The sequence below is a fragment of the Porphyromonas bennonis DSM 23058 = JCM 16335 genome, from assembly GCF_000375645.1.
Lineage (GTDB): Bacteria > Bacteroidota > Bacteroidia > Bacteroidales > Porphyromonadaceae > Porphyromonas_A > Porphyromonas_A bennonis.
The window spans coordinates 1-106,784 of the sequence record NZ_AQWR01000003.1 but is presented as its reverse complement, the minus strand read 5'-3'; the positions used below and the strand labels follow the sequence as shown (position 1 = coordinate 106,784).

79 protein-coding genes and 2 tRNA genes are annotated in these 106,784 nt (G+C 55.7%); 26 read left to right on the top strand and 55 right to left on the bottom strand.

The features are described 5' to 3' along the window. Positions 1-327 precede the first annotated feature (327 nt). From B088_RS01395 to B088_RS01385, 3 genes are all read right to left on the bottom strand, one after another. On the bottom strand, positions 328-2,286 hold the full coding sequence (locus B088_RS01395) for a polysaccharide biosynthesis protein (protein WP_018106622.1): 1,959 nt from the start codon (positions 2,284-2,286) through the stop codon (positions 328-330). Between the two features lie 149 nt (positions 2,287-2,435). Continuing rightward, positions 2,436-3,227 (bottom strand): biotin--[acetyl-CoA-carboxylase] ligase, encoded by a 792-nt coding sequence (locus B088_RS01390; protein ID WP_018106621.1) that lies wholly within the window; start codon positions 3,225-3,227, stop codon positions 2,436-2,438. Further along, the gene (locus tag B088_RS01385; protein WP_018106620.1) at positions 3,224-5,731 is read right to left on the bottom strand and encodes a glycosyltransferase family protein; all 2,508 of its coding nucleotides are present in this window, start codon (positions 5,729-5,731) and stop codon (positions 3,224-3,226) included. The genes B088_RS01390 and B088_RS01385 overlap by 4 nt, the downstream gene beginning before the upstream one ends. Before the next feature lie 180 nt (positions 5,732-5,911). Between B088_RS01385 and B088_RS01380 the strand changes: the two genes are divergently transcribed. Beyond that, positions 5,912-7,498: a DUF4301 family protein gene (locus B088_RS01380; protein ID WP_018106619.1), complete on the top strand. Its 1,587-nt coding sequence runs from the start codon at positions 5,912-5,914 to the stop codon at positions 7,496-7,498. 30 nt (positions 7,499-7,528) lie between these two features. Continuing rightward, entirely contained in the window at positions 7,529-9,325 is a 1,797-nt protein-coding gene (locus B088_RS01375) for an aminopeptidase P family N-terminal domain-containing protein (protein WP_018106618.1), read from the top strand. A gap of 105 nt (positions 9,326-9,430) precedes the next feature. Here the strand turns inward: B088_RS01375 and B088_RS01370 are convergent, their stop codons facing one another. The 5 genes from B088_RS01370 to B088_RS08795 form a co-directional block, all read right to left on the bottom strand. Beyond that, complete coding sequence (locus B088_RS01370; RefSeq protein ID WP_018106617.1) at positions 9,431-10,717, bottom strand: DegT/DnrJ/EryC1/StrS family aminotransferase; 1,287 nt, start codon at positions 10,715-10,717, stop codon at positions 9,431-9,433. Between the two features lie 45 nt (positions 10,718-10,762). Then, positions 10,763-11,812: a coiled-coil domain-containing protein gene (locus tag B088_RS01365; RefSeq protein ID WP_018106616.1), complete on the bottom strand. Its 1,050-nt coding sequence runs from the start codon at positions 11,810-11,812 to the stop codon at positions 10,763-10,765. A gap of 67 nt (positions 11,813-11,879) precedes the next feature. Continuing rightward, positions 11,880-12,515: a retron system putative HNH endonuclease gene (locus B088_RS08210; RefSeq protein WP_025081532.1), complete on the bottom strand. Its 636-nt coding sequence runs from the start codon at positions 12,513-12,515 to the stop codon at positions 11,880-11,882. Further along, the gene (locus B088_RS01355; protein WP_018106614.1) at positions 12,499-13,803 is read right to left on the bottom strand and encodes an AAA family ATPase; all 1,305 of its coding nucleotides are present in this window, start codon (positions 13,801-13,803) and stop codon (positions 12,499-12,501) included. The genes B088_RS08210 and B088_RS01355 overlap by 17 nt, the downstream gene beginning before the upstream one ends. A gap of 58 nt (positions 13,804-13,861) precedes the next feature. After that, the gene (locus tag B088_RS08795; protein WP_018106613.1) at positions 13,862-13,987 is read right to left on the bottom strand and encodes a hypothetical protein; all 126 of its coding nucleotides are present in this window, start codon (positions 13,985-13,987) and stop codon (positions 13,862-13,864) included. A gap of 1,103 nt (positions 13,988-15,090) precedes the next feature. Between B088_RS08795 and B088_RS01345 the strand changes: the two genes are divergently transcribed. Both B088_RS01345 and B088_RS01340 read left to right on the top strand, forming a co-directional pair. Then, positions 15,091-15,744, top strand: coding sequence for a trypsin-like peptidase domain-containing protein (locus tag B088_RS01345; RefSeq protein ID WP_026170417.1), 654 nt, complete (start codon positions 15,091-15,093; stop codon positions 15,742-15,744). Further along, positions 15,744-16,214 carry a hypothetical protein gene (locus B088_RS01340; protein WP_018106610.1) on the top strand — a complete coding sequence of 157 codons (471 nt, stop codon included), beginning with the start codon at positions 15,744-15,746 and terminating at the stop codon, positions 16,212-16,214. The genes B088_RS01345 and B088_RS01340 overlap by 1 nt, the downstream gene beginning before the upstream one ends. 296 nt (positions 16,215-16,510) lie before the next feature. Here the strand turns inward: B088_RS01340 and B088_RS01335 are convergent, their stop codons facing one another. The 18 genes from B088_RS01335 to B088_RS01245 all read right to left on the bottom strand — a co-directional run bounded on the left by B088_RS01335 (position 16,511) and on the right by B088_RS01245 (position 36,688). Next, positions 16,511-17,845, bottom strand: a complete 1,335-nt coding sequence (locus B088_RS01335) for a phenylacetate--CoA ligase family protein (RefSeq protein ID WP_018106609.1) — start codon at positions 17,843-17,845, stop codon at positions 16,511-16,513. 24 nt (positions 17,846-17,869) lie between these two features. Beyond that, complete coding sequence (locus B088_RS01330) at positions 17,870-18,883, bottom strand: ATP-grasp domain-containing protein (RefSeq protein WP_025081529.1); 1,014 nt, start codon at positions 18,881-18,883, stop codon at positions 17,870-17,872. Further along, positions 18,880-19,386: a GNAT family N-acetyltransferase gene (locus B088_RS08205; RefSeq protein WP_025081528.1), complete on the bottom strand. Its 507-nt coding sequence runs from the start codon at positions 19,384-19,386 to the stop codon at positions 18,880-18,882. Before B088_RS08205 ends, B088_RS01330 begins: the two co-directional genes overlap by 4 nt. Next, positions 19,361-19,996 carry a sugar transferase gene (locus B088_RS01320; protein ID WP_018106606.1) on the bottom strand — a complete coding sequence of 212 codons (636 nt, stop codon included), beginning with the start codon at positions 19,994-19,996 and terminating at the stop codon, positions 19,361-19,363. The genes B088_RS08205 and B088_RS01320 overlap by 26 nt, the downstream gene beginning before the upstream one ends. Before the next feature lie 21 nt (positions 19,997-20,017). Continuing rightward, positions 20,018-20,746, bottom strand: a complete 729-nt coding sequence (locus B088_RS01315) for a phage Gp37/Gp68 family protein (RefSeq protein ID WP_018106605.1) — start codon at positions 20,744-20,746, stop codon at positions 20,018-20,020. Further along, positions 20,746-21,699, bottom strand: coding sequence for a three-Cys-motif partner protein TcmP (tcmP, locus tag B088_RS01310; protein WP_018106604.1), 954 nt, complete (start codon positions 21,697-21,699; stop codon positions 20,746-20,748). The genes B088_RS01315 and tcmP overlap by 1 nt, the downstream gene beginning before the upstream one ends. Before the next feature lie 145 nt (positions 21,700-21,844). Next, entirely contained in the window at positions 21,845-23,053 is a 1,209-nt protein-coding gene (locus tag B088_RS01305) for a glycosyltransferase family 4 protein (protein WP_018106603.1), read from the bottom strand. Positions 23,054-23,056: 3 nt separating this feature from the next. Beyond that, positions 23,057-24,235 carry a non-hydrolyzing UDP-N-acetylglucosamine 2-epimerase gene (gene wecB, locus B088_RS01300; RefSeq protein ID WP_018106602.1) on the bottom strand — a complete coding sequence of 393 codons (1,179 nt, stop codon included), beginning with the start codon at positions 24,233-24,235 and terminating at the stop codon, positions 23,057-23,059. Positions 24,236-24,243: 8 nt separating this feature from the next. Then, positions 24,244-25,455 (bottom strand): polysaccharide biosynthesis C-terminal domain-containing protein, encoded by a 1,212-nt coding sequence (locus B088_RS01295; protein WP_018106601.1) that lies wholly within the window; start codon positions 25,453-25,455, stop codon positions 24,244-24,246. A gap of 13 nt (positions 25,456-25,468) precedes the next feature. Next, on the bottom strand, positions 25,469-26,542 hold the full coding sequence (locus B088_RS01290) for a polysaccharide biosynthesis protein (RefSeq protein WP_018106600.1): 1,074 nt from the start codon (positions 26,540-26,542) through the stop codon (positions 25,469-25,471). A 14-nt stretch (positions 26,543-26,556) separates the two neighbouring features. Next, positions 26,557-27,852, bottom strand: a complete 1,296-nt coding sequence (locus B088_RS01285; RefSeq protein ID WP_018106599.1) for a glycosyltransferase family protein — start codon at positions 27,850-27,852, stop codon at positions 26,557-26,559. A 1,370-nt stretch (positions 27,853-29,222) separates the two neighbouring features. Continuing rightward, on the bottom strand, positions 29,223-30,527 hold the full coding sequence (locus tag B088_RS01275) for an oligosaccharide flippase family protein (RefSeq protein WP_018106597.1): 1,305 nt from the start codon (positions 30,525-30,527) through the stop codon (positions 29,223-29,225). A gap of 230 nt (positions 30,528-30,757) precedes the next feature. After that, positions 30,758-31,285, bottom strand: coding sequence for a hypothetical protein (locus B088_RS01270; protein WP_018106596.1), 528 nt, complete (start codon positions 31,283-31,285; stop codon positions 30,758-30,760). Continuing rightward, positions 31,257-31,721, bottom strand: a complete 465-nt coding sequence (locus tag B088_RS01265) for an AAA family ATPase (protein WP_018106595.1) — start codon at positions 31,719-31,721, stop codon at positions 31,257-31,259. The genes B088_RS01270 and B088_RS01265 overlap by 29 nt, the downstream gene beginning before the upstream one ends. 134 nt (positions 31,722-31,855) lie before the next feature. Continuing rightward, a complete protein-coding gene (locus B088_RS01260; RefSeq protein WP_018106594.1) occupies positions 31,856-32,593 on the bottom strand; it encodes a hypothetical protein in 738 nt (245 codons plus the stop codon). A gap of 676 nt (positions 32,594-33,269) precedes the next feature. After that, the gene (gene nrdG / locus B088_RS01255; protein WP_018106593.1) at positions 33,270-33,776 is read right to left on the bottom strand and encodes an anaerobic ribonucleoside-triphosphate reductase activating protein; all 507 of its coding nucleotides are present in this window, start codon (positions 33,774-33,776) and stop codon (positions 33,270-33,272) included. A gap of 5 nt (positions 33,777-33,781) precedes the next feature. Continuing rightward, the gene (gene nrdD, locus B088_RS01250) at positions 33,782-36,016 is read right to left on the bottom strand and encodes an anaerobic ribonucleoside-triphosphate reductase (protein WP_018106592.1); all 2,235 of its coding nucleotides are present in this window, start codon (positions 36,014-36,016) and stop codon (positions 33,782-33,784) included. A gap of 312 nt (positions 36,017-36,328) precedes the next feature. Next, positions 36,329-36,688 carry an Ig-like domain-containing protein gene (locus B088_RS01245; protein ID WP_018106591.1) on the bottom strand — a complete coding sequence of 120 codons (360 nt, stop codon included), beginning with the start codon at positions 36,686-36,688 and terminating at the stop codon, positions 36,329-36,331. A gap of 1,150 nt (positions 36,689-37,838) precedes the next feature. Here B088_RS01245 and polA point away from each other — a divergent pair. From polA to B088_RS01190, 11 genes are all read left to right on the top strand, one after another. Then, complete coding sequence (gene polA, locus B088_RS01240; RefSeq protein ID WP_018106590.1) at positions 37,839-40,625, top strand: DNA polymerase I; 2,787 nt, start codon at positions 37,839-37,841, stop codon at positions 40,623-40,625. A 195-nt stretch (positions 40,626-40,820) separates the two neighbouring features. Further along, a complete protein-coding gene (trpS, locus tag B088_RS01235) occupies positions 40,821-41,819 on the top strand; it encodes a tryptophan--tRNA ligase (protein WP_018106589.1) in 999 nt (332 codons plus the stop codon). Between the two features lie 52 nt (positions 41,820-41,871). Next, positions 41,872-42,363 (top strand): DUF3127 domain-containing protein, encoded by a 492-nt coding sequence (locus tag B088_RS01230; protein WP_018106588.1) that lies wholly within the window; start codon positions 41,872-41,874, stop codon positions 42,361-42,363. Between the two features lie 272 nt (positions 42,364-42,635). Next, complete coding sequence (locus B088_RS01225) at positions 42,636-44,627, top strand: tetratricopeptide repeat protein (RefSeq protein WP_026170414.1); 1,992 nt, start codon at positions 42,636-42,638, stop codon at positions 44,625-44,627. A gap of 7 nt (positions 44,628-44,634) precedes the next feature. Beyond that, the gene (locus tag B088_RS01220; RefSeq protein WP_018106585.1) at positions 44,635-45,303 is read left to right on the top strand and encodes a DedA family protein; all 669 of its coding nucleotides are present in this window, start codon (positions 44,635-44,637) and stop codon (positions 45,301-45,303) included. Between the two features lie 6 nt (positions 45,304-45,309). Beyond that, positions 45,310-46,716: an FtsW/RodA/SpoVE family cell cycle protein gene (locus tag B088_RS01215; RefSeq protein ID WP_018106584.1), complete on the top strand. Its 1,407-nt coding sequence runs from the start codon at positions 45,310-45,312 to the stop codon at positions 46,714-46,716. Between the two features lie 11 nt (positions 46,717-46,727). Continuing rightward, entirely contained in the window at positions 46,728-47,864 is a 1,137-nt protein-coding gene (gene murG / locus B088_RS01210; protein WP_038973804.1) for an undecaprenyldiphospho-muramoylpentapeptide beta-N-acetylglucosaminyltransferase, read from the top strand. Continuing rightward, complete coding sequence (murC, locus tag B088_RS01205; RefSeq protein ID WP_018106582.1) at positions 47,851-49,251, top strand: UDP-N-acetylmuramate--L-alanine ligase; 1,401 nt, start codon at positions 47,851-47,853, stop codon at positions 49,249-49,251. Before murG ends, murC begins: the two co-directional genes overlap by 14 nt. Before the next feature lie 15 nt (positions 49,252-49,266). Beyond that, positions 49,267-50,028 (top strand): cell division protein FtsQ/DivIB, encoded by a 762-nt coding sequence (locus B088_RS01200; RefSeq protein ID WP_018106581.1) that lies wholly within the window; start codon positions 49,267-49,269, stop codon positions 50,026-50,028. Next, positions 50,007-51,050 (top strand): cation diffusion facilitator family transporter, encoded by a 1,044-nt coding sequence (locus B088_RS01195; protein WP_018106580.1) that lies wholly within the window; start codon positions 50,007-50,009, stop codon positions 51,048-51,050. The genes B088_RS01200 and B088_RS01195 overlap by 22 nt, the downstream gene beginning before the upstream one ends. Then, a complete protein-coding gene (locus B088_RS01190) occupies positions 51,043-51,660 on the top strand; it encodes a ribonuclease HII (RefSeq protein WP_245546712.1) in 618 nt (205 codons plus the stop codon). The genes B088_RS01195 and B088_RS01190 overlap by 8 nt, the downstream gene beginning before the upstream one ends. 70 nt (positions 51,661-51,730) lie before the next feature. On the opposite strand, the gene B088_RS01185 is transcribed toward B088_RS01190, so the two are convergent. From B088_RS01185 to B088_RS01130, 12 genes are all read right to left on the bottom strand, one after another. Then, positions 51,731-52,936, bottom strand: a complete 1,206-nt coding sequence (locus B088_RS01185; protein ID WP_018106578.1) for an ATP-binding protein — start codon at positions 52,934-52,936, stop codon at positions 51,731-51,733. 897 nt (positions 52,937-53,833) lie between these two features. Further along, entirely contained in the window at positions 53,834-54,334 is a 501-nt protein-coding gene (gene smpB, locus B088_RS01180; protein WP_018106577.1) for an SsrA-binding protein SmpB, read from the bottom strand. A gap of 9 nt (positions 54,335-54,343) precedes the next feature. After that, positions 54,344-55,084 carry a response regulator transcription factor RprY gene (gene rprY / locus B088_RS01175; RefSeq protein ID WP_018106576.1) on the bottom strand — a complete coding sequence of 247 codons (741 nt, stop codon included), beginning with the start codon at positions 55,082-55,084 and terminating at the stop codon, positions 54,344-54,346. A 9-nt stretch (positions 55,085-55,093) separates the two neighbouring features. Next, positions 55,094-56,650, bottom strand: a complete 1,557-nt coding sequence (locus tag B088_RS01170) for a sensor histidine kinase (RefSeq protein ID WP_018106575.1) — start codon at positions 56,648-56,650, stop codon at positions 55,094-55,096. Positions 56,651-56,841: 191 nt separating this feature from the next. Next, entirely contained in the window at positions 56,842-58,854 is a 2,013-nt protein-coding gene (locus B088_RS01165; protein WP_162137990.1) for an Ig-like domain-containing domain, read from the bottom strand. A gap of 7 nt (positions 58,855-58,861) precedes the next feature. Next, on the bottom strand, positions 58,862-60,004 hold the full coding sequence (locus B088_RS01160) for a hypothetical protein (protein WP_245546713.1): 1,143 nt from the start codon (positions 60,002-60,004) through the stop codon (positions 58,862-58,864). Positions 60,005-60,615: 611 nt separating this feature from the next. Further along, positions 60,616-61,515, bottom strand: coding sequence for a deoxyribose-phosphate aldolase (gene deoC, locus B088_RS01155; RefSeq protein ID WP_018106572.1), 900 nt, complete (start codon positions 61,513-61,515; stop codon positions 60,616-60,618). Further along, entirely contained in the window at positions 61,505-61,867 is a 363-nt protein-coding gene (locus B088_RS01150; RefSeq protein ID WP_018106571.1) for a nucleotide pyrophosphohydrolase, read from the bottom strand. The genes deoC and B088_RS01150 overlap by 11 nt, the downstream gene beginning before the upstream one ends. Beyond that, positions 61,864-62,313, bottom strand: a complete 450-nt coding sequence (gene dtd, locus B088_RS01145) for a D-aminoacyl-tRNA deacylase (protein WP_025081521.1) — start codon at positions 62,311-62,313, stop codon at positions 61,864-61,866. Before dtd ends, B088_RS01150 begins: the two co-directional genes overlap by 4 nt. A 32-nt stretch (positions 62,314-62,345) precedes the next feature. After that, positions 62,346-64,175: an excinuclease ABC subunit UvrC gene (uvrC, locus tag B088_RS01140; protein WP_018106569.1), complete on the bottom strand. Its 1,830-nt coding sequence runs from the start codon at positions 64,173-64,175 to the stop codon at positions 62,346-62,348. A gap of 25 nt (positions 64,176-64,200) precedes the next feature. Further along, on the bottom strand, positions 64,201-66,081 hold the full coding sequence (mnmG, locus tag B088_RS01135; RefSeq protein WP_025081520.1) for a tRNA uridine-5-carboxymethylaminomethyl(34) synthesis enzyme MnmG: 1,881 nt from the start codon (positions 66,079-66,081) through the stop codon (positions 64,201-64,203). Between the two features lie 165 nt (positions 66,082-66,246). Beyond that, positions 66,247-68,628 carry a TonB-dependent receptor domain-containing protein gene (locus B088_RS01130; protein WP_018106567.1) on the bottom strand — a complete coding sequence of 794 codons (2,382 nt, stop codon included), beginning with the start codon at positions 68,626-68,628 and terminating at the stop codon, positions 66,247-66,249. Positions 68,629-68,999: 371 nt separating this feature from the next. Between B088_RS01130 and B088_RS01125 the strand changes: the two genes are divergently transcribed. Together B088_RS01125 and B088_RS01120 are read left to right on the top strand one after the other, a co-directional pair. After that, the gene (locus B088_RS01125) at positions 69,000-69,611 is read left to right on the top strand and encodes a TetR/AcrR family transcriptional regulator (protein ID WP_025081519.1); all 612 of its coding nucleotides are present in this window, start codon (positions 69,000-69,002) and stop codon (positions 69,609-69,611) included. 31 nt (positions 69,612-69,642) lie between these two features. Beyond that, entirely contained in the window at positions 69,643-71,970 is a 2,328-nt protein-coding gene (locus B088_RS01120; protein WP_081605444.1) for an outer membrane beta-barrel protein, read from the top strand. A gap of 332 nt (positions 71,971-72,302) precedes the next feature. Here the strand turns inward: B088_RS01120 and B088_RS01115 are convergent, their stop codons facing one another. Genes B088_RS01115 through B088_RS01090 form a run of 6 tightly spaced genes read right to left on the bottom strand, consistent with a single transcriptional unit; the run spans position 72,303 to position 80,321 of the window. After that, positions 72,303-74,216, bottom strand: coding sequence for a fimbrillin family protein (locus B088_RS01115; protein WP_018106564.1), 1,914 nt, complete (start codon positions 74,214-74,216; stop codon positions 72,303-72,305). Further along, positions 74,213-76,849 (bottom strand): transglutaminase domain-containing protein, encoded by a 2,637-nt coding sequence (locus B088_RS01110; RefSeq protein ID WP_018106563.1) that lies wholly within the window; start codon positions 76,847-76,849, stop codon positions 74,213-74,215. Before B088_RS01110 ends, B088_RS01115 begins: the two co-directional genes overlap by 4 nt. A 50-nt stretch (positions 76,850-76,899) precedes the next feature. Then, entirely contained in the window at positions 76,900-77,904 is a 1,005-nt protein-coding gene (locus B088_RS01105) for a porin family protein (RefSeq protein WP_025081516.1), read from the bottom strand. Positions 77,905-77,920: 16 nt separating this feature from the next. After that, positions 77,921-78,673 carry an ABC transporter permease gene (locus B088_RS01100; RefSeq protein ID WP_018106561.1) on the bottom strand — a complete coding sequence of 251 codons (753 nt, stop codon included), beginning with the start codon at positions 78,671-78,673 and terminating at the stop codon, positions 77,921-77,923. Next, the gene (locus B088_RS01095) at positions 78,670-79,368 is read right to left on the bottom strand and encodes an ABC transporter ATP-binding protein (RefSeq protein ID WP_018106560.1); all 699 of its coding nucleotides are present in this window, start codon (positions 79,366-79,368) and stop codon (positions 78,670-78,672) included. The genes B088_RS01100 and B088_RS01095 overlap by 4 nt, the downstream gene beginning before the upstream one ends. An 8-nt stretch (positions 79,369-79,376) precedes the next feature. Next, on the bottom strand, positions 79,377-80,321 hold the full coding sequence (locus tag B088_RS01090) for an ABC transporter substrate-binding protein (protein WP_018106559.1): 945 nt from the start codon (positions 80,319-80,321) through the stop codon (positions 79,377-79,379). Positions 80,322-80,563: 242 nt separating this feature from the next. On the opposite strand from B088_RS01090, the gene B088_RS01085 reads away from it, so the two are divergent. Further along, positions 80,564-81,463 carry a helix-turn-helix transcriptional regulator gene (locus B088_RS01085; protein WP_018106558.1) on the top strand — a complete coding sequence of 300 codons (900 nt, stop codon included), beginning with the start codon at positions 80,564-80,566 and terminating at the stop codon, positions 81,461-81,463. A 252-nt stretch (positions 81,464-81,715) separates the two neighbouring features. On the opposite strand, the gene B088_RS01080 is transcribed toward B088_RS01085, so the two are convergent. From B088_RS01080 to B088_RS01060, 5 genes are all read right to left on the bottom strand, one after another. Continuing rightward, positions 81,716-82,669 carry a PorV/PorQ family protein gene (locus B088_RS01080; RefSeq protein WP_162137989.1) on the bottom strand — a complete coding sequence of 318 codons (954 nt, stop codon included), beginning with the start codon at positions 82,667-82,669 and terminating at the stop codon, positions 81,716-81,718. A 23-nt stretch (positions 82,670-82,692) separates the two neighbouring features. Next, complete coding sequence (locus B088_RS01075) at positions 82,693-85,437, bottom strand: S8 family serine peptidase (protein ID WP_162137988.1); 2,745 nt, start codon at positions 85,435-85,437, stop codon at positions 82,693-82,695. Further along, positions 85,434-86,990: a BACON domain-containing protein gene (locus B088_RS01070; RefSeq protein WP_018106555.1), complete on the bottom strand. Its 1,557-nt coding sequence runs from the start codon at positions 86,988-86,990 to the stop codon at positions 85,434-85,436. Before B088_RS01070 ends, B088_RS01075 begins: the two co-directional genes overlap by 4 nt. Positions 86,991-87,014: 24 nt before the next feature. Next, positions 87,015-88,532 (bottom strand): BACON domain-containing protein, encoded by a 1,518-nt coding sequence (locus B088_RS01065; protein WP_026170412.1) that lies wholly within the window; start codon positions 88,530-88,532, stop codon positions 87,015-87,017. Positions 88,533-88,848: 316 nt separating this feature from the next. Continuing rightward, a complete protein-coding gene (locus tag B088_RS01060) occupies positions 88,849-90,684 on the bottom strand; it encodes an AMP-dependent synthetase/ligase (RefSeq protein ID WP_018106553.1) in 1,836 nt (611 codons plus the stop codon). 227 nt (positions 90,685-90,911) lie between these two features. On the opposite strand from B088_RS01060, the gene B088_RS01055 reads away from it, so the two are divergent. Then, complete coding sequence (locus B088_RS01055) at positions 90,912-92,231, top strand: ATP-binding protein (RefSeq protein ID WP_018106552.1); 1,320 nt, start codon at positions 90,912-90,914, stop codon at positions 92,229-92,231. Positions 92,232-92,631: 400 nt separating this feature from the next. On the opposite strand, the gene B088_RS01050 is transcribed toward B088_RS01055, so the two are convergent. The 6 genes from B088_RS01050 to B088_RS01025 form a co-directional block, all read right to left on the bottom strand. Further along, positions 92,632-93,474: a hypothetical protein gene (locus tag B088_RS01050; RefSeq protein WP_018106551.1), complete on the bottom strand. Its 843-nt coding sequence runs from the start codon at positions 93,472-93,474 to the stop codon at positions 92,632-92,634. After that, positions 93,471-94,481, bottom strand: coding sequence for a glycosyltransferase family 2 protein (locus B088_RS01045; RefSeq protein ID WP_018106550.1), 1,011 nt, complete (start codon positions 94,479-94,481; stop codon positions 93,471-93,473). The genes B088_RS01050 and B088_RS01045 overlap by 4 nt, the downstream gene beginning before the upstream one ends. Continuing rightward, positions 94,478-95,794 carry a tRNA (N(6)-L-threonylcarbamoyladenosine(37)-C(2))-methylthiotransferase MtaB gene (gene mtaB / locus B088_RS01040; RefSeq protein WP_018106549.1) on the bottom strand — a complete coding sequence of 439 codons (1,317 nt, stop codon included), beginning with the start codon at positions 95,792-95,794 and terminating at the stop codon, positions 94,478-94,480. The genes B088_RS01045 and mtaB overlap by 4 nt, the downstream gene beginning before the upstream one ends. A gap of 96 nt (positions 95,795-95,890) precedes the next feature. Beyond that, a tRNA-Ser gene (locus B088_RS01035) sits at positions 95,891-95,975 on the bottom strand. 33 nt (positions 95,976-96,008) lie between these two features. After that, positions 96,009-97,022, bottom strand: coding sequence for a porin (locus tag B088_RS01030; RefSeq protein ID WP_018106548.1), 1,014 nt, complete (start codon positions 97,020-97,022; stop codon positions 96,009-96,011). Between the two features lie 18 nt (positions 97,023-97,040). Next, positions 97,041-97,559 (bottom strand): nitroreductase family protein, encoded by a 519-nt coding sequence (locus B088_RS01025; RefSeq protein ID WP_018106547.1) that lies wholly within the window; start codon positions 97,557-97,559, stop codon positions 97,041-97,043. A 147-nt stretch (positions 97,560-97,706) separates the two neighbouring features. Here B088_RS01025 and B088_RS01020 point away from each other — a divergent pair, with 147 nt between their 5' ends. The 7 genes from B088_RS01020 to B088_RS00990 all read left to right on the top strand — a co-directional run bounded on the left by B088_RS01020 (position 97,707) and on the right by B088_RS00990 (position 106,746). After that, on the top strand, positions 97,707-99,173 hold the full coding sequence (locus B088_RS01020) for an MFS transporter (RefSeq protein WP_018106546.1): 1,467 nt from the start codon (positions 97,707-97,709) through the stop codon (positions 99,171-99,173). An 80-nt stretch (positions 99,174-99,253) separates the two neighbouring features. Beyond that, positions 99,254-99,337 (top strand) — tRNA-Leu (locus B088_RS01015). A 270-nt stretch (positions 99,338-99,607) separates the two neighbouring features. Further along, positions 99,608-102,916 (top strand): TonB-dependent receptor, encoded by a 3,309-nt coding sequence (locus tag B088_RS01010; protein WP_018106545.1) that lies wholly within the window; start codon positions 99,608-99,610, stop codon positions 102,914-102,916. A gap of 131 nt (positions 102,917-103,047) precedes the next feature. Further along, a complete protein-coding gene (locus B088_RS01005; protein ID WP_018106544.1) occupies positions 103,048-103,323 on the top strand; it encodes a hypothetical protein in 276 nt (91 codons plus the stop codon). A gap of 30 nt (positions 103,324-103,353) precedes the next feature. Then, positions 103,354-103,839 (top strand): ferritin, encoded by a 486-nt coding sequence (locus B088_RS01000; protein ID WP_018106543.1) that lies wholly within the window; start codon positions 103,354-103,356, stop codon positions 103,837-103,839. 159 nt (positions 103,840-103,998) lie between these two features. After that, positions 103,999-105,663, top strand: coding sequence for a formate--tetrahydrofolate ligase (locus B088_RS00995; protein WP_018106542.1), 1,665 nt, complete (start codon positions 103,999-104,001; stop codon positions 105,661-105,663). A gap of 471 nt (positions 105,664-106,134) precedes the next feature. Beyond that, entirely contained in the window at positions 106,135-106,746 is a 612-nt protein-coding gene (locus tag B088_RS00990) for a master DNA invertase Mpi family serine-type recombinase (protein ID WP_018106541.1), read from the top strand. The last annotated feature ends 38 nt before the right edge of the window (positions 106,747-106,784 follow it).

Below are 106,784 nucleotides of genomic sequence, written 5' to 3'. Positions count from 1 at the left end.
CATCTCCGTCTATAGCAACGGGAAGAAGGGACCGGCCGTACTCACCATCCGTGGCGAGGTGATCAAGTAAGCGCTACGATCGAACAAAAAAATAAGGGGCTGCCCGTCAGAAGACGAGCAGCCCCTTATGAGAACTTTGCATAATACCCCATCTGCGGCGTCACTTTCGAGATTCGGGCTTGGTCATGTGCGTAAGCACACTCCCTTCGCCCTCACTCTCAGTTCCTTGCATCTGGGGCATTCTGCAAAGTCCCTGCCGAAAAAGCGGTGCTTTTTCAGCGAAAGACCATTTAGCAAAGGTCTTCTTATGCTTGTGTACAGTATGCCTTACCTGGAGCGGTGAAGCTCCTCATCGATGTGTTGGTAAGGGGAGTTATTGGAGATAAACTCCGGGATCAGGACCTTGAGCTCCCTTACAGCCTCATCGGTCCGGAAGTTGCGGGCAGCGGTGAGGATCCGCTCTACCTGCTCACTGACCTCAGCGTAGTCGTTGGGTCGGATGTCAGCGATGCGGATCTTGTCGATGGAGGTGGGCTCTGTATTCTCCGTCGTGGCGAGCACCTCCTCGTAGAGCTTCTCGCCCGGTCGGAGTCCGGTATAGACGATCTTGATGTCCTTGTCAGGCTCAAATCCGGAGAGCCGGATCATCCGCCGGGCCAGTTCGTCGATCTTATGAGCCTGCCCCATATCGAAGACGAAGATCTGAGGACGCTCTGCCAGCGTACTCGCCTGGAGTACGAGACTGCATGCCTCGGGGATGCTCATGAAATAGCGGACTATCTCCTTGTGCGTCACCGTCACCGGTCCTCCGGAGGCGATCTGGCGGCGGAAGAGTCCGATCACGGAGCCGTTACTGCCCAGGACGTTGCCAAATCGGGTGGTGACAAAGATGGTCTTGCCCTCTATCCTGCCTTCTGAGATGGCCTGACCGAGGCTCTGGATGTACATCTCGCAGGCACGCTTGCAGGCTCCCATGACGTTGGTCGGATTGACCGCTTTGTCGGTCGAAATCATCACCATACGCTCGGCGCCGTAGCGGACCGCCATGTCGGCGACGTTGCGGGTGCCGGAGAGGTTGGCCATGATCGACTCGCAGGGATGCTCCTCCATGAGCGGTACATGCTTGTACGCCGCTGCATGGAGGACGATGTCGGGACGGTAGCGATCAAAGACGATCTCCACCTTCTCTCTATTCCGCACATCACCGATCATCGGCACCAGGTCGAGTTCGGGGTAGTCGTGCTCCAGCTCCAGGCGGATCTCGTGGAGCGGCGACTCTGCCATCTCAAAGAGGATCAGCCGGCGGACTCCATATGAGGCTATCTGACGAGCGATCTCACTGCCGATGCTACCGGCCGCTCCCGTCACCATCACCACCTTACCGGCATAGAGCTGCCGGACGGGACTCCGGTCCTGCTCTATTGTCTCGCGGAAGAGGAGGTCCTCGATCCGCACCTTACGGACGCTGTCCAGAGCTACCGTGTCGCTGCTGGTAGCGGAGACAGCCGGCAGGAGATAGGTCTCCAGATTGATCGACTCGCAGTCCTGCACCACCTTCTCCCCCTCGCCGAGGAAGTCCCTCTGGTCGGTGAAGAGGACCCCATCGAGGCTCTTAGACCGCTTGAGGAGGTATAGCTCTTTACGCCCACCGGCGTAGTAGATCCGGTGTCCATTGATCTCATGTCCAGCCACTTTCGAGTCATTACTCAGGAACCCCATCATACGATAGATTGTGCTGCTCTCGATCAGGGACGAGACACCGGGGGAGTTGCTCTTGACCCCATAGACCAGGATCCTCTTGCGATTGATCGGACTCTCCGTGGAGACGAGGAGTCGCCGAGCCAGTAAGACCATCACCCCGCGTAGGGCGAGGGAGATAAGGAAAGTGAAGACCAAGTAGCTCCCGCAGTAGAAGAGGACCACCTTAGGGGGGAAGTCGAGATGGAGTGTGGAAAGGTTGATCAGATAGAGAGTAAAGAGGGCGATGGCTGCATTGACAAGCGTGGAGAGCAGGAGATTGAAGCTCACGCGCAATGTCGTGAAGCGGAAGATCTGCTTATGCACTCCCGTCAGGAGGTCAGCTACCACAGCTCCGATACCCGCAGCCACCAGACTTGCAGGGATGAGCGTCCGTAGGGCTACATCCGGCATACCGACAAAGTAGCGGGTCGAGAGGGCAGCGAGTACCACGCAGAGTAGCGCAGATACTATGTCGATGACAAGCACGACCCATCGATTGAGATACGATCGTGTGAAGAGCGTCAGTAGATTATGCTTAGCTGGCATGATGTTTGGTTATTTAGCACTGAGATCGGCTTTTAGACCTATGTGTTGGGACACTCTATAAGGCCGCCTCTTAACCATTCTTGGCACAAAGGTAACTAAAGTAAGGCTATTAAAAGCCATTTTCAAAAGATGGACAGAATTTGTACCCATCACCGGAGGGAGGAGAGCGGGTCAGTGAGCACCATCGACACCTCGCGGAAGGCGTAGGAGACGCGATGCCCGGAAGGAAGCTCGCGGATCAGCAGTCGCCCGTCAGGTCTCACCTCCTCGATCATCCCGTAGAAGGTCTCGCCGGAGGGTCGGACGAAGCAGGCTGCCTCTCCCCGCCCGAAGAGACAGGTGTGGTATGCCTGCCGGAGTCTCGCCGGAGACCAGAGGCGCCGCTCCTCCAGCGCCTCGAGGATCTCGTAGACCAGTCGGTCGTGCCAGGTGACACCGGTAAGTGGGGTCACGCCGAGCCGACGCTGCTCTGCCGCTATCGAGGTGGGTGGCGTGGGATAGCCCTCACCGAAGTGCTCCTGCAGGACATTGACTCCGATGCCGACGACGCTCGCCTCGAGGCGCGAGGAGAAGAAAGAGTTCTCGATCAAGATGCCGCAGATCTTGCGTCCGTCGACGAGGAGGTCGTTGGGCCACTTCACTTTTACCTCAGGTCCCGGTGGGAGCTCGTGCAGGAGCGCCTGCCTCACGGCGAGAGCGGTGAGGATATTGAGGTCAAAGAGCGTCCCGCCGTCCTCCATCAGGTCACCCGGGTGGAGAAGCAGGGTCATCGTCAGGTTTTTCCCTGCGGTAGCGTCCCAGCGGTGTCCCGGCTGACCACGCCCGGCGGTCTGATCGGTAGCGGTGACGACTGTGTACTCCTCCAGATCCGGCTCCTCCGAGAGGCGCCTCCTGAGGTAGCTGTTGGTCGAGTCGACCTGAGCCAGATGGATCTGCCTCACGCCTCCCGTTTCTTGCCCCTCCGACGGTTATGGTGGTAGAGGAGGCCGCTAACTAAGATCACCAGGAGCAGCACGCCGTAGGAGGCGTAGGCGGTCGTCTCCGTCACGTGCAGGGTCTTGGGGTCAAAGGTGAGGACCACCTCGTGCTCTCCCGCCGGGACGACCAGACCGCGGAGCAGGTAGTCGACACGAAGGATCTCCGCCTCCTCGCCATCGATGTGCGCCTCCCATCCGTGCGGGTAGTAGATCTCCGAGAGCACCGCCAGACCGGCATGCGCATTGGAGGTCTTGTAGACCAGTCGGTCAGGAGCGTAGTCGGTGAGCGTCACCGTGGAGAGGCTGTCACGGAGCGTCCCGGTGGGCAGCCCCTCGGCAAGCGTCTTGTCCACCACCGCCACGCGGTCGAGCGGCTGCTGACCTAGAGCGGCATACTCCTCCCGTGCACCGGAGACGGTGTGGATGTCGGAGACAAACCATCCGTCGCCGTACGCCTCCGGATCGACCACCAGCCGCTGACCGGTGACGCTGTCAGGTACGATGTAGTACTTCGTATTGAGTGCCCGGAGGACATTCCGATCCAGCTTGGAGAGATAGCCGGTGATCAAGTCCTGATAGCGACCCAGCTTCGCCGCATTGTACCCGCCTATGGAGCGGTGGTAGTAGGAGGTGGTGGCGTCATTAAAGGTATCGACCGACAGATTCATCACCCTTGCCTCAGAGGGATCGCTGAGGATCTGCTCGTCCACCGGCGTCCGCTCCTGCACCTTCGCCGTAATGTCGGTCCGCGGGTGGTACATAGAGTCATTGAGGTACCTCTTGTCCACCGTCCAGAGGTCGACAAGGCAGAGCAGCGTCACTAATGCCAGCGTCGGCATCGGCTTCACCTTCTTCTTATAATAAAGGAGCAGCACCCCCATCCCCACGAGGAGATAGATCAGCGACCGCAGCGCATCGGCTCTGAAGATCGCCGTCCGGACGCCCTTGAGATCCTCCACCGCATCGATCAGCTGCGGCATCTGTGTCAGGTAGGGAGCGAGAGCCTGCCCCTCCATCTGTGAGGTGAAGGAGCCGCCGATGGAGGGGAAGAGGTACGCCAGCAGCGCAAGACCGACCGTCAGCAGGCTCGCTGTGATAGTCGCCCCCTTGTCGCTCTTCAGTCTATCCGGCTGCCGCAGGATCAGCGCCAGCCCCCAGACCGCAAAGAGCGGTATCGTCAGCTCCGGGACGACTAAGATCGACGACGGGGTGCGGAACTTATTGTAGAGCGGCACATGATCGATGAAGAAATTGGTCAGCCCGGGGAAGTTGTGCCCCCACGAGAGGAAGAGACAGAGCAGGGAAACCGCCAGCAGCGCCCACTTCATCGGCTCCTTGCCCGCCACCATCCCGAAGAGCGCAAGCCAGAGGACGAAAGCGCCCACGTAGACCGGTCCAGCCGTGAAGGGCTGATCCCCCCAGTAGCGGTTTTGCTGCGCCACGAAGGCACGATTCTCCACCGACGCCTTACTGAGCGCCGGCTCATCGTAGCCGATCGCACCGCTCGCTCCCCCCTTGGCATCCGGGATCAGCAGCGTCAGCGTCTCATCCACGCCGTAGCTCCAGGCGGTAATATAGTCCCGTGAGAGCCCCTTGGAGGAGGCTTCGCCCCCCTCCGTCGCGATGGCGCTCCCTCCGCGCATCGTCTCCTGCTGCAGCTCCCAGGTGTGGTAGAGACCCGAGCCATTAAGCCCCAGCCCGATAAATCCGCCCAGCATCACCGCCAGCAGTGCCTTGCCGAAGTGCTTCCACTCCCCCTGACGACCGGCCTCCACTGCCCACGCGATGATCATCCCCGCCATGAGGAAGGCGAAGTAGTAGCTCATCTGGTAGTGGTTGCAGAGGATCTGCAGCCCGGTGAAGACCGCCATGACGATGAAGCCCAGTCGGTAGTATCGTCGGTGAAAGGCGTAGACCAGCCCCGCGATCGTCGGGGGAATAAAGGCGAGGGTGGTGAGCTTCCAGATGTGACCCGCCTGTATCAGGATGAGGAAGTAGGAGGAGAAGGTCCAGAGGATCGCCCCGAAGACCGACAGCCCCCGCCTCAGCCCCCAGCTCCGCATAAAGAGGTACCCCCCGAGGAGCATCATCAGGAGGAGGTAGGTGTCTCCCGGCATCAGGTCGATCGGCCACTCCAGCCGGAGGAGACTCCGCAGCGTGACGAGAGGGGTCTGAGAGTCGTAGTCCGGGCGGATCTGATAGGTGGGCATCCCCCCGAAGAGGCTCCCCGTCCAGCGGGACCACACTCCGGTCTCCTTGTAGTGGTCGACCACATCCCGCCCTGTTCCCTGCGAGGCGGCACCGTCCACCTGATAGAGCACCCGATCCTCAAAGGCAGCGGGATAGAAGTAGGCATACGAGAGCCCCACAAAGAAGAGCAGCGACAGCAGCACATAAAACCACTCCTGCCTGTACCACTTCTTCTGCTCGTCTGTCCCGGTCACAGGGTCCGTCTTCGTCTCGGTCATAGTCTTTAGTCTCATTATTTCTACGGACAAAGATAGCCAGAAGTTGGGGAGTGAGGAAGCACGCCCCCGCAGCAGCGGAGAGGGGCGCTTTATGGATCGGAAAAAATAAGTAGGTTTGTATCGAAGCGGTGAGATCGCCGCACAGAAGAGGTAACCACTGAGAGAAGAAATGAGAAGACTATGCAAGAGATCCAATGGACGGAGGAGGACCTCCGTCAGATAAGCGACCACGGGATCACCCGTTCGGAGGTAGAGCACCAGCTGGAGCTCTTCGAGGAGGGGTTCCCCTTCCACACTATCGTGCAGGCAGCCGATGAGGAGCACGGCATCCGTGTCCTCACAGAGGAGGAACAGCGAGATGCTCTCGAGAGCTGGGCTTCAGCCCTGAGTGATCCTGCGCTTCGGGTACTCAAGTTTGTCCCCGCCAGTGGTGCCGCCTCGAGGATGTTCCGCGACCTCTTTGCCTATATGGAGGGAGGCGAGCCGACGGAGTCGGTGCAGCAGGTGCTGGATCGGATGGAGGACTTTGCCTTCTACGACGACCTGAATAAGGCCTGCATGCTGGGTGAGCGGGGCAGGGGAGCACGCCGACTCATCGATGCCGGTGAGGGACGCACGGTGGTCCGCTACCTGCTGACGGAGGAGGGGCTCCGCTATGGCAGCCTGCCTAAGGCGCTGATCCTCTTCCACAAGTATCCGGATCGTCCACGTACCGCTGTCGAGGAGCACCTCGCCGAGGGGGCCAAGTATGCCCGTCCGGTCAGCGGCACGGTCCACCTCCACTTTACTCTCTCTCCGGAGCACATCCACCCCTTCAAGACCCTGCTCTCGCGACGTCAGGAGGATCTAGAGGATACCTTCTCTGCCACATTCGACATCACTACCAGCACCCAGAAGCCCTCGACCGATACCATCGCTGTGGGTCCGGACAATAGGCCGATCCGTGACGAGGAGGGGAGGCTGATCTTCCGCCCCGGAGGACACGGCTCCCTGATCGAGAATCTCTCGGAGGTGGATGCCGACATCATCTTCATCAAGAATATCGACAACGTCGTCCCGGACAGCGAGAAGAGCAGCACCATCATCTACAAGCAGATCCTCGGCGGCGTGCTGGTGCAGCTGAGAGACACCGCCTACCGGCTCATGGAGGAGCTGAGGGACGAGACACGGGTGGGCGAGTCCACGATACGAGAGGCGGAGGACTTCCTCCGTCAGTCCTTCTGCGTCGAGATAGCACCCCACACCGAGTCTCCTGAGGAGGGCGATGTGGTGGCGGAGCTGGAGCGGAGTCAGAAGAAGGAGTCCACCATCCAGACCCTCCGTGCCCTGCTCAATCGACCGATCCGCGTATGCGGTATGGTCCGCAATGAGGGCGAGCCGGGTGGCGGACCCTATATCGTCCGCAACGAGGACGGCACGACGTCGCTACAGATCCTCGAGAGCACCCAGATCGACCACGATGACCCGGAGGCGGAGCGACAGTTCCGCGAGAGTCGGTTCTTCAATCCCGTGGACCTGGTCTGCTGCACGAGGGACTTCCGCGGCAACTCCTTTGACCTCACCCGATTTGTCGACAAGAGCACCGGATTCATCTCCCACAAGAGCCGTAACGGTCAGCCGCTCAAGGCTCTCGAGCGCCCCGGGCTCTGGAATGGCGCCATGGCCTACTGGAATACCTGCTTCGTTGAGGTGCCGGCCGACACATTCAATCCCGTGAAGACCGTCAACGACCTCCTTCGCCCTGTCCATCAGGCGGTGGAGGAGTGATACCGAATCATTTTATACCACTTTACTTATATGAAAGAAGAGATCATCAAGAGACTAGACTCCATGCGGCAAGCACTCCGAGCCGCAAATATCGATGCCGTCATCGTACCGAGCTTCGACCGGCACCTCAATGAGTACACCCCCGACTGCTGGCAGGCGCGCCAGTACATCAGTGGCTTCCTGGGCTCTGCCGGCACTGCCGTAGTGACCGCCGAGCACGCTGCTCTCTGGACCGACTCGCGGTACTTCCTCGAGGCGACGGAGGTGCTCAAGGGGACCACCTACGAGCTGATGAAGGAGGGGATGCCCGGCACCCCGACGATCCCCGCATGGCTTCGCAGCCTGCCGGAGGTGAAGCGGGTGGCACTCAATGGCGAGTGCATGAGCGTCGCCGATGCCGCACAGCTGCAGAAGGAGCTGCGCCTCGGCCGGATCGAGCTCGACCTGTCGCACGACTTTATCAAGGAGATCCGCGGGGAGGAGATGCCGGATATTCCGCTCAACGACTTCTTCATCCAGCCCGATGAGGACGCCGGCAAGACTCCGCACGAGAAGGTGGAGGAAGTTCGAGCAATGATGAAGGAGGAGAATGCCGACACCCTCATCGTCACGATGATGGACGAGGTCTGCTGGCTCTACAACGTCCGCTCCTCCGACGTAGAGTACAATCCCACCGGTGTCGCCTACGCCATGGTGACGGATAAGAGTGCTTACTTCTACGTCGATGACCGCAAGATGACCGACGAGGTACGGAGTCACCTGGAGAAGAATAAGGTGGAGATCCGACCTTACAACCAGATCTATGAGGATGTCTCTGCACTACCCGAGAGTGCCATCGTCTGGGTCGATCCGCTCCGGACCAATGCCGAGCTAGGACGCCGAGTACCTGAGGGCTGCATCGTCGTCGACCAGATGAGTCCCATCACGATCCTCAAGTCAATCAAGACCGAGGCGGAGTACCAGGGCTGCCGCCGGGCGATGCTGCGGGACGGCGTGGCGCTGACGAAGTTCTGGAAGCATTTCTACGAGATGCTCGACCGTGGTGAGACACCGACGGAGTATGAGATCGATGCGATCCTGGCCGGCTTCCGTGCCGAGAGCGACCGCTACCTCTACGACAGCTTCACCACCATCACCGGATATAATGCCAATGGCGCCATCGTCCACTACCATCCGATGCCGGACACCAGCGCCAAGATAGAGCCCAAGGGATCCCTTCTCCTCGACTCCGGTGCTCAGTACTACGACGGGACGACCGACATCACCCGCACCGTCTCGCTCGATGGCAAGCCGTCGGAGAAGCTGCGCCACGACTACACGCTGGTGCTCAAGGGGCACATCGACCTGCAGCTCACAGTCTTCCCCAAGGGGACGCGAGGCAATCAGCTCGACGTGCTGGCGCACCGCTACCTCTGGCAGGAGCATAAGAACTATGGTCACGGCACCGGTCACGGCGTAGGTCACTTCCTCTGCTGCCACGAGGGACCGCAGAATGTCCGTACAGACAACAATCCCTCTCCGATCCGGCTCCACAGCGTCACCTCCGACGAGCCGGGCTACTACCCCGAGGGCGAGTATGGCATCCGGATAGAGAACCTTCTCCGCTGCATCAAGGTGGGCGAAGGCGGCGGAGAGGAGTTCTACGGATTTGAGTGCCTCACCCTCTGCTGGCTCGACAATAGGATGGTCGATCCGTCCATGCTCGATGATGCGCAGCTCAAGTGGTACAACGACTACCAGGAGCGCGTCTACCGTGAGATCAGCCCCGAGCTGGACGAGGAGACCGCCAAGTGGCTCCGCGACCACACCCTACCGCTGGAGCGCTGATCACTCCCTGACACTAAAGTAAGGGCTCGACCAACTGCTTGTGCAGATGGTCGAGCCCTTTTTCTGATGGTGGGATACTACACTCAGAGTCTCATAGGACGAGTCTCACCCCTCGATCGCCTCACGGATGCAGTCGACGATATAGCGGACATCGTCGTCCGAGACATAGGGACCTGCCGGGAGACAGAAGCCGACCCGGAAGAGCTCCTCCTCCACACCGTTGGTGTAGATCGGCGCATCCGAATAGACCGGCTGCTTATGCATCGGCTTCCAGAGCGGACGACACTCTACCTTCTTATCAAGCATAAAGGTGCGCAGAGCCTCCACATTGGCATTAGGCTGACAGTCGGTCGTAGCCGACTCCACCTGATGGATCACCCCAGCAGCACCGCCGACGGCTGTTTTGATTACCTGCTTGTATGCATTCTCCTGCCCCTTGACCCGAACCTCCGGGTCGATCGTGGCAGCGCAGAGCCAGAAGTTGGCATCATACCGCTTGTCCTCCGGTTGCCGGTGCATCGTAATCCCCGGCACATCTGTCAGCAGCTCCTCATAGAGCGCCTGCACGTGCTTGTGGTGAGCAAGGTGGTCCCCCAGCACCGTCATCTGTCCGCGACCGATACCGGCGCAGACATTGGAGAGACGATAGTTGTATCCGATGGCGGTATGGTGGTAGTAAGGATAGGCATCACGCGCCTGGGTGGCATACCACATGACCTCCGTCGCATCCGCCTCCGAGCGACAGATCAGCGCCCCACCTCCAGAGGTGGTGATCATCTTATTTCCATTAAAGGAGAGAACGCCAAACCTTCCAAAGGTGCCTAACACCTGACCATCATAGCGGGAGCCCATCCCCTCAGCAGCATCCTCCACCACGGGGATGCCGTACTTATCCGCTATCGCCATGATCTCGTCGATCCGGTAGGGCATACCATAGAGCGCCACGGGAACGATCGCCTTGGGGTACCGTCCGGTCTGCTCCTTACGATCCAGGATCGCCCTCTCCAGCAGAGCCGGATCCATATTCCAGGTCTCCCGCTCCGAGCCGACAAAGACCGGCTTAGCACCCAGGTAAGTGATCGGGTGCGACGAGGCGCAGAAGGTGAAGCTCTGCACCAGCACCTCATCTCCGGGTCCCACACCACAGCCGATCAGCGCCAGATGAACTGCCGCCGTACCTGCTGACAGACAGACCACACGCCGATCCAGTGCGACAGAGTCGTCTGACTTGCTGTTGACAAACGCCTCCAGATCTTTCTCAAAGGCATTCACATTCGGACCCATCGGCACCACCCAATTGGTGTCAAAGGCCTCCTTCACATACTTCTGCTCCAGCCCCTCCTCACTCATATGAGCGAGACAGAGGTAGATCATCTTTCTCTCTTCCGTCATAAGATTTATTGGCTACGTTTACTTCACTCCCTCAGTGACAAGTGTTCACGCCTCATCGGTGCCCTCACGCCCGGCTGTGGGGCGAGGCTCACGCGATAGCGCACGACTGGTCATCGCAGAGGAGTCGATGGCGCGAAGCGCAATGTCTCGGACCGTCTCCTCTGATGTGGAGACCTTGAGCCCCGCCTCCCGGAGCTGCGCCTCTATCTCCCTGATCTTCTGCTGCAGTAATTCGATCTGCTGATCCTTGAGTCGCAGCTGACCCTCTGTCTCCTTCTGTGCTAAGTCAAAAGCAAAGCGATGCTCCCTCTCGAGACGCTCCTCAGTGGCTTTGATCGCCCTACTCTCCACCTCCTGCATACGAGTATCTAAGCTCTCCGACAGACGGCGCAGTCCCTCCAGCTCACCCTCAGCCTCGGCAAGCACACGCTCCCGCTCAGCAGTAGTCCGCTCAAAGTCCTGGCGACGCTCCGCCAGCTCTCGCTCATCTGCGTCCAGTTGCTCCCGGAAGGCATCCTCCTCCTTACGGCGCCTCTGACTCGTGGTGTACTCATACTCATCCTCCTCACGCTTTCGGAGAAGTGCAGCGGCCGCCTTCTCCTGCTTGACGGAGTCCTTGTACTGCTCTTGCTCACGTTGCCAAGCCTCGCGAGTCTCTTCGATCTCTCGCTCCAGCTTAGTACGCATCTCATCAAGCTCGAGCTGTGCCTCTTCCTTCTGCTTCTTCTGCGCCAGGATGAGTGTAGAGAGTGAGTCGGCATTACTCTGAATGGCGTACAGGTCTTCTATCCACGCCTCCTTGATCTTGATCGTCTCATCAAGCGTCCTGAGCTTATCAAAGCCCTCCCTTAGCTGAGACTGGAGGAGAGCGACAGAGCGCTCAAAGCCGCCCATAATCTCCCGGGCAAACTTGTCCATCTCTTCAGCGGAGAGAGCCTCAGCCTGAGCGACCACCTTCTTCTGCTCGATCCGCTTCTGCTCCTCCCTCGGGTTCTCTAAGCTCTTCGTCTGCACCTCTGCCAGCAGCGCCTGATAGGCCTCCAGCATCTCCTTCTTAGTATTGGACATACTGATCTGTGCTCTCTCCTCACTCATATCGTTATTTTATCTGATGGTTTATCTTGACTTAGCTACCTACAAATGTAATCAAAAAGGGTCTCTCCTATCTCATCCTCTCCAATGTCCACCATTTCTCTTCTTTGTAACAGTCTATCAAACTTGGGAATGGACACTCCTTAAGATCTACGTACACTTCTGCCATTTGATCTTTGTAGCTCCTTAACACTCCGAGGATACCATTTCTCTTCTGTAGGAGTGCGGGACTATTTAGACAAAAGGTGTCAATAGTAAACTGAGCCTTCTTAAGCATCGCCTTATCTAAGCCTTCACGAGGGAGTATCTCTCCACGCAAATTATAGGTAAAGTAGTCGTGAGGATCCTCTTTGGCAGGGTGAATCAGGTCACTGTACCTGTTTTTTTGTATTTTGCTTGTCCCATTATCCTTAGCATCTGCTCCATATGCGTTATTATGATGGTGGTTTGCTAAGAACAGATTATCCCAATCGTACGTAAGCTCAGGATGATGTGCTCTTTTCTTGAAGTGATCAATGTGGATAGTCTTCTTGTCATTTGGAGGCAGGATCTCTTCTGTATAGGCATCAAATCCCTCTTGCTCTTTGATGAGTTGCTTCCTCCATAAGTCCTTTACATTCTCAGGCACCTTTCCCCATTCATTGCCACAACTCTTCTTGGTCTTTACCAGAGAATGGGGTGCCGTACATTTATATATTCTTCTCATTATGACGCTTAGCAATAAGAGCCTCCTGTACTTGCAGGTCAAATAATGCGGGGTCATTGGGACTAACAAGAGATTCTAGCCTCGACTTAAGACATCTGTAGTGATCCGTTATCGCATTGTTTTGATTGAGTTCTTGCCAAATCTCTCCAAGGAGATAATGCACCTCATTGTTGCGAACATGAGATAGCCCAAAGTATTCTAGCAAGATAGGATCAGACTCTTTGCCATACCAACCAGACTCTACCTCCTCCCCTACTCCACGATTCATAACTACAAGCTTGGAACTGTCCCCGGAGGGTATGCTAGAGATCACGTGGGGAGAGTGAGTCGTGAAGATAAACTGGCAATTGGGGAAAGTCGCAGTCAGCCTAGGCACGACAGTCAGTTGCCACTCGGGGTGAAGGTGGAGATCCACCTCATCAATTAAAACAACCCCGGCACTCTCCAGGGGATCCCGCCCCCCCGGCGTAGCCATAGACAAAAGGCGTGCAATACTAGCCACAATGGCAAGATAACACTTCTCTCCGTCAGAAAGAAGATCCAGCTCATACTCCCTTAGAGTTGCGCCCTCGCGCTTCTCTATGGTTACCCGTCTGGGACTGCTCTTTACTTTGAGATTGGTATAGCCATTGTCAAAAACCTTTTCAATAGCTCTCTTGACAGTAGCTAGCTGCTCGTCTTCTGTAAAAAGCTCTCCTGCCTCTCTCTTCGCACGATACTCTTCGTTTTCAATAATTTGACGCTCCAGCATCCACTCAAAGAGTGACCTGAAACGAATTGGTGAGGTGCCCTTATCATAGATGTCTTCTGGGTTTAGCTTGTGTTTTTTCTTGCTAATCCCCTTAGGGATCTCATCAACAGCACGATTAACCCCAAAAGAACTAATGATGGGAGGTGCCATCCTCTTTTGACTGACTATTTCCACGATCTTATTCGCACAAGCCAAGCTTTGTATCAGGTCGCTGGAGTCATCAGGAAGTTTCTTACGCACTTGAGTAGCTTTCTTGTAGAGAGACCACTTATATCTCTCACCTTCTAGCTCAACGTCAATAGTCAGGCGAGCATATGGTGCCCCCTTGTGGATTTGTTTAGGCTGGATAGAGTCTCCCTGCCCACGTTCCGTACGCACCCTTGCCACGACCCACGACAGTAGCATATTAATCGCCTCTATAATGGTGGATTTACCAGATCCATTAGATCCGATGAAAGTATTGAGATTACTTCCCATATCCATCTCAAAGAGCGTAATCCCCTTGAAGTTTTCTATCTTAACCTGCTTAATCTGCATTCGCTTAGATGATTGTCAATTATACTATCGTATCGTATACAACTTATCTTCAGACGGTCTAGTATTCTTGCACGCACCTACGATCGATGAAAGACTTAAGCACCTCTGCCAGTAGCGCCTGGTAGACCTCCAGCATCTCCTTCTTAGTATTGGACATACTGATCTGTGCTCTCTCCTCACTCATATCGTTATTTTATCTGATGGTTTATCTACTCTGATCTATCCACAAATGTAGTGAAATCAGCGGTTATGCACCACATCAAAATCAACACCACAAGAGATCAACTTCTATAGAATAGGAACTACTATCTCAACACACCCTATGTAAGAGCTACTGGCTCAACAGTGCTTTCTCTTTCGGCTGCAAAGATACCACCCCCGCACACCCCGGTTGTCTCTTATCTGCACTTAGGGGTAATTACTGCGTCTTTATGGTCAAAAAACAGAGAATTACTCAATAAGCTCGTATACTATAGCACCGTATTTGAGATTTACAGCTAAGGAGAGACAATCCCTGACGTTGTATAATCCCTTCGACTGATCCCTCTCTCCCGATACTCACGTCTGCCGACCCCGGAAGGGACAGCAGCTCGCTCACAGAACCACTTGGTCCACACCCATCTCATAATTTGCAATCATTATCCTACCCTTCTCAGTGGCACGATACGCCTGACTGGGATTGGTCGGGCTTTCATATATAGGCTCTAACAACCCATCCTTGAGTAGAACTCGAATGTTATTCTGGCGAATATGCTGCTCTGATCTTTTCGTCAGCAGAGCTATACGCTCAATAGTCATCGCCTCTACCGAGCAGAGTTTTAGAACAGCAAAGAGCAACTGCCTTCTGGATGATCTTCGTCCCAAGTTAGTCACCAGCGTCAAGATCTCTTCAGGAAGCTTATTCTCTAAGCTACCGCTCTTATTCTCTAAGCTACCGCTCTTATTCTCTAAGCTATCGCCCTTATTCTTTTATCTTTCTTTTAACTCTAGGCAGGGCTGACGCATTTGAGTGGTACAGAAATCAATCAACTGATTGTGGAGAGTGGGAAGCGAAGCACCCCTTGCGGGTGTCCGCTTCCTAGCCCCAGGTCGAGGGGCGTAGCCCCGACGACCCGGGGGCCAGGCATTGCAAGCGATCCCGCGACCCCGTCAGGGTGTCGCACTGATTGCCTGACTGGTGAGTGCGACACCCTGGCGGGGTCGCTGAAGGCTCTGCTCGGCGCCCCCCCTAAATTATGACTATATTTGTGAGGCAAACTACAACAATAGCGAATTTCTCCAGAAAATATGATAGCCGACTATACCCAATTAACCCGAGTAGTAGGGTACTATGACAGAAGTCGAGATATTGTTGTAATGTTAGGAACTGGTTTTATTGTCTCTAATGATGGTAGACTTGTCACCGCTAGGCATGTCATTGGCAATCACACCGACGACATAGTCATTGTGAATCCTCACTTGTGGGATACAAACAGCTATCAGGATATGACGGAACTTAAGTGCCAGTATAAAATTGCTACTGTTATTGAAGTCAACCCCTTAACAGACCTTTGCATTCTTAAGATCGACCTCCTCGTTATAGGTCCTTTACCATCACTGGTATCATTGGATAACGTGTGCATAGGAGAGAGAGTAGGAATATACGGATTTCCCCACTGCATCTTAGGGATGAGAGTACTAACCTATCAAGAGGCGGATGTTGGTGCAAAGGTACTTATGGAAACGAATTCTGTGAAAATAAAGCATGCAATACTCAATATCCAGACAAGACCAGGTCAGTCGGGATCCGTTGTATTCAATAGATTATCCGGCTCAATAGTTGGCTTACTCATTGGCACGTATGCCCCCATCTCAGGAATAGAAATTGGAGGTATCAATCCTCAGGAACTGAATCAGACATCCTATTGTATTTCGGCACACTATGTACAGGAGATGATATAATGGAAGTTGAGACATTATCTCAAGACGAGTGGTTTAGTATCTTAAAGCCATACCAGAGAAAATACATTGAGCAGTTGGTTCAAACCTACGGGGAAGAAACAACGGCAGAGATATGGTTGACCTCAGTGGGTCCGTTACAAACAGCGAGATTTGGCGGAGCAAATGATTCCCAAGGAGACCCAAAGGATTATTGGCGAAGATTTAAAATAGAGTTTGACAAGTTCATCTGTGGTCATCCGGACTACTCAGATGTACGCAATAAAGTAAGCCAACAGGCAGGAAGTATTGGATTAATAGCAATTCCAATTATTTCGAGTGAAATTGCTGCATCTGTTGGCATTAGTCACGTCATCATTGTTCCAGCCGTAGTCCTGCTACTTAACGTAGCTTCAAAAGTAGGAGTCAGAGCCTATTGTGCTAATAAGCGCTTTGCTGATGACGGTGGCGTAGATCAGATTGACACAAGATAGACCCGCTCATAATTAATTGGGCTCTAAATAGCCACGCCCCTCTTCAAATTCGTTCGGTAAGACTTACTTACTGAGGTCTTTGACAAATCTCTACGCCTTACAGACTCCACTACATATCGCCTGCAAAGATACCACCCTCGCACCCCCTGGTTGTCTCTTATCTGCACTTTAGGGTAACTCCTGTGATTTATATGACCTAATGATACCCTGCAGGCACGTTTCGTCTTAGAGCAGGTGAAGGAGACGGGCATAAGCTGTTTCAAGGAAAGCGTAGTTATGGCGAGAACTGATACAATTCATATATTATTTTGCTCTATAATAGAATTACGACACATCTCATTAACAATAAAGCATCTCTTTCCTGACCTTAAAAGTGGTATGCTGTCAACCTCTTCGTAGTCGATCATGAGATCATTGCCGAATATTTTTTTGAGCTTGGTATCAACCAGAGTACTATTAAAGATGCTGTTGTCAACGGGGATGTACTTGAGGGTCACATGCTTAGGGCTGTGCTGTATTAGCTGGAAGTTCGAGATGAAATCCCCAGTTCCCCAGAAGGCCACAGTAACGTAGTGGGGGTTAAGAGGCTCGTTGCGTGTGTCTACAATAGGATCAACCTTACAACCATCAATATTGTTAATGTAAAAGATGCTATCTTTGATTTTATCACCAATCGAGTAAGATGAAAGGTCTCCCGTGTCGTATCTTATGATAGGCATAGCGTCATTGTTTAGGTCAGTAACGACCACTCTACCGATCTCTCCTGGGCATGCGGGTTTGTCATCGTTTATCTTTAAGATCTCAACCCACATACATGGAGTGTTGACACGGAACTTGGAGCTTTTCATATCAAATTGCTCTGCAATTATTCCGTTTTCTTCATTCGAATACCTTGAGAACACAGGACATTGGAAAAGTTTGTTTATATAACTTCTGTCTTCTTCCGATAGCGTCTCCCCAGACACAATGATGGCGTTAACAAGCCCTCTTACTTTTTCTTCTAATCTTCTACGACTGATGTTTTCGGCATAGGACATTATAGCAGAGACATAGGTGAGGATTATGCTGTCATTTGCTAGTCCGGCAACGAAGTCGTCGACATTCTTACTCGTTCCAGATGCATCCTGCATCACAAAGTTTGTTACAAGTGTTTTTATCTTTGAGTAAGTGTTAAGGTCATTCCATGCACGAAAATAATACAACCGGTCTCCTAGGGTATACCCCTTCTGCATGTAGTCAACAAGCAATGATGCTCTATTCGCTAGTAATTTCGATGGAGAATAGGCAACGTAGAATGGAGTTCCTGTTGATCCACTTGTATGGTATTTTTTCATCTTTTCGATGTTCAAGTCGGGATTTTGAAAGCTCCAATAGTCAGATCGTATTAGATCTTTTGTAATCACTGGAAACCTCTCAAGATCTTGAGGAGAGGTGTTTTTGTAGTAAGGAATCTTCTTACATACTAGCGATAGTATCTCATCGAGGCGTTGCCTCTGCTTTTCGTAAGCTTGTAATGGATCCCTCCCCATTAGATCTAGCTGCCTCTCTTGCGCCTTAATCTCTTTTCTGAGTGCGCCCTTGTGTAAAAGTGCGTCAATCGCCCAATATACGTAGTGTTGTAAATTCTTCATGTCAATATGTTCTCGCCGGATTAGTTATTCTGGGATTTTGATTATACGGTCGCACTTAGAGAAGGTGAGTCCGGCCTTATAATTGAGATATTTTGCGATATCGGTCTCACCCCTGAGCCATTCATAGTAGCAGCAGATCCCCTTTGCTCCTCCCTCATGAGAGAATGGATAGCCGCCACCGAAGCGAGCGTTCATCTCGAGCACGTAGTACTCACCATTCTTCTCCATAATATCGCAGTCTAAGTTACCGATATGTCGAAGGTGCTTAGAGATGGTGCGACCAATCTCCTCAAATCTTGAGTCAATGACAGTCGTTGCCTTATCCGTTTCTCCGGCACGCATAGAGAGTTTCTTGCGGACAAACGTACCGATATAGTTACCCTCCAAGTCATTCAAGACATCCATGCCGTACTCTTGACCGGGAAGGAACTCCTGATAAAGAAGAGCCTCATCGGGATGGCTGCTGCTTGCTGTACTTAGGATGGATCGCTCGAGACGTAAGCGAGCAAGCTTCTCAACTAGTAATAGCTCATCAAGCGACTTAGGCATCTCAATGTCAATGGAGGCACTCCCAAAGCGAGGCTTGACAACTACAGGCAGATCTATCTCTCCCCTGTCTCGTGCTGCATCGAAGTCCTCTCGTCTCACGTATGTTTGTGGGGTGCGGAGCCCGATATCAGTCAAGAATTGTGCGGTCTTAAGCTTATCAAAAGTAAGATCTATCACTCTTTCGTCAGAGACTATCAGCTTAGCTCCATGAGCCTCCAATTCCTGCCTGTGAGCAGCGAGGATTGGCAACTCAAGGTCATTCAGAGAGATGATACCATCGATATGGTTGTCATAGACAACCTTGCGGAGCTTACCGATATAAGTAGCATCGTATATGGATGGCACGATGATTGGCACATCGCACTCTGCCATTCCAGGGGCGGTCATCTGCATATCGGCACCAAAGATTTTGTCCTCAGGCTGCAGCACCTCTCTCAGATAATTAAGGAGGTAGTTCCTCCTACCTACGCATGTAAAAAGGATATTCATAGCCATTCTTCTCTCAAAATTCCCCATATGCATCGGTCGCACACTTGGCCATTATGCCAGGAGTGTTGTCGCAAGATCCCTTCGAGGACAAAACCTATCTTCTCATATAGATGGTTTGCTCTGCCATTGGTCTTGTATGTATACAGAAATACCTTGTTTAGACCAAGTGTCTTAAAAGCATAATCTAGAATGAGCCCCATGTACGTCACACCAAGACCTCTGCCCTGAAGTTTTTTGTCCAAGTATATATACAATTCTCCAACACCTGCCTTCTTGTCGATATGGGTAATTCCTGCCATTCCAGATACAGTCCCCATATATAACAAGGCAAGATCAGCTCTAGTACTGAGATCTCTATTGCGAAACCACTTCGTAGTTCCTTCAAGGCTAAAGATCTCAGACGTATTCAAGAATCTAGATATGTCTGTATCGTTTAAGAGGCTTACTCTGATAGGTAAGTCTTGGATCTCAAGTATCCTAATTTCTGTTTCTTCTGTATTCATCCAGAGGTACATTTACTGTAGGGTCCATCACAACCACGATATTCTCTTGTCCGAAGACTTTTTTTATGGTATCGATAGCAATACGAATGTCCAGTATGAAACAGATTTCCTCGACATATCTGACATCCATCTCTAGACGCTCATCCCACTTGAGATTATTGCGTCCGGATACCTGTGACAATCCAGTTATACCTGGACGCACATCATGACGGCGATGCTCACGCTCAGTATAGTATGGAAGGTACCTAACCAAAAGTGGTCGGGGACCGATAAAGGACATATCGCCCTTTAGCACATTCCAGAGCTGAGGCAGCTCATCTATCGAGGTGCTTCGCACGAAGCGACCGGCTCGAGTGATCCGCTCAGCATCAGGGAGCAGATACCCCTCTGCATCCCGCTCGTCGGTCATGCTCTTAAACTTGTAGAGCTTGAAGATCTTCTCGTTCTTGCCCGGGCGCTCCTGGGTGAAGAAAGCCCCCGCCCCCTTATTGGCAAAGTGAAGCCAGATCGTCACAACCAGCAGCAGTGGCGACAGCAGGATCAGCAGCAGCAGCGCAAAGACAAAGTCCAGCACCCGCTTGATATAATTCTGATATATTGTGCTAGACATAAGCTATTGTGTAAAAAGAGATCATAACCCTTGTGGCATTTCTTGAATAACCCTACCCTGCAGTCGCTTTCCATTCCTCTGCTTGCTTCTTTTGATGCCATCACTCCCCCACGTCCCCCACTGCTTGAAGAAGAAAGCAGCACCGCTGACCTTGACTTGATCTCTTAGTGATAGCACCCACTCTTGACTCATTGGACGCGCATGAGGACCACTTTCTCCACCTACAATCACCCAGTCAATACCAGACAAGTCCACCTCTCCTAGATCTTCAAGGAGAGGCTCGCAGGAGAGGAAGCGCACAGTGGCATCCATTTGTCTCAGTATGTCGATACGATTTAGGACGGATCTACACTCAACCGTTGTCCCCAGCCATACATTCGTAGGGATCGCATGCTGGCTGAAGTAGGAGCTCATACGCTCAGCTCGCTTAGTCAGTATCTGATAGCGATGCTGAGGTGTCTCTTCAATGGTGCTCATCACCCTATCTATAAAGTCAAAGGGGACCATCTCATGGAATAGGTCGCTCATGGAGCAGACAAAGATATTATGCGACTTCCTCCAGGTCTTAGGTTCGTCCAACGTCTGAGGGTGAAGGGTGAGCCGAAACTCATTCTCATACTTTGCCAAACCCATTGCGCAAAGGCGTCGAGAGAGCACCTCGGCATAGCAGTGTGCGCACCCAGGAGACCTCTTAGTACACCCTGTTATGGGATTCCAGGTCTTGTCGGTCCATTCAATCTTCGTAGACATTATCCTTTCTTGCGAGCAATAATTTCCGAGGCAATCTTTTTCGCCGTCTCATTATGAGAGGCGAAGACAAAGTGAAAAATAGGAACATTCCTACGATTGTAGAGGACAAGCGGTTCATCAATCACGAACTCAAAAACTTTCTTGAGCTGTGTAAGATAGACCATCGCTATTTGCATGGTAGCATTACTGATTTTCACCATGTCTTCGACCTCCTCAAAGAGTGATTTCCGAACCCTCTTTTTGTAGAAAATTTCACAGATCTCATCCTCGGACAGGCCGAAAAACTTAGTCAACTTATCTGGATACAAGAGAGTGCCATCCCTCTTTATCAACCTATTGATGATCACCCCACTGGGGACTAAGATCCAAAGGTCACAGTGGGTCCGACTTAGTGCCTCGATGGAACTCCACTCTACCTGCATTCCGAAAGGATCCAGGAGAGCCAAAGCTCTATCAGTGCTTTTAGACAGGGACTCCGATATCTTTCTCAGCTGATCATTCGCATCCGTGCAGGAAAAGTAACAGTTACGTCCAGACAGATAATTCTTCTCACGCAGCATCTGCTCCAGCCCTTCGATAGCATCCTTCTTTTTATCAATGAAAAAGTAATAGTCAAAAGGATCCAATCCCTCTATCCCTAGTACCCGTTCGGCAGCTCCCCTATAGGAATCGTCAATGGTGAAATCCTCGATAACGTCAGGGTCGAAGAGAGACTGACTTCCGTCATTTCCAGTTAGATCCTCCTCTCCGCAAGATCCACTCCCTGCAAATGCATCAATGTATACCGTCCTCCACCCAAACTGCCGTTTGAACTTATTGAGAATAGTCAGGTAGGCTTTGACATATTTCTCAAAGGCATCGAGTTTTTCGTCCGTCCAGGTACTACCCCACCTCCTTTGCGGTTCACTAAGGTGATGCGTTTGTAGGTCTTGGTTATACTCTTCTAGTGTCATGGGATAGCCGATTTATCTTACAGCAAAGATATCAAATTATTCTCACCAGTATACTAAATGAAGCACAGCTAACTCTCACGTCACAGCGAGTTATACATCTCCAGCGTGGCGCGCCAGACATCCTCCTGCCGGTAGCGGGAGGCGATCAAAGGGCGGGGAAGTGAGACATAATCGTATTATACGCAACTTCATGAGTGTAGTGGTCCAGCATATAGCGGTGTCCAGAAGCACCCCACTTCGGTAACTGATCACTATTAGCAATGAATAGGTCAACTGCCTTGGAAAATGAATCGGTACTATCAGCGGGACACCACTTGCCAAAGCCGTTTTTCTCGATGATCTGACCGATATCACTAACTCGATCAGTCACAGCGAGGATAGGAAGTCCTATTCCCTGATAGCCAAGAAGGCGCGATGGGAAGTTTGGAAAGGTGAACCGACCATCCAAGGAGATCAGCCCGACATCACACGCCGTTAACAAGTGATTGTACTTCTCTGCCGGAAGGTGTGGCATCAGAGTAGCGTTGGACAGATTATGCTCGAGGATATAACGTTCCACCAAACCATATTCCGTTCCCTTGCCGATGATCACAAAGTGAGCCTCCTTCCCTTGGCACGCACGTATGCAGTCCAAGAGGTGAGGTATGCCTTGGGGCTTGCCGAGATTACCTCCGTAGACAAAGAGTACCTTATCGATCGGCAGTCCCAATTGACATCTTATCTCCTTACTATCGTGGGATTCCTTTAGTGTAGTGGGGAAAGATGTATTTGGGCAGATCTCTATGCGAGAAGGGGGCAAAGAAGGGTAGTGTGCTCTCACGTACTCCACATTGGCAGGTGACATACAGCCAATGTAGTCAGAAGCATGCATCGTGGCCAGTTCGAGCTTCTTGAAGAAACGATGTGTTACGCCACCGGGAGACATCATCCCCAGGTCAACTGCGTTCTGAGGGAAAATGTCTTTCAGCATCATATAGCTAATCGACCCACTATACTCCTTCTTGCACCAGCCGATCAGGTGGCTGAAGATGGGTGGAGGCGTCGGATAGAGGATCAGATCAAAATGTCGCTCCTTCCAATACTTAGCTATGGCATGCCGGAAGAGATACTCTAGAGTAATGTAGGAGAGCCCTTTCTCGACTTTCGAAGTCTCAAAAATATTAAGCGATCTCACAAAGAGATGTTCATACGACTCTCCTTGCCGCAAGTAGGTTCGTTGCCCATTCTTACGCTCAATGGGAGAGACCGCACAGACTTTATGCCCCTTCTCGATAAAGAAGCGCAAGAGTCCGCCATAGAGCGAGCTCCGATCCTCAATATCAATGCGGACTGTGGAGAAGAATAAGATGTTCACGGTCTAAAACTTGCGCCATACCATTCGATCCACTATGCCGGTATAGCTCTGGATGATTTTTACCACCTTATCCGACACATTCTCATCCACATAGGTAGGCACAGGGATCCCTTGGTGACCATTCCGATTCATCTCCACGGCCACATCTACCGCCTGTAGTAGGCTTTTTGTATCTATGCCGGCAATGATGAAGCACCCCTTGTCAAGCGCCTCAGGCCGCTCCGTCGAGGTGCGTATGCAGATGGCGGGGAAGGGGTGACCCACACTGAGGAAAAAAGAACTCTCCTCCGGGAGTGTACCGCTATCTGACACTACTGCAAAAGCATTCATCTGAAGGCAGTTATAGTCATGGAAGCCGAGTGGCTGATGCGCTATGACACGAGCATCGAGCTGGAAGCCGGATGCTTCCAGCCTCTTGCGTGAGCGTGGATGGCAAGAGTAGAGGATGGGCATATCGTACTTCTCTGCCATTTTATTGATGGCGGAGAAGAGACTTAAGAAATTCTTCTCACTATCGATATTCTCCTCTCGATGTGCACTCAGGAGGATATACCTACCTTTTTCAAGTCCAAGCCGCTGATGTACGTCCGAGCTTTCTATCTCTGACAGATTGGCACGAAGTACCTCAGCCATCGGAGACCCGGTGACATAGGTACGCTCCTTAGGGAGACCACAGTCATGCAGATAGGTTCTCGCCTGTTCACTATAAGCCATATTGACATCAGAGATAATGTCTACGATGCGGCGATTTGTCTCCTCAGGCAGATTCTCATCCTTACACCTATTCCCCGCCTCCATATGGAAGATAGGGATATGCAACCGTTTCGCCGGTATGACGCTCAGGCAACTATTGGTGTCTCCCAGCACTAAGACAGCATCCGGCTTAGTAGCAGACATCAATTTGTATGAGGCATCGATAATGTTCCCTATGGTTGACCCCAAGTCATCTCCCACAGCCTCCATATAGACCTCAGGCTCGGCAAGATTGAGATCACGGAAGAAGATTCCATTGAGATTGTAGTCGTAATTCTGCCCGGTGTGAGCCAGAAGCACGTCAAAGTAGATCCTACACTTAGTGATCACCGCAGAGAGGCGTATGATCTCGGGGCGTGTACCTACAATTATAAGCAACTTGAGCTTCCCATTATCCTTGAAGCGAGTGTCTGAATAGTCCTTTTTCATAGTCTCAGTTAATTCTTGGGTTCTACCGGCTCAGCAAAGGTATCAGGTAAGTCAGGATTAAATAGTTCATTAGCCCACATCACAGTCACGAGATCCTCTGTCTCTGAGAGATTGATGATATTGTGGGTATATCCGGGAAGCATATAGACCGACTGAATGTGATCCCCGGACACCTCGTACTCGATCAGCTCATCCGTGCCAATCATACGCTCTTGTATCAGGGCATGCCCCTTCACGACGATGAAGAGCTCCCACTTTGAGTGGTGCCAGTGCTCACCCTTAGTGATCCCGGGCTTACTGATATTGATGCTTACCTGACCCGTTGTAGGTGTGCGGATCAGTTCGGTGAAGCATCCACGATGATCCGTATTCATACTCAGATCATAGATAGCTTTCTCTCTCGGGAGGTAGCTTAAGTAAGTACTGAAGAGTTTCTTCGCAAAGGACCCCTCCGGGATGCTTGGGATCAGGAGTGTCTTGGGCAGGTCACGGAAGCGCTCTAGAAGATCCACTATCTCACCGAGAGTGACTCGATAAGTGACGGGGCAGTAGCAATAGCACCCCTTAGGAGAGGCAATGGGAGTCAATCCACCGTAATCGCAGCGGTGAGGTCTCCCCTGCATCGCCTCGATCATCTCTGAAACTAAGTCATCAATGTAGAGCAGCTCGAGCTCCGTGGTGGGATCGTTGACCTGAATAGGCAGGTCCTGCGCCATATTGTGACAGAATGTAGCTATCACGGAATTGTAATTGGGGCGACACCACTTCCCAAAGAGGTTAGGAAATCGATAGACGAGCACATCAGAGCCGGTCTCTTTGCCGTAGTCAAAGAATAGCTCCTCGCCGGCCTTCTTGGATCGCCCATAGTCGCTCTCCGCATAGCGTCCTATGAGGGTAGCTTGTATAGAGCTGCTGAGCATCACAGGGCAGTGATTATCATGATCCCTCAGGGTATCCAAGAGTGTAGAGGCGAAGCCGAAGTTTCCCTCCATAAATTCCCGCTCGTCCTTAGGGCGATTGACCCCTGCGAGATTAAAGACAAAGTCTGCGTCGGAGCAATATCTATCCAGGTCCTCACGAGTAGAGTCAATGTCGTACTCATATACCTGATCCACAGACAGGTCACCATAGTGGCGAGCCTTGCCATCACGAATATTCTTCAGCTCTTCACAGAGATTTCTCCCCACGAAGCCCTTGGCTCCTGTTACTAGTACCTTCATTTCCTCAGAGAGATTACTCACTTACGATCTCAGTACTCCTAGTAGCTCCCTCTAGACCGAGGTCCACTCGCACAAAGCGAAGTTCCTTGAGCAACTCCTTCATCTCCTCGACAGATAGCCTCTCAGTGTTGTGTGAGTGGTAGTCATTGATCCTTGAGATATCCTGATCTCCCTCGGTGAAGTACTTATCGTAGTTCAGATCCCTTGTGTCACTCGGTATCCTATAGTAGTTACCCATATCAATGGCTCGTGCCATCTCCTCATGAGTTACCAAGGTCTCATAGAGCTTCTCTCCGTGGCGAGTACCGATGATCTTGACATCAGTCTTCTTGTAAGAACTATCTATAGTCCCATAGAGCTCTATCAGAGCCTGTGCAAGCACCTCGAGGGTGGCGGCTGGAGCTTTCTGGACGAAAAGATCCCCATTAGACGCATGCTGGAAGGCAAAGACCACAAGGTCGACAGCATTATCCAGCGTCATCATAAAGCGGGTCATGTTGGGATCCGTGATGGTGATTGGCTTGCCGTGCTTGATCTGATCTACCCAGAGAGGGATCACCGACCCACGGCTCCCCATGACGTTACCATATCTGGTACAGCAGATGGTGGTGGCAGCATCGGCCCCAAGGGATCGCCCCTTAGCTATAGCCACTTTCTCATCCAGCGCCTTCGTCATACCCATCGCATTGATAGGGTAGGCAGCCTTATCTGTAGAGAGTACGACCACACTCTTTACCCCATGAGCCACGGCGGACTCGATGACATTATGGGTGCCGAAGATATTGGTCTTCACCGCCTCCATGGGGAAAAATTCGCAGCTGGGCACCTCCTTAAGTGCCGCAGCATTGAAGACGTAGTCCACACCGGTCATTGCACCATCCACGGACTCCCTCTCTCTTACGTCTCCGATGTAGTACTTGATCTTATCCGTCTGATAGCGGTGACGCATATCATCTTGCTTCTTCTCATCGCGTGAGAAGATACGGATCTCCTTGATGTCTGTGTCCAGGAAGCGCCGCAGGACAGCACTCCCGAACGAACCTGTACCTCCTGTGATCAGGAGGGTCTTGTCTGCAAATACACTCATGAGTTCTGTAGTATTTATATGTGTTTATTTATGATTGTCTGAAATTTATCGCTTTGATCTTCTGGGTCAAACTTACGAATAGCAACTTCATATGCCTTTCTTGCAAGTTCCTCTCTAAAATTAGATGAAGATATTAGATTGTGCACCTGTAAGATCTGATCTCTGCTGGGAGATCTGCTATTCACATGAACTCCACAACCATTTTCGGTAATAAAGTACATTGACCCAATCTCTGAGGGCCCATATGCAAGGATAGGGCGAGACATGATCATGTACTCAGTAATCTTTGTGGAGAATGATAGCATCGTCAAATTAGTGTACCGCCTTTTATCACTCTCCACGAGAAGGAGGATGTCATGCTCCTTTATGGAGGACTTCATCTTCTCTTGATTTAGACCATTGTGTAGTATTATGCCAGATTCATCAAATTTCCTAATTGTCTTACTAGTCGTTGGAGAAAAGGTATACACATCCAGAATTACTTTGACCTCTTGAGGGAGATCAATTTCTCTCAGCAGATTTGCAAGGGATATTAGTTGTTCATCTCGACCAAGTGCAAGGCTACCGTAATAGCCAATAGTCACTACAGAGCCGTCCCGAATCGCCTTGTTATATGAGAAGGGTAGGAAAGGAACTGTATTTCTTAGAATAGTGGAAGTAATCTGATATTTATCGTCATATACTTCCTTCATACGCTCGCTAATGACAAAAACATTTTCGCTGTTATTGAACAGCTTTCTTGCTGACTTAGAGAGAAAGCGGTGGTGTAGCCATTTAAGCGGACTAGTGAGACGAGGTTTGTTATAAACCAGATAATCGTCAGTGACGTATACAAGAATGGGTAGATTGAGTTCAGAGGCCAGATAACGTGTAACTGACTGAGAGAATATAGCATCACCTGATAAGTAGAACAACACTCCAGGATCTTGCTCCTTTATCCAAGACAGAAGATGCTTACTCTTAAATCTGAAGAGTATGAGCCAAACGATCTCCCGTAACCAAATAGTAATGATATTACGTTTCCCTAATGGCTTATGAGAATGCGAATTATTCCGAATTCCTGCTTCAGAACCTGTTCCCACTATCTCATGCCCAAAGGGGCGGTGGTGAATAGCTGAATTGACTAGGTCTCTATCGGAGATTAAAAAGTACTTGTCTGCGACTCCGTCTGAAGAAGGCATCTCTCGAGTAGAGATGAAAAGCTGAGCGATACGGTTTTTCCCAATACTTCCAAAGATGGCACTTAATGTTTTTCCATTATTCTGTGTCTCAGAAAAACAATTATGGCTGAAAACGATTATCTTTTTCATGGAAAAAACATTCTTTCTAGTCTTCGGTACCACGATGGGTTGAAAACGAGAAAGACACATAAAATGACCATCAATATATTAGAACTCGAGGATGAGATAAAGTTACCTACTGAGAACGACGCCATTTGAACCAAAATAAAAAACAGCATACAGACATAAATAGTATTGTCTGACTTGCGAAATTTGTCGTCCAGCACGTGGGTAAATTTGCCTAAGAGATATATGAAGGTCAATGAGAAAATCAGACCAAAGCGCTCAATCAATAAGACAATATCCGGAACCCACCTAACTCCAAAATTGATATAGGTCCCATCAAGAAGCTCTTTCGTATTGTCTGGTGAGAAAAAAATGGGTGTCCCCATTGGTACGAGAAGCGAAATAAATCCCTCTATTGACTGCAACCACAGATCATTAAAACAATGGCTAATATAATAGAAGCCGAACATGAAATAGCTTGAAAGGGAACGTAGTACATTAAATAGCCAGGGGAAATTGTTGGCCAGAAATGAGTCTTGATCAAGCACAAATGTTTCTCCTTCTGTACTAGTTACAATGATACCATCCTCGTATCTCATGGCTTTGAAATGGTCGAAAAGAAGATATGCGAGAATGGGTAGAAGTGACAATAGAACTAATTTCCGTCTAGATTTCTTGTCCGGATTCTTCTGGAAGGCAAATACCACACAAAACATTAGAAAACAGGCCAGCTCAAATAATTCTAGGGAGGTTCCTCTCGCTAACCCTATCGTCAGAAATAATAGAAAAAGTATAGTGACTGGTATAACCACCTTTTTGGACATCTGACGGTGTGAGATCAAATGTAATGTTACGCAGTAAAATCCTAGCTTCAGGATTGGATAGATTATTATATATGGGAGTTTTTCAAGACTGAATGTAGCCAGCTGATTTTCTGCGAAGTGCCTCTGATATGTGTAATACAAACTTTCAGCGCCAGTTTGATTCAGCAGAAGAGACGAGAACACAGTTAAGATACTATTCCCAGTATAGAAATTGATATATAGAGAGACGAATATAAATGTTATCAGGGTAAGTAGCCACAATGAGCGGAGTTTCACCTTTTCCTCACTCTGTTTTTGCCCTCTGTTAGATGTTATTGGCGATGTAATCCTCTTTCTTGACTTATATCCAAAATAGAATAGACCAAATATCAGACAGTGCAATACGTAGGCATAGAGCTGGTATGCACCCGGATATGTTAATGGCGTGATCACGGAGAGTAGTAGCTCTGCCAAAAATATGAAAAGTGTGATTTTTAAAAGCGATCTCATTTTTCTTACTATTATTCACTACACTTTGGATACTGCTCACCTTTCGGGATCATTATCTATAGGCACTTCTCAATTCAGTAGTTACTGTGTATGACCGTTCTTGTTCAATAAATTAAGTCGACGTGCCATCCAATAGAGAAATGACACCTCCAGAATTCCTGCGAGCACGACAATCACGGATAATCCCAGAATGCTAACGTCAGAGAGATAGGCGATCCCAACACCTACAGAGATGATTCCAAGAGAAATTAATTGGTTGTAAAAAACCTCTCTGTTCTTTCCATTCGCTGTCAAAACCAGCTCTATGAAGAAACCTGATATCAGCCAGGTTGGAACCAATGTTGATAGAACAATGAAGAGAGGAAGGACAATTGATTCAATTGGGCCATTGCCCATTATCCATATTATTGGCTTAGCTAGCAAAATCAATAGAGCTGTTATGGTGATTCCTAATACAGACTCGATCTTCAATAGTTTCCATATTTTTGTCTGAGTATAATGTCCACTGATTGAGGGGAATAGTGCAGTGTTGAGTTGTTTTGCAAGGAATGTAACATTGCTGACAATCTTCATTGAAAAATCGTATCCCGTGAGAGTGGTCATTCCAAACATATTGCCAATCACCAAGTTTAGCCCTGCCGACTTGACTGTGAAGAGCATATTCGAGAGGAATAGTGGTGTTGACTCCTTAAGCAGCGAAAGACATTTTGACACCGAATATCCCACAATTAAAAGTTTCTCCTTCTTCGCAATATATATAAAGGATAGCAGGGAAAAAATGATCATATTAATCGAGACAAGGAGGGCATAGAGCGTTACATCGGATGCATCGATGACTAAGAAGATGATGGCAAGAACTAATAGTATCTTGGTGATCACCTGTATGTTAAGATAAGGACGGGTATTCTGGATGCCTATGTAGTACCAGCCTGGCATGAAAATATATGAGACGACCACGAGAAAATTTGCCCAGAGGAGTGGTCGTAGAGGTTCTAGAGACTCGATGAAGAGAGCTATGGGCGAAAAGATTAGTAAAGCAAGCAAGGCCAAATAGAACTTGCTGGACACCATTAGAGAAGTGATCCGCGACTTGCCCTCCAGGTCATCATCACGGTCGTAGATCGCCAGGTAGCGCGTCCCGATCATATCCAGTCCATAGGTGACTAGCGTGGTGAAATAATTGACGATCGAGAAGGCATAGACATATGTCCCGTAGGTCTCAGCCCCCACTCGGCGGATGAGGATGGGGTAGATAATCAGATGGAAGGAGGAATTGAGGACATTGATCAGCCCAAGAGAGAGAAAGTTCTCGAGTATGAGTCGGTGCCCCTTGGCTGTGGACCAAAGTCTCCGGAGCGGATTATTATGCGACGAGAGTTCACCCATTGACTATCCTATGGTTTATAGCCAATGTATCTCCACGCCAGGAGTCCCGTCCCCCCTTGCTCCTGCCTAAGAAAGTGTCCCTCTCTCGCCTCATGGTGTCATGTTTGTTATTATCGCCCCAAAGATACCACATTTATTGGTGTTGCGGTAGGGCAGGGGGTGGGGTGCGAATCGAGAGGGGTGCAACCCCTGGCAGGTCGCCGAAATAGAGGACAGTTGCTCGGCCACACCTATACGAAGAGGGTATGAATGAGCTCGGAGACCTTCATGGCGCGTAAGGGGAGGTCGGATGCGCCACACGTAGGGTAGCGCCGGTGGAACTTGCGAAGTGCCGGGCCGGCATCTCTATCCGAATAGATCACATCGGTCTGCTTGTCAACCACAATATCTGAGGCACGCTCATGTATGATAGACACTGTGCTGGACACCTTTCCCTCAATCTTGCTCACACTCGTATTGCGCGAGGCCTCTCTCAGCTTGCACTCTATCAGCCGCGCCTTACGACCCTTAACCCCCACGACGATATCCACACTTCGACATTTGTCACCACCCCGACAGCGATCTCGTACCAGAGCGTCAAAGACCACAACCGGCTCCGAGTGTCCTCCATCCGACGAGGCGCCCTCCCTCCTCAGGACGTGGGACAGCTGCTCACTATGGCCGAGCATGCTGATGATCAGATCGGTGCTCTCCCTGTCGTACTGCCGAACAGGGAGCTTATCACCCCTCTCACTCCTTATCCTCTCCGTCCCCTGCATACTGATCCATTTTTTCGTACGAGATATTGTAGCAGTCGAAGATCTCTCCAATATCGTTGCCGATGTTCCTAAAGGTGTAGCCTCCTCCGCCCTCTTCCTCGGATGACTCAGAGAGATAGAAAGAGAGACCCTTAGTTAATGTCTCGCCGTAGTACTCATTGGCGATGCGATAAAGTGCCTGTACGAAGTCCGGACTATGGCTGGCGATGAGGAAGCGCACGCCGAGCTGATGGTGCATCAGCAGTATGATCCTCGCATACTCTACGATCCACTGGGGATGGAGGTGCGCCTCCGGCTCGTCTAAGACGAGAACGGTCTGCCTGTGTATCAGACCTCTCTTGAGAAGACACTGTAGTATGGCAAAGCTCTTGATCCCTGTCGCTACCTCAGAGATGGGATAGCTGTTGCCGTCCTTGCCGATGAAGAAAGACCGCATCTTACGACTGGTCCCCTGCTCATGGCGTGGTAGCTTGATCGACCCTCCGGAGACCGCTTCGATAGTCTCCAGTACACACTGTGTCTCCTCGGATGCCGGAGCGGCAGTCCCCTCCTCTTCGTAGAAAAGCGGGATCAGCTCAGCGGCAGCCTCCCCTCCTCACCCTGTGAGATCCGAGGCATCATCGTGATCATAGGGGTGTCGATGTAGAAGATGTGGTCCAGCGAAGAGAATTGACCAAGGGTCTTACGGTGAGGTCCCAGGATCACGGTCTCCTCCTCACTGACACTGATATGCTCCACGAGATCCTCCTCTGCTCCGGGGAAGTCGCTTCGGAGACTGCTGACGAGAGGGGTCACGGGACGATCAAGCAGATCCTTATTGTATCGGCGGTAGATCTGCCCCACTTTCTCATCAAGCTCATCAAGTGTGTGCAGATAGACCTCACGTCGGTTGATGGTCTTACCCATCAGCTTGCCGAGGCGCTCACGATCAACCTTCTTGACCTGCTCCCCAAAGGCAAAGACCTCTTTGATCACCGTGATGCAGTCGTGGATGTCCTCCTCTCGCTCGAAGATATCCTCCTTACTCAGCAGGGCAGAGAGGGGAAAGTGCGGTTTGGTTAGTAGCTTGGCTCCAAGTCCAATAATATTCTGGTACAGGAAAGTAAGGATCGGGAGGAGCTCATTGAAGAGCGAAGTCTCCAGAAGGCTCTGGTACCCATTGGCGTAATATCCGACGTAATAAAGAAGCCTACTGATGGTGCTCTTTCCGGACGCATTGAGTCCCGAGAGTACGGTGATACCCTCAAGGTCGATCGAGGCCTCCTTGATTGCGCGAAGATCTCTGATCTGTACGTTTATCTTAACCATGGCTTTTACAGGATTTGTTACACCCGGGTCAAAGGTACCTTTTTTCTCTGTGAAATAAAGAGATAAAGAGAGATTGGTCAGGGGTGACGCATTTGAGCATTGGGGTAAACATATACCGGGGGGCTCATCTGTGAGGCACCCGAAGGGTGCTCGCTCCATAGGCATCGGTCACCGCTTCGCGGATGACCGATGTACAGAGCCCCATCCCTACCCCTCGACCCCTTGCGGGTCGCCGAACAGAAATTCCCTTTTCCGGCGACCCGCAAAGGGGGTGCACTCCCCGGGCAGGCTTGATAGTGCGACGCCCTGGCGGGGTCGAGGCGGAAGAGGGAGATCCATCGTTTCCCGAGGTCTTCGTCGGGGCTACGCCCTTCCTCGACCACTGGCTACGAAAAACGCACCTCTTCGAGGTGCCTCCCGTCTGATGCGCTATCATATCAGACGAATCGGACGGGTCAGACAGGTCGGACGGCACGAATGACACTGGGTGTGTATCTGAGAGAGATCCACCTCCCCGCGTGCCGATCCCGCAGGGGGCGGCGTACCGGGCTGGGGTCCAGCTGGCTAAGGTCGGCGAATTCTTTTACCGGTATTAGATTTTTCTAAACCCGATATCAGTGTCGACTATTACCGGTAATAGGGATGACTAATATCGGGTTTAGTCCGGGGGTGTCGACTAAGCGGGATCGTAGAGGATCGGGGTGCCGGCGGCGAGAGAGGGGCGGATGGCGATGATCCGCTGATTGGAGCTGCCGCAGAAGCGGAGCCTCAGGTCCTTAAGTCTCGCGACGAAGCGTCCGTCCACGAGGATATCGCAGAGCTCGAGGAGGCGCCTCCGCTCGGGGTCCGCCACGATCTGCTCGTAGGTGTAGCCGGAGTAGACCCAGATCGTCTTGCCCTCCGGCAGAGTCCGGCGTATCTCCTCCACCACCGGCACCAGCCCGGGGCTCTGCATCGGTTCGCCCCCGAGGAGCGTCAGCCCGGCGACATTGGGGTCGCGGAGGTAGTCGATCACCCGGGCGGTCGTCTCCTCGCTCCACTCAGTCCCGTAGGTGGGATCCTGGTAGAGGACGTTGAAGCAGTCAACGCAGTGGAGTGTGCAGCCGGTGACGAAGACGGAGGTGCGTATCCCCTCGCCATTGGCCACGTCGTACCGGCGGATCTGTGCGTAGTGGAGAGACATCTCTACTAAATGTGCAGTACGCGGGACTTGATCTCCTTTGTCCGCCCTTCGTTCCAGAAGTTTTCTCCGAGGTAGCCGCAGGTTCGGCGGATGACGGTGAGCTTGGAGCGGTCCTTATTGTGGCACTGGGGGCACTCCCACTCGTTGTCGTCATTCACCTTGATCTCGCCGTCGAAGCCGCAGACGTGGCAGTAGTCGCTCTTGGTATTGAACTCCCCGTAGGTGATGTGGTCGTAGATGTAGCGGATCATCGTCAGCACGGCGGGGATGTTATTGGTCATATTGGGGATCTCGACGTAAGAGATCATGCCTCCGGTGGAGAGGTCCTGAAACTCGCTCTCGAAGTCAAACTTCTCGAATACACTGATCGGCTCCCGCACATCGACGTGGTAGCTATTGGTGTAGTAGCCCTTGTCGGTGACGTTCTCTATAGAGCCGAAGCGGGCGAGGTCGATCTTCGCAAAGCGATTGGTGAGGCTCTCGGCGGGCGTGCCGTAGAGGGCAAAACCGAGTCCGGTCTCCGCCTTCCACTCATCCACCGCCTGTCTCAGCCGACGCATCACCCGGAGGGCAAATCGATGTCCCTCCTCGGTCGTGTGCGGCTCTCCCGTCACCAGCATAGAGGCCTCGTAGAGACCGATGTAGCCGAGCGAGATGGTGGCGTAGCCCCTCTGGAGGTAGTCGAAGATCCTCTGGTGCGGCCTAAGCCGGGCGATCGCCCCGTACTGCCAGTGGATCGGCGAGACGTCGCTGGTGACGTCCTTCAGCAGCTCGTAGCGGAAGAGGAGCGCCCGCTTGCAGAGCTCGAGTCGCTTCTCGAGGATGGTGAAGTAGCGCTCCTCGTCCCGACCGGAGAGGATCCCGATCTGGGGAAGGTTGAGACTGACGACGCCCATATTGAATCGGCCGTCGAAGACATACTTTCCCTCCTCATCCTGCCAGGGGGAGAGGAAGCTGCGGCAGCCCATCGGGGCAAAGACGTTGCCCTTATAGATCTCCCGCATCTTCTTCGCAGAGATATAGTCGGGGTACATGCGGCGGGCGGTGCACTTCGCCGCCAGCTCGGTGAGGTAGTAGTACTTGCTGTCGGGGTGGACGTTGTGCTCGTCGAGGACGTAGATGAGCTTGGGGAAAGCGGGCGTGACGTAGACGTCCGACTCATTCTTGATCCCCTCGAGCCGCTGCCGGAGTATCTCCTCGGTGATCAGCGCCGCCTCCCGCTCGTACTCGTACCCGGGCCGGAAGTACATGAAGAGGGTGACAAAGGGCGCCTGCCCATTCGTCGTCATGAGGGTATTGATCTGATACTGGATCGTCTGGATGCCGTCCTTCACCTCCTTCTTCGTACGCTTCCACGCCACCTCCTTAGCCTTCTCGAGGTTGGGCTCTATGCCGTAGATCTTCTCCTGGTCATCGAGGGCGTACTTAAGATACTTGTCGAAGCTCCGTCGCACGTAGGGCGCAAGGATGCGGTCGATGCCGTTGATCGACTGACCGCCATACTGACCCGAGGCGACCTGGGCGATGATCTGCGTCGTGATGGTGCAGGCGACCTGGAAGCTCTTGGGGCTGTCGATCTTCTTCCCATTGATGCAGGTGCCGCGGTGAAGCATATCCTCGAGGTTGATCAGGCAGCAATTGAACATCGGCTGGATAATGTAGTCCATGTCGTGGAAGTGGATCGCACCGCTGTCGTGCGCCATCACGATGTCCGCCGGCATGAGGAGGCGGCGGGCGATATCCTTAGAGACCTCGCCTGCGATCAGGTCGCGCTGCGTGGAGACGATCTTGGCGTCCTTATTTGAGTTCTCGTCCATCACGCCGCGGTTGGTCTTATTGAGGATGCCAAGGATGCTGGAGTCGTTGGTATTGCTCTGGCGCTTAAACTCCTGCACCGACCGGTAGCTCTCGTACGCCTTGGCGGTGGCGATGTTGCCGTACATCGTCAGCTTGTAGTAGACCATCTCCTCGATGGAGTGGATCGTCATCGGTGTGCGGACGACGGCGGCATAGCTCTCTATCTCGTCGGCGATCTGCGCCGCCTGACCCGCCTCGTAGATCCCCGAGGAGGAGTTCATCGCCTTCTCGATGGCGATGGTGATCTTGCTCTTGTCGAAGGGCACGCGCCGTCCGTCCCGCTTGATCACCTCGAGTAAGGTGGTTACTGAGTCGTGACCTGAAGGTGTCGAGGACCTGACATCTTGGGAAACTTTTTCCTCCTGAAGCATGGTGGTCTCCATATGTAAAACGCTGATATGAAGTGTATTAATAATTTTATCGTAGCGAAAAGTGGGAAACTCTCTATTCCTATTCGCCGACTAAGTTAGCCAAAGTTGTCCACTAAAACTATGACAAAAGTCCCAAGAATGTCTGACTTTTTGTCCCTTCTCGCTCCACATCAGCACTTGTCGCAACCACTTCGGAGGATCGGAAAAGTGTTAAAGTCCACGGATCTCTCCAAAGTGTCATCTCCGGATGACAACCAATAAAAAAATGCCACACCAGGAAGGTGCGGCATTTTTTCACAGAAGGGTTGGTGAGTAATGTATGAGTTATTTCTTAGTTTCCTTGACGGTGATGGCGCAGGAGGCGGAGGCCTTGCCGCGCGAGGCAGTAGCGGTTACCTTGGCGGTACCGGGCTTGATGCCCTTGACGGTGCCGCTCTTGTCCACAGTGGCGACCTTCGGGTCGCTGCTCTGCCATAGGATGGTGACGCCCTTGAGGTTCTTGCCCTTGAGGGTAGCCTTGAGCGTCTCGCTCTTGCCCACCTCGATGGTCTTGGCGGAGGCGTCGAGGGAGACGGTGATCTGGTCCGGATTGACCGGCTTATTCTTGTCCTTGCAGCCGGTGGCACCGAAGGCGGTGAGGAGGGTGATGGTGGCGAGTGCGCCGACCTTGAGTAGTGACTTCATGATGTCCTAAAAATTATTGTGTGAGAAATAAAACTAATCTTCGGGTCAGAGGCGGCGACCTCATCCCCTTACACCTACCTAACAACGCTCCTCCCGAAATACTGCACAGAGGAGGGTCTGGGCACAGCGGAACCGATAGAAAGGAGCATCGGGGGGAGGCACCCCGGAGGGGTGCTCGCACTAACGATCTGACTCAGGGAGTGCGACCCCTGGCGGGGTCGGATATTAAGGAGCCGTCGAAGGTAACCCGGGGTCTTCGGCACTACGTGCCTCGACACCCGGTCTAAAAAGCGCTGATCCCTCCGGGGCTACGCCCCTGCGGGATCAGCGGGCAAAGAGGGCCTTAAGATACATACCGGGTGTCTATCGCGCCATCCGATACGTCCAAAATATAGCACGGTAGGCGGGTGGCAACCCGATAGGGGTGCTCGTTGTTTCGCCCGGGTGTCGAGGGGCTTAGCCCCGAAGACTCCGGGAAATGGATGCGTTGGGGAAGTGTCGCGACCCCGATAGGGTGTCGCACTGATTGAGTAGGCGGCTGCCAGTGCGACGCCCTGACGGGGTCGGATTTTTAATGGATCGAACGTAACCCGGGGTCTTCGGCACTTCGTGCCTCGACACCCGGTCTAAAAAGCGCTGATCCCTCCGGGGCTTCGCCCCTGCGGGATCGGGGTGACGCATTTGAGTAGCACAGAAATCCATCAACTCATTATGAAGGAAGGGTGGGGAACGAAGCACCCCTTGTGGGTGCTCGTTGTTTAGCCACGAGGTCGAGAGGCGTAGCACCGAAGACCCGTGGACCGGGCATCGCAAGTAATCGCGACCCCGCAAGGGTGTCGCACCGGTTGCCTGACTCCCTTATAAGTGCGACACCCTGGCGGGGTCGTATATCTTTCCCGAGCTCTTCTTTCCCGGAGTCTTCGGGGCTGCGCCCCTCGACATCCGGGCTAAAGACCGGCGATCCCTCCGGGGCTTCGCCCCTGCGGGATCGGCAGGCGGGTGCATTAGGAGAGGAATCTCGCACCGCAGATCTCCTCTGCATAGCGGTAAAGATCAAATGCGTCACCCCTGCCCTGCGGGATCGTCAGGCGAAGGGTCCGGGTTATTTTTGGTACCTTTTCCTATCCAAATCAATTAGGCGCAATTATATATGACTCAGCAGACTCCCACACGACTCTACCTTATCGATGCCTTCGCGATGATCTATCGGGGCTACTTCCCCTTTGCCAATCGTCCGATGCTCAATCGTCGGGGCGAGGACACCTCCGCCGTGCTCGGATTTATCAACACCTTCGACAAGATCCTCGAGGCAGCAGAGGGACAGTACCTGGCGGTGGTCTTCGACCCGTCGGGGGGGACCTTCCGCAGTGAGGAGTACGAGGAGTACAAGGCGCAGCGGGCGAAGCAGCCGGAGGCGATCACCTTTGCCCTCCCCTACATCCGGGAGATCATCCGGGCGCGTGGCGTGCAGAGCTACGAGGTGGAGGGCTACGAGGCGGACGACGTGATCGGGACGCTGGCGACGCACTTCTCGGCGGCGCACCCGGATCTGGAGGTGCTGATGGTGACGCCGGACAAGGACTACGGTCAGCTGGTGTCGGAGCGGGTGCATATGCTGTCGCCGGGGAGCTCGGGGAGCTTCGATCGCTTGGGACCCGGCGAGGTGGCGGCTAAGCACGATCTCACGGACGCATCGCAGGTGCGCGACTATCTGGCACTGATGGGCGATGCGTCGGACAACGTCCCCGGGGTGCCGGGGGTGGGGAAGAAGCGTGCCGCTGATCTCCTGAGGACGTACGGCACCATCGAGGGGATCTACGACCATATCGGGGAGCTGAAGGGGAAGATGAAGCAAAACCTGATCGACTATCGGGAGCAGCTCGACACCTCACGCCGTCTCGTCACCATCGTCACCGATGTGCCGATAGAGGTCTCCATAGAGGAGATGACCCGCACGACCGAGGACAGGCAGCGGCTGGTGGAGATCTACGATGAGCTGGACTTCCGGTCCAAGAAGAAGGCGCTCCTCGAGGAGTCCCCGACACCCGCGCCGCAGAGGTCCCTCTTTGACCTCGCTCCGGAGGAGCTGTCGGAGCCGCTCGAGGACAAGTCGGTCGGGGACATCACGACGGTGGAGCACAGCTACACCTTAGTCTCCGGCGAGACGGAGATGAGAGCGCTCCTTGAGGCACTCTCCGGCGCCGAGGCCTTTGCCTTCGACACCGAGACGGACGGTCTGGACGGTATGCAGGATCACCTCGTCGGGATCTCCTTCGCCGTCCGACCCCACGAGGCGTGGTACATTCCCCTGCCGGAGGAGATGGAGAAGGCGAAGGAGCTGCTGAGACCCCTTGCTCCCTTTTTTGCCGACGCGGAGAAGGTGAAGGTGGCGCACAACGGGAAGTTTGACCTCAAGTTCCTCGCCCGCTACGACATCCACGCCGTCCCTCCGCTCTGGGATACGATGCTGGCGCACTACCTGCTGGATCCGGAGTCGCGTCACGGGATGGACTATCTCTCCGAGACGCTGCTGCGGTACCGCCCGATCCCGATCGAGCAGCTGATCGGGAAGGGACGGAAGCAGCGGACGATGCGTGAGGTGGATCCGAAGGAAGTGCTGCCCTACGCCGCGGAGGATGCCGACGTGACGCTCCAGTTCTATCACCACCTCTCGCCACAGATGGAGGAGGAGCACCTGAGGTCACTCTTCTACGACATCGAGATGCCTCTGATGGGCGTGCTGCTGGAGATGGAGCAGGCGGGAGTGCGTGTCGATGAGACCCTCCTCCGCGAGGCTATCGGCGAGATGGAGCAGGCGCTGAAGCGACTGGAGCAGCAGATCTACGACTCTGTGGATGGGTATCCGGTCAATATCAACTCCCCTAAGGAGGTGGGTGAGCTCCTCTTCGATCACCTGAAGCTGCTGTCGAAGCCTAAGAAGACCCGAACCGGTCAGTACTCCACCCGAGAGGAGGAGCTGGAGAAGATCCGCCACCTGCACCCCGTCGTCGGGCTGATCCTCGACTACCGCGGTCTCTCCAAGCTGCTCAGCACCTACCTGATCCCCCTCCCCTCGATGATCCACCCCGAGACCGGACGGATCCACACCACCTACCACCAGGCGAAGACAGCGACCGGTAGGCTCTCCTCGAGCGACCCCAATCTGCAGAATATCCCGGTGCGAGATGAGCAGGGACGGGAGATCCGCAAGGCCTTTACCGCCAACGATCCCGAGGCCGGCGATCTCTTCGTCAGCGCCGACTACTCTCAGGTGGAGCTGCGGCTGATGGCGCACCTGAGCGGCGATCCCTCCCTGATCGACGCCTTCCGCCACGGGGCGGACATCCACGCCGCCACGGCAGCGAAGATCTTCGGAGTCCCTCGCGAGGAGGTGACCGGGGAGATGCGGCGTCGGGCAAAGACGGCAAACTTTGGGATCATCTACGGTATCTCTGCCTTCGGTCTCTCCTCCCGGCTCGACATACCGCGCAGCGAGGCGGCCGCACTGATCGATGGCTACTTCGACTCCTTCCCCGGCGTGAAGCGCTATATGGATGAGACGATCGAGCGAGCGCACCGAGACGGCTACGTGGACACCCTCTTCGGCCGCCGGCGCTACATACAGAACATCAACTCGCGCAACCGAAACCTCGTCGCCAATGCGGAGCGTATGGCGATCAACGCCCCGATCCAGGGTACCGCCGCCGATATCATCAAGGTGGCGATGGTCCGGGTAGCGCACCGTCTGCGGGAGGAGGGCTTCCGCTCGCAGATGATCCTGCAGGTGCACGACGAGCTCTGCTTCACCGTCCCCGCCGAGGAGCGGGAGCGGCTGATGGCCATGGTAAAGGAGGAGATGGAGCAGGTGCTGCCCTCACTCAGCGTCCCGCTGATCGCTGACGTCGGTGTGGGGAAGAACTGGCTCGAGGCGCACTAACTCCCTTTTATCACACCAGATGAGGTGGTGGGACCGCCTCCGCCGAGACCCTCGCCGACCGGTCAGGATCGCTGAGATGGAGGGCGAGATCTGTACCGCTTTTTTAGTACCTTTGTCCCACGTCGACAGGGTCTGGATCACCCCGGTAGCACTACGACCCTAAGGCGACCGATTAATACTCTAATAGATAGATCTATGCATACCATCGTAAGCGGCATACGTCCTACCGGAAACCTCCATGTGGGGAATTACTTCGGGGCTGTCATCAATTTTCTTAAGCTTCAGAATGAGGAGAAGTGCTACTTCTTCATCGCTGACTGGCACTCCCTCACGACAGCACCCCACCCCAAGGACATCATCGCCAACGACTATACCATCCTGGCGGAGTACCTCGCTTGCGGTCTCGATCCGGAGAAGTGCACCATCTACATGCAGAGCGACGTCCATCAGACGCTGGAGCTCTATCTCTACCTCAATATGCTCGCCTATATGGGTGAGCTGGAGCGGACGACGACCTTTAAGGACAAGGTCCGCCTGCAGCCGGATAATGTCAATGCCGGTCTCCTCACCTACCCGACGCTGATGGCTGCTGACATCCTGCAGCACCGCGCCTGGGGCGTCCCGGTCGGCAAGGATCAGGAGCAGAATATGGAGATGGCGAGGATCTATGCCAAGCGCTTCAATAGCACTTACGGGGTAGACTTCTTCCCCCTCCCCAAGTCACTTGCCAGCAATGGAGACAGTGCGGTGAAGATCCCCGGACTCGACGGCTCCGGCAAGATGGGCAAGAGCGAGGGCAATGCACTCTACCTCAGAGACGACGAGAAGACGATCCGCAAGAAGGTGATGAAGGCGGTGACCGATGCCGGTCCTCAGGAGCCTCACAGCGAGATGCCGGAGGTGATCCAGAACCTCTTCACCTTCCTGGAGATCGTGTCCGACAAGGAGACAAATGACTTCTACCGCGCGGCGTGGGACGACTGCTCGATCCGCTATGGGGATCTGAAGAAGCAGATCGCCGAGGATCTCAATGCCTTTATCGCCCCGATACGCGAGCGGATCGAGGAGTACAGCAGCGACCGCGCCTATCTCGAGAGGGTGGCGACCGCCGGTGCCGAGCGAGCTCGCGAGAGCGCCGAGGCGACCCTCAGAGAGATACGCAGTATCGTCGGCTTCCCTCCCTACCGAGGATGAGCCACGACAGTGAGACCATAATTACTACACAACCTTATAACATCAAGAGAAAATGAACGAGGGACAACTGACAGGTACCATCATCAAGATCCTGGAGCCACGTACGGGAACGAGTAAGAACACAGGCAAGGACTTCTTCGTCCAGGAGTATATCGTGGAGACGCAGGAGGAGTATCCGACGAAGGTCCACTTCTCCATCTTCGGAGAGGACAGAGTGAGGGGATACAACCTGCAGCAGGGCGATGCCGTGCAGGTCTTCTTCTACGTCAATAGCCGCGAGTACAACGATCGGTGGTACACCGACATCCGTGTCCGCAACATCGTCAAGATAGACCCGAGCCAGATGGCCGCTCCTCAGATGGGGACGCCCTATGGGCAGCCTATGGGCAACTATGGTCCGCAGCCACAGGCTCCTCAGGGCATGCCCGGGTACGGTCAGCAGCCGCAGGGTATGCCCGGCTACGGACAGCAGCCGCAGCAGCCCTATGGTCCTCAGCAGGGTGACGGCGGCAACGGCGGTGGCGTAGACGACCTGCCCTTCTGACACATCGGACCTGACCGACCGCCGGTGAGTGGTCGGCAGCCTACTCAGGAGATCGAGTAAGTAGCGGAGGGAGCTCCTTTGGGAAAAGTGGCTCTCCACCGCTTCGATTATACTCTGAGTCCTGTCAGGAGCAGCTGAGCCGATGGAGTGAGGGGATGAGCCCCCTCTCCGATCGGTCTCACGACAGGATAGATGATAAGACAAAGAGGATGACCACACACAGACTCCCCGATGGAGGGGAGATGAGCAAGTGAGATGTAATAAAACTTAGTATGGGATACAAAGAGGTAATGGCTCTCCGACAGGAAGGTGATCTGGAGAGTGCTGTAGAGGTGGCTCGGGAGGACTACAAGGCATCACCCAATCAGTGGTCCTCATCGGCACTCTTCTGGGTGCTGAAGGACGTCGCCACGGGTGCGATAGAGCAGAGGGATATCAGCACCGCTGCTGACGCGGTGGCTGAGATGGAGACGCTGGTCGATGGGATGGGCGCCACCGCACCGATGGCGGAGGAGTCTCTCATCTCTCTTCGTCAGAGTGTCGTGCCGCACTTCGGCGAGCTGAGCGAGCTGCTGACCGGATACCAGAAGGAGAAGAACCCCTACCACAGGAGGGATCAGGTCCGTCAGACCTTCGACAAGGTACTCAGCTGGCACAATACTCCAGAGGGACTCCATAAGGCTCTCCACCCGAGGGTGGCTCAGGTGGTGAGTGACTTCTTCGACTTCCGCAATAAGTACATCACACTCGACGAGGTGCGTCAGGCACTGGGTATCTATCTGAGCCTCGACATAGAGAAGCCCTCGGCTCTTAACTCCAAGATCCTCGACCAGGTGCTCCGGGTGAAGGGACTCTTCCGGGAGCACTTCGACTTCACCACCTTCCTCACTAAGTGGGATCCCGCTAAGTCACTCCGATCGGAGGACTGGCAGCGGGGCGGAGGCAAGGGACGCAAGGAGCGGAGCCAGGAGAGCTCCTCGCTTGTGGATCGCGCCCTCATCACCTCCATCGAGGAGCTGATCGACCGGCGGGAGAGTCCCGTGCCGGAGATGATCTACGAGCTCTTCACCGGGCTGCAGAGCCTCTATCCCGATGACCGCCTCGTTAAACTTACCCAGGCTAGACTGCATCTACTGGAAGGGGAGCGGGAGACCGCACTCGAGGAGTACCTCCGGGTACTGCTGATATACACCCAGCCGAGGATCTGGGGCGAGCTGGCCTCACTCCTCGGCGATGATCCGGAGCTGGAGGCTGCCGCTCTCGCCAAGACGCTGAAGGAGGAGACGGACGACTATGCGCCCTACCTCCTCACGATCCGACTACACTACGCCAAACTGCTGATCGATCGGGGAGCCTACGACAAGGCTCTCCGCGAGCTGCGCATCATCGCACAGATCGCTGGAGAGCGGGGACGGAAGCTGCCACAGAGCTTCGACAAGATGATGGAGCTGATCCCTGAGGGAACGGTGGAGGATAAGGAGAATAAGGCACACTACATCCTCGATGCCAAGCCGGCAGAGGCCTATGTCTATCGATCCCTGGCCGCCACTCCTATGATCGTTATGGACGTGATCGCTCTGAGACTCAAGCAGCCGATGCGACAGGTGGTGCCTATGCTGAAGCTGAGTAGCCCGGAGGGGCGGGTCCTGCTGACCAATCCCACAGAGATGGGTCTGCCGGAGGGGGATCTGAGAGGGAAGCTCTTCGACGTCAAGTTTATCGAGCCGGAGGACAGTCACGCAGTAGTGGTTCACATGGAGCCGTCAGAGGCAGATCCTCGGGAGCTATTCCCGCTTCGGGTCGCCTACATCACCGGCTACAGCCAGGGGATGCACTCCTTCCACCTCGTAGACACAGAGAGCAAGCACCACTACCTACCGGGAGACGAGGAGGACTTTATGATCGGAGACTTCGTCAGTTTCATCCTCCTCTACGACACGGTTCGCAAGCCCTCCCCCAAGCGTCCGGCTCAGCAGCGGGCACTTCTGATCGATCCCTGCAGGATCGACCCGATGGAGGCTCTCGCCTCCTTCCCTCTCGTCCCTGCCACGGTGATCGCCACAGAGGACGGTCGCGTGACGATAGAGACGGACGATGGAGTCACCGGAACCTTCTCTCAGAGTCTCTCTCCGATCGAGCTGACGGAGGAAGAGAGGTGCACGCTCCGAGGATTCGTCTTCCGCAAGAAAGACCGCTTCACCGGCGAGCAACGCTCCTACTTCGTCACGCTGTCGGTAGAGCCACTGCCGGCGGACCAGCTCTGATCGTCGTATGGAGAGCATTCCCTTCATCGCCTGGTGCCTGGAGCATCTCAATTACCTCACCATCACATTGCTGATGGCGATAGAGAGCTCGTTCATCCCCTTCCCGAGCGAGATCATCATACCGCCGGCGGCCTACCTCGCTGCTAGCACGGGGGAGATGAGTGTGGTGGGGATACTCTTCTTCGGTACCCTGGGAGCGCTGATCGGTGCGACAGTGAATTACTTCCTCGCCCGCTGGCTCGGTCGGCCTGTGGTCTATGCCTTTGCCGGGAGTCGGGTCGGAGCCTTCTTCCTCCTGAGCGAGGAGGGGGTGCGCCATGCGGAGGAGTACTTCGTCGAGCATGGTAAGGTGGCGACCTTTACCGGGCGGCTGATCCCGGGTATCCGCCAGCTGATATCCCTCCCGGCGGGTCTGGCAAAGATGCCGCTGGCTCCCTTTTACCTCTACACCGCTCTCGCCGCAGGGCTGTGGAATGCAATACTGATCGCCATCGGGTGGTACCTGGAGAGCGTGGTGCCGATGGATCAGCTCAGCCCCATGGTCTCACGATACAGTACGGAGATCGGGCGAGTCATCATCGCCATAGTGGTGATCGTCCTCGGCGTGATGATGTATCGTGCACACCGGCGCAAGCCGCTTGAGGAGAGTCTCGAGGATAAGGATAAGAAGCAGTGACCGAGGATGACGGACGAGAGACTAAACACTGTGCCTGAGGGCGAGGAGCAGGGGACTGCCGCTGGGATCCACTGGGCGCGGTGGGATCGGCTGTCCAATCTCTTTGTAGGAGACAAGGGGATCTGGATCGTGACGATAGCGCTGATGCTGATCAGTATCATCGTCGTCTTCTCTGCCGTGAGCCAGGAGGCATTCCGTGCAGAGAATAGCGGGCAAAACTTCTTCGGTCAGATACTCAAGCACCTGATCCTGGTGATCTGCGCCTTTGGGATCATCGTCCTCGGGTCACACGTACCGAGTCGGTACTACCTCCGCTGCTCGACGATCGCCTTTGTCTTCTCCCTCATACTGCTGATGCTGGTGCCCTTCATCGGCATTGAGATCAATGGCGGTAAGCGGTGGCTCAAGATCTTCTTCCTCACCTTCCAGCCGTCGGAGCTGACGCGACTGACGCTGATCAACTTCACTGCCAGCCTGCTCCGCGGGAGTGATGAGCAGCACTCCTCACTGCGGGTCTTCTGGACCATCATCATCGCCACCGGCATCACCTGCCTGCTGATATTTATGGAGAATATCTCGACCGCCGTCTTCCTCGCCCTGATCGTCTATCTGATGATGTGGGTCGGGGGAGCTCACCGGAAGAGTATGCGGTGGCTCACCCTGGGAGGACTGGCGGCGGTCACTCTTGTGATCCTCGTGGTGCTGCTGGCTCCGAAGGGATCGGTGATCGATATCGGGCGAACCTCCACCGGATACAGCCGCCTGACGGGATTCTTCGAGAAGATCGGCAGGCCGATAAACGAGGAGACCTACGACGATATCATGGGCAACGACTACCAGGTGGTGGCGGCTCAGAAAGCGATTGCCAACAGCAATGTGATCGGCAAGGGACCGGGGCAGAGCGAGCTGCGGCAGTTCCTCCCCCAGGCCTTCTCCGACTATGTCTACAACGTTGTGGTGGAGGAGTACGGCATCATCGGTTCGGCCGGGCTGCTGATCCTTTACCTCGTCTTCTTCTTCCGCTGCGGTATGCTGGCCAAGCACTCCCGCAGTATGTACCGTACGCTCGTGCTGATGGGCGTGGGGATCCTCGTGACGACACAGGCGATGATGAATATGGCGGTGGCGGCAAACCTACTTCCGGTCACAGGACAGACACTCCCATTCATCTCTAAGGGGGGCTCCTCCTACATCATCACGGCGATCTACTTCGCCATCGTGCAGAGTATCGCTCACGATATCAATAAGAACCGTCTCTATCAGGATGCCGTAGTCTCGGGCAGCGCCACCCGCATCATCGACCTGGAGGAGGTGCCGGAGATGGAGGAGGAGATACAGCTCACTGATCAACTCACCAAGCTACAGAAAGAAAAACTCCACCGGGAGGCTTCCGGCGGAACAGCTCATCTATAGACAGACGCCTCATGGATAACGAAAAAGCAACTACAGAATTGTACCGGGTCATCATCAGCGGTGGTGGCACCGGCGGACATATCTTCCCGGCACTCTCCATCGCAGATGAGATCCGGAGGCGATTCCCCAAGTGCGACATCCAGTTTGTCGGCGCTGAGGGTCGTGCGGAGGCGAAGCGGATCCCAGCAGCGGGCTATCCGATCCACCTCCTGCCGGTACGCGGACTCTCCAGCGGTGGAGGGCTCAAGCGCCTATTCTCGATCATCCCCTTCACCACCCAACTCTACAAGAGCACGAAGCAGGCTCAGGACTTCGTCCATCACTTCGATCCTCAGGTCGTCGTCGGGGTGGGCGGATATGCCAGTGCGCCGACGCTGATCGCCGCTAACAACTTCGGTATCCCGGTGGTGGTGCAGGAGCAAAACTCCTACGCCGGCAAGGCCAATAAGCTGGTGGCAAAGAAGGCGAAGTGTGTCTGTACCGCTTATCCCCATATGCGGCGCTTCTTCCCCGACACTCCGGAGATCGTCCTCACGGGCAATCCGATACGCCACAGCCTGATGGAGATCGAGCGGAAGAGTCGGGCGGCGTATGCCACCTTTGACCTCGTCCCGGACAAGAAGACATTGCTGATCCTCGGGGGCAGCCTCGGAGCCGGATCCATCAATAAGAGTATCCTGGAGTCGCTCTCTCAGCTCGCCTATCGGGAGGATCTGCAGGTAATCTGGCAGTGCGGGCAGAACCACTATGCCGCACTGGAGAGTCAGGTGCGGGACTTCGACTCCGTCCACCTGATGCCCTTCATCAGCGAGATGGATCACGCCTACTCTATCGCCGACCTGGTGATCTCACGTGCCGGAGCCGGTACGATCTCCGAGCTGACCGCTCTCGGTCTCCCGATGATCCTCATTCCCTCCCCCAACGTTGCTGAGGATCACCAGACACACAATGCTCAGTCGCTCGTCGATCGGGGAGCGGCACTCCTCGTACCGGACGCCAAGGCTCAGACCGACCTCGTACCGACGGCACTCGATCTGCTGAGCCATCCGGAGCAGTGCGAGCGGATGGCAGCGGCGGCCAAGGAGCTGGGACTACCCGATGCCACACAACGTATTGTCGATGAGATCCAGCGCTATGCCAGACCGTAACCCTACAGAGAGGAGAGCGATCTTCTTCATCGGCATAGGCGGGATCGGCATGAGCGCCCTCGCCGAGTACTTCCTCTACTACGGCTACACCGTCGGAGGCTATGACCATGTGCGGAAGCCTGTCTCGGATCGGCTGGAGGCGCTGGGGGCTCAGATCCTCTACGACGACAACCCTGCACTGCTGCCTAAGCCCTTCCACGCCGATGCGAAGGAGCTGACCGTGATCTACACCCCGGCTATCCATGAGGACAATAGACTGAGAGCCTACTACAGGGAGCATGGAGTACCGCAGATCAAGCGGGCAGAGCTGCTGGGGCAGGTGACCCGGAGACACAAGGCACTCTGCGTCGCCGGCTCGCACGGCAAGACAACCACCTCCTCGCTGCTGGCTCACCTGATGAGACAGTCCCACCTGGGGGTCAATGCCTTCGTCGGAGGACTGATGCTCAATTACGACTCCAATAACCTCCTCCTAGATGAGAGCAGCGACTATGTGGTAGTAGAGGCGGACGAGTTTGACCGTTCCTTCCACCGTCTCACGCCCTACGCAGAGATCATCACGGCGACAGAGGCAGATCACCTCGATATCTACGGCACAGCGGCCGAGTATGTCGCTGCATTTGGCACCTTCGTAGGGCTACTTCGCCCGGGAGGGTTCGTGATCGCCGAGGAGGCGGCACAGGTATCCCGGGACGACCTCCCCGAGGGCTGCCGACTCTACCGCTACGGCGCATCGGAGCAGTGCGACTACCGATACGATCGGATCACCTACGAGGAGGATCGGCTCTTCTTTGACCTCCATACGCCCAACGGCGTGCTGCGCCACCTGGAGCTTGGCACGCCGATACGGATCAATGTCCTCAATGCCACTGCTGCTATTGCCATGGCACTCCTCGTGGGACTGACCGAAGAGGAGATCCGCCCCGCACTGGCAGACTACCGAGGGACTCACAGACGATTTGAGCGAACGCGCATAGGCATCGACGGACCGGTGGTGATCGATGAGTATGCCCATCACCCGGGAGAGGTGCGTCGCTCACTCCTGTCGATCCGAGAGCTCTACCCGGAGAAGCGGATCACGCTCGTCTTCCAGCCCCACCTCTACAGCAGGACGAGGGACTTCATGGAGGACTTTGGCAAAGCGCTCTCCACGGTGGATGATGTGATCCTGGCACCGATCTACCCGGCACGCGAGGAGCCCATCTCCGGCATCACCTCAGAGGCGCTCCTGGAGCGTGTCACCTCGCCTCATAAGTGCGTCGTCCCGCTGGAGTCACTGCCATCGGAGCTGGAGCAGCACTCCTTTGACGTACTGGTGATGATGGGGGCAGGGGATATCGAGTTTGAGATCCCCAAGGTGATCGCCCATCTGAGAGAGAAAGGGTAAGAAAAGGAGTCCGCTATGGTACGTCGCAAGGAGAGAAAGAGACTTCGCCGGATCCTCGGCTGGACGGTGATGGGGCTGCTGGTGATATTGCTCGGCTGCTCCTTTGTCCTCGCTCGCCGGCACGTCTCGTACGCCATCTACCCCTCTCGTACGGCGATCCGCATAGAGGACACCGGCAAGGGACGCTTCCTCCAGGAGCGAGAGGTGGCGGCGGCACTCCCGATCGACCTCAAGGACAGCATCTCCCGCGGCGTAGACCCGGAGAAGATTGAGAGAGATCTCGTCGATGCCTCCACCTACATCCGTAGCGCCACCGCCTACATATCTCCCTCCACGATGCGCCTCCACGTGATCGTCCACGAGAGGACGCCGATCATCCGATACAGCCGAAACGGTGCCACCTGGTACCTCGACGATGAGGGCATATCCGTCCCTCAGAGACGAGGCTCGACTGCCTACGTCCCGCTCGCCGAGGGGGCGATGACCGACGGGACGATCCACTACGTACTCTACCCGCTCGCTCAGTACCTGTATGAGCACAGTGAGTGGAGCCACTTCTTCGGATACATAGAGATCCTCTCCGAGAGCAAGATACACCTCTACCCGAGAGTGGGGAGGGTCGTCTTTGAGCTCCACGGACTCGAGACGCTGGAGCAAGACCTCGCCAAGATCCCCGTCTACTACAAGGAAATCGAACCGCAGGTGGGGACCAATAAGTACTCCCTCGTGAAGCTCTCCTATGAAAACCAGATCGTATGCGTAAAGAGAGAGAAGTAACCGCCCCACCTGCACACGAACGAGCACTGACAGAACAGGAGATCAAGGCGAACGATCGAGCGAAGAAGCGCGCCTATGCCTTCTCCTCCATGGTCAATTTTCTCCTTCCTCCGGTCAAGCTCTTCGCCGGTATCACCGGTCACTCCGCCGCCCTGATCGCCGATGCGATCAATTCGCTCCTCGACATCTGCGCCAATATCATCACCTACATCTTCCTCCACATCTCCGCTAAGCCCAAGGAGGACGACGAGCACATCTACGGCCATGGGAAGTACGAGATCGTCGGCTCGCTCCTGATCGCCCTGTCGATGCTGGTGACCGGCGTGCTGATCGTCTTTGGCTCCTGCAGAACCTTCTACGACTACTTCAGTGAGGGTGTACTGCCCAAGTCCCCGGAGATTATCGCACTCTGGGTCGCCATCACGACGGTGGTGCTGAAGCTCCTCACCTACTTCTATACAGAGCAGAAGGCGAGAGAGACCCGCTCTGACGCCCTCCACGCACAGGCGATGGACCACATCTCCGACGTCTTCTCCGCCTCTGCCGTCGTCATAGGCGTGCTCGGGGCACGACTGATCCCGGGCGAGGGGACACTCTTCGAGCCACTGGCGGCGATCATCGTCGGAGGTCTGATCATCCGATCCGGCATAGGGGTCTACCGTCCCGCCATCCTCAAGCTGACCGACAGCACGGTCGACCCGGAGACCGTCGAGGAGATCCGCAGCGTCGTGGAGACGGTACCCGGAGCCTCCTCCCCTCACCACATCATGGCACGAATGATCGGCTCGGAGACACTCTCGATCGAACTGGATATACGTGCCAATGGCCTCCTCACTCTCTACGAGGCACACGACATAGCGAGCGAGACAGAGCAAGAGCTGCTGGACCACTTCGGCGCCCGGACGCACGTGGTGGTCCACATGGAGCCGTCGCACCCCTATCGCCACACGAGGGACTTCATGCGTCGTCGTCCCGATCTCTGCGATCCCGACTCTGGAGAGCCGCTGCCGGATCGTGAGTAGGGAAGTGATCCATCTCCCCGCCCGACTCCGGGCGGATCGGCTGGAGGCGGGCGTGGATGAGGTAGGCCGCGGCTGTCTCGCCGGCCCTGTGGTCGCTGCTGCAGTGATCCTGCCCCCTACCCTCGACCTACCGGGGCTGACCGACTCGAAGCAGCTGACACCACACAAGCGGGAGGCCTACGATCTCATGATCCGTGAGCAGGCAGTTGCCGTCTCTGTCGGAAGCGCATCGCCCGAGGAGATCGACCAGATGAATATCCTCGGTGCCACCTTCCTCGCCATGCAGCGCGCCATCGACGGGCTAAGGCCCGCTCCTGAGTACCTCCTCATCGATGGCAATCGATTTCGCACCACTAAGGAGATCCCCTACGAGACCATCGTGGGGGGTGACGGCAGGGTCGCCTCCATCGCCGCCGCCTCCATCGTAGCAAAGGTCTACCGTGACAGTCTGATGGCAAGGCTTGGAGAGAGCTATCCCGCCTACCACTGGGAGCGAAATGCCGGCTACGGCACGGCGGCTCACCTCGAGGCGATCCGCCTGTACGGCCTCACACCTCACCATCGCCGCTCCTTCGCTCCCTGCCGCCCCTCCCTCTTCCCTGACGACTGAAAAATATATCAAAAGGTCCTACGCCGGATACTCGGTGTAGGACCTTTTTTTTTGCCCGAAAACACCTGGATTAGTAGAGCAGCCCAAACATCCAGAGCGGGATCCGGCTACCGGATCCGATCTCCACATCGTCTACTGCGAGGAAGCTAGCGGGCTCGTCCTTAATCTGGTCAAACGTCTTGCCGGCTCCACCTACCTCAAAGAGATACTTCCCATTGACGAAGAAGTCCCCCTTAGCCGGCATAGTCACATCCCCTATGACCTGGAGTTGGTTATTGAAGAACGTTTCTCGCCTGTTCCCGAGATCCACTTTGTTCCCGAGGGCCGCCATAAGGTTGGTATTTCCGAGGAATACCTTATCCGGAGAGGAGAGACGCTTATAGCTCTTAGGGGTCTTGGTCAGTGTAGAGATGATCTGAGCACGCTCTAGCGCATGGAGCATCCTGAGGCAGCTGTCCCGCGTAGACTCCAGGGCGGAGGCGAGTCTACTGACATTCGGAACCATAGGGACGCTCTGAGAGATGATGGCCAGCAGCTTTTTAGTCTTCTCGATCGTTGAGTAAGAGACGCTCTCCACAGCCGGCATATCACTCTCGATAACCAGTGTCGCTATAGCAGCAAGTCTCAGGAGGTACTCCTCACCTGCCTCTATATAGAATGGGTAACATCCCTGCCTCAGGTACTCATCGAAGAGCTGTAGTATCGTCACCTGAGGAGTTAGCTCCATCGCCAGAGAGACATGGTCGCCAAGCAAGTCCTCGAGCGATACCGGCGACACCTCAAGTGCACTGCTGATGGAGAGGAACTCCCTAAAGGACATCACCGGCAGAGTGTAGAGCGACTGACGCCGCGACAGGTCCGACTTAGAGTGGTCTATCTCCAGCATGGAGGAGCCGGTATAGACGATGTTAAGATCGGGGTAGCTGTCGTAGAGATTCTTCAGGACGATCGTCCAGTCTGGATACTTATGCACCTCATCCACAAAGAGGTATCTGAGACCACGACTATATAGAAACTCCACTAAGTCAGGGAGCGAATGGGTCTTAAACCACAGGTTGTCCAGTGAGACCCACAGTGCATCATCTACTCTCTCAAAGGTCCGCTTAATATGCTGGAGCAGAAGCGTAGTCTTACCCGTACCACGCGAACCTCTGATACCAATAAGACGGGACGACCAATTGACTTTGTCGTGCAAGAAGCGGACAAATCTCGTGTCCACAACGGCAAGTCTTCGGTGATAGGCGTCCACTAAGGGTATGATTGTCTGCTGATCCATAGGTAAAAGGCTGATTAGTGATACGACAAAGATACGAAATAGCTTTTCCAAAAGTGGTTTTTAGGGGAAAAATAGCTTTTCCAAAAGTGGTTTTGGAGAAGTGCCCTGCTGAAATGCGGTTACTGGACAGCACTGATTGCCGGACCAGTGAGCAGGGCAGATCAACGTTTTGACCTCGACCCCTTGCGATTTGCACTGAGAGTAAGGGAGCGGGCATCCCAGGCGGCGAGGAGTATCGTATCGAGCCGGATAGACTTCGGTGAAGTCTAAAACCCGGTATTAGTTTGGGGGCGTAGGGCTGACGCATGTGAGAGCCGTGGTTAATGATACGCCGGACCGATCCCGCAGGGGCGAAGCCCCGGAGGGATCATCGCTTTTTAGACCGGGTGTCGAGGCACGAAGTGCCGAAGACCCCGGGAAAGAGGATCCCGAGAAATATATACGACCCCGCCAGGGTGTCGCACTTGTCAGAGAGTCAAGCAATCAGTGCGACGCCCTGGCGGGGTCGCGATCGCCTGCGATGCCTGATCCACGGGTCGTCGGGGCTGCGCCCCTCGACCCGTTGCTAAAAAACGGGCACCCACAAGGGGTGCTTCGTTCCCCACTCTTCACAATTAGATGAATGGCTACGGTGTCTCTCAAATGCGTCACCCCCGGACCGGTGAGTGCGACACCCTGGCGGGGTCGGCAGGATGTAGTCATACGGAGACAATCGGAGTGAAATCTATAGTCGGTAATAGGCAAAACTAATACCGGTAATAGTCGGAACTATTACCGGTATTAGAAACAACGGATCTCCTACCGCTGACAGTCAGGGCATGCGTCCCTGTTTCCTGTCGGGGCCATACGAGTCCGACGGAGGGGATGTAGGTGCCCCGATGGAGCTGCCGCCGGGGATCAGTAGGGGGTGCGACGCGCCCGATCCAGCTCCCGCTTCATCTCGCGGTCGCGGATCGCATTTCGCTTATCGTACTCCTTCTTACCCTTAGCGATGGCGATCTCCAGCTTCGCCAGCCCCTTGCCGTTGATGAAGAGCCGGAGCGGCACGATCGTAAAGCCCGGATCGTGCTGCGCCTCGGTGAGGTGGCGGATCTCCCGCTTATTGAGCAGCAGCTTCCGGTCTCGTCGTGAGCCCTCCTGGGTCCAGGAGCCAAAGGCATAGGTGCCGATGTACATATTCTTGACCCACACCTCTCCGCGATCGACATAGCAGAAGCTCTGACCGAGAGAGGCGCGACCCATGCGGATCGACTTGATCTCATTACCGGTGAGGACGATGCCCGCGGTAAGTCTCTCCAGCACTTCGTAGTCGTACGTCGCCCGCTTATTGCGGATATTGACGCTCTTGCGGAAGGGGGTCTTTCCCTGCCCCTTCTTGGATGTGGATGTCTTAGCCATAGGTAGGGATCAGATCACCTTCGTATTAGACTCGTCCGGCTCGGAGTTGGCCCCCGGGGTGATGAGTCGGTGGCCCTTGCCGTGCTTATTCTGGATCTCGATGCCGGGATCCTGGGCGAGGTGCTTGCGCAGCTTCGTGATGTAGACGTCCATGGAGCGGGCGTTGAAGTAGGTGTCCTCGCCCCAGATGGTCTTGAGGGCAAAGGAGCGGTCCACGGTGGTATTGGCGTTGGCGCAGAAGAGCGCCAGCAGCTCCGTCTCCTTGGTGGTTAGGCTCACCGGCTCCTCATCCTTGTACTGGAGGGACTGGTGCTGGGTGTCGAAGACATAGTCTCCGATGCGGTAGAAGGCGACGTCATCCGGCTTCTTTCCCTGCACGCGACGGAGCACCGCATCGATGCGCATCGTCAGCTCTGAGGTGTTGAATGGCTTCTTCAGATAGTCATCTGCGCCGAGGCTAAAGCCCTCCTGCACATCCTCACTCAGCGTCTTGGCGGTGAGGAAGATGATCGGGGTCTCAGGATTGAGCGAGCGAATGTCCTTCGCCAGCTCGAAGCCGTCCTTCTTGGGCATCATCACGTCGAGGACACAGATGTCCCAGAAGCGAGGATGCTCCTCGAAGCCCTTCAGGCCCGCCTCGCCGTCCTTGAATAGGTCGGTCTCGTAGCCCTTCTCTGTCAGGTAGTCTGCCAGCAGTGGGCCTAAGCTCTCGTCGTCCTCACAGAGGAATACTTTTACTGAGTTTTCCATGATCTTTTCTTACTTATTCGTTCGTGTATTATTACTCTTATTAGTCAGGAGCGGGAGGGAGATGATGAATGTGGTCCCCACTCCCACCTCGCTCTCTGCATGGATGTGTCCGCCGTGCGACTGCACCGTCAGGGCGACGTAGGGGAGGCCGAGGCCAAAGCCCTTGACGTCATGCCGGTTGCCGGAGGGGACACGGAAGAATCGGTCGAATATCTTCTTGAGATACTCGCGCTTGATGCCGCAGCCGTTGTCCTCCACGCGGATGATCAGGTTGCGGTCATTACTTGATGTGTGGACCGTGATGTGCGGCGGCACATCAGGCTTGCGATACTTCATCGCATTGTCGAGGAGATTGAAGACAATATTCGTCAGCTGAAGCTTGTCTCCCATCACCTCCGTATGGGTCGCCTCCAGGTCGAGGTCCAGGCTGCCGCCTGCCTCCTCGACCTTGAGCGAGTAGGTCGATGTGGCGTCGATGATGATCTCCTCCATGTCCAGCTCAGTCATGCGGAGCCTGAGACGGGAGTCGTGGCTGTCGAAGAAGGACATCTGCAGCACCTGCTCGATCAGCAGCGTCAGCCTGTACGCCTCAGCATTGATCGACTCGAGGATCCGCGCGCGTCGATCGGACTGAGACCCGATGTCGGGATCCGAGAGCATCTCCACGCCGAGGCGGATGGTACTGACGGGGGTCTTCAGCTCGTGGGTCATGTTATTGACAAAGTCGATCCGCATCTCATCGATCTTCTTCTGCCGGAAGAGTGTGATGATCGTGTAGATGAATGTGGAGAGCACCAGGAGGGTGAAGATCACTGAGGGGATCAGGAAGCCGATGGTGGAGGAGATAAAGCGTGCCTGTCCGGGGAAGTAGACCCTCAGGTAGTGGAGCCGTGAGGGTGGGTCATTGGTCAGAAGCGCCTGGGTGTATATCTTATCCGGCTGATCGGCGGGGAGGCGACCATTGGAGAAGGAGATCGTACCGCGGCTGTCTACCACCTCGTAGCGGAAGGGGATCGTGATGCCATACTTGTCGAGCGATGCCAGGAGGTACTCCTCCAGATGCTGTCCGTCGATACGGTCGTAGATCGGACGGTACTGTGCCTTACGAAGTCCCTCGAGCGCCACCTGCAGCAGGATCCGCTGTGTCACGCTGTCCGGCTCCGCGAAGTGGCTCCTCAGCATCCGCTCCGCCTCACGAAAGCGATCCCCGGGGGAGACAAAGTCGAACGACTTCTTGGGCGGCTGTGGCAGCTGCTCCAGCTTGTAGTCAGGCAGCCCCTGTCCCGCCGTGCCGAGGTCAAATGGGGAGTTGCTCCCCTCCGTAGGGCGGATCAGGAAGTCGCGGACCACATAGCCCGGCAGCCCGAGGTCCACACGGATGATGTCGATCATCTCGTCTCGCTCCAAGTCATGATTGGTCTCGAAGAGTGCCTGCCTGACTGAGTTGTCAAACTGGTATCTCCTGGACTGGTAGGTCGCATCAATGTACTTGACCTGCATAAAGAGCAGGCCAACAAAGGCGACCACCATCACCACCACGATGAGCCAGAGTGTAGACTTCTTCATATCGCACCAAAGGTAGCGATTTTCCCCACTCCATTAACATAACAGGGGTTAATATAAAGCCCTTGAAATGTTAAATCTCTCTCTCCTGTGCGTGCTTATGACTCTCTAAGAGCCTGGCTATCGGTCTCTTGGGGCATAAGGAGACCTTGACCCTAATGTGGATAGTACCCTTGCGTCACACTATAGAGGGATCAGTAGCGGCGGTCGTCCTGCCTCATGCCACCGAGGGCACCTCCGGGCATCTGACCACCGAAGGGGTTGCCGCCGGGCTGGTCTCCGCCTCCCTCACGACGGCGCCGGAGCTCCTCCTCGCGCTCCTTGTTGCGGTCCTTGCGTTTCTCCTCATTGAACTTTGTCCGGATCATTGTCCGGGGCTTCTGCGACAGGAGGGGCGTGAGAAGGGGGTAGAAGTTCTCCTTCACCTCCCAGTTCTTCATCAGCTCAAAGACCTTGGGGGCGTAGTAGACCGCCTCCGGCTGTATGGCAGCATCGTAGTCGCCCGGATCCCAGCGGTGGTTGCCATTCCGGTCGTAGATGATCCGGAGGCCATACTTGCCCGGGTCGAGATCGGGGAAGAAGAGTTCGCCTGCCTTGCTGTAGGAGGTCCAGACGAGTTTGTCGTCGGGGGTGAGGAGTTCGCCAATGATGGAGTCGGGCAGGTCGTGGATGGTGACGCGGAGGGAGGAGAATTCGCTTTTCTCCTTGATCTTAAACGCATCGACCACTGTCTTGTCGAGCCGGTGACCATAGATGTCGGCGATCTCGGCGCTGTCGACATGGAGCTCATACTGACCGCCATAGCTGAGGCTGGCACGGATAAGTCCGGAGGTGACGCTCCCATCAAAGAAAGTGATGGTGTCGATACGCATCGGCTGGAGGATCGAGTCTTTGGCGTCGTACAGGGCAAAAGCGCGGAGCATCGAGGTGTCGATCGGGAGGGTCGAGGTGAAGAGGATCGAGTCGGAGATGCCGCCCTTGCCCTTATGCTCGATCTTGATGGAGAGGGGACTCTCGACTGCCGGTGCGGTCGTGGTGGAGTCACTCTCTGCTCTCTTCTCCTTCTTCTTATCCAGCTTGGGGGTCTTGTAGGGAATGCGGAGGGTGTCGCTCTTGTAGGCGGGGAGACCGAGGCTGTCTACGGAGAGGTAGGTGAGCGCAAAGGTGCTGTGGGCGCTCCAGGTGGTGTCGGTGAAGAAGAAGTCGACGATGCCCTCCTTACTCTTATCCATGACGTAAGGGGGCTTCATCGTGTCGGTCGGTAGCGCGAGGGAGTCAACCCGGGCGAGCTTGATGGCACTGTCGGGGAGGGCGTTGAAGGTGAGACGTAGCTGATAGGGGGCAGGGCGCTCACGCTTCTTGATGAACCGCTTGGTATCCCTCGGCTCGTAGTAGAGCAGGACCAGGTCGTCGGGGTAGTAGTGGGTGAAGGGGACCTGCTTGATGGTGTCGATGGTGAGCGAGTCGACCCAGAGGGTGTCGGGGCGGATGTCGGGCTTGCAGGTAGTGAGGACGGCGCTGTCGAGCCAGGCGACGCCCTCCGTACCTACCATATCGTTGCGGTAGTTGCCGTCACTCTCCTTTAGGGCATAGACGTGGTAGCGTCCTTCGCGGACGTTACGGATCACAAACTTCGCCTTATCTGACGTACGACTGGTGCGGAGGAACGTGGTGTCGTGGAAGGCACTCCGCGCAGCGGTGTCCGGGTGAAGTCCGACGAGGAGTCCCTGCATCGGCTCGTGGGTCCGAGCATTAATCACTGTCCCGGCGATCTCCATGGTGTCGATGCGCTCTCCGGTGCTGAAGGCAAAGGAGAAGTTCTCCATCGGATTGCCCTCATTATTGTCGACGATCGCATCGGTGAAGTCGATCGTGTAGGTGGTATTGGGGATCAGTGTGTCCTTTAGACTAACCACTACCCGCTTGCCGTAGGAGATGATCTCCGGCTGCTGGAGCTGGGGCGGGGAGACGATGATCTTCTTGAGCGGATCTTTGACGGTGACGAACTCGTCAAACCACAGCGTCACCTTACGTGACGAGACATTGAGCTCCTTCTCCGCCGGATGACTGCGGACAAGCTTGGGCGGCTGGTCGTCATAAGGGCCTCCGTCGGGTGCGACTCTATTGGCACACCCATATATCATGGCTATCGTTCCGCCTATCAGGAGAGAGAGGTGGAGCCAAGGAGATCGACGTTGATTCTTCATCATAAGTTCATCTGGCTTGCCTGCAAAGGTCGGTAAAAAAGTGGGGATAACTCCGTGACGTAACCGCCTTATCGTCCGGGATCTCCACGTGCGTCTCTTCAAGAGTGGTGGCAAGCACCCCGAAGGCCATGGCTAATCGGTGGTCACCTCTATGGTTGAGCATCACATGCTCCGGCTCTGTTTCACGTGGAACCCCCGTGTAGGTAAAGCCGTTTGGCGTGACATTGATAAATGCATCAGCTGACCAGCCGAGATCTTGCGCTATAGAGAGCGAAGCACCCAGGCGATCCGACTCCTTGTAGGCAAGCGAGGATAAACCGGTAAATGTGGTCTCCACCCCAAGTCCTATCACCGTGGCAAAGAGAGTGGGGAAGAGATCCGGATTCTGCGACAAGTCAAAGAAAAGCGACTGTTCTGGAAATGACTCACGACGACGCGAAACTCTCATGAACTCATCAATCACCAAGAATGGGCTAAAAAAGCAGAATAATCGAGCATCCGGATGAGATGAATCAGGATTCAGTCCATTCAAAGTCAGGATTTGGATCTCAGGATGGAGCGTCTGCAACTCGAGCCAATACGATGCAGAGGTATAGTCGGCTGGGAGAGAAAAATCACAAGATTCGATAGGCTCTAAACCTGATCTCGTACGAGGCTCGAAGATAATCCAATCCGCTTCCCAAGTGAGATCTACACCGATCCGACGAAGAGAGTCGATGGTCAAAGATATGTACTCTGAACTAGGGTCAGAATGCTGCCTATGGATAGTGATAGGGTAGTTTTGGATAACAGCAAAATAGATTATCGCTGAAACAAATTGGCTTGATTCCCATGTCCTTGTGTCGAGATCAGTTTCACGTGGAACCGTGGAGGTACGGGCATCAACAACCCATCGATCATCGGTCATTTCTATAGAGACACCACAACGACGTAAGAAGTCTACCAGTTGCCCCATAGGTCGACGTCGGAGCTGAGGATCCGTAAGATAAAAGACAGTCTGCTGGGGTTCGGCTGCAGCCAGTGATAGGAGAAAGCGGGACACACTTGCGGATCCGGTAAGTCGTATATCTGACTGACCGGAGAGCAGCGCCTGGAGATCATCATAGATTGCATGGAGATCTTCAGGAGCATCAGCACCCAAGAGATCCATAGAGGGCATCACCGTGGCTCCCCTACTCCGAAGGACGATATAGCAGGAGATCAGAGCACGTATCCCCTCACTCTTTGATAGAGGGAGATCGATCTCTATGGATGACTGAAAAGCGGTTTTAGTGAGCACTTTCATAGTCACAAAGATAGCAGAAAGTCCCGTCCCATCATCGCTAAACAGCGCCTAAATAAGGATGAACTACTCGATCATTATAGCGTAGCGTCCACTCATAAGAAGTGATACCTTACCTACTAACCACAATGAGTTAAGAGGCTTCTTCAACATTCCAAAAGAGTCCTCCGTCCTGTGTACTGTGGAACTGGTGCTTTTGCATTGCCGAAGTGGGTCGTAGGCTTAGGTTACTGACAAGATGTGATAAGAATGGCACATAGGAGGCTGTCCGAGACACAAAGAGACAATAGGTGGAGGTCAAGCCCGTATCTTTGCAATCCAAAGTAGCTCATGAAGGGATCTAATAGTCGTGCCCCCATTATGCCCTATCAAGTCGGACGGGTCAGTGGAGCCAGACGAGGATCGGGAGAGGGAAAAAAAGGCCCGCAAGCTCTACCATATTGTAGAGCTTGCGGGTCGATTAGGATGGACTAAAAAGATCAGAGCAGATGCTTTAGCGTGTCTGCCTCCAGGGAGGTGGCACCGAAGCGGAAGAGCTCTGGGGTGAGCCACTCGTCGCCCAGCACCTCCTTAAGGATACAGAGATACTTGAGCGCCTCCTCGGTCGTACGGACACCACCGGCGGCCTTGATCCCTCTCTTGAGACCAAACTGATCGTAGTACTGCTTGACGATAGAGGCCATGATGTAGATCGCCTCGGGCGTGGCACCGGGGTAACCCTTACCTGTAGAGGTCTTGATGAAGTCTGCGTCGCAGAAGAGGGCAAGAATGGATGCCTTAACGATATGCTCGGGCGTCTGCAGAGCACCGGTCTCGAGGATCACCTTCAGGATCACATCCTTGGCGGCCTGTCGCTGCTCCTGCAGCTGGTCACAGACGGTCTCGTAGTCACCGGCAAGGAAGGCACCGACTGGAAGTACAATGTCGATCTCCTCTGCCCCATCGTGGATTGCCAGGGCGATCTCAGCCACCTTGATCTCGGGGAAGGTCTGCGACGAGGGAAAGCCACCTGCCACGCAGGTGATATGACACTGCTCGACGGTGAGGTTATCCTTGATCACCTGTGCAAAGTTGGGATAGACGCAGATACTCGCTACAGGGGTAATGTCGGGGTGGTCGTCATCCAGCTTATTGACCTGCTGAGTCAGCTTATAGATCTTGTCCTCATTGTCCTCAGAGGTAAGCGAGGTGAGGTCGATCATGCTGTGGATCAGATTGATATTATCTCTCGTATCAAGCTCCTTATAGTGCTTGTCGACACACTCCTGTACCTTCGCAGAGACCTCGTCTATAGTGAGGTCGAAAGTAAACTTTCCGAAGGCCTCACTGTACTTATCATGTGAGGGGAAGAAGTCGTTATCGTGGTGATTATGACTCATGGTTGTATAATTTGGGATTGGATAAATGTCTGAATTTGTCGCGGTCTGTCTTCTTCACAATGTTTCTCTCAAAGGCCTCCGTCAGGTCGCAACCGGTCTGATTAGCAATGCAGGCGAGGACCCAGAGTACATCAGCGAGTTCGTCTGCCAGATGCTCTTTGGAGAGGTTATCCGTGGCCTTCGCGCTCTGATCCCCATAGGTTCGAGCGATAATGCGAGCCACCTCACCCACCTCCTCCGTGAGCTGCGCCATATTGGTAAGCGGCGAAAAGTACCGGACCCCGTAGTCGTGGATCCACCGGTCGACAACGGACTGGACATCTTTAAGTGTAGGGCTGGGCGTGTCGGTCATCGGTTTCGCGAGTCTATACAAATGGTCACAGGTCCGTCATTGAGTAGCCGGACCTTCATATCAGCCCCAAAGCGCCCTTTCTTCACCTCTTTGCCGATCTCTTTGGAGAGAGCTTGCGCCATAAGGTTGTAGAATGGCTCTGCCTCGGGTCCCTTGGCGGCATAGATGTAGGAGGGTCTATTGCCTTTCTTCGTCGATGCCAGGAGGGTGAATTGGCTCACCAGAAGGATCTCCCCGCCGATGGACTTGATGTCCTTATTCATCACCCCCTCCTCGTCATCAAAGATGCGGAGGGCGGTGATCTTACGAACCAAGTAGTCCATATCCTCGGCGGTGTCGCCAACCTCCACGCCTTGCAAAACCAGCATCCCCGGCCCAATCGACGAGATCAAAGACCCATCGACCGTCACGGATGCCTCGCTCACACGCTGAATAACTGCTCTCATAAGCCAAAGATACAACTTTAGGAGAATACGGGTCAGGCCTCGCTGTCGGGGTGGAAGTAGTCCCACACAAGGCGAGCCTTTGCGGGGCCGATGGTCTCTGCCAGTTCGTCGAGAGAGACTGACTCACGGATCCGCTTCACAGACTTGAAGGTACGGATCAGCTTCTTCTGAGTGGCAGGACCGATGCCTGCAATAGCGTCGAGCTCAGAGGAGATCGATTTCTTAGCATGGACATTTCGGTGAAATGTGATGGCAAAGCGGTGCACCTCATTTTGGATCCGCTCCAAGAGGTGAAAGACCTGCCCGCGCTGCATGATGCCGATCACCTGAGGCGGATCTCCATAGAGCACCTCGCTGGTCCGGTGACGATCGTCCTTGGCGAGACCGAGGATCGGTATCTCCACACCCACTTCTTCAAGCGCTTCCCTCACCACGCTCATCTGACCTTTACCTCCATCGGTGATGATGAGGTCGGGGAGCTCCTCCCCCTCGTCACGTAGGCGGCTGTAGCGCCGCACCACCACCTCGTGCATCGAGGCGTAGTCGTCCGGCCCCTCGACCGTCTTGATGTGGTAGAGCCGGTAGTCCTTCTTGGAGGGGACACCGCCCTTAAAGACGACACAGGCAGCCACGGGATCGGCACCCTGGATATTGGAGTTATCGAAGCACTCCACGTGCCACGGAAGCGTAGGCAGCCCGACGGAGCTCTGCAGGTCTCGCAGGATCTGCATATTGTGCTGGGCGGGGTTGAGCTTCTCCGCCTGCAGATCCTTGTCCTTGATGAACTGATCCACATTGTGCTGGCTCAGGTCCAGGATATGCCTACGGTCGCCCCTCTGAGGGATCGTGACGCGATAGGCAGAGAGGTCGAGGTACTCCGGCATGAGGGGGAGAATGAGCTCGCGAGTGCCCTCCAGCGGCAGCGTATCAAGCAGGTCCTTCAGGACAGAGGCAAAGAGCTCCTCCTCGTCCTCCTCGATTCCCCGACGGTACTCCATAGTGCGCCCCGAGATGATCCGCCCGTCCCGCGTCAGGAGATAATTGACGAAGAAGGAGCGACGCGAGGAGCCATAGGTGGCCACAAGCGCATCCCCGATAACGTTGCTCATGATGGTGCTCTTCCCCTGGTAGTTCTCCAGCGTATAGAGCATATTCTGCATCTGCAGGGCGGTCTCAAAGTCCAGCTCCTCGGATGCCTTTGTCATCACCTCCTTGATATCCCGCTTCACCTCCGTGATATGCCCTCGCAGGATCTCCTTAGCCGCCCGTACGTCCCTGTCGTAGTCCTCCTCCGTCTGCAGACCTTCGCAAGGACCCTTGCAGCGGCCGATGTGGTACTTCAGGCAGACACGAAATTTTCCCCGCTCGATATTCTCCGGAGAGAGGTTATATGTACAGGTACGAAACTTATAGAGCCGGCGGAAGAGCTGGACCAGCTGATAGGCCATCGACTTATTGGGATAGGGACCATAGTACTCCGTGCTACCGCCCGGCTGAGGCTTGTGCGTGGTCCCAAAGCGCGGGAAGCGCTCCCTCGTGACGTAGATGTAAGGGTAGAAATTACCATGCTTGAGCATAATATTGTAGGGCGGCTGGTGCGTCTTGATGAGGTTATTCTCAAGCAAGAGCGCATCTGTCTCCGTCTGGACCACGATATACTCCACGGTCTCAAAAACACGCAGCATCGCCCGAGCGTTGGGCCGATCCGACTCGCGCTGGAAGTACTGCCCCACCCGCTTACGGAGATTTTTTGCCTTACCGACGTAGAGCACCTTGTCCTCCTTGTCGCGGTAGATATAGACACCGGGCGACTCAGGGATCACGGATAGGCTGTTGCGTATGTCTTTCTTGGCTATCAGCATAGGGTTCCACGTGAAACAGAAAGGGCTATCGTCCCATGAGTATCAGGAGGATATTGATATCCGAGGGGCTGATGCCGGGGATGCGGGAGGCCTGACCGATGGTCGCCGGGCGGATCCGGTCGAGCTTCTGACGAGCCTCGGTCGAGAGCGACTGTATGGAGAGGTAGTCAAAGTGGCCGGCGATGCGAATGTCCTCTAAGTGGCGAGCTTTCTCGGCAGCCTGACGCTCGCGAGCGATGTAGCCGGCATACTTCACCTCCACCTCGATGGTCTCCTTCACCTCCTCCGCCAGCTGACCCTGCTCTAAGAAGTTCGCCAGCTGTGGGACAAAGGGGACCAGTCCATCCAGCGTGATACGGGGGCGAAGGATCACCTCACGGAGCCTCTGCGGATGCCTCAGCGGCGTCTCCCCTACCCGCGCGAAGTAAGCCGCAAGGTCTGGCGTGTCGGCTACGGAAGTGTCCCTGAGCAGCTCCTCAAAGCGATCGATCAGCGCCAGCTTCGCCTCCAGTCGCCTCTCACGACACAAGTCGACCGTCCCCAGCTCTATCCCCTTAGGCGTGAGACGTCTGTCGGCATTGTCCTGCCTTAGGAGGATGCGGTACTCTGAGCGACTGGTAAACATCCGGTAGGGCTCGTCCACCCCCTTCGTCACTAAGTCATCGATCAACACCCCTATGTAGGCCTCATCCCGAGCGAGGGTAAAGGACTTGGCAAGAGACTGAGCAGCGAAGTGGGCATTAACCCCGGCGACGAAGCCCTGCCCTGCCGCCTCCTCGTAGCCTGTCGTGCCATTGATCTGACCTGCAAAGAAGAGCCCCTTGACCAACTTCGTCTCCAGCGTGTGGTGCAGCTGCGTAGGGTCAAAGAAGTCGTACTCGATCGCATAGCCGGGCCGCATGATCGTCGCATCGCGCAGCGCCGGGATCTGCCGGATCGCCTCCTCCTGCACCTCTATGGGGAGCGAACTGCTGAAGCCATTAAGGTAATACATCGTCGTGTCGGCGCCCTCCGGCTCGAGGAAGAGCGGGTGGTGATCCTTCCCGGCAAAGGTGACGATCTTCGTCTCTATGCTGGGGCAGTAGCGCGGTCCTATGCTGTGTATCTGACCATTGTAGAGCGGTGCCTCGTCGAGGTGACGCCGCAGCACCTCATGGCTGGCAGGCGTCGTCTCCGTCAGGAAGCAGGGCCTCTGCGGAGTCTCTAAGCGAGACACCCCGGGGAGGAAAGAGAAGTGGTGCCATCCCTCCTCGCCCTCCTGACGCTGGCAGAGGTCAAAGTGGATCGTCCGACCATCCAGCCGCATCGGCGTGCCGGTCTTCATCCGATCGGTCCTGAAGCCCAGCCCAGTGATCTGCTCCGAGAGGCGGAGCGAGGCCGGCTCGGCGATGCGTCCCCCAGGGATCTTCACGCTGCCGATGTGCATCAGGCCATTGAGGAAGGTCCCATTGGTGAGGATCACAGACTTCGCCTTTATCGTAAGCCCCATAGCGGTGACGACGCCGGTGACCGCCCCACCCTCGTGGAGCAGCTGCACGACAGCATCCTGCCAGAGGGAGAGATTGGGCGTCTGCTCGAGATAAGTTCGCCACAGGTGAGAGAATCGCCCCCTATCGCTCTGAGAGCGGGGGCTCCACATTGCGGGTCCCTTGCTCCTATTGAGCATCCGAAATTGCATCGACGACCTATCGGTAATGATCCCCATCAGACCGCCGAGGGCATCCAGCTCGCGCACGATCTGCCCCTTGGCGATGCCTCCCACGGCGGGGTTGCACGACATCTGGGCGATCTTGTCGAGATCCATGGTGATGAGGAGGGTACGGGAGCCGAGCAGGGCCGCCGCGTGAGCCGCCTCACAGCCAGCATGGCCGGCACCGACCACTATGATATCATAGGATAGTCTCATATCCGCAAAGATACGCAGATTTGCGCCGTCGGATGACGATCCAAAACACTCCGCCCTCTCATTATCAGACAAGCCGGACGAGTCGGACAGTGGCATTGATTTGCCGACCTGTCCGACTCGTCCGACTTGTTACCTCTGGTGAGGTGCCTAGCGGCTGTGCAGCGGTTAGTCGTGGTCCGCAGTCATGCGGTCGATGACTGACTCGAGGGCGCCGGTGCCTTGGTACTTGTCCTTGGAGCTATTGAAGCGGTAGGAGACGGTGAAGGCAATACGTGGAGGCACGTGCTCGGTGGACTCCATCACGCTGTACCTGGTGGCGGTACGCACGGAGTGGGTGGTATTGAAGAGGTTGCTGATAGAGAGGGTGGTGAGGAGATTTTTTTCCTTAAGCCACTGCTTGGAGATCTCGGCGTAGCTGGTGAGGATGGGGGCGGTGAACTCCATATTGTCTTCGTTACCAAATGGGGTGTAGCCGACGTTGAAAACCATGCTGATATCCCTGGGGAGGGTGAATTGATTAGCCACGCTGAGGGCGAGGGTCGCCTTACGCTTGGTGATCCGCTCCTCAAAGTTCCAGAGGTCGTAGCCGATCATCTTGGAGAGGCGCAGGGTGAAGGTGGGCTTCCACCACTTGATCGTAGGGCTGGCTACCATCGCCGCCGAGAGAGCATGGTGTGGAGGGGCGTTGACGGTCTTGTATAGGGTGATATAGGGGCGAACGACTCCGGTGGTGGGGTCGGTAAAGAGGGCGGTCTCCGGGGTGAGACAGTCGCGGCTATAGGTGTGGCTGAGGATGGTGGTAAGCCAGCTCTTACTGAGGGTGAGAGCAGTGGAGTAGTCGATGGCGTCCTTGAGGTTGGGGTCGCCCACCTTGTACTCGTATCGGCTTACATATAGGTACTGTGGCTGTAGCTGTACGTAGCTTGGTCGATTGATCCGGCTCCTGAAGGAGAGCTCGGTGCGCACACCCAAGAGGCGACCTGAGACTGCCAGTGTGGGGAATAGATTGGTGGTGGTATGGCTCTTATCGGGATCTAATACCCCCTTGTCTATATACTTATTCGCGAGGTGCTCCATGCGCAAGCCTGCGGTGGCGCTCCACTCGGAGGCTATCTTGCGCTGATACTCTAAGTAGAGAGCTAGAAACTGCTCCCGCTGTTCGCTATCCAGGTCGGTGAGATTGAGGCTGGCATCGAGATGATTGTAAAAGCGGTTATGGACCTTAGAGTACTCCCCACCCATCTCGAGACGACCGCCCCAGAGTGGTCCGGAGATGTCCAAGCGCGCTCCGGCCGACTGGTACTTCGCCCCATGGCTATTCTCCACGCCGGAGAGCTCGTACGCCTCCGTGTGTCCCTCTGCTGCCCTCTCAGTGGAGTGGCTCATACCGGTCTGGAAGTAGTCGAGGTCGATCTGTGCCTTCCAGTCCCCAAACCTCCGCAGGTAGTAGAGATTGGGTCGGTGCGAGGCATTCCAGGGCTTGAGGGTCTGTGACTTGCCAAAGAAGCGCTCCACCGCCTCGGGTGTGGGCCTGAGGTGGTTGCTGGTGAGGTCGGAGAACATCCAGGAGTCCTCCTTATCGGCGGCAATACGGTATCTGAAGCCTGCGCTCTGCACCTCGTCTTCGTAATTGATGCCCACCGTATACTCCTGTGTCTGTACACCCTCCTTGTGCTTGGTGGTGGATTGATTGATCCACTCGCTTTGATCGGTTTTGCCGTGAGTACGGAGGGAGGGGAAGGAGTGATTGGTCTGCTCGTCCTTGTACATGACACTGGTGAAAAAGTCCCAGTTATTGAGCCGATAATTGAGCCGAAGGTAGGGCTGATAACCCATGGGGCTACCTATCTGATTATTTAGATCGAGCTTTACCTCGCCGCTGAGACCGGTGCCCTGCTCGCGCTTGGTGTAGATCTTGATCACCGACTCGGCGGAGGAGCTATACCTGGCACCGGGATTGGTGAGTACCTCTATGTCTCGGATGAGGTAGGGCTTGAGGTTGCGCAGCTGATTGGGGTCGGTCATCAGTCGGTCATTGATGTATATGATGGGGGTCCCCTTGCCAGCTACCCGTACTTCGGTCCCCTCGATCTCGACCAGTGGCACGCCTCTGAGCACACTATAGACGTCCGATAGATTTGCGAGCGGAGAGGCCTCTATGGAGGTGCTGATGCCACCGGCGACCATCCGGTGTGTGATACGATTAGCGGTGACGGAGACCTCATCTAGCACTAAGGCACTCTCCTTTAGTACGATCTTGTAATCGGAGAAGCTCTCGCACCTCACCTCCTTGGTGGTGAATCCGATCAAGCTTGCCTCGAGTAATAGGGGTAACTGCTGCTGCCCAGTCTGTAGAGTAAAGGAGCCATCGTCACGGGTTACACCTCCTGTGAGCACCTTGCTGCCGTCGATGCTCTTCACCTTGACGGTCGCGTAGGGGAGCGGTTCCCCTGCCTCGTCATACACTACCCCACGGAGCTCCTGTGCTGAAACTCCCCAAACCCCTATCATCATCAGTAGGGATACCAAGAAAAATAATCGCTTCATTAAACTTATCTACTATGTACTGAGTCGCCTCCCCTCCTCACCCGCAAAGGTAGGTACTATCGCTCGCAACTCAGTTGCAGACTTCTAGAAGTTAATCAAATACGATCTACGGCGCTGCTTCTGATCACCCCTACCAAAGCAGTCCACTCCTCGGGGAAATCTCTAATACCGATATTAGTGATGAGTAATACCGGTAATAGACTTCACTAATACCAGTATTAGATCGACGCCCTATCCATCGGGCATTGGACACCGTCCCTCGCGTCCCGTTCTATTATTCATTACCACCTCAACAAGTGTGGTTTGACAGTTTGGTTTTATATGTCTACCTTGGCACCCAGAAAGACATTATTACGGTAGTACTAAAGCAGATGAGCAAGAGCGAAGAACGTAGGAATCAGATACTCGTGGGAGCATTCAACCTCTTCTTGACAAAGGAGTATGCGGATGTCACCACCTCTGATCTTGAAGAAATAATAGGATTGTCCAGAGGAGCTATCTACTATAAGGTGAAGAACAAGGAAGGACTCTACAGAGCGGTCATCGACAAGTTCGTCTTTGAGCTGCTATCCAACTCCCTCCAGAGAGAGGTGTCTGTATCAAGCGAGAAGCCATTCCTTGGCTTCATAACAAACGAACTAAACCTCACGAAAGAGCGAATGAACTCTGTAAGGAGTACCCTCAAAGGTGCGAACTCCTCGGAATACATAAACTTACTCTCCTCTGCCAAGTTTCACTACGAAGGGTTTAGCAACAAGTGCGGCGCCCTAGACCATGAGATAACAAAACTGTGGGTAGAGTATTGCAACAAGGGGCTCTCTGTGGGAGAGCTGAGCCAGGGCATTGACCCACTCTTGGCAGTCACTATGTTCCGATCGCTATACTATGGTGATTCGTTTATCCAATTCATGATAGGGAGTGAGTTGGATATTGAGGAGCTGAAAAAGAAATATATGCTGCTGTATAATGCTATACGCGGATGACACGTGAGACAGTACGAATCAAAGGCAAGCTATGAACTTACGGACAATTGTACTAATCGGAAGCTTATTCCTCATCACGGGAACAGCAATTACCGCTCAAGAGCTGACCGTGACGGGGACAGTGCTGATGGCGAGCGACTCGACGGCAGTGCCTGGGGCATCTGTTCGTCTGAGAGACACTAAGGGAGAAACGATTACCGGACTTGCCACCAAGGACGATGGCACGTTCGTCATCCAAGCCGAGAGCCAGAGAGTGTCCGACCTCCACATCACTTATGTAGGACTTGCACCCACAACCATCGGCATCAAAGGCGCCAGACAGGCGAAAATAGACCTTGGACAGATCTACTTAAGAAACGACGACAAGACGCTCACTGAAGTGGTCGTCCAAGGCAACCTAAAGCAGATCGACCGCGAGATCATTTTCCCCAAGACCAATCTCGTCAAGGCAAGCCCGGATGCACTTACACTCCTCTTTAATCTCTCCCTGTCCGGGCTTACGGTGGATATGGCTCATAAAACGGCAAAGATCCGCGGAAAAGAGATCTACTGGATGATCAACGGGGTTCCCAAGACGATGAGTGACGTGCTTCAGCTCGATCCGAAGAAGATCCTACGCCTCGAGTACTCCGACCTTCCCTCCATCCGACTCCTCGACAAAGATCAAGGTGGGTACATCAATGTCATCCTAAGAGAGCGTACCGACGGCGGCACGGTGCGGACAAGCCTCAAGAGTGCACTCTGGACAGGATTAGCAGAAGCCGGCATTAGCGCCAATTACCACCGGGGCAAGTCGGATCTCACCCTCGATTACACAGGAAGCTATCGCGACTATCCCAGATGGCGCCAAGATGCCTCCCAGTCTTTTATCAAGCCAAAGCAACAAATAAAGAGGGAGGAAAACGGGCAGGAAAAGAGTCCGATGTTTATGCTCAACCAGAGCCTAAACCTTACCTATTCCTACATCCTGGACAAGAGCAACATTTTTAGTCTGACCTGGCGCAATGGTTTTGGCAGACAGAGCTACGACATTCGGTCTGAGATGACTGAGACCGGTAAGATACCATACACCAGACGCAGCCTGAGTCGGTACAAGGGCTATGTACCGGCCTTGGACGCTTACTACAAGCACAGCTTCAGGGACGGCGGTATCTTGGAAACAAACCTTGTCGGGAGCCTTACGACGGGCGAAAACAACCGCGATCTCACTGACAAGGTGGAAGATACCATAACCAGCTCGGTATCTAACCCCGTCAGAAACCGATACTACTCCTTAGTCGGAGAAGTAAGCTATCAGAGACTGATCCACCCAGCGATTTATCTGCTCCTCGGACTCCAAGAAAGCTACGGACGCGCATCTAACACCTACCTCACAGATGACTACACCGACCTACTCGACCGCAACAACACGTACCTCTACGGGCAAATATCGGGGCGTCTCTCAAAGGCTACGCAGTACAGTCTCGGCACAGGGCTCAAGGTCCTCTACACTGCAGACCAAGCCGACCACAGGACGTTCGTAAAGAACCAGAGCAGCCTGGCTCTCTTCTATTCACCTACCAATAACTGGAACTTCTCATTCAATAGCCACCTTACCCCCTACCTGCCGGCACTCTCGCAGCTCTCCCCCGTCTCACAGCGCTACGATGACCTGATCATCTACGCCGGTAATCCCGACCTCAAGCCGGGCACGGAGCTGAATAACCGGCTGACTGCAAGCTACCGAAAGAACAAGTTAGACGGATACATCGACCTAATCTACAACCATACTTTCAACCCCATTTACTCCAGTATCCTCTACGACGCAAGCCGGGATGCCTTCATTATGCGACCGGAGAACGGACATTTCAATACTAAGACCGGAGCGAAGCTGAGCATGACTTGGAGTCGGTTACTCGGCTTTATGACCATTGTGGGAAATGCCGGATACAACTATTTCCGAAGTGATGTCGGCGGGAATCCACTCGAGCTACACGACTTTTACTGGGATCTGTCCTTGATGTTCACCTACAGAGACTTCACTATCGCAGGTTACTACACAGACGTGCCCGCATCGCTGCGCAATCAGACGATCACCCGACCGGGACCCAACTCCGGTCTAACCTTTATCTGGAATAAGGAAACCCTTACCCTCTACGCCCAAATGCTCTATGTCGGCATCCCCAATGGTGATGTATACCGCACAAGAAATTACTCAAGAGTGGCACCCGGCACTCAGTCCATCGTCATCCCCGACAACGGCAACATGCTGACGCTGGGGCTTGTATGGAACGTCTCCTTCGGCAAGAAAGGACAGCGCATCAACCGCAGCCTGAATAACTACGACAAGGACAACAGCATAGTCAAGGTCCAAGAATAAGTATTGACTGTTCCTCAGCAACGTCAAGGGGTGCTTCGTTCCCAACCTTCACGATGAGTGGAGTGGCTTCTGTACCACTCAAATACGTCACCCCTACCCTTCCATCACTCCATAGATGTCAACCTATTTCAGGATAAGCGGATCGGGAAGTGTAGGGAAGTCTACCGTACATGCAGAGAAGAGACAGGGGAGGACTGCGAGAGACAGTCGCGGGAGGGATGGTGATATATTTGCATTCATTCCTGCCCCACCTCAAGCTATTTGAGGGTAAGACATCGGAGTGAGAATGTTGCTACCACTGACACAGCCCTCCCGACAGAGAGTCTGCAGAGTTACCGGAAACAGAAGTCATCCAGCATCAGGTCGATGTCGGATGCGCCGCCGAGCTTGATCGCCAGCGACTCGCCACCGCGCTGAGAGCTGAGCCCTACCGATCGGACATCCAGGGAGACCTTGATCCACTGACCACGGGTGTTGATGGTGCCTTTGTAGAGATTCCGCGGTTCTGGCTGCAGGACGACATCACGTGAGCCGACCTCGCCGAGATTGTAGCAGACGTAGCTCTGCTGACCATTTGCCCCCACCTGATCGGAGTAGACATTGACCGACATAGAGCGGGCGGAGCTGACGCCCTTGAGGAGGAAGGAGATCGTCTCCGTGCCAGAGGGGATCGCGCCCTTGAAGGAGAGGAGGTACTCATTCCCATTAAGCCTCTTGACCACCGAGAGCACCTGACCGCGATCCGGGTAGGCGTGGTCTCGCGAGATGACCGCATAACTTCGCAATCCCTGCTTGCCAAGTGCGGCCCTGAAGTCTGTCTCACTCTCGCAGTCAGCGCCATCGAAGAGCCACTTCGCATCCCCCGGGTCCCTCCCCGGATCGGGCGTATCATCGACCGATCCGCTGTCGGTCACCCGGAGGAGCAGGTCGTCGATGCGCCACCTCACGCTCTCGTAGCCCTTGCTGGTGTAGACAAAGGCGAAGTGGACATTGGCCTGCCCGTAGACGAAGTCCGGGAGGGAGATCGAATTGGGGACAAAGTCCTCCGACTTCGCCGAGGGGTAATTGGGGATGGTCACCTGCTGCCACCGAGCCGCCTCAGGATCATCGAGCGGGAAGTCCTCCGTGGTCACAAAGAGCGTCTGCTGCTCCTGCATCCTCTTTCCGCCGATGATGCTGTGAGCGAAGGAGAGCCGGGCATCAGAGACGCTGGTGAAGTCGAGCGAAGGGGAGAGGAGTAGGATCTTGGTGATCCCCATGCCCTCACTCGACACCGTCGCACAGCCCTCATCCGCACGGAAGTCGACCCCTGTGCCGATGACGGTATGGCTGCTCATCTGACCAAGCGACGTATCGAAGTGCTCCTCCAGGATGGTTCGCTCACCGACTCCGACCGTAGGGTCGTCCAGGTAGATGTCCCCCTCGATCCGACCGCCCTCGACGAAGGAGCGGATGGAGGCAGAGAAGCCCCCGGAGGAGACTTCCGGAGTAGACTGCTTAAGGTGCAGGATCAGGGAGTAGTAGATGCCGCTCTCCGACCTAGCGACCTGCTCAAAGGCCGGCTCATCGAGCGTGACCGTCTTGCTCCCCACGCCGATCTGGATCTTGTGCGATGGGTCACCAAGCGTCTCGCCAGGCAGGATGTAGGAGACAAACGTGTCTCCATAGCGCACCGCAGAGAGAGGTTCCACTGCTTCGCCCGCCGTAATGGTGCCGCTCCGCTTATCCATCAGCCCTCCGGAGCGGTAGCCCAGCAGCTCCACAGTCGCATCGGAGAGGTCCAGTCCCTCGATCTCAGAGACGAGTCGGACACGGATCTGGGAGAGCCGGTGAGAGAAGGAGAGCTCCACCTGAGTCTCCCCTTTGATTCCTTTTCCCTCCCCATAGAGCAGAGCGCACTGGTCTCGCAAGTCGAAGGAGACAGATCCCCCGCCGCCGTAGCTGTAGGGGTAGTAGGCGTGGAAGGTCTCACCCTCCGGAGCCATGGAGATGCGCCGATCACTCCGGGGGGCAAAGGCGCCGTCCCCATGCGTCGTGACATAGGGGACATCGGTCTCCCGGGAGGAGAAGATCCCGATCTGGTCGCCCGCCTCCCAGCGGTCATCGAGGACACGCAGGCGTGGCGCGGAGGCAACGAAGTCAGGGTAGATACGCTCCTCGGTCTCCTCGGTCAGCTCCACTTGCTGCGCACAGGCAGAGAGGAGAAGGGCGAGAAGGGGGAGGGAGAGGAAAGAGAATTTATTCATAGTCGTGAGAGGACATCGGCGATCTGTCCACCGATACCGATGGTGTAACCCTGGTGGAAGTAGACAACGCGATTGAAGGTGTCGGCAACGATCACCACCGGATAGTCAAGCGGCAGGGAGCGCTCCAGACCCTCTGCAAGCGCTATATCCAGTCCCTGTGTGTCGACACCCCAAGAGGCTCCAGGGAGGAGGCTATGGAGCGCCTCAGAGGGCGCCTGCGGTGTGAGGACAACGGTCGGGATGGGTAGCTTGCCGGACCCGTCAGCGATGGCGCCTAGGTCGCGGAGGATATGATCGGACGGCTCGTGGGCATCGCGGGCCAGCACGAGGAGGTAGTAGCCCCGTCCCGTGGTGCTGAGGAGTGAGCGCTCCTCGCCCGAGAGATCCTCGTAGAGGGACTCGGAATCGAAGTTTCCGATCACCGCCAGGGCACCCTCCTCCCTGTCGAAGTCGATCGCCATAGGCTTCCCGCAACTCATCCTCCGGATGGAGGCGAGGACGGTGCCGTCGGCAAGCCTGCTGCCGGTGAGGAGGAAGTTGTCCGGGTAGAGGAGCGACTTGCCCTGCAGATCGGTGTAGGGAACCATGTCGTCGAAGTAGTAGGTCCTCATCTGTCCATCGGCAGGATCGAAGTAGCCGACGGTGAAGTGAGACGTGTAGTGGGGCGTGCGGACGGTATTTGACCCCTGCTCGTAGGTGAGCTGTAGGGGGCAGTCCGCAGCAGCCTCCTTCTCCTCCTTTAGATAAGGGATCACCTGCTCCCTACCCTCATCGTCGCGGTAGCGGACAACGCTGTTGCCGAAGTCATACCAGGTCGGTACTCCGGCCGTGCGGAGCAGTCGGATCAGCAGGATGGTGAGGGAGCGCTGGTTACCGCGCTGGAGGATCCAGGTGGAGGCGGGCGTCATGGGGAGGTTGAGCGGATTGTACTGCTTGTCGTACGAGAGCTGACCCATACGATCGAGGATCCGGGTCACTCGCTCCTCTCGGCTGAGCTCCTCGTTGCCAAGGATCTGCTCGCAGATCAGATCCAGCTCCGGCTGCTGTGGCGCGATCGGCTCACGGTCCATGGCCCTCGGGCAGTAGATCATCGGCTCCTGCCAGTCAGCGTCGGTGAGATCTCGGTCGAGCACCTGCTCGAGGGCGGTAATGGATACATCGTGGAGGTCCTTCTCGGTGAGAGAAGAGAGAAGGAGAAGGGCGTGGTGCAGCCGTCCGCTCTCAGCCGAGTGGCGGAGGAAGTGCTCTATCGTAGCGTGGTATCCGCGGCTCTTGGGGAAGAGGTCAAGGAGCAAGGTGCGGTCCTCGCCCATTGCGCCCAGCTCGTCGGCCAGTGAGGCAGCCTGCTCTGCTGTGGGGAAGGTGGCGGTATACGACTCACGGACGGCATCCTCATCGGCGAGTAGACGAGCATTCTCTGCCGCCTGAGCTTCGGTGTACCTAACCTCCGGGGTCTGCTCAACCGGCGGGGTGAGCCGAAGGTGTTGCTCCGCCGGTATGGTGTCGAGCGGGCGGAGGGTCAGCTCGAGGGTGCTGCCGCCCTCCTTATTGGTCATCTTCTCCATCGCGACTCGGTCCTTGCCCTTGGAGGCAAAGATCACCACATCCCCGAGACCGAGGTTAGTCACCGCTTCTCCTCGAGCATCGGTTGTGCGGGTGACAAGGGGGTAGAGCTCGGCGTAGTTGTAGATGCGGTAGGTGACGGTGGCGCCATCGACCGGCTTACCAGCCTCGTCCAGGACGCGGACGGTCATCGGTGCGGTGCGGATGTAATTGGGCGTCACATTGAGCTCGGTGAAGCAATCGTTTTTGCTCAGCACCTCCTCGTCGCCATCGTAGTCACCAAAGGCAGTGGTATGGAGCATCATCGCCCGCATCACCGGGGCGTCAAACCAAGCATTGTCCAGCACGGGGGCTGGTTCGCTCGCCCCGAGGTAGTGCCACTTCCCATCTACCCACGCCTCGACCCAGGCGTGGTTGTCGTCCGTATGCGCCCAGCGGGGTGTGTAGACCTGCCGCGCCGGTATGCCGACGGTCCGGAGCACCGCGACGACGAAGGTACTCTGCTCACCACAGCGGCCGAGGGCATTCCGCAGCGTGGCAATCGGGCTGGAGGTGCGACCGTCCGAGGGCTGATAGGTGATGTGCTTATGGGCCCAACGATTGAGCGCCAGGACCGCCTGCTCCATCGTCATGGTATCGACGAGGGCGGACAATTCGTCGTAATAGGTAGTCCGGAAGTCATCCAGCACCTCGTTATTCACCCGCTTAGGGAGGACAAAGGCGCGGAAGAGAGCGCCCGGGACCTCCTTCACCCACGGCATCTCCTCCCTCGCCCTCAGCGTCACCCGGACATTATCCAGATGATAGGCAATGCTGTGATCCATCAGGTCCGGCAGACTCATATAGGCGTAGAGGTAGGTCATCGCATCCCGCTCCTCGGCGGTCACGTCGACGAAGCGGAGGGAGTCGGTCGGAGAGACTATGCCGAGGGTGTCGATCTTCGTCTCGAGGGCTTTCTCAGCACGAGCCATCACATCGGAGGGAAAAAGCGACTCGCTCCGCCCCCCGCCGCATGAGGTGGCGAAGAGGGTCAGAGCGAGTAGAAGAGTAAGAGGTGTAAGTCTATTCATGGCTAACGGTTTTTATATACAGACCAAAGTTAGCCAGAAAAACTTAACCGTCAGAAGCCGAACTGGAACTGCATCCGGATGTGGTGGTCCATCGGGCCGTGTCCCTCACCCTGCGGTGCGACGAGACGATACTCCAGCTGCCAGCGGGAGAGCTTGCCAAACCAGTGCTGCACACCGAGCGTACTGGTGAGGAGACTGCCGGGACCCATGCCGGTCTTGAGGTAGTCCACGGAGGCGACGAAGTCGTACCGCTTGGTCATATGTGCCACAGCGGTGAGGTAAGCCCCCTGTCCCACGACCCCGGCATCCTTGCCATACATATACTCACCCGTCAGGGAGACCGGCTTGGTGGCCAGCTGCACGGCGCCGCTGACGCGGTGACGGACATAGGGCGCACCCGCCTCGACCCCCTTGCCGGCCCCCATCGCGTGGAGCTCACCACCGAGGTAGGAGGCGTGGAGCGTCAGCAAGGGTATGGGGCGAATGTAGAGGGCACCGCCGTACATCTTGCTGGTGCCGAGGTCAAGGGCATTCATCCCCTGACCATTCATCACCGCCAGCTTGTAGGAGAGCACCCTGCCCCAGAGGTCACCCGACATCTCGAGACCAATATCCCTCCCGGAGGTACCCGAGTAGAGCGGATCCATCCCCACGCCGGCGAAGTAGACCGTCGGCATGGTTCCGCCGAGGCTCAGCGGATTGAGGAAAGGCGCCACCTGATTCTCCAGACCGAAGGGCGTCTTCATCTGCCCCACACGGAGGCTCAGCTCCGGAGCGAAGCGGTAGGACATATTTAGCTCCTTGAGGATCGCGGGGCTATTGAGCTGAAAGAGGACAGCCGCGCTCCACCGGTCGGTAATGCGCATGGTCCCCATAAGCTCTGACTTATTGACGCCAAAGGAATTCTTCCCCGGCCCAAGTAGCGCATCGTAGTAGACCTGACCGTACCCGTGGATCTCGATGCGCTTTCCCCTATCGAAGTGATGGTGCCCCTGTGCCGATAGACCGGGCATCAGGACGAAGAGGAGGAGAAGCGATAGTAGTGCTTTTTTCATAAGATAAAGAAGTGAATTAGTGACCTGCTGAGCGCCATCGACAGAAGTGCTCCTCAGCAATATCTGTAAGAATAAACAAGATAAATCCGGTGATGCTCAGGACGACGATCCCGCCGTACATATCGATGTAGTCAAAGCGCATCCAGGCATCGGTGATGAAGTACCCCATGCCGCGGTCGGTGCCGTAGGTCTCCGTGACGAAGAGGACAGAGATCGCCGTCCCGATGGCGACGCGGAGCGTAGAGAGGATATCCGGCAGCGCTGCCGGCAGGAGGATGTACCGCAGGATACGCCAGCGATCGGCACCGAGAGAGCGAGCTATGTGGAAGCTCTCCCGGGGGATATTCGTGAGGCTGTCGCGGACATTGACGATCACCTGGAAAATCAGGATCAGGACGATCATCGCCACCTTTCCCCCATCGCCCAGCCCGGCTATAAGCATAACGATCGGCAGGAGAGCGAGCTTCGGGATCGGATAGGCGAGGTAGGTGAGGGCATTCATCGCCCGACCGAAGGGGCGATAGCTGTAGATCAGCCAGGCGATGACCAGACCGAGGAGTAGCGCAATGGGGATGCCGAGGAGGATCCGATAGAGACTCGCCAGGAGGTGCGGTCCCATCTTCCCCGCCAGGAGCGCCGGCAGATGACGGTAGACCACCAGTGGCGAGATCAAGGCCCCCTCCCCGATGAGGAGATAGGCTACGTACCAGATCAGATTGATCAGCAGCGTGCCGACGAGGAAGCGGTAAGTGATGCTATCCGGTCTCATGACTTGATCTCCTCTGCGAGGCGCTCCGCCGATGCGCCTCTCGTCTCAGAGAGGATACGCCCCGGCGTGCCACCCATGACGATCACCCGCTTCGCCAGTCCGGCGATCTCCTCCACATTGTGACTCACGAGGATCGTCGTCAGCCCGAGCCTGCGGCGGAAGTGCTGCAGGAGCGCCCTACTCCGCTCTGCGGTCCCGATGTCGAGTGCCGAGAAGGGCTCATCGAGGAGCAGCAGGTCCGGGTCCTGCACCATCGTCCTCGCCAGAGCGACCCGCTGTCTCTGCCCGCCACTCAACTCGCGCGGATAGCGATCGACGAAGGGGGCGATCTCAAGCGTCTCCAGCACTTCATCCAGGTGGGTGGCATTGGGACACTCCTTTCCTCCTAGCGTATGGGGAAGGAGGATATTCTCTCGAACCGTCATCCAGGGGAGGAGGGCAAAGCCCTGCGGAACCAGCGCCACGGAGTGGACCTTAGGATCAGGGGGCAGGTCATCGATCAGCACTGTCCCCTCATAGTCGGTGATGATCCCGGAGAGGACGTGGAGGAGCGTCGACTTACCGCACCCCGAGGGACCGGTCAGCCCGAGGATCTCCCCATCCTCGAGCGTGAGCGTGAGATCCTCTACCGCCACCGTCTCGCCTCGTCGCCCCTTATAGGCGACCGAGAGGTGCTCTATCGACACCCGACTCATAAGCTCGGTTACTGCGGGAGATACGAGCCGTCGACCAGTCCCTCGCCGGTATAGTCCGCCGGGACGAGGTCGTGCTCATGGAGCCAGGCGAGCGTCTCCTCCATATCCTTGGCTGAGGGGAGCGCCGCATGACGATAGTCCGGAAGGGTCACCTGATCGACCAGCCCCTCAGGGATGCCGGCATCCTCGACGAGGATCGACTGCCACTCGGAGCGGGGGTGAGAGAGCAGGTAGTCGACACCGAGATTGTACCCCTCGAGGAGGAGCTTCACCGACTCCGACTTCTCGTCCAGAGCCTCGCGTCGCATCATCGTACCGGTGACAGAGATGCCGAGCGCCCTGGTGGAGGAGAGGGAGGCGAAGCCCTTAGACTTCGCAATGGTGATGAAGGGGTCGGGGAAGACCGAGCCCTCCAGCTCGCCACCAAGCATCATCTCGAGCCGAAGAGGGATCTTATTCACCTCCGGCTTCTCGACGTCCGTCGGCTCCATGCCGGCGGCGCGGAGCATCAGGTCGGTAGAGTAGTCGATCACGGTATTACGCGAGACGCCCACCTTCTTCCCCCTCAGATCCTCCATGGTAGAGAGCCCGCCGGTCGCCATCATCTCGAAGTAGCCGTCGTGGGCGGTGATGAGCGCGAGAGGCATCCCGGCAGCATGCTGGATCGCTGCGCCGGTATAGTCGATCACGGTACCATCCACCTGGGCGGCACGGAAGGCGGCATCCCGATCGTTGGCGGAGAAAAACTTGACGATCTCCACCTCCAGCCCCAGCGAGTCGTAGATCCCCATCTTCTCAGCCACCACGTAGGGCAGGTAGTCCATTGACGACATGGCGCCGATCTTCAGCGACGGCAGGCGGCGCTCCTCCTTACTCTTCCCCGTGCATGAGCAGGCAAGAAGGGTCAGGAGTGCTCCTGCGAGGAGGAGGGTAAGGGTAGATTGCTTATTCATAATTACATTGAAAGACAGCATTAGACTAAATATCTAATAGCAAAGGTACCTAAAAGAAAGTGAAGTCCGGAGCGACATCTTCAAGAATTTGCATCAATATTCTTTGTCCGATGGAAGAGATATTACAATATCGCTTGTGGATTCTGGTTGCTTATTTGGCTGAAAAGAACTAACTTTGTAAAATTATTGGTACAGGCATACAAAGACCTGATACTACTGAGAAATAGAGTAATGGAGGATCAATGATTACGAATAATAGAAAGGATATCGTCGACATCGATCGACATCTCAATTGTCACCACTATGGATGTGCCCTACGCTGCCCGCTGAGAAGCTATCACCTGAAGAAGGGTGAGGAGCTCACCATCGACAGCGAGAAGCACTTCATGTTTGTCTTCGTGGAGGCACGCTCCTCATCATACACCTACAGGGACGAGACTGAGAGACACGCCTGCCGAGGAGACTTCTTCCTCTTCCTCGGTACGCAGCGCACCGTGACGATCTACGGCGAGGGGAAGGACACGACCGTGCACACCTTCTTCTTCAGCAAGCCCACACAGCTCTGCGACAATTACGCCATCTCTCAGCTCAAGGACAAGGCACCCACATCACATGTCTTCATCTCCCTTCCCACCCACGAGTCGATCAAGATGGTGCTCGACAGCATGCTCTACATGCACAATCATCAGCTCAATTGCATCAACATCTACGAGTCGAAGCTCAAGGAGCTCTTCTTCTACCTCGGTGCCTTCTACGAGAGAGAGCAGGTAGCGTGGATCCTTGCGCCCCTGCTGCGTCAGGAGATCGACTTCAAGGAGTTTGTGGTCCAAAACTTCCTCCGCGCCAAGACGGTCCAGGATCTGGCCGATCAGAGAGGGATGCCGGTGCGGGTCTTCAAGAAGAAGTTCCAAGAGTCCTTCAATATGCCCCCTTACACCTGGATGCTCCAGGAGAAGGCGAAGTACATCGACCTGCAGCTCGCAGACGCCGCAGTACCCTTCTCGGAGATCATCAAGGAGTTTGGCTTCTCCTCTCCCAGCCACTTCACCGTATTCTGCCGCCGTCAGTACGACATGACGCCTACTCAGCGCCGTCACAAGCTCCTCCGCGAAAAGGCAAGAGCAGAGATGAAGGAGAAGTAATCCCACCCACTTAAGCAAAAAAAGAGGTCCCCCGCAGACGATCTGTCTGCGGGGGACCTCTTTTTTTTTGCTCTCTCCTAACCATGCCGTCGGAGGCATCAGACTAATACCGGTAATAGAGAGTTCTAATACCGATAATAGCGTAAACTAATAGCGGTATTAGTCGAAACTAATACCGCTATTAGAAGTGGCTCTGGTGCACAGTCACTTATGCAGAGAGCCGAGGTTGCTTAGTTTTCCTAACTGCAGCGCTCAGAAGTGACAGCCTACAGAGAGGGCAATGTGATTGGCCTCCCTCAGCTGTGGGGCGACCCTCCAGGCGAGGCCGACAGAGGCATGGCGTATCGGCTGATAGCAGATACCTCCGGTGAGGTGGTACTGACCGGGCAGGATCGTGCCGCCGAGCTGGAAGCTCATCACATCCAGGAATGCTGCACCCAGTCCAAGACCAACGGCATACTGCCCTGCCGAGGCGGGCTGGACGAGGTAGTCGCCGGTCGCCGCAGCGATCAGCGTCCACTCCGAGGTGAGTCCGTAGCGCAGGTCACCGGCGAGAGTGACGGAGCCGGGCATGGTGTACTTGCCACTCTTCTTTCCGTAGAGGACCGCTCCACCGAGATTGCGGAGTGAGGCTCCGAGGGTATAGCTGAGGGGAACCGAGGAGAGCCGACTGCCGTAAGTGGTACCGAGAGATCCGCCGCCGGTGAGTGCGATCTTGCCGATGTAGGACTCGACGAAGTGTCCTACCACGTAGGCTCTCCAGTGATTATTGATCCGGAGGGCGTAACCAAGGTCGGCCGTGATGTCCATCGGGTGTATCTCGCGGCCATCCCCGCTCTCGGTCGACGTGAGGACACTTCCCCCGCCGAGGTAGCGGAAGCCTGCGATCAGGGCATGCTTGTCGCGAAATCTCCAGCTCCCAGTGACGGCGTTGTAAAATCCACTCCCCGAGCGCATCGAGTCGTGTCCCGTACCGATGATGCCGGTGTAGGAGAGTGAGAAGCGCTCGCTCCGGTCAAATACAGCCCCCGGGGCTGAGTAGATGTAGTGACCTCCGGAGAGGGTGCTGCCCCCGGTCTGACCCATGGATGCAGAGAGGGCATCAGGATTCTGAGCGAGGACGGGTAGCGTCCCGGAGTCCTCCTGAGCGGAGGCGGTCAGGGTGATACCGGCGAGGAGGAGGGCAATGGCGTATATGTGTTTCATGATATACATAGGGTATGAGTCGATTAGTACTTCACGAAGTATCGGGTATACTTCAGACCATTATTACCCTCCACCCGGAGCAGATACTTGCCGCCGGCGAGCTTGGAGAGATCCATCTTGTGGGTACTTCCCTCACTCCCGACGCTGACCTCCTCCTTATGCACTACCGACCCATTGCCGGCGACGACGGAGATGGTGGCGGTGCTGATCTTCCCCGAGAGGACGACACTCAGGTCACCGTAGGTCGGGATCGGGAAGACATGGTAGACTATATCGTCAGCCACTGCCCGGATGCTGAGACTGACATAGAGCTCAGCGCCCAGCTCATCGACCGCATGGATCTGGACCGTGGAGCTACCCTTGGAGACTCCCTTGAGGGAGAGGACGCCATCGTGTAGCTTGGCAGAGACGACCTGATCGGCTGAGGAGGTGACCGAGTAGGTCAGCTTATGCCCATCGGGATCGCTGATGTAGTCTCCGAGAGAGATGGTCTGCTCACGGCCTATCGGGAGATAGGTGAGTGTGATCGGCTTGGAGAGTACGGGGGCGGAGTTGAGGTAGACCTCGTAGGAGATCTTCACCTCCGTCTCAGCGCCATACTGATCCCTGACGACTACTGAGAAGTCGTGCTTACCGACGGAACCTCTTGCCGAGAGATCGACGAGGATCGTCTCCTCCTCTCTCGTGGCAGTGATGCCGAGGAGGTCGCCCTTCATGGTGTAGGACCAGGTGTGTCCCTCCGGGTCGGCTACCCTGAGGAGCAGCTGAGCGGTCTCACTGCCGGCGAGGCGGATCTCCTTAGGTCCCTCTACGGTTACCACAGGAGCGGCATTGTCGAGCGTAGAGGAGGAGAAGAAGGTGGGTGCTGCCTCATTGCCCCAGCGGTCTACCGCCACTATGGCATAGTGGTAGCCCTGGTTGATCGAGAGGTTGCGGCTGGTATAGGAGACCTTTTCGCCCACATTATACTTCAGTCCGAAGACCTTGGTAGACTTCGCACTCTTGTAGGTAGAGGCGGTGAGAGGCTCCTTATCGCTGTAGTAGATGACGTAGTAGCTTGCGGTACGGTCATCCGGGTCTGCCACGGCAGGGAAGGTAATGGTCAGGTCGGTGTAGCCCGGCTCTGCCGCTACGTCCTTGACCTGCTCAGGAGCCTTAGAGGTATCACTGTCGAGCGCACGAGCAGCATCGAGGTACCCGGCACCGAGGATGCCCTCAAATCCGGGATTGTACTCGTCGATGTCCGCCGGGCGGAGTGCAGAGAGGAGGCGACTCTTACAGTCGGCATTCGTGAAGCCGGGACCGCCATACTTGGAGACGATCAGTCCGGTCACGCCACTGGCGTGAGGACAGGCCATCGAGGTCCCCTGCATAAATTCGTAGTAACTCTGAGCAGCGAGGATTGTTCCCTCGTCGTCCACCTTCTTCTGTACGGAGGTGCTGTAGATCTGACCACCGGGATAGTGAAGGTCACCACCGGGGCACATCAGCTTGATCCACTCGCCACGATTGGTGTAGTACGCCTTCTTCCAGTCGGGAGCCATCGCAGAGATGGTCACCACCGGACCGTAGGCAGCCGGGTAGGACATATCATCCGAGGACTCATTACCGGCAGCAAAGAGTACCACCCCACCCTTCATCGGGGAGTCGGGCAGCTGATTGCCATCGGCATCGCAGCCGGCACAGTCGATGAAGTAGTCGATCGCAGCCTTGAGCGAGGGGGACATAAACTTGGATCCACCCCAGGAATTCTGCGCAATGACGGCACCGTGATTGGCAGCGTAGACAAAGGCGCGCTCAAAGGCCTGACCATTCTTTCGCCCAAAGGCATCGCAGACCATGATCCGCACACCCGTGTCGGGGCTACCGTTACCACCTGCGACACCGGAGACGCCGACACCGTTGTTATTCACCGCAGCGATCACGCCCGCCACGTGAGTACCGTGGGCGTCATAAGCGATATTGGCATCCTCATCGGCAAAGTTGTATCCGTGGATATCGTCCTTGTACTCGCCCTGACCGGGACTCGGATTGACCCAGATATTCTGAGCCAGGTCCTCATGCTCATAGTAGACACCACCATCGATGACAGCCACGATGACGGAAGGGTCTCCGGTCTCCTGCTTCCACGCTTCGAAGAGGTTGAGATCAGCGCCCTTGAGCGACTTGAGTCCCGAGCCTGTATTGTGGTAGTGCCACTGCTTGGGGAGGTAGGGGTCGTTGAAGGGCATCACATCCTTCTCGTCACGCTCGGAGTCAAAGCCGTAGGCTCTCAGAGGGAAGAATACCGGCTCATCCATCGTCCGGTAGAGAGGCACCTGCTCCACCAGATCCACTCCGGGGAGATCAGCGACCTGAGAAGCAGAGCGGAGTGTGGTGCTCTCACCGGCACTCTCATCGAGGATAATGTCGTACCAGAGGTGTAGCCCCGCCCGGCGCATACGCTTCTCATAGGCAGGCTCCATGATGAAGACCGGGCGCACCTCGCGTGCACCGATACTCCGGAGGAGATCGCTCATGGGCGCATCGGAGCTCCGTAGCGCAGGATCATCAGCGCTGAGGGCACGGGTACCGATCTTATCGGCCAGGTCGGGCGTCAGTCGGACGCGGACGAGACCGGGGACGGTCGCCCCCTGACCTGCCGGATCGATCTCGGCAGACTGCTCAGGCTCCTCGGGGTCGAGTGCCCTCCTGTCGGAGCAGGAGGCAAGACCGAGTCCAAGGGTAAGGAAGAGGGCTAAGAGCCCCATACTTGACATCTGTCTCATTTCCATAGCTTCTTCATCTGAGTCATCTTATGGTCGAGAGCGCTCGTCTGTGTATTGGAGGCCTCGTAGGGCAACATCATGATGACGAGCGACGGATCCTCCTCGCCCTGGAAATGTGCAAATTGGGTCCTCATCTGGACACCCTTAGAGGCATTGACAAAGACGTCCATCTTGCCGTCAGAGGTCTTGCCGTTGTACTTGAATCCATCCTTCTCACAGAGGGCAAGGAACTCCTCAGTGATATTGAGACGGCCGTTGTACTCCCAGTAGACCAGATTGATGTCAGACCACTCCTGGAAGGTAGCCAGGAGGATGCCGACCTTCTGCTTCTTAGCATCCCATGTGAGATAGTAGTTGCGCGACTTGATCTGCTTGCTGCCGGGCACCTTGTACTCGAAGTAGCAGAGACCATTCGCATCGTCATACTGGTCGGCATCGGGATAGTAGACACCGCCATTCTCCTGCTCAAACTTCTCCACCTCGCTGTAGTCGGCACCGAATGCTACAGGTATGTAGGGGAACTTGTCGAAGGTCTTGTAAGCCTGCGGCTGCTTCGGGATGTAGATGTACTCGATATTGGGGTCGTAGGTGTGATCCTTGATGGAGGCTACGACGCGGGTAGAGGGATCGAAGTAGCGCAGCTTGCCCTGCTTCTCCGTGAAGCCCTCGGCGAGGAGTGCGGAGTCGATGACATGCATGGTCTCCTCTGTGATCATCGTCTCGCCATCCTCATCGGTGGTTGTATAGTCGGCGGCGATGTAAGCCTGTGCAGCCGTCATCACACCCTTGGTGGAGAAGGAGTAGGCTATCTGGCTCATCATCGGGCTGGTGGTCGTAAAGGTGACAGAGCCGGTGAGCGTCTGCTTGATCATGCTCCTGCGCTCCATCTCGAAGCGGGAGATGAGGCTCATGGTGCCGTACTCAAAGTCGATGTAGGGAAGGAGGAAGAGGGGCCACTCCTTCTGCTTCACCGGTACGGCTACGGTGCCGGTCTCTCCCTCTACCTGGAAGATAAGCTCACTCTGACGCTCACCGCCACTCTTATTAGACTCTGCGCGGAGGATCACCTCCTTCTTCCACGGGAGGGAGGTGACCTGGATCCAGTCGGTGGCTGAGGTGCAGCTCCAGCCCTCGCCATTGACGCGGACACTGATGGTGACCTCGCTGTCCCACGGCTCCAGTACGATAGCCTCGGGGACGGTGGTCACATCGAGGGCGTTGCCCTCCTGGGTTACCTTAAGAGCCTTGACTAAGTCTCCCGCCTGCACGAGGACAACGGCATCACGCTGACCGATCACCTTATTCTCATCATAGACCAGCTTGACGGACTTACCCTCAGGTACCGCAGTGATCCAGTCTCTATTGCTGATGGCGACGACGGACTCCTCATTGGTCTGCACGCTGACGACCATCTCGCCCTTGTCCTTGGTGAGGCGTACTTCCGGCTTGTCGAGCTCGAGCATAGTCGGCTCCTTCTCTAAGCTCTCAGGCGTACATCCGAAGCAGAGGAGTGCCGTGAGGAGCGATGCAAGTATATATAGTGATTTATTCATGATCTGATTATGTCGTGTGGTGGTTTACTTACGGTTGGTTTGGTGAGCAATCATCTTGGTCCCAGGATTGATCTGCAGGACGATGATCGGCTTGGGATCTCCGAAGAACTTCTTACACTGAGCACCTAAGGTCAGCCCCTTCTCCTTGGAGACAAAGACGTAGACATGCTCGAGGATGTTGTACTCCTCGAAGTGGAAGCCCTCTCTCTCGCAGAGCTCCATAAATTCGTTGGTCGGCGTGAAGTACCCCTTGTAACTCCAGAAGGCTCGATCCGTGTCGAGGAAGTACTGGCGAGTCTTCTCGAGCTGGTAGATGCCGCTCTTCTTATCTTGGTGGAAGAGATAGAGCCGCCCATCGGCCTCGTACTTACCCGGAGGAGTGACAAACTCGTACTCATCCTCATAATTGTAGGTCTCCTCACCGCCTACACTGTCCTCGTACTTCTTCACCTCCTCCTTGGTGATACCAAAGGTGGTCAGTCCCAGAGGCAGGGTGTCAAAGGTAGGCATCGCCACGGGCTGCTCCGGCTTGTAGCTGAAGAGCAGGTGCGGCGTATTCTTGAAGAACGGCTTGATCTCCACCGTCAGATTGCGCTGATCCTTGTGGCGGTAGGTATTCTCATCCACCTGCTCGGTGAAGCCATTCTCCTTGAGGAAGCTGATCAGCTCCAGCCGCGCTTCACCGAGGAGGAGCTGCGTCGAGGAGGCATCCACCTGAGCGTACAGGTAGGCACCACCGGCATAGATCGTATATACGACACGAGGGAAGGCGCTGCTCGTGGTGGAGAAGGTGAAGAAGCGCTCACTCTCGTCCTCGATCGCCCCACCCCTCTTCTCCTCGAAGAGCTGGATATCGGGCCTTGTAGCACTCTCGAAGTTCATATAGGGGAGTATAAACCAGTCTACCCCACTCTGAGACACGCGTATCTCAGCTCCCCCGCTGCTCTCACCCTGCAGGGTGATCATGATCTTGCCCTCGCGCGGCTCGCGATTGCGATTGGGTGCCACGCGGACATCGATCCGCTTGGCGACGGGATAGGGCGTAACGGTGATCCACTCATCGTCACTCTTGGCAGTCCAGAGGTCGGTCCCGCTCTCCACATCGATGGAGCGGGTCTCGCCCCACTGACTGATCGAGAGCTCACTCGAGCCGGCACTACTACCGGCATGAGCTATGATCACCTCCGTGCCCTTACCCTGCATGATGGTGAGCTGGCGACGCACTCCGGATGCCGTCACGACGACGGACCCCAGACGCGCATCGGAGGTGGGATTAGCCTCCGCACTGATGAGGAGGGTGTGGTCATCCTTCTTGGTGACCGAGATCCAGCTATTGGCGGTATAGCAGCTCCAGTCGGAGGCATCCGTCGTCACGCCGATCTCGCGAGACACCTTACCCGGATCGAGTGAGACTATCCCTACCTCCGAGAGGGTCAGACTCGCCGTCTCACTCAGCTCGTCACCGATCGTGCATCCTGTCTGTAGGAGGAGCAGGAGGATCGGCAGTAGCACCAGGAGTTTTTTTGGTTTACAGCGATTCATAATAATGTATTAAGTGAGTAATAAAAAGGTTCGCATTGGTGTTCGACAGAGCGATCGAAATGCCTCGCACCAAGCTTCACGACACAAATGTACGGACTATTATCGGATCAATTGCTCACTCCGGATGACATTTTTTCTGATTTCATTTGTTTATTCTTCACTTTGGTTGCAAACAAACTTACTTCTCTTTTTTTTCGCTAAAAAGAATATTATTCTTCAGTTAGAGGTATAAATTCGGTACGGAATATCTACCAGTAAAGGCGTCCGAGGGACTATGGAAGTCCCTCGGACGCCTTTTTTTTGCTCTCTCCGGAGATCAGAGATGGGGCTTGTCGTCTACCGAGTAGCCATACATGGAGTCGATCTCGGGCGTGTAGCGCTCGATGATGTGCGCCCGGCGGATCTTCATCGTCGAGGTGAGGAGTCCGTTCTCTACCGAGAAGGGCTCAGTCAGCAGCACAAACCGCCGTACCTGCTCATAGTCGGCCTGCTCACGGAGCGTCTCATTGATATGCTCCTTGACGATCCTCTGCGCCTCCTCGCTCTCTGCCAGTTCCTTCGGATCGGTCGGCGCTCCCTCGCCCATCAGCTGGCTCAGCACCTTATAGTCCGGTACCACGAGAGCTGTGACGTAATTGCGCTTGTCGCCGATAGTGACCACCTGGCTGAAGAGCTCGTCCTGCAGGATCTGCCCCTCGAGGAAGTTCGGAGCGATGTACTTCCCGTTGCTGGTCTTGTAGAGGTCCTTCTTCCGCTCGATGTAGAAGAGGTTACGCTTCTCATCGATCCGGCCGAGGTCCCCCGTGCGGAAAAATCCATCGGCCGTAAAGACCTTCGCATTCTCCTCCGGACGCTTGTAGTATCCCGGCGTGATGGTATCACCCCGCACCAGTATCTCGCCCCCCTCCGACTCATCGATCCTCACCTCCACCGGGTCGATGACACGCCCCACGGAGCTGATCACGAAGTCACCCTGACGACTGAAGGATACCGATGCCGTCGTCTCCGTCAGGCCATACCCGTACATGATCGGGATCCCCATCGAGAGGAGCGAGCGATAGACATGCTCATTAAGCGCCGCACCGGAGGTTGGGAAGACCAGCCCCCGGTCTATGCCGAGCTTCTTCTTGATCGTGTGGAAGAAGATGTTGTCGTAAAACTTGTACTGCAGCTTCCGAAAGAAAGGCGCCCTCCGCCCCGTCGAGATATACTTCTCCTGATAGGCAGTCGCTACGCTCATCGACCGTCGAGCTACGCTCTGGAGCGACTTAGGTGCCTCCCGTACGTACTTCATCAGCCCCTGATGCAGCTTCTCCCAGAGGCGCGGCACGCTGCACATAAAGTGCGGATGCACCTCCTTGAGCGAGTGGAAGAGCGAGCGGGCATTCTCATTCACTGCTATGGTCACCCCGCACTGCAGGCAGAGGAGGCTAAACATTTTCTCAAAAATATGTGCCAGCGGCAGAAACATCAGCGACACCCTGCCCGGCTTCATGCCCTCGATCATCAAGTGCGCCTTGATGGCAGTGATGATATTGCGCTGTGTGAGCGGGACGCCCTTAGACGTGCCGGTGGTACCACTCGTGTAGAGGATAAAGGCGATGTCGTCGAGGCTGTAGTCTGCCATCCTCACCTTCATCTCCTCACGGTACCGCTCATACTCGGCATCCTCCATCCGGAGGAAGTCATCCAGTCTCGTGCCGTCGAAGGGCCTTCTCTCGCTCGGATCGATGCAGACCACCGTGCAGTCGAGATCCTTCACCACCTCGCTTACCATACTGTGCTGCCGGTCGTCCCCCACGAAGATCAGCCGGATCTCCGCCTCCGTCACGATATGGCGGATCTCTCCTGCGGCAGAGCTGGCATAGATCGGGATGCTGAAGGCACGGACCTGCTGCACGGCAAGGTCAAGGGCGAGGAACTCGGGCTTATTCTCCGACAGTATCGCCACCCCCTCCTGCGGACGGATCCCGAAGCAGAGGAGTGCCGCAGCCATCCGGTGCGTCAGGTCGGCAAAGGCCTGCTGACTCATCTCATGCCACGTCCTGGAGGCATTATCGCGCAGGAGCAGGCAGGGGGCTGTCCCCCCGTAGCGCTCTACATTAGCATCCGGCAGCTGACACAGCGGATATATCTCAGGTGTATGGCTCATGACACTTATCAGTTGGCAAACTCATTAAATCAAGGCGTCTCACTTCCGCAAGACCCTTACTGAGACAAAGGTACACAAAAGTCCTATAGTGAGAATAATTACTCCCACCACCCCTCTCCCCCACCCCACAAAGCATATTACACTATATGTCGAACAATGGGTATAATTGCACTATTAACTAACGAAAAGTGTGTTTTTTGACACTTTTCGGCACTTAATAGTGTATTATGGAGATCAAGAGAGACATAACAGACCACCTCATCGGGTGGAAAGATTCCCCTCACAGGAAGCCGATCCTGCTTGAGGGCGCTCGGCAGATCGGCAAGACCTGGGTGATGGAGACGTTTGGAGCCGATCACTTCGACTACTACGCCAAGTTTGACTTCGACCGTCAGCCGGAGCTCAAGTCAGTCTTCAGCACATCAAAGAAGCCGGAGCGCATCCTCAAGGAGCTTGCCCTCTATACAGATGTTCCGATCGAGGCAGGGAAGACACTCCTCATCTTTGATGAGATACAGGAGTGTGAGGAGGCCCTAAATAGCCTCAAGTACTTCTACGAGGATGCACCTGAGTACCACATCCTGGCTGCGGGGAGCTTGCTGGGCGTGGCCGTGAAGCGCAAGAGTATGACCGTACCGGTGGGCAAGGTAAGCCTGATGCACATGTACCCGATAACCTTCAGAGAGTTTCTCCGCACTGCTGACCCCAAGACCTTTTCCTACGTGGAGGAAATGGAGCAGCCGGAGCATCTCCCCGAGGTCATCCTCAATAAACTCACCACCGAGTACCGACGCTACTTGGTCTGCGGAGGTATGCCCGAGGCAGCCACTGCACTCCTTGATGGAGAGGGAATGGAGCGCGTGGAGCAGGTCCTACAGGACATACTGGATCTCTATGAGCTGGACTTCTCTAAGTATGCAGAGCCGCGCGACATTCCTCGCATCCGATCCGTATGGCACTCACTCCCCTCACAATTGACCAAGGAGAATAAGAAATTCATCTACAGAGTGATCCGGAGTGGCGCCCGATCCAAGGACTACGAGGATGCGCTTCTCTGGCTCGAGGACGCCGGGATGATCTACCGGATATTCAATATCTCCAAGCCCGGACTACCGCTCTCTGCGTACGAGGATCCAAGAGCCTTTAAGGTCTACGCGTGCGACTGCGGGCTTCTTCGCCGACTCGCCAATCTCCCACCCTCCACGGTACTGAGCCCGAGTGCCAATTTCACCGAGTTTAAGGGAAGTCTGGCAGAGAATGCGATCCTTCAATCACTCATGCCACTGCTCTATAATCGTCAGCCCAATTACTGGACATCCGAAAATAAAGCAGAGGTGGAGTTCGTCATCCAGTGGGGTGAGCGGATCATACCCATAGAGGTGAAGGCGGAGAGCTCGATCAGCGGAAGAAGTCTCGGAGTCTACACTGCGAAGTACAGCCCCGATAAGCGCATCCGCTTCTCACTCCGCAACCTGCAGTACAATGACGGACTACTCAGCTGCCCCTCTCCTCTCGCCGAGTGGTTCCCTAAGCTCCTGGGGTTGTAGAGGACTATTGCCGGGGCTATATGAAACTCCCAAACCCTCGTCCCCCCATCAGTGCTACCTAGCCCACTGGATACACATTAGCTGACAAGAGCAAAACAGCATCACAGCACACTATTAAGTGCCGAAAAGTGTAGTGATTGCACACTTTTCAGCACTTAATAGTGTGTCAGGGATGGCTGAAATAGCGTCCTCGCTTCGTGGGAAAATAGACTCTGTGCGTCAGCCGATTATCTAATACCGATATTAGTGTCGACTAATACCGGTAATAGACTTCACTAATATCGGTAATAGTGAGAGCTCTGACCAGTGGTGCACATTCGCCTGAGCCAGGTATGATCAGGATGAGCCTGGAGAGCAGAGTTTCTCACGCCGTCGATGTCCCTACAGCCTTTCCGTCAGTTTACCGGGCGGGGGCGGTGAGGTGGGCTTTGGAGCCGAAGTGGGCGGCGCGGGCGGTGGCGGCTTCTCTTTCGCCCTCTGCATTCTTTATCCCCACGTAGGTGCGGAAGTAGAGGTAGGTGGCGCTGATCGCCTCTCGCGCTCGGGCCTCGAGGGTAAAGCTCTTGCCCTGAGGGCCGAAGGAGGCGCGGATGGCTGACGATGCCGGAGTGGCGTGGACAAAGGCGCCGAGACGCTCCGAGGCCTCGAGAGAGAGCGTCAGCCGCTCATGGGTCACCCCGCCGGTGCGGAAGCGGTAGTTGAGCGCCTTATCGTAGGGAATGGTGTCGCTGAGGACGTAGGTCCCACCCGTCTCCTCCATCAGGCGGAGGTAGGTGACGCCCTGAGCCTTGGGGGCCGAGGTGCCGGCGATGAGCTGGATCTTGCCGTCTGCCTTGATATACGCGTCGAGGAAGTTTGCCTCAGGATTGGCGGCGGAGGGGTCGTAGCCCTTGTACCGCAGGATATTCTCATCCGGCATGCGGGGGTACTCGATCAGCTTGAAGAGTCGCTGAAGCGAGTCGAGTCGAGCGACGCCCTCCTCGGCGAGCGAGGTCATCCGGATCGAGTCGCGTCTTGCCGTCGCTGTACGAACCAGCTGCTGCAGGTGGAGTGCCACCTTGCGCGTCTCCACGGCACCGCTGTAGGTGCGGTGGAGGGAGTCCAGGAGCTGAGCCGAGTGGATGTAGTCGGAGTCCTGATAGGCGATTTGCGCCTCGGCAAGGAGATGCTTGGCGGCGCGCTCCTCCTTGCTGACGCAGCCGGTAAGGAGCAGGAGGATGATAAGTGCAAGTGTCGGTCTCATGGTGATAGTCTGTCGTAGGTATGATGTCCCCGGAGGTGATACTCGAGGAGAATGGATCTATGATAAAGTCGGCTATAGGCTCGCTCAAGGTCGCCGCCACTTCGCACAGGGCGGAGCTTCCGCAGCTCCCGCCTGGCACGCAGCACGGCCCGGGCATCGCCGAGGTGCCCGCAGAGGAGGAAGTGGAGAGCGGCGATGTGGTCGAGGAGCCACCGCTTCCGCAGCGTGGAGCGGAGGACCCGCGAGGGGAGGTTCTTCCGCAGCATCAGGATGTTATTTCGGAAGTTGAGGAAGGTCTTCCGCGGGTTGTCGGCGCTGAGCGACTTTCCTCCCCAATGGTAGACAATGCTCTCGGGGATGACGTATAGGTCGAGGCCGGCAGCCTGCCACCTCCAGCAGAGGTCGATCTCCTCCTGGTGGGCGACAAAGGTCTCGTCCAGTCCTCCGGCAGCAATGTAGGCCTCCCGCCGGCAGAGCATACAGGCACCGCTGGTCCAGAAGACCGGCATCGGCTCCGTCCCGTACTGCCCCCGATCCTCCTCGAGTGTGGAGAAGAGCCGCCCTCGGCAGAAGGGGTAGCCCAGCCGATCCATATAGCCTCCCAGTGCGCCGGCGTACTCAAGACGCTTCGGCTCGCGCTCCCAACGGATCGTAGGCTGGACGGAGACCACCTCGGGATGGCTGTCGAGGAAATCGACCAGCGGCTCCAGCCAGTCCTTGGTCACGAGGACGTCGTCATTGAGGAGGCAGATGTAGTCGTACCCCTCTAGCTGAGCGATGGCGCGATTGTACCCGGCGGCAAAGCCGAGGTTGCTCCCGAGTGGAAGCGGCACCGCTCGCGGGTAGTCCCGCTCCAGGATCTCGAGGGAGTCGTCCGTGCTGCCGTTGTCCGCCTCGATCACGTCTGCCAACTTCGGGTCGGTATGCTCGAGCAGAGCCGGGAGGTAGTGTGGGATCAGCGTGGAGCCGTTCCAGTTGAGTACGACGACGGCAACCTTTTTCCTCATACCGGTACGCCCTCCACTAAGTCCGGATGTCCCGGCACCACGTGATCCGCCCGGACCTTGACCACCTCGCCTGTTAGGTCGGGGCGGTAGGGGATCCGGACGCGGAGATAATTCTCTGTATAGCCATAGAGCCAGTCGCACCCCTCCGGCTCCTCCACCAGCAGCCGCCGCTCCGTCCCCACCTGACTTCGGGTGAAGTCGCTCAGCTTCCGGTCGCTGATGGTGATCAGGCGCCGCGCCCGGCGGTGTTTCTCCTCCGGCGAGACTACCGGGGCGATCCGTAGCGCCGCAGTGCCCTTTCGCTCACTGTAGGGGAAGACATGGAGCTTGGATACCGGCAGCCCGGCGATGAAGGCGGCGCTCTCCTCGAAGTCCGCCTCCTCCTCGCCCCGCATGCCGACGATCACGTCTACGCCGATGTAGGCGTCCGGCATGAGCCGGTGGATCAGCTCCACCTTGTGGGCAAAGACCTCCCGCCGGTAGCGCCGCCGCATCAGCCGCAGCACCTTATCAGAGCCGCTCTGGAGGGGGATGTGGAAGTGTGGGGCAAAGCGCTTGCTCCCCCGGACGAAGTCGATGATCTCGTCGGTGATGAGATTGGGCTCTATGCTCGAGATGCGGAAGCGGTCGATCCCCTCTACTTCGTCCAGAGCCACTAAGAGCCGGAGGAAGGAACTCCCGGTGTCTCGCCCGAAGTCGCCCACATTGACTCCCGTCAGCACGATCTCCCTCCCGCCGTGCGCCGCCACCTGCTCGGCTCGGCGGACGAGGTCCGCTACTTCGCCACTGCGGCTGTGGCCTCGGGCAAAGGGGATCGTGCAGTAGGAGCAGCAGTAGTCGCAGCCGTCCTGCACCTTGAGGAAGTGGCGCGTGCGTCCCTCGGATGAGACACTGGGGACAAAGGTGGTCGCCTCCTCGTAGGGTGACACCTCCACCGTATCGACTGCGCTCAGGTGGTCGAGGTAGTGGAGTAGTGCTCCCTTCTCCTTTGCTCCCAGCACCAGGTCGACGCCGGGGAGCTTGGCATACCGCTCCGGCTGGAGCTGAGCCGAGCAGCCGGTGACGACGATCACCGCATCGGGATGGTCGCGGTGGGCTCGGCGGATCAGCTGCCGGCTCTTCCGGTCCGCCACCGAGGTGACGGAGCAGGTATTGACCAGCACCAGGTCGGCCGGCTCGCCCTCCTGGGCGAGGACCATGCCCCGCTCTAAGAGTGCCTGCCCGAGGAACGAGGTCTCGGCAAAATTGAGCTTACAACCCAGCGTGCAGAGGGCGACGCGCCGCCCCGTGTATGTAAATCCTTGCTCACTCATCAGGATACAAAGGTACCAAAAAGAGGGAGCGGCCAGATAGAAACAAAAAAAGCCCGCCCATACCCGATTGCCTGGGTATGGGCGGGCTTATGCCTGCGGAGAGTGAGGGATTCGAACCCCCGGTAGCTTGCACTACAACGGATTTCGAATCCGCCGCATTCGTCCACTCTGCCAACTCTCCTTAGATGCGTGGCAAAGGTACGATATTTTTCGCTTAGAATCCGAACTGCACCTGCGTCCTGATGTGGTGCACCGGTCCGAAGCCCTCGTCAGAGCCGAGGGTGCCGGGGACGCGGTACTCGAGCTGCCAGCGGCACTTCTTGGCGAACCATCTCTGGACGCCCACCGTGCCGGTGAGGAGGCTCTCGCTCGCGCTCCGGTCAGTCCTGAGCCAGTCGACCGCTCCGTAGAGCTCGAAGCTCCTCGGCAGGTGTCCCACCACCATGACATAGGCTCCGTCGCCGATCGTCTCATCGGTGTCTGCGATGAGGTACTCGGCGGAGAGGGTGACAGGACGGTAGTCGAGGCTGAGACCGGCGCTGATGCTGCTTCGCTTATAGGCATCTCCCGCCTGGATGGCTCCCCGGGTGCCCATCGCATGCATCTCGCCACCGAGGTAGGAGGTGTGGAGGGTGATGCCGCGGTAGGGGCGGACGTAGAGCGAGCCGCCATACATCTTGGTGGTGCCGAGATCGAGGGTATTCATCCCCTGACCATTCATGACGGCGAGCTTGTAGGAGAGGATCTTGCCCCAGAGGTCACCCGACAGCTCGAGCCCAATGTCTCGACCTGAGGTGCCTCGGTAGAGCGGGTCACCGCTGACGCCGGCAAAGTAGCAGGTGGGCATGGTCCAGCCGGAGGTGAGGGGGAGGAGAGAGGGCGGGATCTGATTCTCCATGCCGAAGGGGGTCTTCATCTCGCCGATGCGGACCCGGAGCTGGGGCATGAGGGTGTACTGCAGCCAGAGCTCCTTGAGTTTCGCCGGGCTGTGCAACTGGAAGAGGATCCCCATGCTCCAGCGGTCGGTGATCTGACCCTTGGCTACGAGGTTGATCTTATTGATGGCAAAGGTATTGGTCCCGCGGACATCGGGGCCGAAGGCAGCGTCGTAGTAGGTCTGCCCCCATCCGGTGACGGTGATGCGGTCCCGGAGTTCGCCTGAGTCCTGTGCGGCGGCAGTGAGTGCGAGACCGCCGATGGCGAGTAGGGTTAGGAGTATTTTCCTCATGATTATTGATGAAAAGGTTTAGATCGTCCTGACTAAGTCGTCCATGCTCTTCCGCTTGCGGGTCGGCTGCTTGGCGTCGGGGAGGGGGTAGCCGAGAGCAAGGAGCGCAACCGGAGTCTCTTTCCCCATCTCCAGTCCCATGTCCCGGGCGCAGAGAGGTCGGTCGAAGGCGTTGATCCAGACGGAGCCGATCCCGAGGTCCTCCGCTTGGAGCTGCATGTAGGCGATCGCAATAGCGGTGTCTGTGTAGAGGGAGTTGTTTTGCTTATCCGGATAGACGTATGCGGCGGCATCCTCCCCCACGATCAGGAGCACCTCCCGGGCGCTGCGGAAGTGGGCTCTATCGTACCACTGCTCCGCACGCTCGCGCATCTCCCGGCTGCGGATCCGGTAGATGCGGAAGGGCTGATTATTGCACGCTGTGGGGGCCTGCACCGCCGCATCGAGGATCAGCTGCATATCCTCCTCCGGTATATCGCGTGTCGTATCGCACTGACGGACGCTGTAGCGCTCCATCACTAAGTCTCTGAAGTCCATTTGTCTCTGCTCTATGGAGTAATCTCCCCCTCTTCCACCGGGTGGGGGAGTGACCCTTGAGTCGCAAAATTACCTAAATTAGTGCGCATCTGTTTTTATGATAATTCCGTATCTTGCTCTTCCAATAACTAAGTAACGTCACTCGCAATGGATAAGGAAAGTACTACCTTCAGGGGCAACGATCGGGTCCTCTTCGGATTTATCTGCGGTCTCCTCTCCTTCTGGCTCTTTGCCATGACCCTACTCAATGTGGGAGGGACGATGAATGCAGACCTTGGGCTCTCCCCCTCGCTGCTCAATCTCTCCGTCTCCATCACCTCCCTCGTCTGCGGGATCCTGATCGTGCTTATCGGTGGTCTCGGAGATCGCCTCGGGCACACACGGATGACCCGCCTCGGACTGATCCTGGCGATCGTGGGGGCGGTCCTCATCGCTCTGACGCCAGGCCACTCGCCACTCACGGCACCGATCCTGCTGCTGGGGCGTATCTGCCAGGGGCTGAGCGGCGCCTGCGTAATGCCCTCGACGCTGGCACTGCTGCGGGTGTTCTGGGACGAGAAGGGACGACAGCGGGCGATCAGCCTCTGGAGTATGGGTACCTGGGGTGGTACCGCATTTAGCTCCCTACTCGGGGGATATATGGCACAGTGGCTCGGCTGGCGGTGGATCTTCTGGCTCGCTGCGGCAGTGGCTCTCCTCGGGCTCTTCCTCATCCGAACCCTGCCCTACTACCGCCCGGGGAGTGACGCGAAGGGCGGTCGGGATATCCCCGGCATCGCCACGCTGATCCTCGGTATCGTCAGCCTGCAGCTCTATGTGACCGAGGGTCCGCAGTGGGGCTGGGTGGATGTCAAGTCTCTTGGTCTGCTCCTCATGGCGACGATCTTCATCCTCCTCTTCACCGGCATCGAGCGGGGCGCCAAGCACCCCTTCCTCGACCTCCGAGTCTTCCGAAACTCGGTCTACAGTGGCGCCACGGTAGCTAATTTTCTCCTCAATGCCTCCACCGGTATCATCATCATCGTCAGCAGTCTCCTGCAGCTGGCCTCCGGTGTGCCGGTGGATCAAGTGGGGCTGATGTCCATCGGCTACGGCGTGTCGATCCTGCTCTTCATCCGTGTGGGGGAGAAGCTGATGCAGCGCTATGGTGCGCGACTCCCTATGCTCCTCTCCTGTGGCACGGTCGCAGTGGCCCTCTGTCTGCTCCTCCCTACGAATGCTATGGCAGATACCTACATGACGCTTGTCGTGATCGCTTACTCGCTCTTCGGTGCCGGGCTGGGGCTCTTTGCCACCGCATCGACAGACTCCGCCCTGGCGACTCTGCCAGAGAGCAGGACCGGTATCGGCTCCGGGATCTTCAAGATGGCCTCCTCTCTCGGTAGCTCCTTCGGCATCGCAATCTCGACGGCGATCTTCCAGGACATAGCCTACTCCACTGAGCCGATCACCCTCCTCAGCGAGGTGGTCACCTTCGTCGGACGACAGGACAACGTCACGATCCGTCAGGGGGCGATGGCCGCCTACCTCTACAATCTCATCATCATCGTCATCTCCTTCGCCGTCATCTACTACACCATCCCCAAGGGCCAGGGCAAGACTTCCAAGAAGTAAGGGCGAAATAGGGGGCGGGTCTGCCAAAAAGGCATAGATATCCTGTCTGAAAAAATGTCGTACCTTTGCCTCACACAAGCGCCCGGGTGGCGGAATTGGTAGACGCGTTGGTCTCAAACACCAATGGAGTAACATCCGTACCGGTTCGATCCCGGTTCCGGGCACAAAAGACGAGCCTCCCCGGACAAAAGGTCCGGGGAGGCTTGATTAGTATGTCGGGCATGTCCTACATCAAAGAGGTGTGAGAGGGAATGAAAAGTAGGTCAGATAACTATTGTATCCCTATCTACTCGATTGTAGTCTACCCAGTGACGATTTGGTTACGATGAGATGAAGTATTGGTGAAGGTCTCGAAGTTGTTATCTTTTCTCAAATAATAGAGGTAATATTGCGCAAAATTTGAAGACAGTACAATTCAAATAAATTCATTCATCATGCAGAAGCACTACACAATCTTCACGGTGCTGCTCATCGGTCTCTTGTCGATGATGTCGCTGACCTCTCTGGCTCAGGTCACCACCTCCTCCATGCGAGGCACGGTGAGCGATGACCATGAGACGCTGGCCGCTGCCACCGTCCGCGTGACCCACACGCCCTCTGGTACGACCTACAACGCCCTGACGGACGCTGAGGGTCGTTTCTTCATCAATAATATGCGTGTCGGTGGACCCTACACCGTCAAGGTGACCTTCATCGGCTACCGGGACCACATCACCGAGGGGATCACTCTTCAGCTCGGTCAGACCTTCGTCCTCGACGTCCGTATGAATGAGGACTCCGAGCTGCTCGAGGGCGTCACCGTGACTGCCGAGAGCAAGAATCCGGTCTTCAATAGCCAGCGCACCGGTGCCCTCACCTCTGTCTCGCCTGAGCAACTGAAGCAGCTCCCGACCATCACCCGAAGCCTCAGCGACTTCACCCGCCTCACGCCACAGGCCAACGGCGGCTCCTTCGCTGGTCGTGATGGTCGTATGAATAACGTCACCATCGATGGTGGTGCCTTCCGTAACAACTTCGGTCTCTCGAGCAATATGATGCCCGGTGGTACGGCACAGCCGATCTCCCTCGATGCCATCGAGGAGGTGTCGGTCAATATCGCCCCCTTTGACATCCGTCTCTCCAACTTCACCGGAGCCTCCGTCAACGCCGTCACCAAGTCCGGTACCAACATATTTACCGGATCCGCTTACACCTACCAGCGCGGTAAGGGGATGACCGGCACCAAGATCGGTGACGTCGATATGTCCAAGCTCGATAATAAGAATGAGCAGACCTACGGCTTCACCATCGGTGGTCCGATCGTCAAGGATAAGCTCTTCTTCTTCGCCAGTGCAGAGTACGAGAATGACGCTCGCCCCTACACCGGCTTCCTCCCAAGTGAGGACGGTGCCGCAGATAAGAAGAACAATATCTCCCGCACCAGCTATGCCGACCTTGAGGCGATGAGCAAGTTCCTCAAGGAGAAGTACAACTACGACACCGGTGATGTCCGCAACTTCCCCAATATGGATCAGAAGAACTATAAGATCCTGGCGAAGATCGACTGGAACATCAACGATGATCACCACCTCTCCCTCCGCTACAATTACCTCAATAATAACAGCTGGAGTACAACCAGCTGGAACTCCGGTCCCGGTAATAACGATCGGCTTAACCCGGGACGTCTCTCGGAGAATGCGATCGCTTTCCCCAACTCCTGGTACCAGAGTCTTAATGAGATCCACGGATTTGCCGGTGAGCTCAATAGCCGCTTTGGGAACAACATGACCAATAAGCTGATGGTCACCTACACGGCTACGAAGGATCCTCAGCGCAAGAGCCCCTCTGCAGACTTCCCCTTCGTCGATATCCTCAAGGATGGCGGCTACTATATGTCGTTTGGTACGGAGCTTTTCACCTTCCACAACCAGGTGATCAATAACACCCTCTCGGTGTCGGATGACTTCACCTACACCCTTGGTGCACACACCCTCCTCGGAGGCTTCCGATACGACAACATTTACGTCAATAACAGCTACATCCGTGAGGGAACCTCCTACTACCGCTATGCCAGCATGGAGGACTTTATGGAGAATCGAAAGCCGATCGGCTTCGGAGTTACCTACGGCTATAATGGCGAGGATCCAAAGGGTGTCCAGATGAATTTCGGGCTTCTCGCTTTCTACCTCCAGGATGAGTGGACAGTGACCCCACGCTTCAAGCTCACTCCCGGTCTGCGCTTCGAGGTGCCCTTCTACCTCAATAAGCTTGAGAATAATCCGCTCGTGGATAAGCTCCCCGAGATGCGCTATGGGACAAAGCTGGATATCTCTACATGGCCCAAGAGCCAGCTTCAGGTTAATCCTCGGGTTGGGTTCAATTGGGACATCCTCGGTGACCGCTCCATTCAGCTGCGTGGTGGTACCGGTCTCTTCAGTGGTCTGATGCCTTTCGTGTGGTTCACCAATCAGCCCACCTCCTCAGGTACTGTCCAGAGTCCTGAGATGGGATTTGGGGCTGCTGACATCCCCGATGACCTACGCTTTGAGCCCAACTTCCGTGACCAGCAGAAGAAGTATCCCAATATCTTTCCAGATCAGCTGAAGAGTGATGGCGTATATCGTGGCGCAGTCGCTATGGTCGCCAAGGATTTCCGTATGCCTCAGATCTGGCGCTCTAATATCGCTGCCGACTTTGCTCTGCCGGGCAATACGACCCTGACCCTGGAGGCACTCTACAGTAAGGATGTACAGGCACTCCTTCAGCGTAATGTCAATCTCCCCGATCCTGATGGTAAGATGGCTGATGGCAGACCTCTGTACAGCAAGAATCGGATGGTCTCAAGTGTGAATAACGCCATCGTCCTCGGTAATACCAATAAGGGTTACCAGGGCTCTATGACGGTTCAGCTTCGCAATCGCGCAGTCAAGGGCCTTGATGCGATGGTCGCTTACACCTACTCCTTTGCCAAGGATCAGACCAATAATCCCGGCTCCTCTGCCAACTCTGCTTGGACGAGCAATCACACTTACGGTGACATGAATGACCCGGAGCTGAGCTACTCTCAGTTTGCCATCCCTCATCGTGTCGTCGGTAGTCTCTCCTACCGCATCGAGTACCTGAAGCATATGGCCACCACGATCAGTCTCTACTATAGTGGCTCCTCGACAGGTCGCTACAGCTACATCTACGGTAACGATATCAATGGAGACCGTGCCTCCGGCGATCTGCTCTACGTGCCGACCGGTACGAGCGACCCGAAGTTCTCCTTCGTGGACAAGAAGGGATATGACAAGCGTGCTAAGAAGGAGATCTTCATCTCTGCTGCCGACCAGTATGAGGCCTTCATGAAGTATGTGGACGGCAATCCCTACCTCTCCAAGCGTAAGGGCAACTTTGCTGAGCGCTTCGGAGCTCTCCAGCCCTGGCTCAATCGCTTTGACCTGAAGCTGATGCAGGAGTTCTACTCCGACTTCGGCACCGATCGTCGCTACACCCTGCAGGTGAGCCTCGACTTCATCAACGTAGGCAATATGCTCAATTCCAACTGGGGCGTCTACAAGACCGCTGCCCTCAAGAGCAGCTACGGCAATATCCTGCCAGTGGAGATGCAGAAAGCCAATGCTAAGTCCGGTGCTCAGAAGGGCTTTGTCCTGACAGAGAATAGCATCGAGGACTTCAGCAAGAAGGCCAATGTCTGGAATGACGACCTCGGCCTCGGCTCCACCTGGGGCATGCTCCTCGGTGTCAAGCTCCTCTTCTGATAGCTGACTGACACACCTTACATCTGAGCGAGCCTTCTTGGACAAATAGGTCCGAGGAGGCTCGCTTTTTACACTTATGTAGATGGGTAGCTTTTTTGGTACCTTTGTTAGAGTAAAATTGCAAGCAGGATATGTCACCATTTACCATAATCCTTCTCCTCATCCTGGGGGTGATCCTCTACTCCCTCTGGCCCCTGATCCGCCAGATAGCGCGCATCGGAGCGGTCCACCGAGAGGTCAAGCGCGAGTACCGCCGTCAGGAAGAGGAGGCTCAGGAGCAGGCTGCCCGTGAGCAGCACGCCCGTAAGAGCAGTGCCGACATCCTCCGCGAGGCGCAGCATGACCTCGGCGGTGGGGCCTACGTCGACTATGAGGAGGTGGATGACGAGACAGGCAACCATAAGTAATCACTAATCACTTAGATAATACAGTACACTATGAAGATGACTGAACGACTGATCGCCGCTATCAACGAGCAGATCAATAAGGAGCTCTACTCCGCCTACCTCTACCGCTCTATGTCCCTGGACACCGCAGAGCGCGCCCTCGATGGCGTGACCAAGTGGCTCACCCTGCAGTCTCGCGAGGAGATGGGACACGCCGAGGCGATGATCTCCTACCTCGAGGGACGTGGCGTGCGCCCCGAGCTGAAGCCGATCGCTGAGGTGCCCAATTCCTTCGGTACCCTCCGCGAGATCCTCACACAGTCGCTCCGCCACGAGCAGTCCATCACCAAGTCGATCGAGGAGATCGTCAAGATGGCCACTGAGGACCACGACTACGGCGTACGCATCTTCTTCGAGAAGTTTGTCGTAGAGCAGGAGGAGGAAGAGGAGAACGCACAGCACAACCTCGACCGCCTCGATCTCATCGGCGAGGGCGCCGTCGCCTTCTTCGACAGGGAGATGGGCATGCGCGAGTAAGAGATATCGAGTCTATCGGCGTGAGGATGGGTGACCTGCCTATCCTCACGCTTTTTTTGATGAAATTGAGGAAAGAGATCTCTTATCGCAAATTGGCACCGCCCCTCACAAAATTATGGGTACCTTTGGTCAAACACCAAACCAAATCACAACACAATTATGAAATCAGATATCGAGATCGCCAGAGAAGCGAAACTCAAGCCGATCCAGGAGATCGCTCAGTCCCTGAATATCCCCACAGAGGACTTCCTCCCCTATGGTCACTACATGGGTAAGATCAGTCTGGATGTCCTCAAGGAGAAGCAGCACGGTGCCGGACACCTCATCCTCGTCACCGCCATCACGCCCACCAAGGCCGGTATCGGCAAGACTACCGTCTCCATCGGACTCGCCCTCGGGATGAATCAGATCGGCAAGAAGGCGATCGTCGCCCTCCGCGAGCCCTCCCTCGGTCCGGTCTTCGGCATCAAGGGCGGTGCCGCCGGTGGTGGCTACTCACAGGTGCTGCCGATGGATAAGATCAATCTCCACTTCACCGGAGACTTCCACGCCATCACCTCCGCCAATAACACCATCTCCGCCCTCGTCGACAACTATGCCTACCGTCACCGCAACGACGATCAGGGTCTCTCCAAGATCACCTGGAGGCGCGTCCTCGACGTCAACGACCGCAGCATCCGCCACATTGTCACCGGTCTCGGGGATGGTAATGGTGAAGTGAATGAGACAGGATTTGACATCACGCCCGCATCCGAGATTATGGCGATCCTCTGTCTCGCCAAGGACATGGACGACCTCCGTCGCCGCATCGACAACATCGTCGTGGGGTACAAGAAGGACGGCAGCCCCTTCACCGTAGGGGACATGAAGATCGGCGGTGCGATCACCGTCCTCCTGATGGACGCCCTCCAGCCCAATCTCGTCCAGACGACCGAGAATACCCCCGCCTTCATCCACGGCGGTCCATTTGCCAATATCGCTCACGGCTGCAACTCCGTCGTCGCCACCAAGATGGCGATCCACTACGGCGACTACGCCATTACGGAGGCAGGCTTCGGTGCTGACCTCGGCGCAGAGAAGTTCCTCGACATCGTGTGCCGTCAGAATGGTCTCCAGCCCGCTGCCACGATCCTCGTCGCTACTGCCAAGTCCCTCAAGCTCCACGGCGGAGTCAAGGACGCTGACCTCAGCACGGAGAATGTGGAGGCGCTGAAGAAGGGCTTCTCCAACCTCGACCAGCACGTGGAGAACATGCGGAAGTTTGGACAGAGCGTCGTCATCTGCATCAACCGCTTCCCCACCGATACCGAGGCTGAGCTCGAGGCGATCCGCCTCCACTGCGAGGAGCTCGGCGTACCCTTCGCCGTCAATAACGCCTTCTCCGAGGGCGGTAAGGGAGCGACAGAGCTGGCACAGGTAGTCGTCGACACCATCGACAACCACCCCTCTGAGCCCCTCACCTTCGGCTACGACCTCAACAGCCCTGTCAAGGAGAAGATCGAGTCCCTCACCCGCGAGATCTACCGTGCTGACCGCGTAGTCTACGACAAGAAGGCCATCAAGGCGCTCAAGATGATCGACGAGCTGGGTTACGACAAGTTCCCCATCTGCATCGCCAAGACGCAGTACTCCTTCTCCGACGACGCCTCCCTCCTCGGGGCTCCGAGAGACTTCGAGATGCATGTCAATGACATCGTCGTCACCACCGGTGCCGAGATGATCGTCGTCATCATGGGCAGCATCATGCGCATGCCGGGACTCCCCAAGGTCCCCAATGCCGAGAAGATCGACATCGTCAATGGCGAGATCGACGGTCTGAGCTGATCGCCATACTCAGCTGACTAATCGAGGGGCTGTGCCGGACTACCGGTGCAGCCCCCTCCTCTATAAGACCTTTGCAAAATGGTCTTTCACCGAAAAAGCGGTGCTTTTTCGGCGGGGACTTTGCAGAATGCCCCAGATGCAAGGAACTGAGAGTGAGGGCGAAGGGAGTGTGCTTACGCACATGACCAAGCCCGAATCTCGAAAGGGACGCCGCAGATGGGGTATTATGCAAAGGTCTCTCTATATATACGAGCAGCTCTGAGCTCCTCCCCACAGCCCTTTGCGAGTGCAAATATACCACCTCCCCATCCACCGCTATCTCTTACAGTCTCCTACTGTCTCTTCTCTGCAAGAATTGTGGACTTCCCTACACTCCCGATCCGCCTCCTGTAGGTAACCCCTTACATTTGCGACTCACTACATCCCGACCTGATCTCCACACGAGGTCAGGTCACTAACTCAATCACAGATATGACGTACGGATACATCAGAGTCAGCAGCGACAAGCAGACGGTAGAGAACCAGCGCTTCGAGATCAACAACTTCTGCAAGAGAAACGGCCTCCTGGTCGATGACTGGATAGAGGAGACCATCAGCGGCACCAAGGCTTACACCAAGCGCCAGCTAGGAGACCTCCTCCGCAAGGTCACACGCGATGATATCATCATCTGCAGCGAGCTCTCTCGCCTCGGGCGAAACCTCTTCATGATTATGGAGATCCTCAATATATGTATGACTAAGGAGTGCCGCGTCTGGACGATCAAGGACAACTACCGCTTAGGGGACGACATACAGAGCAAGGTCCTCGCCTTTGCCTTTGGTCTCAGCGCCGAGATCGAGCGCAACCTGATCAGCCAGCGCACCAAGGAGGCTCTCGCGAGGAAGAGAGCCGAGGGCGTCATCCTCGGGCGTCCCAAGGGTAGCAAGACGGCACCGGAGAAGCATCCCCTTTACCGCAAGAAGCAGCTGATCAAGGGTCTCCTCGAGGAGCAAATCTCTCTACGCAAGATCGCCAAGATCTGTAAGTGCGACCGCAACACCCTCTCCCGCTACATCAGGGAGGTCATCTCCCTCGAGAAATGAGCCTTTTTGTCCAGCAACATGCGACCTCCTCCGCCTTC

Excerpts from the sequence above, each read along its gene's own strand:
- B088_RS01355 (WP_018106614.1), bottom strand. The coding sequence starts at position 13,803 with ATGCAGATTAAGCAGGTTAAGATAGAAAACTTCAAGGGGATTACGCTC.
- deoC (WP_018106572.1), bottom strand. The coding sequence starts at position 61,515 with ATGAGTCATAATCACCACGATAACGACTTCTTCCCCTCACATGATAAG.
- B088_RS01295 (WP_018106601.1), bottom strand. The coding sequence starts at position 25,455 with ATGAAGGTACTAGTAACAGGAGCCAAGGGCTTCGTGGGGAGAAATCTC.
- B088_RS01375 (WP_018106618.1), top strand. The coding sequence starts at position 7,529 with ATGAAAGAAGAGATCATCAAGAGACTAGACTCCATGCGGCAAGCACTC.
- B088_RS01215 (WP_018106584.1), top strand. The coding sequence starts at position 45,310 with ATGACGGACGAGAGACTAAACACTGTGCCTGAGGGCGAGGAGCAGGGG.
- B088_RS01030 (WP_018106548.1), bottom strand. The coding sequence starts at position 97,022 with ATGAGGAAAATACTCCTAACCCTACTCGCCATCGGCGGTCTCGCACTC.
- B088_RS01085 (WP_018106558.1), top strand. The coding sequence starts at position 80,564 with ATGATTACGAATAATAGAAAGGATATCGTCGACATCGATCGACATCTC.
- rprY (WP_018106576.1), bottom strand. The coding sequence starts at position 55,084 with ATGGAAAACTCAGTAAAAGTATTCCTCTGTGAGGACGACGAGAGCTTA.
- mnmG (WP_025081520.1), bottom strand. The coding sequence starts at position 66,081 with ATGAGACTATCCTATGATATCATAGTGGTCGGTGCCGGCCATGCTGGC.
- wecB (WP_018106602.1), bottom strand. The coding sequence starts at position 24,235 with ATGAAAAAGGACTATTCAGACACTCGCTTCAAGGATAATGGGAAGCTC.
- B088_RS01220 (WP_018106585.1), top strand. The coding sequence starts at position 44,635 with ATGGAGAGCATTCCCTTCATCGCCTGGTGCCTGGAGCATCTCAATTAC.
- B088_RS01010 (WP_018106545.1), top strand. The coding sequence starts at position 99,608 with ATGCAGAAGCACTACACAATCTTCACGGTGCTGCTCATCGGTCTCTTG.
- B088_RS01335 (WP_018106609.1), bottom strand. The coding sequence starts at position 17,845 with ATGAAGAATTTACAACACTACGTATATTGGGCGATTGACGCACTTTTA.
- B088_RS01395 (WP_018106622.1), bottom strand. The coding sequence starts at position 2,286 with ATGCCAGCTAAGCATAATCTACTGACGCTCTTCACACGATCGTATCTC.
- B088_RS01025 (WP_018106547.1), bottom strand. The coding sequence starts at position 97,559 with ATGGACTTCAGAGACTTAGTGATGGAGCGCTACAGCGTCCGTCAGTGC.
- B088_RS01065 (WP_026170412.1), bottom strand. The coding sequence starts at position 88,532 with ATGAATCGCTGTAAACCAAAAAAACTCCTGGTGCTACTGCCGATCCTC.
- B088_RS01060 (WP_018106553.1), bottom strand. The coding sequence starts at position 90,684 with ATGAGCCATACACCTGAGATATATCCGCTGTGTCAGCTGCCGGATGCT.
- tcmP (WP_018106604.1), bottom strand. The coding sequence starts at position 21,699 with ATGACACTAGAAGAGTATAACCAAGACCTACAAACGCATCACCTTAGT.
- B088_RS01100 (WP_018106561.1), bottom strand. The coding sequence starts at position 78,673 with ATGAGACCGGATAGCATCACTTACCGCTTCCTCGTCGGCACGCTGCTG.
- B088_RS01165 (WP_162137990.1), bottom strand. The coding sequence starts at position 58,854 with ATGAAGAATCAACGTCGATCTCCTTGGCTCCACCTCTCTCTCCTGATA.
- dtd (WP_025081521.1), bottom strand. The coding sequence starts at position 62,313 with ATGAGAGCAGTTATTCAGCGTGTGAGCGAGGCATCCGTGACGGTCGAT.
- polA (WP_018106590.1), top strand. The coding sequence starts at position 37,839 with ATGACTCAGCAGACTCCCACACGACTCTACCTTATCGATGCCTTCGCG.
- B088_RS00995 (WP_018106542.1), top strand. The coding sequence starts at position 103,999 with ATGAAATCAGATATCGAGATCGCCAGAGAAGCGAAACTCAAGCCGATC.
- B088_RS01185 (WP_018106578.1), bottom strand. The coding sequence starts at position 52,936 with ATGGATCAGCAGACAATCATACCCTTAGTGGACGCCTATCACCGAAGA.
- B088_RS01290 (WP_018106600.1), bottom strand. The coding sequence starts at position 26,542 with ATGAGTGTATTTGCAGACAAGACCCTCCTGATCACAGGAGGTACAGGT.
- B088_RS01225 (WP_026170414.1), top strand. The coding sequence starts at position 42,636 with ATGGGATACAAAGAGGTAATGGCTCTCCGACAGGAAGGTGATCTGGAG.
- B088_RS01090 (WP_018106559.1), bottom strand. The coding sequence starts at position 80,321 with ATGAATAAGCAATCTACCCTTACCCTCCTCCTCGCAGGAGCACTCCTG.
- B088_RS01170 (WP_018106575.1), bottom strand. The coding sequence starts at position 56,650 with ATGAAGAAGTCTACACTCTGGCTCATCGTGGTGGTGATGGTGGTCGCC.
- B088_RS01005 (WP_018106544.1), top strand. The coding sequence starts at position 103,048 with ATGTCACCATTTACCATAATCCTTCTCCTCATCCTGGGGGTGATCCTC.
- trpS (WP_018106589.1), top strand. The coding sequence starts at position 40,821 with ATGCATACCATCGTAAGCGGCATACGTCCTACCGGAAACCTCCATGTG.
- B088_RS01160 (WP_245546713.1), bottom strand. The coding sequence starts at position 60,004 with ATGGATCTCTTGGGTGCTGATGCTCCTGAAGATCTCCATGCAATCTAT.
- B088_RS01020 (WP_018106546.1), top strand. The coding sequence starts at position 97,707 with ATGGATAAGGAAAGTACTACCTTCAGGGGCAACGATCGGGTCCTCTTC.
- B088_RS01260 (WP_018106594.1), bottom strand. The coding sequence starts at position 32,593 with ATGGTTAAGATAAACGTACAGATCAGAGATCTTCGCGCAATCAAGGAG.
- B088_RS01245 (WP_018106591.1), bottom strand. The coding sequence starts at position 36,688 with ATGAAGTCACTACTCAAGGTCGGCGCACTCGCCACCATCACCCTCCTC.
- B088_RS08205 (WP_025081528.1), bottom strand. The coding sequence starts at position 19,386 with ATGAATACAGAAGAAACAGAAATTAGGATACTTGAGATCCAAGACTTA.
- B088_RS01095 (WP_018106560.1), bottom strand. The coding sequence starts at position 79,368 with ATGAGTCGGGTGTCGATAGAGCACCTCTCGGTCGCCTATAAGGGGCGA.
- B088_RS01105 (WP_025081516.1), bottom strand. The coding sequence starts at position 77,904 with ATGAAAAAAGCACTACTATCGCTTCTCCTCCTCTTCGTCCTGATGCCC.
- nrdG (WP_018106593.1), bottom strand. The coding sequence starts at position 33,776 with ATGTCTCTCCACTACGCACAGATCCGCCGGTACGACGTGGCCAATGGC.
- B088_RS01380 (WP_018106619.1), top strand. The coding sequence starts at position 5,912 with ATGCAAGAGATCCAATGGACGGAGGAGGACCTCCGTCAGATAAGCGAC.
- B088_RS01275 (WP_018106597.1), bottom strand. The coding sequence starts at position 30,527 with ATGGGTGAACTCTCGTCGCATAATAATCCGCTCCGGAGACTTTGGTCC.
- B088_RS08795 (WP_018106613.1), bottom strand. The coding sequence starts at position 13,987 with ATGAGTGAGGAGAGAGCACAGATCAGTATGTCCAATACTAAGAAGGAG.
- B088_RS01050 (WP_018106551.1), bottom strand. The coding sequence starts at position 93,474 with ATGAGACCGACACTTGCACTTATCATCCTCCTGCTCCTTACCGGCTGC.
- B088_RS01230 (WP_018106588.1), top strand. The coding sequence starts at position 41,872 with ATGAACGAGGGACAACTGACAGGTACCATCATCAAGATCCTGGAGCCA.
- B088_RS01195 (WP_018106580.1), top strand. The coding sequence starts at position 50,007 with ATGCGTAAAGAGAGAGAAGTAACCGCCCCACCTGCACACGAACGAGCA.
- smpB (WP_018106577.1), bottom strand. The coding sequence starts at position 54,334 with ATGGCTAAGACATCCACATCCAAGAAGGGGCAGGGAAAGACCCCCTTC.
- B088_RS01125 (WP_025081519.1), top strand. The coding sequence starts at position 69,000 with ATGAGCAAGAGCGAAGAACGTAGGAATCAGATACTCGTGGGAGCATTC.
- B088_RS01150 (WP_018106571.1), bottom strand. The coding sequence starts at position 61,867 with ATGACCGACACGCCCAGCCCTACACTTAAAGATGTCCAGTCCGTTGTC.
- B088_RS01115 (WP_018106564.1), bottom strand. The coding sequence starts at position 74,216 with ATGAATAAATTCTCTTTCCTCTCCCTCCCCCTTCTCGCCCTTCTCCTC.
- B088_RS01345 (WP_026170417.1), top strand. The coding sequence starts at position 15,091 with ATGATAGCCGACTATACCCAATTAACCCGAGTAGTAGGGTACTATGAC.
- murG (WP_038973804.1), top strand. The coding sequence starts at position 46,728 with ATGGATAACGAAAAAGCAACTACAGAATTGTACCGGGTCATCATCAGC.
- B088_RS01265 (WP_018106595.1), bottom strand. The coding sequence starts at position 31,721 with ATGCGGTCTTTCTTCATCGGCAAGGACGGCAACAGCTATCCCATCTCT.
- B088_RS01200 (WP_018106581.1), top strand. The coding sequence starts at position 49,267 with ATGGTACGTCGCAAGGAGAGAAAGAGACTTCGCCGGATCCTCGGCTGG.
- B088_RS01070 (WP_018106555.1), bottom strand. The coding sequence starts at position 86,990 with ATGAATAAATCACTATATATACTTGCATCGCTCCTCACGGCACTCCTC.
- B088_RS01385 (WP_018106620.1), bottom strand. The coding sequence starts at position 5,731 with ATGACCGAGACGAAGACGGACCCTGTGACCGGGACAGACGAGCAGAAG.
- B088_RS01315 (WP_018106605.1), bottom strand. The coding sequence starts at position 20,746 with ATGTCTACGAAGATTGAATGGACCGACAAGACCTGGAATCCCATAACA.
- uvrC (WP_018106569.1), bottom strand. The coding sequence starts at position 64,175 with ATGCTGATAGCCAAGAAAGACATACGCAACAGCCTATCCGTGATCCCT.
- B088_RS01055 (WP_018106552.1), top strand. The coding sequence starts at position 90,912 with ATGGAGATCAAGAGAGACATAACAGACCACCTCATCGGGTGGAAAGAT.
- B088_RS01285 (WP_018106599.1), bottom strand. The coding sequence starts at position 27,852 with ATGAAAAAGATAATCGTTTTCAGCCATAATTGTTTTTCTGAGACACAG.
- B088_RS08210 (WP_025081532.1), bottom strand. The coding sequence starts at position 12,515 with ATGAGAAGAATATATAAATGTACGGCACCCCATTCTCTGGTAAAGACC.
- B088_RS01080 (WP_162137989.1), bottom strand. The coding sequence starts at position 82,669 with ATGAAACACATATACGCCATTGCCCTCCTCCTCGCCGGTATCACCCTG.
- murC (WP_018106582.1), top strand. The coding sequence starts at position 47,851 with ATGCCAGACCGTAACCCTACAGAGAGGAGAGCGATCTTCTTCATCGGC.
- B088_RS01075 (WP_162137988.1), bottom strand. The coding sequence starts at position 85,437 with ATGAGACAGATGTCAAGTATGGGGCTCTTAGCCCTCTTCCTTACCCTT.
- B088_RS01120 (WP_081605444.1), top strand. The coding sequence starts at position 69,643 with ATGAACTTACGGACAATTGTACTAATCGGAAGCTTATTCCTCATCACG.
- nrdD (WP_018106592.1), bottom strand. The coding sequence starts at position 36,016 with ATGGAGACCACCATGCTTCAGGAGGAAAAAGTTTCCCAAGATGTCAGG.
- B088_RS01000 (WP_018106543.1), top strand. The coding sequence starts at position 103,354 with ATGAAGATGACTGAACGACTGATCGCCGCTATCAACGAGCAGATCAAT.
- B088_RS01330 (WP_025081529.1), bottom strand. The coding sequence starts at position 18,883 with ATGAATATCCTTTTTACATGCGTAGGTAGGAGGAACTACCTCCTTAAT.
- mtaB (WP_018106549.1), bottom strand. The coding sequence starts at position 95,794 with ATGAGTGAGCAAGGATTTACATACACGGGGCGGCGCGTCGCCCTCTGC.
- B088_RS01340 (WP_018106610.1), top strand. The coding sequence starts at position 15,744 with ATGGAAGTTGAGACATTATCTCAAGACGAGTGGTTTAGTATCTTAAAG.
- B088_RS01045 (WP_018106550.1), bottom strand. The coding sequence starts at position 94,481 with ATGAGGAAAAAGGTTGCCGTCGTCGTACTCAACTGGAACGGCTCCACG.
- B088_RS01110 (WP_018106563.1), bottom strand. The coding sequence starts at position 76,849 with ATGAATAGACTTACACCTCTTACTCTTCTACTCGCTCTGACCCTCTTC.
- B088_RS01270 (WP_018106596.1), bottom strand. The coding sequence starts at position 31,285 with ATGCAGGGGACGGAGAGGATAAGGAGTGAGAGGGGTGATAAGCTCCCT.
- B088_RS01130 (WP_018106567.1), bottom strand. The coding sequence starts at position 68,628 with ATGAAGCGATTATTTTTCTTGGTATCCCTACTGATGATGATAGGGGTT.
- B088_RS00990 (WP_018106541.1), top strand. The coding sequence starts at position 106,135 with ATGACGTACGGATACATCAGAGTCAGCAGCGACAAGCAGACGGTAGAG.
- B088_RS01320 (WP_018106606.1), bottom strand. The coding sequence starts at position 19,996 with ATGTCTAGCACAATATATCAGAATTATATCAAGCGGGTGCTGGACTTT.
- B088_RS01370 (WP_018106617.1), bottom strand. The coding sequence starts at position 10,717 with ATGACGGAAGAGAGAAAGATGATCTACCTCTGTCTCGCTCATATGAGT.
- B088_RS01365 (WP_018106616.1), bottom strand. The coding sequence starts at position 11,812 with ATGAGTGAGGAGAGAGCACAGATCAGTATGTCCAATACTAAGAAGGAG.